Here is a 114,129-nt window from a genome sequence, read left to right on the forward strand (position 1 = left end):
CGCTGGCGCGCGTCGCCGCCGGCGAAGCCTTCCTGCTGCAGGGCGGCGATTGCGCCGAGAGCTTTGCCGAGCACGGCGCCAACAACATCCGCGACTTTTTCCGCGTGCTGCTGCAGATGGCCGTCGTTCTCACCTATGCCGGCGCGCTGCCGGTCGTGAAGGTCGGCCGCATCGCCGGACAGTTCGCAAAACCGCGCTCGTCGAACACCGAGAAGATTAATGGCGTCGAGCTGCCGAGCTATCGCGGCGACATCATCAACGACATCGCGTTCACGCCCGAGGCGCGCATCCCCGATCCGCAGCGCCAGCTGATGGCCTATCGGCAGTCGGCGGCGACGCTCAACCTGCTCCGTGCGTTCGCGACCGGCGGCTTTGCCAATCTCGGCAGCGTGCATCAGTGGATGCTGGGCTTCCTGAAGGACTCGCCGCAGTCACGCCGCTACAAGGAACTGGCCGACCGTATCTCGGACGCGCTGAATTTCATGCGCGCCTGCGGCCTCGATCTTGAGAGCCATCCCGAGCTTCGCGCCACCGATTTCTACACCAGCCACGAGGCGCTGCTGCTGGGCTACGAGCAGGCCTTTACCCGCGTCGATTCCACCACCGGCGACTGGTACGCGACCTCCGGCCACTTCATCTGGATCGGCGACCGCACCCGCCAGCTCGACCACGGCCATGTCGAATATTTCCGCGGCATCAAGAACCCGATCGGCCTGAAATGCGGCCCGTCGCTCAAGCCTGATGAACTGCTGAAGCTGATCGACATCCTCAATCCGGACAACGAGCCCGGACGGTTGACGTTGATCAACCGCTTCGGCTCGGACAAGGTCGGCGATCATCTGGCGCCGCTGATCCGCAGCGTGCAGCGGGAAGGGCGCGTCGTGGTCTGGTCGTGCGATCCGATGCACGGCAACACCATCAGCTCGAATTCGGGCTACAAGACCCGCCCGTTCGACCGGATATTGTCGGAAGTGAAATCGTTCTTCGCCATCCATCAGGCGGAAGGCACCCACGCCGGCGGCATTCACCTGGAAATGACCGGGCAGGACGTCACCGAGTGCATTGGCGGTGCCCGCGCCATCACCGACGAGGACCTCAACGACCGCTATCACACGGTCTGCGATCCCCGTCTGAACGCCGAACAATCGATTGACATGGCCTTCTTGATCGCCGAACTGCTCAAGCAGGAACGCGCCGGCAAGGTCAAACCGATACCGGCTGCAGCGGGTTTCTGACTTGCTGCGACTCTGGCGCGCCACGATCAACACGCGTAACGGCCTCGCTTTTGCGATCCGCTCGGAGCAGGCCGTCCGCGAGGAACTGTTTGCGCTGGCGCTGTCGGTGCCGCTGGCCTGGCTGGTCGGCGCCAGCGTGATGCGCCGGGTCGAACTGGTCGCGGCGGTGGCGTTCGTCCTCGTCGTCGAGATTCTCAACACCGCGATCGAAAAGCTCGCCGACCGGCTCACCACCGACCATGATCCGCAGATCGGGCGGGTCAAGGACATGGGATCGGCCGCGGTCGGCGTGGCGCTGTTGATGTCCGGCGCGTTCTGGCTGTTTGCCATCGCCGAACGCATAGGCGCGTTCTAAAGGCGGCGATTGAAGTTTCGGCGTGTGCAGGGCACCATTGGCATATGAGCGAACCGAAATTCACAATTACGCTGGCGCAGTTGAACCCGACCGTTGGCGATGTCCCCGGCAACGCCGCGAAAGCGCGCGCCGCGCGTGAGCAGGCGAAAGCCGACGGCGCTGATCTGCTGGTGCTGCCGGAATTGTTCATCACCGGCTATCCGCCGGAAGACCTGGTGCTGAAACCGGCGTTCCAGGCGGCCTGCCGCTCCGCGATCGAGGAACTGGCACGCGAGACCGCGGGTGGTGGTCCGGCGGTCCTGATAGGCACGCCCTGGGTCGAGGACGGCAAGCTCTATAACGCCTGCGCGCTGCTCGACGACGGCCGCATCGCCGCGCTGCGTTTCAAGGCCAATCTGCCCAACTACGGCGTGTTCGACGAAAAGCGCCTGTTCGCACGCGGTCCCGCCGCGGGGCCGGTGACGGTGAAGGGAGTCCGGGTCGGCGTCCCCATCTGCGAGGACATCTGGCTCGAAGAGTCCGAGGAATATGAAAACGTCGTCGAGTGCCTGGCCGAGACCGGCGCGGAAATTCTGGTGGTGCCGAACGGCTCGCCATATGCCCGCGACAAGAACGATCTGCGGCTGTCGATCGCGGTCGCCCGCGTCACCGAGAGCGGGTTGCCGCTGGTGTATCTGAACCAGATCGGCGGGCAGGATGAACTGGTGTTCGACGGCGCATCGTTCGCGCTCAATGCCGACCTTTCGGTCGCGACGCAAATGCCGGCGTTCGAGGAAAACATCACGACGCTGGTTTGGACCAAGGGCGCCGACGGCTGGCGCTGTAATGGACCGGTAGTGCCCCTGATCGAGGGCGACAAGGGCGATTACGCGGCGTGCGTTCTCGGCCTGCGCGACTACGTCCGCAAGAATGGCTTTCCCGGCGTGCTGCTCGGCGTTTCCGGCGGCATCGACTCGGCCTTGTGTGCGGCGATCGCGGTTGATGCGCTCGGTGCGGAGCGTGTCCGCGGCGTGATGCTGCCGTTCAGGTTCACAGCGCAGGTGTCGCTCGACGATGCGGCAAAACTCGCCACCGCGCTGGGCTTCCGCTACGAGGTGCTGCCGATTGCGGACGCCGTGAACGGGTTCGAGAAGATTCTGTCCGGCACCTTCGCCGGCCTGCCGCGCGACATCACCGAGGAAAACCTGCAGGCGCGCACCCGTGGCACGCTGCTGATGGCGATTTCGAACAAGACCGGCGCGATGGTGGTCACGACCGGCAACAAATCGGAAATGTCGGTCGGCTACGCCACGCTCTATGGCGACATGAACGGCGGCTTCAACCCGATCAAGGATATCTACAAGACCGAAGTGTTCCGCCTGTCGAGCCTGCGCAATGAATGGAAGCCGGAAGGCGCGCTGGGACCGTCGGGCGAGGTCATTCCGGTCAACATCATCGTCCGTCCGCCCACCGCCGAATTGCGCGAGAACCAGACCGACCAGGATTCGCTGCCGCCCTACGAGATACTCGACGGCATCCTGGAACGGCTGGTCGAGCGCGAGGAGCCGCTGGCCTCGATCATCGCTGCGGGCTACCCGGCCGATGTGGTGACGCGGATCGACCGCCTGCTCAACATCGCCGAATACAAGCGCCGCCAGGCGGCGCCGGGGGTCAAGGTCACCGAGAAGAATTTCGGCCGCGACCGCCGCTATCCCATCACCAACCGTTTTCGCGACAACGGCAAGGCGTTGCCGGCACCCGACGAAAAACTGGTCGCCCGCGCGGGGCGCGCCTCGGCTGATGTGTTCGACGGGTAGAGCGTTTTCGAGCGAAGCGGACACCGGTTCGCGTGAAGAAAACGCGTCAAAACAAGAATCTATTGCTTCGGCGGGATGAAGGTCGGCCCAACGGTGCGGATCTGCTTCTTCTCGTCCGTCGCGCCGGTTGAGTCGGCGGCAGGCGCGGGAGTTGCAGGAGCGGGCGCGGCGGCCGTCGTGCCTGCGGGTGCCGTGCCCTTCTTGGCGACGGGGGCCGTCTTCTGCTGAGGCATCGCGCGCTGCTGCATCCGCTTCGCGCTCTCTTCTGTGACGATGATGTCGCCCTGCTGTTCGGCGGCGGCTTTCTCGTCGATCGATTTCAGCGCATCCGACCAGGTCTGGCCCGCGGCCTTGCAGGCGCACGACGGGTTGAACTCGGTGCGGAATTTGAACGCATTGGGCAGCGACGAGTAAGGCTGGCCGCTGACCGAGACCGCCTGGTTGATGTCTTCGCCGGGATTACGATAGGTGAACAGCGATGCTTCCGTTGCCGGGCACAGCGCCTTGCAGGTCCTCTCATCGTCCTGGAAGCGCGCCTGGTAGGTGGCGAACGAGACCGGGAAATAGGCGCCGTCGCAGGTGCGCACGCACACCGTCCGGAACGTGCCGGATGGCGCACCGAGATCGGCGCTCGGCGGAGGGATGGTGTTGTTGCCGAACAGGTTGTCGATGAAGCTGCCCCCGTTGCGCGCGGCAGCGGCGTATTGCGGGCCGCAATTGTTCTGCGCGAGCGCCGTCAGCACCGAACGGCGCTGGTTTTCGCGGTCGGCGCCGCCGATGCCACCTGAGCGCAACCGCTCGAGGCTGGTCGTCATCTGCTCGAGATTGGCGCGCATCTGCTGGATCTGGTTATTAACCGGTCCGCATTGTGCGGACTGGCCGTTGAACAGCGAGAAGAAGCCGGAACTTTCGCAGCCCATCCGCTTCGCTTGCATCGTGACGCGGTCAAGCTCGGCCTGCTGTTTGGTTGCCGCTTCCTGATAGCGGCGGATTTGCTCTTCCTTGGCAGGATCGCCGCCGCTGGCACCGCGGTCGACGGCCGCCAATTGTCCTTCAAGGCGGATGCAGATCGGGTTGGCTTGCGCGCCCTGTTGCTGGGGAGGCGGAGCTGCTCCGGGGGGCATTTGTGCGAGCGCGTCCATATTCGATGGCGCGGGATCGGCTTGTGCGATCGCAGCCGAACTCGTCCCGGCGATGCCAGCAAGCAGCACGGCGCAGGTCAAAATCCACCGGGAGAAGGGAGCAGTCAGCGTCAGGGGCATATCCAGCCATCGATAACGAATCCGCGCGGCTTTATAGCCGAAAAGGCGCGGCCCAGGCGGCACGGTGCGGCCGAGGCCGCATCTGATAGCTGCTTCTCGGGGCAGCGTCACGTCGTTTCCGCGGCGCCGGTGTGGCAATGCGGCAACGGCCCGCCGCTTCGATCCGGTTCAGCGCTGGCAGGTAATGGCGACGTATTCGTCGCAGCGGCTGCCGCTACATTTGTCGTTTCCGCCCCTCGGTACCGATCCGGTGATTTCATCGGGATCGACGCGGCGGTAGGCGGTTGCGGAAGCAAATTCGCGTGATTGGCAGTAGGAGCGGGCGGCATGGGCGCCGCATTTGTCGCCCTTGGCGAGGCACTGGTCGATGCCGTAGCCGTCGGCCTGATTGGCAATGATGAAAACGCGGCTGTCGCCATAAGCGGCCGAGGCGGTGAGCAGGAATGCGCTGGTAAAAAATGCTGCTGAAATTCGCATGGGGCACCCAATAAGGAAAAGGGATCGCCCCTCTCAGATAAGCCCAAAGTCTTAATAATGATTAACCATGAGCCCGTCGCCGGGCGTCCCGCGACGAATTTGGTTCAAAAACGGCCGCAGGCGGGCCTTGACGGCATCCCCCGGGCTGGGACATGGTGGAACCATGAACGGTTTCCTCGCCATCTGCAGCATTTGCCGCGAGATTATTAGCTAGCGATTCGCTGGCTGAGGCCGTCTTTTCTCAAAATGAGATCACTGGACGCCCGGCCGCAAGGTACGGGATTCCCATGCAACTACGCCTCTACGATACGTTGACCAAGGAGAAGCGGCCGTTCACGCCGCTCGATTCCGATAATGTCCGCATGTATGCCTGCGGGCCGACGGTCTATGACTTCGCCCATATCGGCAACGGTCGCGCCGCGATCGTGTTCGACGTGCTGTTTCGCGTGTTGCGCCATCGCTATGGCGCTGATCATGTGACCTATGTACGCAACATCACCGACGTCGACGACAAGATCAACGTGCGCGCCGCGCGCGACTATCCCGGCGTGCCGCTGAACGACGCGATCCGCAAGGTCACGGAAACCACCTATCAGCAGTATCAGGACGACGTCACCGCACTCGGCTGCTTGGCGCCGACCGTGCAGCCGCGCGCGACCGAACATATCCCGGAGATGCGGGCGATCATCGAGAGACTGGTTGCCGGCGGGTTTGCCTATGCCGCCGAAGACCACGTGCTGTTCTCGCCGCAGGCCATGAATGCCGCAAATTCGGTGATGCCGCGCTATGGCGCGTTGTCGAGGCGCTCGCTCGACGAGATGATCGCCGGCGCACGCGTCGACGTCGCGCCCTACAAGCGCGATAACACCGACTTCGTGCTGTGGAAGCCGTCCAAACCGGGCGAGCCGTCGTGGCCGTCGCCGGCCGGTATCACCGTGGAAGGCCGCCCGGGCTGGCACATCGAATGCTCGGCGATGGCCTGGAAACATCTTGGCGAGAAGTTCGACATCCATGGCGGCGGCATCGACCTGGTGTTTCCGCATCATGAGAACGAACTGGCGCAGACCTGCTGCGCCTTTCATTCCGACCGCATGGCAAATGTCTGGATGCACAACGGCTTCCTGCAGCTCGAGAGCGAGAAGATGTCGAAATCAACAGGCAACTTCTTCACGATCCGCGAGATGCTGGCCGATTGGCCGGGCGAGGTGCTGCGCTTGAGCATGCTCAAGACGCATTACCGCTCGCCGCTCGACTGGACCACCAAGGGGGCGGAAGAAAGCGCCAGGACGCTGGACGATTGGTACGCCATCGCAGCCGACGCCGACGCCGGTGAGCCGTCGCCGGCCCTGACCGAAGCGCTCTATGATGACCTCAACACGGCGCAGGCCATGGCCGTCTTGCACGGCCTGCGCAACGCAGCAGCGTCCGGGGGGGAGCGCGAACGCGGCGAGTTTGCCGCGTCCCTTCGGCTGCTCGGTTTCCTGTCCGTGAGCGCGGCCGACTGGAAGGGACGCAAACAGCAGGCGAGCGGCATCGATGCAGGGCAGGTCGATCGGCTGCTCGCCGACCGCGCGGCCGCGCGGGCGCGAAAGGACTTCAAGGAGTCCGATCGGATCCGTGACGAACTCGCCGCCATGGGCGTTGTCATCAAGGACGGCAAGGACGCGGAAGGCAAACCCGTGACAACCTGGGAGATTGCGTGATGACCAGACCCGATACGCCTTTCCCAAAACACTGGCGCTACTACATCTTCATCAAATGGGCCGTGATCGTTGCGGCGGTCGTGCTCGTGCTGCGATTGTTCGGAGTGTTTTGAAGCGATGGGACAGTCGTTGCCCAAACCCGCACTACGGCCGTTTCTTGCGGCGGATACCCCCGTTGTGGCGGCGATCTTCGTTGCCGCGATCCAGGAATTGACCGGGGATGACTACGGCGAGGCGCAGCAGGAAGCCTGGGCATCGGCGGCCGATGATGAGGAACAATTCGGCAAGAAGCTGGCCGGTGAATTGACCCTGATCGCGACGCTGCAGAATTCGCCGGTCGGATTTGCTTCGCTGAAGGGCGCCTCGCATATCGAGATGCTCTATGTGCACCCCAGCGCGGTGGGGCAGGGCGTCGGCGCGATGCTGTGCGATGCGCTGGAAAAGCTCGCCGGTGGGCGCGGCGCCAAGATTCTCACGGTTGACGTCAGCGACAACGCGCAGGAATTCTTCCTCAAGCGCGGTTACGTCGCCATGCAGCGCAACACCGTCACCATCAACGGTGAATGGCTCGCCAATACCACGATGCAGAAGACGCTGGCCGAGGCCGCGCCGGGAGCGCCACAATGAGCCGCGAACGCCTCTATCTGTTCGACACCACGCTGCGCGACGGCGCGCAAACCAACGGCGTCGACTTCACGCTGCATGACAAGCAGATCATCGCCGGCATGCTCGACGAACTCGGCATCGACTATGTCGAAGGCGGCTATCCCGGCGCCAATCCGACCGATACCGAATTTTTTGCGACCAAGCCGAAGCTCGACCATGCGCGCTTTACCGCATTCGGCATGACGCGCCGTCCCGGCCGCTCGGCTTCCAACGATCCCGGGCTGGCGGCGCTGATCGAGGCCAAGGCGGATGCGATCTGCTTTGTCGCGAAAGCATCCGCCTATCAGGTGCGCGTCGCGCTCGAGACCACCAATGAGGAAAACCTCGCCTCGATCCGCGACAGCGTCAGTGCCGCCAAGGCCGCCGGCCGCGAGGTGATGGTGGATTGCGAGCACTTCTTCGACGGCTACAAGGAGAATTCCGAATTCGCGCTGGCCTGCGCCAAGGCGGCTTATGAGTCCGGCGCGCGCTGGGTCGTGCTGTGCGACACCAATGGTGGCACCATGCCGCATGAAGTCGAGACCATCGTCGGCGATGTGATCAAGCACATTCCCGGCGGAAATGTCGGCATCCACGCCCATAACGACACCGAGCAGGCGGTCGCCAACTCGTTCGCGGCGGTGCGCGCCGGGGCGCGGCAGATCCAGGGCACGCTGAACGGGCTCGGCGAGCGCTGCGGCAACGCCAATCTCTGTTCGCTGATCCCGACCTTGCGGCTGAAGAACGAATTTTCGAACGCCTTCGAGATCGGCGTCACCGACGAAAAAATGGCGACCTTGATGAAGGTATCGCGGACGCTCGACGACATGCTGAACCGCGCGCCGAACCGCCACGCCGCCTATGTCGGCGAAAGCGCCTTCGTGACCAAGACCGGCATCCACGCCTCCGCTGTCATGAAGGACCCGCACACCTATGAGCACGTGCTGCCCGAACTGGTCGGCAACCATCGCAAGGTGCTGGTGTCCGATCAGGCCGGCCGCTCCAATGTGATGGCCGAACTCGATCGCGCCGGCATTCCCTACGAAAAGAGCGATCCGAAACTGGCGCGGCTGGTCGAGGAGTTGAAGGAGCGCGAGGCGGCCGGATACGCCTACGAATCCGCCAATGCGTCGTTCGATCTGTTGGCGCGGCGTACGCTCGGGCGGGTGCCGGAATATTTCCGGGTCGAGCAGTTCGACGTCAATGTCGAGCAGCGCTACAATTCCAACGGCCAGCGCGTCACGGTGGCGCTTGCGGTGGTCAAGGTCGATGTCGCCGGCGAGCGGCTGATTTCGGCCGCGGAAGGCAACGGCCCGGTCAACGCGCTCGACGTCGCGCTGCGCAAGGACCTCGGCAAATACCAGAAATACATCGAAGGCCTGAGGCTGATCGACTACCGCGTTCGTATCCTCAATGGCGGCACGGAGGCGGTGACGCGGGTGCTGATCGAGAGCGAGGATGAGAACGGCGATAGCTGGATCACGGTCGGCGTGTCGCCCAATATCATCGACGCTTCGTTCCAGGCGCTGATGGATTCGGTGGTCTACAAGTTGGTGAAATCAGGCGCGCCGGTGTGAGGCTTAGGCGTCAACTCCATCGATCGTCATTGCGAGGAGCGTAGCGACGAAGCAATCCATCTATCCGTTATGCCGCACGATGGATTGCTTCGCTTCGCTCGCAATGACGTGGAAACACTTGGGGCTCATTCATGCTCGATCACGTCTCCGTCGGCGTTGCCGATCTCGAACGAGCAGCGCGCTTCTATGAACCAACCCTGGCCGCGCTCGGCCTGACGCGGCTGGTCACACGCCCCGCGACCATCGGCTTCGGCAAGACCTATCCCGAATTCTGGATCAACCTGCGCGCCGGCATGCCGCCGGTCGCGCCGGAAAGCGGCATCCATATCTGCCTGCGCGCGCGGTCCACTGAAGCTGTCGATGCCTTCCACGCCGCGGCGCTCGGCGCCGGTGGCCGCTCCGACGGCGCGCCGGGCCTCCGTCCGCACGACCGGGTGAAATATTACGCCGCGTTCGTCATCGACCCCGACGGCAACCGCATCGAGGCGGTGACGTTTCCGAGTGAATGACGGCGCAAACTCCTAAAGCCGTCGCGCGACGTCCGGCGCCATCTCCTGGGTGCCCGCGGGCGCAAGGGCTGCGGCGGCGCGCAGGCGCGGCAGGATGTCCTCGACGCGTTCGGCCTTCAGCACCTCGACATCCAGGGCAGGGCGGATGAACTGATTGGCGCGCATATGCGTCAATAGCGCGATCAGCGGCTCCCAGAAATTGTCGATGTTGGCGAGCAACACCGGTTTGGTGTGTCGGCCGAGCTGTTGCCAGGTCATCTGCTCGACCAGCTCTTCCAGTGTGCCGACGCCGCCGGGAAGGGCGACGAACGCATCCGAGCGTTCGAACATCAGCCGCTTGCGCTCGTGCATGTCAGGCGTGACGACCAGTTCGGTAAGGTTCGGATTCATGCGCTCGCGGTTCGCAAGAAAATCCGGAATGATCCCGGTGACGGCGCCACCGTGGTCCAGCACGGATTTGGCAACCGCGCCCATCAGGCCCACTGAACCTCCGCCATAGACTAGGCGGATACTGTTCTCGGCGAACACCTTGCCCAGAGCGGTCGCCGCTTCGAGGAAACGGTGGTTGGAGCCGGAGCCGGAGCCGCAATAGACGCAGACGGTTTTGATTTGGTTCATGCAATTCATGTGGCACTGCAGCGTAAAAAGCTCAAGTCCGAGAATATACTGCCACAGTGGTTTTGAACCCGAAATACGGGCAAACCGGAGAAAGTTTTGCCTTTCAAGGCTGTACGCGGCGTTTAAACGCTCTATATGACGAGCAGAATGACGATCAATGGAAAACATGCAGCGGCGAACGGGTGCGCCATCAGACTTCTGGGCGCTTGATCCATGGCCGACACTGATTCGCGCGCCGACGAAGCGCCACTGGCCACCAGCGACCCCCTCGAAAAGGCGACCCTGATCGGGACGCTGGCGCATCTGTGGCCCTATATCTGGCCCGGCGACCGCGCCGACCTGAAAATGCGCGTGGTCTGGTCAATGGTGCTGCTGCTGGTCGCGAAGCTCGCGACGCTGACGGTGCCCTTCACCTTCAAATGGGCGATCGACGCGCTCAACGGCCACGGCAGTGCGCCGGTGGAACCGTCGAATTGGACGCTGTGGCTGATCGCGTCGCCGTTACTGATGACCGCAAGCTATGGCGCGGTGCGGGTGCTGATGGCGGTGCTGACGCAGTGGCGCGACGGCATCTTCGCGCGCGTTGCGATGCATGCGGTGCGCAAGCTCGCCTACATCACCTTCGTGCACATGCACGAGCTGTCGCTCCGCTTCCACCTCGAGCGCAAGACCGGGGGACTGACCCGCGTGCTGGAGCGTGGCCGCACCGGCATCGAAGTGATCGTGCGGATGGTGATCCTGCAACTGATCCCGACCATCGTCGAGGTGTCGCTGTTGATGGCGGTGCTGCTGTGGCAGTTCGACTGGCGCTACGTGCTGGTCACCGCGGTCACGGTCGTGATCTATATGTACTACACCTACATCGCGACCGAATGGCGGATCGAGATCCGCCGCAAGATGAACGATTCCGACACCGAGGCGAACACCAAGGCGATCGACTCGCTGCTCAACTACGAGACCGTAAAATATTTCAGCGCCGAACAGCGCGAGGCCGCGCGCTACGACCGCTCGATGGAGCGCTACGAACACAACAGCGTGAAGACTTACACGTCGCTGGCGGTGCTCAACACCGGGCAGGCGGTCATCTTCACGCTCGGTCTCACCGCGACCATGCTGATGTGCGCGATCGGCGTGCGCAACGGCACCAACACCGTCGGTGACTTCGTCATGGTCAACGCCATGATGATCCAGCTGTACCAGCCGCTCAATTTCATGGGCATGGTCTATCGCGAGATCAAGCAGGCGGTGATCGACATCGAGAAGATGTTCAGCGTGCTGTCGCGCAACCCCGAGATCAAGGACATCCCGGGCGCCGTGCCGCTGGTGGTCGGTTCGGGCAATGTGCGTTTCGAAGACGTGCAATTTGCCTATGACCCCGAGCGCCCGATCCTGAAAGGCCTCAGCTTCGAGGTACCGGCCGGCAAGACGGTTGCGATCGTCGGGCCCTCGGGGGCGGGCAAGTCGACGATCTCGCGGCTGCTTTTCCGCCTTTACGACGTTTCCGGCGGCAAGATCCTGATCGACGGCCAGGACATCAGGAACGTCACCCAGGCGTCGCTGCGCGCCTCGATCGGCATGGTGCCGCAGGATACCGTGCTGTTCAACGACACCATCCGCTACAACATCCGCTACGGCCGCTGGGACGCCAGCGATGCGGAGGTGGAGGAGGCCGCGCAACTGGCGCAGATCGACAGCTTCATCCGGATGTCACCGCTGGGATATGAGACCCAGGTCGGCGAACGCGGACTGAAATTGTCCGGCGGCGAGAAGCAGCGCGTCGCGATCGCGCGCACCGTGCTGAAGGCGCCGCCGATTCTGGTGCTCGATGAGGCGACCTCGGCGCTCGATAGCCACACCGAGCATGAAATCCAGGAATCGCTCGAACGGGTCTCGCGCGGCCGCACTTCGCTGGTGATCGCGCATCGGCTCTCGACCATCGTCGGCGCGGACGAAATTATCGTGTTGGATCAGGGCCGCATTGCCGAGCGCGGTACGCACGCCCGGCTTTTGGCTTCCGGCGGACTTTATGCCAGTATGTGGAACAGGCAGCGCGAAGCCGAGGAGGCGCGGGAGAAGCTCGCGCAGATCGACGACGACAACGAGGCGCCCAACCGCATCCCGCCGCCGGTCCAGGATCCTCTGGTCACCGCTGCGGAATAATTGAAATACCGCTCGATCCCGAAGCAACGGGACCGGGCCAGCCAATAGTGAGCCTTGATGTCGATTGCCAATTCCATCCGCGCGCAAATCCCGCCTGTTCATCCCGAGGGCTATCCCTTCATCGGCGGCTTTGCGCTTGCAAGCCTGGTCCTGTTCTGGATCTGGACGCCGCTCGGCTGGATCGGCACGATCCTGACGGTATGGTGTGCGCTGTTCTTCCGCGACCCCGTGCGCGTCACGCCGGTGCGCGAAGGCGTCGTGGTGTCGCCGGCCGATGGACGGGTCTCGATGATCTCCCAGGTGTTGCCGCCGGCCGAGCTTGGTCTCGGCGACCGGCCGCTGCTGCGCATCTCGATCTTCATGAGCGTGTTCAACTGCCACGTGAATCGCAGCCCGGTGGCGGGCCGGATCGACCGCATCGCCTATCGGCCCGGCACCTTCATCAATGCCGAGCTCGACAAGGCCAGCGAAGACAATGAGCGCAACTCGCTGGTGATCTCGACCGCCAGCCATGGCCGCATCGGCGTGGTCCAGATCGCAGGCCTAGTGGCGCGACGTATTGTCTCGTTCGTGCGCGAGGGGCAGACGATCGGCGCCGGCGAGCGGTTCGGCCTGATCCGGTTCGGCTCGCGGCTCGACGTCTATTTGCCCGAAGGCGGCAAAGCGCTGGTTTCCGAGGGCCAAACCGCGGTCGCCGGCGAGACCGTGCTGGCCGATCTCGGCGGCGCCAGCGAGCAGGGGCGGACGTTCCGCGCCGATTAACCATCCGAATGGCCAAGGCGCCTGCCGGCCGCCACAATGGCGGCGCAGGCTGGCGCTTGCTATATATTGGCGAGCCATGATGACACCCGATCCCAAGTCTCCGGAAATGCGCCGCCGCCGGTTTCGTCCGATTCCGATCCGGATGCTGGTGCCGAACTTCATCACGTTGCTGGCGATCTGCGCCGGGCTGACAGCGATCCGGCTGTCGATCGAAGGCCGCATGGAGCTCGCAGTCGCCGCGATCGTGTTCGCGGCGGTGCTGGACGGGGTCGACGGCCGCGTCGCGCGCATGATCAAGGGCCAGTCGAAATTCGGCGCCGAACTCGACAGCCTCGCGGACTTCGTCAATTTCGGTGTCACCCCCGGCCTGATGCTGTATTTCTGGCAGTTGCATGATCTCGGCAATGGCGGCTGGATCGCGGCCATGGTGTATGCGATCTCAGGCGGCCTGCGGCTGGCGCGGTTCAATGCCAGCATCGACGATCCGAACAAGCCTGCGTTCGCGGCAAATTATTTCACCGGCGTCCCGGCGCCGCTCGGTGCGCTGACCGTGATGCTGCCGATCTATCTGGTCTTTTTGGGCGTCCCGCAGCCGCCGGCGATACTGACCGCGTTCTATACGCTGCTGATCGGATTCCTGATGGTGTCGCGGCTGCCGGTGCTTTCCGGCAAGACCGTGCGTATGCGCGTGCCGCCGGAAATGGTGCTGCCGGTTTTCGTCTCGGTGGTGTTCTTCATCGCGCTGCTCGTGAGCTACCCCTGGTACATTCTCTCGGTCGGGACCGTGCTGTATCTGTTGAGCCTGCCGTGGGGCTGGAAAACCTATCGCGATCACGAGCGAAACGCTGCTGCCGCGCTGGCGGCTGCGACCACCGATGCCGCCGCACCCGCTGGTCCAGCACCCGTATTCCCGGCGGCTCCGGCCGACGCCGAGCATGACGACCGACCGGCGCGGCTGAACTGAGCCGCCACGCGACTTCCGATATAGCTGCCAAGATAGCTGCCATGAGCGCTGGCCGAGTTGGGTTCGATCCCAATCTCGGCTATAGGGCTTGGCGATGTCAGGCCGTCCAGAATTCCGGCCCAAAAATCAGGAGAGAAACGCAGTGACCCAGTCCGCTTCCGCCCCGCTACCGGCTTCCGTGCTTGAAGCGTTGGCCCGCTACGACACGCCGACGATCTGCAATGCGATGGAGATCGTGGCGCCTGAGCGCCGGCTGATCGGCTACACCACCAAGCCGCTGGTCTGCCCGTTTCCCAACCTGCCGCCGATGGTCGGCTATGCCCGTACCGTGTCGATCCGCTCGGTGCTCAAATCAGGCCTTCCGGCCGACGAGCAGGCAAGGCGCCGCATCGCCTATTATGAATATGTCGGCACCGGCTTTGGTCCGCGCATCACCGTGATCCAGGATATCGACGGCGCCGACGTCGGCTACGGCGCGTTCTGGGGCGAAGTGCAGAGCAACGTGCACAAGGCGCTCGGCTGCCTCGGCGTCATCACCGATGGTTCTATCAGGGACATCCCGCAATGGGCGCCGGGCTTCCAGGCGCTGGCCGGATCGATCGGTCCGTCGCATGCCTGGGTGCATGCCGAAAGTTTTGGCGGCGAAGTGCGCGTCGCCGGCATGACGGTGCATTCCGATGATTTGATCCATGCCGACCAGCATGGGGCGATCGTGATTCCGATCGATATCGCCGCCAAGATTCCGGACGCCGCCGAACTCTGCGGCCGTCGCGAGACGCCAATCCTCGATATTGCGCGCAGCCCGGACTTCACGCTCGAGAAACTGAAAGAGGCGCTGAAACGTTCCGCTGAAATCCACTGACGAAAACAACCACCGGCGAAAAGTTGGGGTAATTAACACACGAGGGGAGACGTCATGAGAGCCTTTTGGGCGGCGCTGTCATTGCTTGTCATTGCCGGCGTCGCGGATGCGAATGCGCAAACCTATCCGTCGCGTCCCATCACGCTCGTCGTTCCCTTTCCGCCGGGCGGCTCCACCGACGCCGCCGCCCGGATCATGGCCGAGCGGATGCGCAGCAACCTCGGCCAATCGATCGTGATCGAAAATGTCGGGGGCGCCGGCGGCAGCATCGGCGTCGGTCGTGTCGCCCGCGCCGCGCCGGACGGCTACACCTTCGACATCGGGCAATGGGACACCCATGTCGGCAGCATCATCTACAAGCTCGACTATGATCTGGAAAAGGATTTCGAGCCGATCGCGCTGATATCAAACAATCCGCAGCTGATGGTCGCCAAGAAGGATCTGCCGGCGAACACGCTTGGCGAACTCGTAAGCTGGATGAAGGCCAATCCCGGCAAGATCAATTTCGTCAACCAGAACGCGGCCGCCAATGTTACCGGCGTGATGTTCGAAAACCTGACCAAGCAGAAGGTGCAGTTTATTCCCTATCGTGGCGCAGGGCCGGCGATGACCGATCTCGTCGCGGGTACGGTGGATCTTCTGGTTGTGCAGGGTGCTGTGGCGCTGCCGCAAATCCGCGCCGGCGCGATCAAGGCGCTGGCCAATCTGTCGGTGGCGCGCTCCGCCTCGATGCCCGATATCCCGACGGCGGATGAGACCGGCGTGCCCGGACTTTACATGTCGGGTTGGTTCGGCTTCTGGGCGCCGAAGGGAACGCCAAAGGAAATCATTGCCAAGCTCAACGCGGCAACCGTCGAGGCGCTGGCCGATCCGGCGATCCAGAAACGCTTTACCGAGCTGGGGCTCGACGTCGCCCCGCGCGCGCAGCAGACGCCGGAAGGACTGGCCGCATTCCAGAAGGCCGAGATCGACAAATGGTGGCCGATCATCAAATCCGCCGGCATCGGCGTACAGGCCCAGTGAACTGACCGAGCGAGCTGATCGATTGAACTGACTGCCCCTGCGCTCCGCGGTGGCCGGCGCATTATGGTTAGCAAAAGGTTGCGATCGCGCCAGGGCCCTTGATCCGGCAAATGGCGCCGATATTGGACTGATTGCTGAGCCCGGGACGCCGGCCCTCGCAATTGTACGGCACAGCCGCGGCTTAACCTTTACGCGTCTTTAACAGCGCCGACGTAGGGTTCAATTGGCGCGGCCCGTATGGGCGCGCCACCGTCCAGGACGGGCAGGTCGTTCGCGTACGCGTCGGAGTTCAGAATGGATATCACCACGCTCATTGGCCTGGTCGTCGGCGCCATCGTGCTGTCGACGCTGATTTTGATGGGTGGCGATTTCCGGATGTTCTACGACATCCATGCCGTCATCATCATCTTCGGCGGTTCGATCGCGGCGACACTGATCCGGTTTCCGCTCAGCGCGATTCTGCATGGCATGCCGCTCGGCGCCAAATTCGCCTTCACGATGAGCCGTCTGTCGGCGCGCGACCTGGTCGATGAACTCGCCCGCATCGCCGAAATCGCCCGCAAGCAGGGTCCGGTCGGTTTGGAAAAGGTTGATACCAACGAGCCGTTCCTCGCCAAGGGAATCCGCTACGTCGCCGACGGTTACGATCTCGAATTCATCCGCGACAACCTCGAGCGCGATCGCGACAATTTCCTGATGCACCTCAACGAAGGTTCGAAGATCTATCGCGCCATCGGCGATTGCGCGCCGGCGTTCGGCATGATCGGCACGCTGCTCGGCATGGTGCAGATGTTCTCCAACATGCAGGATCCTTCGAAGCTCGGTCCCTTCATGGCCGTCGCCTTGCTGGCGACGCTCTACGGCGCGCTGGTCGCAAACCTGATCTGTCTGCCGATCGCCGACAAGCTGCATGGCAAGCTGCTCGACGAGGAGACCAATCGCACGCTGATCATCGACGGCATCCTCATGATCCGGGATTCCAAGAGCCCGGCGCTGGTGCGTGAGATGCTGCTGGCCTATCTGCCCGAGAAACATCGCCACGAGGAAGGCGAACTGGCGCCGGCCTGACCCTTCGGCAGCATCAAGGCGCGGATATAGAGCATGGCCAAGAAAAAACGCGAAGAGGCACATGGCGGTCACGGCTGGTTCGTGACGTTCGCCGATCTGATGGCATTGCTGCTGGCCTTCTTCGTGATGCTGGTCGCTTTTTCCAGCCAGGACAAGGACAAGCTGAAGATCGTCGCCGGCTCGATGCGGGAAGCGTTCGGCGTGCAGACCGAAGTCCGCTATTCCGGCATCGTCGAATCAGACGGTCTGCCGACGCGGCCGAAGCTGAAGAACACCGCTCACATTTCGCCGGAGGAATCCTCTGCCACGCCGACCCCGGACGACAAGGAGCGCTCCCGCGAAAGCGGCGCCCGCATCGCGGTCGATCGTGAGTTCGCGCTGGCTTCGGCGTCGTTGCGGCAGGCGTTGCAGGACCTGCCGGAACTGACCGAGATGTCCAAGCACATCATGTTCGAGGAGACCAGCCAGGGCCTCAATCTCGAGATCGTCGATCAGGAAGGGCGGTCGATGTTTGCCGATGGCTCCAAGGTGCCCCATGACCGCACCCGCCGGCTGATCCAGAAACTCGCGGTTCCGCTGAAGGCGACGCCACTGCGCCTGTCGATCGTCGGCCACACGGCGGCAGGTTTCCTGCCGGCGCGAAGCGATTATGGCGCGTTCGATCTTTCGGCCGACCGCGCCAACACGGTGCGTCAGATTCTGGAGCGCGAGGGCCTGCCGCCATCGCACGTCTTTGCCGTATCCGGCAAGGCCGACAGCCAACCGCTGTTTCCCGATGATCCAACGTTGCCCGCAAACCGTCGCGTGACCATCACATTAATGCGCGAAAATCCACCGCTTCCACCTGGTCTGAAGCCATAATTCGTCGCAACTACTATCTTACCTCTCGAATTGTGCGATGAAATTTGCTTTGCTTGGGTGCCGCATCCCCAGCGGTGCTATGCTTGCCAATGATTGACAGGCGACGCAGAAGCGTCGATAGCCGCCCGGATCAAATAACTGAGCAAATGAGAGCGTGTTTCCCGCGTCATGACTGTCAGCGCCACATCCACCGAGGCCCATGAGGGGCAGGTCACCTCAGGCTTTTGGGCCCTGACACTGGGCAGCATCGGCGTGGTGTTTGGCGACATCGGCACGTCGCCGCTGTACGCATTCCGCGAAGCCGTAACCCATGCGGCGGCGGGCGGGCCGGTGTCGCGCGAGATCGTGCTCGGCGTACTCTCCCTGATCCTGTGGTCGCTGTTCATCGTCGTGACGGTCAAATACGTGCTGCTGCTGCTGCGCGCCGACAATCATGGCGAGGGCGGCACGCTCTCCCTGATGGCGCTGGGTCAACGGGCGATGGGCCGGCGCAGCTGGGTTTTGATGGCGCTGGGCGTCGTCGGCGCCTCGATGTTCATCGGCGATTCCATGATCACGCCGGCGATTTCGGTGTTGTCGGCGGTCGAAGGTCTCAAGCTCGTCGCGCCGGCACTCGACCATTATGTGGTGCCGCTGACGATCTTCATTCTGGTGCTGTTGTTCTCGGTGCAGAGCAGCGGCACCGCGCGCGTCGCGTCGGCCTTTGGCCCGGTCATGGTGGTCTGGTTCGCGACGCTGACGACTTTGGGCCTTATCCACATCAGCGACGATCCTACCGTTTTGCAGGCGATCAATCCCTATTACGCGATCCAGTTCGTGCTCTCGCACGGCATGATCGGACTGGTGACGCTCGGCCTGGTGTTTCTGGCGGTGACCGGCGGCGAGGCGCTGTACGCGGACCTCGGGCATTTTGGACGCAAGCCGATTCAAGCCGGATGGTTCTATCTCGTGATGCCGGCGCTGCTGATCAACTACTTCGGGCAGGGCGCCCTGGTGCTGGCCAACCCGGCGGCGATCGTAAGCCCGTTCTACCGGCTGGCCCCCGAAATCCTGCTGCTGCCGCTGGTGATGCTGGCGACGGCGGCTACGGTGATCGCGAGCCAGGCGGTGATCACGGGCGCCTATTCGCTGGTGCGGCAGGCGGTGCAACTCGGCCTGTTGCCGCGGTTCGAGGTTCGTTACACCTCCGAGACCCATGCCGGGCAGATCTACCTGCCGCGGGTCAACCGGCTGCTGCTGCTCGGCGTGATCCTGCTGGTGCTGCTGTTCCGCACCTCGAGCGGATTGGCGTCGGCCTACGGCATCGCCGTCTCCACCACCATGGTCGTCGACGGCATCATGGGCTTTGTCGTGATCTGGAAATTGTGGAACTGGCGCGCGGCGACCGCGGCCGCGTTGATCCTGCCGCTCGTCGTGGTCGATATGGCGTTCTTCACCGCCAACCTGTTGAAGCTGCTTGAAGGCGCCTGGGTGCCGCTGCTGTTCGGGGTCGCGATGGCGGTGATGATCTGGACCTGGCGCCGCGGCGCGGCGATCCTGATCGCCAAGACGAGGCGCATCGAGGTGCCGCTGATTGACCTGATCAAGAGCCTCGAAAAGCGTCCGCCGCACATCGTCAAGGGTACCGCGGTGTTTTTGACCAGCGATCCGAATTTCGTGCCCACGGCGCTGCTGCATAATCTCAAGCACAACAAGGTGCTTCACGAGCACAATGTGATCGTGACGATCGAGACCGCACAGACGCCGCGCGTCGATCCGGCCGAACGCGTCAAGATGGAGACCATCAGCGAAAAATTCGCCACCGTGCGGCTGCGGTTCGGCTTCATGGAATCGCCGAACGTGCCCAAGGCACTGGTGATCGCCCGCAAGCTCGGCTGGCAGTTCGACATCATGGCGACGTCGTTCTTCGTCTCACGGCGCTCGCTGAAGCCGTCGGCGCAGTCGGGAATGCCGCAATGGCAGGACCACCTGTTCATCGCCATGAGCCGGTCGGCCAACGATGCCACCGACTATTTCCAGATCCCGACCGGGCGCGTCGTCGAGGTCGGAACTCAGGTAACCATCTGATTATCTGACGATATTTCGGGCCGCCAACTCCCTGGAACCCATGCGCGGAATGCATATCGGAGGCCTGAATTCAGGCTAACCTATGCATTCACGACAGGAGTATAGGCCTGCACTTCCTTATTGTGCAGTGCGGCAAAACCCGAGGCCCGTCTGATGTCATCCCAGATTGCGATTACCGCGGCGGAAACGCCGGCGGCCAACGGGCATAGGGAAGCGCACTGCACCGCCGGCTTCAAGGCGCTGATGCTGGGCTGCATCGGCGTGGTCTATGGCGACATCGGCACCAGCCCGCTCTACGCGCTGCGCGAGGCCATTGTGGCGGCAAGCGGGTCCGGCGGCGTCACCACGCCGGCGATCCTCGGTATTCTTTCCCTGATCCTGTGGGCGCTGATCATCGTCGTCACGCTGAAATACGTGGTGATCCTGCTGCGTGCGGACAACAACGGCGAAGGTGGAACGCTGGCGCTGATGGCGCTGGCGCAGCGCGCGGTCGGCAAGGGCGGCGGCGCGATCGTGCTGCTCGGAATCATCAGTGGTGCGCTGTTCTATGGCGACGCTGTCCTCACGCCGGCGCTGTCGGTGCTGTCGGCGATCGAAGGCATCAAGCTCGTCACCACCACCTTCGAGCATTATGTCGTGCCGCTTACGGTGATCATCCTGATCGTGCTGTTTGCGGTTCAGTCGCGCGGCACGGCGCGGGTCGCCGCGTTCTTCGGGCCGGTGATGTGCGTCTGGTTCGCTGTGATCGCGATCGCGGCCGTACCGCAGATCATGCGCCATCCCGAAGTACTGTCGGCCTTCAATCCGTTCCATGCGGTTTCCTTCATGATCCATCATGGCGTGATCGGCTTTGTGACGCTCGGCGCGGTGTTTCTCGCCGTCACCGGCGCCGAAGCGCTCTACGCCGACCTCGGTCATTTCGGCAAACGGCCGATCCAGACAGCCTGGCTCTTCATCGTGCTGCCGTCGCTGGCGGTGAATTACATGGGGCAGGGCGCGCTCCTGATCGGCGATCCCAAGGCCATCGAGAACCCCTTCTTCCTGATGTTTCCGGATTGGGCGCTGATCCCGATGGTCGTGCTTGCGGCGCTGGCGACCGTGATTGCGAGCCAGGCCGTCATCACCGGCGCCTATTCGCTGACGCGCACAGCGATTCAGCTCGGCCTGATGCCGCGGCTTGAAAGCCGCCATACGTCGGAATCGCATTCCGGCCAGATCTACATTCCGCGCATCAATCTGCTGCTGTTCATTTCGGTGATCCTGCTGGTGCTGCTGTTCCGCTCGTCCAGCGCACTGGCCTCGGCCTATGGAATTTCCGTGACCGGGACCATGGTGGTCACGGCGATGATGGGCTTTGTCGTGATCTGGCGGGTCTGGAAATGGTCGGCGGTAACAGCCGCCGCGCTGATCGCGCCGTTCTTGTTCCTCGATCTCACTTTCCTTGCGGCCAATCTGCTGAAGGTGTTCGAAGGCGGCTGGGTGCCGCTGGCGCTGGGCGGAATCGTGATGCTGCTGATGTATACGTGGCGGCGCGGCAGCCGGCTGTTGTTCGAGAAATCGCGCAAGCTGGAATTCCCGCTGGTCGAGCTCGCGGCAATGCTGGAAAAACGGCCGCCGCAGCGGGTCCCCGGTACGGCGGTGTTCCTGACCAGCGACCCCGAGAGCGCGCCGACGGCGCTGATGCACAGCCTGAAGCATTACAAGGTGCTGCACGAAAAGAATATCATCCTCACCATCGAAACCGCGCCGACGCCGCGGATCGATGATTCCGAACGGATCCGGATGGAGCAACTGAGCGAGACCTTCTCCAAGATGACGCTGCGGTTCGGCTTCATGGAGCAGCCCAACGTGCCGAGGACGCTGGCGCTCGCCCGCAAGCTCGGCTGGCAGTTCGACATCATGGCGACGTCGTTTTTCCTGTCCCGCCGCGCGCTCAAGCCGGCCGTGCATTCGGGCATGCCGCGCTGGCAGGACCATTTGTTCATCGCGCTCAGCCGCAGCTCCAACGACGCCACCGACTATTTCCAGATCCCGACCGGGCGCGTGGTTGAGGTGGGAACGCAGGTGACGATCTAGAGCGTTGTCCAGACAATCTGGTATGACATCCGCGCGGGTCTCACGTCCCGCCGCTGGATCAGACGTCAGATGGCTGCTGCTGCCGCTCACCGCCTGGCTACGTTCGACGACGCGGCACTTCTGTTCGAGGTGCGGCGACGATCGATCCTTGAGCTGGCGCCGCCGAAAATGCCGGTCGCAGACGCCGACGCGTGGGCGAGGCAGCTCGCGCCTGCCGGAATGGAGCGGAAGCTTCGCGACCTGGAAATATGGATTGCCGAACTGGATGGCGTCGTAGCCGGGTGGGGCGCCATCCGCGGCGACGTCCTTGAGGGGCTATACACGGCCCCCGAATATGCCGGGCAGGGCGTCGGCGCCGGGTTACTTGACCGGCTCGAAGCGCTGATGCGTGGACGCGGCCTTGAGGTGGTTCGCGCCGAAGCAAGCACAAATGCCAAGGGATTCTACCTACGACGGGGGTACAGGGTGACCGGTCCGCAAACGCCGGTCGGGGCTTGGCCGATCGCAAGGCAACTTCTGCCCTGAAAACACCGCTGCAAGAGAATAAAATCGTGACATGCGATGTGGGCCGCGTGGCCCGTTTTTGGTCATCCTTTAAACCGTTTACAGCGCTTGATTTTCGTCGCGCCAGAGGCGAGTTTGGCGCCCGGCCGGCGGGCGGGACCCCTCAAAGCAGGATGTCGGAGGATTTTACGTGGCGGACCATCAGGTGCACGATTTGACGCCGGAAGATGTCGCAAAGGGCATGGCGGAGGGACGCTATCTGCTCGTCGACGTGCGCGAGCCGAACGAGGTCGCCGTCGAAGCTTATCCGGATGGCGTGGTGGTTCCGCTGCAGTCGTTCGATCCGGCGGCCATTCCAGACCCCAAGGGCAGGCAGGTGGTGTTCGCCTGCCGCTCGGGCAAGCGCTCGGTGACGGCGTCGCTGGCGGCGCAGGCCGCTGGGCTCCCCTATGACAAGCATTTGGCGGGCGGCATCATCGGCTGGAAGGCTGCGGGACTGCAAACCAAGGCCGGCGGCTGATCCAGGGACTGCTTTGAAAAAATGACCTCCATGAACAAGGTCTTCGCCGACCTTCCCGTCACCGTCTTCGAGGCGATGTCTCAAGCCGCGCGCGACAACAACGCCATCAATCTCGGGCAGGGTTTTCCGGATGATCCCGGGCCCGAGGACATCAGGCGCGCCGCCGCGGACGCGTCGATCAACGGCTATAACCAATACCCGTCAATGATGGGCATTCCGGAGTTGCGGCAGGCGATCGCCTCCCATTATGGACGCTGGCACGGGTTGAACCTCGACCCGATGAGCGAAGTGATGGTGACCTCGGGCGGCACCGAGGCATTGACGTCGTCTATTCTCGCCGTCGTCGAACCGGGCGATGAAGTCGTCTGCTTCCAGCCGGTCTATGACAGCTACCTGCCGATCATCCGGCAGGCCGGCGGCATTCCGCGGCTGTTGCGCCTCGAGCCGCCGCACTGGCGGCTCAGCGAGGAGATGCTGCGCAGCGTCTTCAATCACAAGACCAAGGCGGTGCTGTTCAACAACCCGCTCAATCCGGCCGCCGTAGTCTATCCGCGCGAGGACCTCGAATTGCTGGCGCGGTTCTGCCAGGAGTTCGACACTATCGCGATCTGCGACGAGGTCTGGGAGCATGTCACCTTCGACGGCCGCGAGCATATCCCGCTGATCACGATCCCGGGCATGCGCGACCGCACCATCAAGGTCGGCAGCGCGGGCAAGATCTTTTCGCTGACGGGGTGGAAGATCGGCTTCGTCTGCGCCGCGCCACCGTTGTTGCGGGTGGCCGCGAAAGTGCACCAGTTTCTCACCTTCACGACGGCGCCCAATTTGCAGGCCGCCGTCGCCTACGGTCTCGACAAGCCGGCCGAGTATTTTTACGACATGCGCAAGGAGCTGGCGCGGAGCAGGGATCGCCTGACGAAGGGGCTCGAGAGCATCGGCTTTCCTGTCCTGAAATCACAAGGCACTTATTTCCTGACCGTCGACCTGTCGCCGCTCGGACTCAACGAGACCGACGTGCAATTTTGCCATCGCATCGTCAACGACTACAAAGTCGCCGCGATCCCGGTGTCGGCGTTCTACGAACAGGATGCGGTGACGTCGGTGGTGCGTTTCTGTTTCTCCAAGAAGGATGAAACGCTGGACACGGCGCTGGAGCGTCTGTCGGACGCGGTGCATCGCCGGAAGAGGTAGACGAGATGCGCGAGCGGACCCGCAATGTTGTCGGTTTCATTGCCGCGGTTGCCGCGATCCTGTCGTTGTCGCCGGCGCGGGCCGAAGAGCGCACGGTCAATTTCTACAATTGGTCGAACTACATGGCGCCTGGCGTGTTGGAGGATTTCACCAAGGAAACCGGCATCAAGGTAACTTACGACACGTTCGACGCCAACGAGACGCTGGAGACGCGGCTGCTCGCCGGAAAATCCGGCTACGACCTCGTCGTTCCCACCGGCTATTTCCTGCAGCGCCAGATCACGGCCAAGGTTTTCCTGAAACTCGACAAGTCGAAACTGCCCAACCTCGCCAATGCCTGGCCGGTGGTGACGAACCAGCTCGCGACCTACGATCCCGGCAATAATTACGGCGCCAACTACATGTGGGGCACCACCGGGATCGGCTACAACGTCAAAACGGCGCAGAAGATTTTGGGCGCTGACGCCAAGATCGACAGCTGGGACATCGTCTTCAAGCCGGAGAACCTCGCAAAATTCAAGGATTGCGGCATCCACATGCTGGATTCCGCCGACGACATTCTGCCTGCGGCGCTGAGCTATCTCGGCATCGATCCGAACTCGACCAAGCAGGCCGATCTGGAAAAGGCCGCCGATCTCGTCACCAGGATCAGGCCTTATGTCCGCAAGTTTCACTCGTCGGAATATCTGGGCGCGCTGGCGTCGGGCGAAATCTGCTTCGTGGTCGGCTGGTCGGGCGACATCATGCAGGCGCGCAGCCGCGCGGCGGAGGCCAGGAACGATGTCGAGATCGGCTACACCATCCCGAAGGAAGGCGCGCAGATGTTCTTCGACAATCTCGCGATCCCGGCCGACGCCAGGAACGTCGCGGAAGCCTATCAGCTGATCGACTATCTCTACCGGCCGGAGGTCGCCGCCAAGAACTCGGATTTCCTGTCCTACGCCAACGGCAATCTGGCGAGCCAGAAGCTGGTCGATCCCAAAATCCTCAATGACAAGAACATCTATCCGGACGAAGCGATCCAGAAAAAGCTGTTCGTGATCAACGCCCGCGATCCCGCGACCCAGCGCATCATCAACCGGCTCTGGACCCGGGTGAAGACCGGGAAGTAGGATAGGCACGATCGCGCGACGAAATATTGCGGGTCAGCTTCACGAGAAAAGTCGGACCGTCACAACAGCTGATTAGACAGGTATGTGAATCTGCCTGATAAGCGGCGATGTTCATTCGCATTTGCCGCTAAGTCGAAATGCCTGGTTCGTTGATCGTTCCTTCCCCCGGCGATCTCCAATTCATTGCTCGCCACGCACTAAAGACTCCTGTGCGAACTTCGCCCGTGCTGGACGCGCAGGTCGGGCGGATGATCCACGTCAAGGATGAGACCGTTCAACGCAGCGGATCGTTCAAGTTTCGCGGTGCCGTACTTGGGTTAGGAAACGCCGAGCGAGGTGTTGTTGCTGCCGGAGCAGGAAATTTTCCAATCGCGGTTGGTTTGGCGGCTCAGGTGCTCGACAAACCAGCCTGTCTGTTTATGCCCGGCGACGCACCAGATCTCAAACGAGAACAGGCGCGGAAAACCGGAGCTGAGATGAAGATCGCCGGGCGGTCGGAGCTAACTGCACGTGCGCAGGCGGAAGCGCGGAGACGCGGGTGGCGTAACCTGCACGCCTTCGAAGACATCGAGATGATTGCGGGAAGCTATACGCTTGGTTCGGAGGTGGCAGCCGCCATTGAGGCGAGCAGTCCTGCTTCCGATGCGGTGGTTGTGGCCTGCGGCGGTGGCGGACTGGCTGCGGGTGTGACTCTTGCGCTGCGGTCGCGGTCTATTTCCGCTGCGATCTATGTTGTCGAGCCCGCCACCCACAGACGATACGCCCGGGCACGCGAAGCGGGGATGCCAGTCCGGATCGAATCTTCAGGGGATACGATATGCGATGCGCTGCGCGCGCGTCAGATCGGGACGCGCGCATTCGAAATCCTGGAGCAGTCGAACGTCCGGGTGTGCGCGGTCGATGACGAGCTTGTGCAGGGTGCAAGGGCGCTGCTCCACGCGACATGCGGCATCCGGGCGGAGCCGAGCGGAGCGTTGGCGATGGGAGCGGTCCTCGGCGGCGCCATCGGCAGCGAGCATTCGCGCGTCTGGGTCATTGCTTGCGGAGGAAATGCGTAAACCTTTGCCGTTGGAGAGAGAATGCCAGCGCCGCAAGGCTCAACCTGGAAAGCTCTTGTTAAACGCGGCGGCGTCACCGGTTCCTCCAAGGTGGAAAGGCTTGCCGCTGCCGGCAAGATTTTCCGGTCGGTCCAGTCTGGCTGTGGGAACACCAGTCTTTTCAATCATCTCCGCGTGCCATGGCGATTGCTTTCACCCTGAATGCTGCGGAAGGGTGTATCGATGATTACGAGTACGGCTGGTGCCGGGAGCTATTTGCGTCCCGCGCAAACCTCTTCGACGACGGTGTTGACGCGGGCCGACGCGTTACCCGTGCCCCAGGCAGATGCAAGCACCACAACGGAAAAAGCGAAGCAGGGCATTCCGGTTTCGGAGCTGAAGAAGCTCGACACATCCGGATTGAAGGCCGTCTCGATCAAGGACCACCCCGAGCTGCGCGACCGGATGGCGATGATGTGGCTGGCGACGCAAGCCGCGAATTCAGCCGCTGCCACCGATGTGCCCGACAATGCGCCGCAAAACATCTATGCCACCGTCAAGGTCAACGGCAAGGTCGTGGCCACCCTTTCTAACGGCGGGTCTTCGGTGATGACGAACGCCGCCGCGGCAACGGTCGGGGACCTGCAAGATCCTCCCGGCCTGATCGGTGGCCCTGATCTGGCGCAATCGCGCGCGGAGCGTATCGCGAAAGGCGTGGGCGGGACGATCGAGAAGGCTTCCACGGCGATCACGCAATCGGCATGGCGGCCACGTCAGAGCGTGTCGACAAGCTATACACGCCAGCAATTGGATGCGGCCTTCGAGGCGATGCAGGCGGAAGGGCAAAAGGCCATCGCGCAGCGGCAGACGGGTTATTCAGTTCCGCAGGGGTCCGCCGGCGCCTATGCGGATATCAGTGCCTGAGGCTGCTTGGGGAATGCCGTAAGATCCCGGATGTTGTTGCGCTACTGTTGCCGGAACCCGAGGCAGATTCTATAGCTGCCGCCGGGAGCATCACATGACCAACATCTTCACGTTCTTTTCGACGCGCATGCTGCTGCAGATCATCTTTGTCCTGGGGGCGACCGTCGCGATGAAGGCCTGGAACCTCGGTTTGGTGTTCGGCGGCTAAGCCGGCCCGGGCTACCAACGGTGCGCTACCGCCACCTTCGGTGCAGCCACAGCCACTGGTCCGGATATTCGCGCACCCAGCCCTCGATGACAGAGGTCACGGCCTGCATCGTGCCGGCGATGTCGATCTGTCCTGACGCATCGCGCACCGGCTTGACCTCTTCGGAGAGTTCGGCGCGGAAGCGATGGTTGGGCAGGCGAATGATACGCACGCCATGGATCGGGCATTCGACCTGGCGCACCAGCCGCGCCAGCGTCGGATTGGCCTTGGTCTTGCGGCCGAAGAAGGTGACGTCGACGCCGTTGGTCAAATACTGATCGACCAGCATCGCGACGTGCTGGTTGTTTTGCAGCGCTTCGGCGAGCTTGAGCGGCGCCTCGCGGCCGGCCGGAATCAAGGTGCCCATTTTGACGGCGCGGATCCGCTCGATCGCGCGATCGGCGGATTCGCTGTTGGGCCGCCGGAACAGGATCGCGCAATCGAGCCCGTGCGCGACGGCGCCGAGCGCGGGTATTTCCCAATTGCCGAGATGGCTCGCGAAGATGATGGCCGGCTTGCCGTCGTCCCTGAGCTGATCGAAGATCTGCTTGGTCCGCGCGCCGAACTCGATGCGGCTGGGCTTGTCCGGATGATCGACGTCGTAATCCCAGATGTGATCGAGATGGGCAAATTCAGCGCCGATGCGGCCGAGATTGTCCCAGACGCCGGCCAGGATCTTCTCGATCTCTTCCGGCGATTTTTCCGGGAAGGCGGCCGTGAGGTTCTCGCGGCCGATCCGGTCCTCACGCAGCCTGCGGCCGATGAAGCGCGTGACGCGGCCGAAGAAATTGGCGGTCTTGTCCGGATCGAAATAGCGCGTGGTGCGCAACAACGCGATCGTCAGCCCGCCAACGGCGGCTTCCGCAACCGGCTTGGCGGCGTCGCGCAGGCGCGCCTTGGTTCGTAGGAGCAGGCGGTTCATGTTCTCAAAAAGCGCAGCTGCTAAGCCGGTTCACGCGTCAGGATCAGCGAGGCATTCTGCCCGCCGAAGCCGAACGAGTTGGACATCACGGCCGTGACGCGGGCGTCGCGCGCCTTGTTGGCGACGACGTCGAACAAAATGGCCGGATCCGGAACCTCGTAGTTGATGGTCGGCGGAATCCGCTGATGCTCGAGCGTCAGCAGCGAGAACACGGCCTCGACCGCGCCGGCGGCTGAAATCGTATGCCCGACCATCGACTTGTTCGACGACACCGGGATCTTCGGCAAATGATCGCCGAATACGACGGCGGTGGTGTTGTACTCCATCTTGTCGTTTTCCGGCGTCGCGGTGCCATGCGCGTTGATATGGTCGATCTGCTCCGGCTCGAGGCCGGCATCGGCCAGCGTCTTGCGCATGCAGCCGATGATCGGCTTGCCGTCCGGGCTGGAGCGGGTGCGGTGGAACGAGTCGGTCAGTTCGCCGCAGCCGGCGACGACGCCCAATATCCTGGCGCCCCGCGCCATTGCGGACTCATAGCTTTCCAGCACCATTGCGCCGGCGCCTTCGGCCATGACGAAACCATCGCGGTTCTTCGAGAACGGTTTTGAAGCCGCTTGCGGCGGATCGTTCTGCGTCGATAGCGCCGACAGCAGCGAGAACCGCACCAGGGCTTCCGGATTGACCGAGCCGTCGGTCGCCACGCACAGGGCGGCATCGGCGTCGCCGCGGCGGATCGCTTCAACGCCGAGCTGGATCGCGGTCGCACCGGACGCGCAGGCGGTGGAGAGCGAGATCGGCGAGCCCTTGGTGCCGTAGGTCTCGGCCAGATGGCTTGCCACCGAGCCGAACATGAAACGATGATGGAACGCGGCGAACCGGCCGCCGCCGCTGACGCGCAGCATGTCTTCATAGCCGAAATCGGTCTTTCCGATCGCACGCCCGAGTTCCAGCCGCTGCGGCCACTCGACCTCGACGGGTGCCACCGCGAGGAACAGCGGCCCGGGGAAGTCGGCCTTGCCACCGATGGCAGCCTGTTCGAGCGCTTCCTCGGTCGCCAGTTTGGCCAGCTGCTCGGTCAGTCCAGTCGAGGAGACGGGATCGACACGGACGAAGTCGACCGTCCCCGCCATCGTCGACTTCAGGCCGTCGATCGGGAAGCGCGTCACGGTGCGAATGCCGGATTCGCCCGCGGTCAGCCTGGTCCAGTTGTCCTTCTTGCCGGCCCCAAGCGACGTCACGACGCCCATGCCGGTGACGACGACGATCGGCCTGCCGAATTTATCGCGTGGTGCTGACATGTTTCCCCCGTCGATGCTGCGCCGCAACTGCAAGCGCTCGCGCGCTCATTTCATGGTCTCGGCGTGATCCCGCCTGACAGCGATCTGGTTCCGGATCACGCGCTACTTGATCGCCTCGACCAGCGCCATGCCTTCGCCCTGCCAGTGACCGGCCCCGAGCACCACAATCTGGTCCGGCACACCAGGCTTTTCAACCTCGAGCCCGGTCGGATCGTTGGGCGGAAACAGCGCGCCGCGCGACAGCGACAGTGCCGCCAGCGCCAGTCCCAGCGGAAACTGGGTTTCCAGCGTGTGGCCGAACATCGTCCCGGTCGCGCGCACGGCAAAGCCGGGATGCTGGCGCAGGAATTCCTTTTCTTCCGACGTCACCGGTCCGACGCCGGTCGCGCCGGTAATCAGGTTGCCGGTATCGCCGGTGACGCCGAGCTTCGGCCACAGCGCTTCCAGCGATTTCGTCACCGCGCCGGGTTGCTTGCGTTGGGCGAGGTCGGCGACCACTTTGGTCAGCCGGGCGTAGGGCTTGGCGCCGCGGGCTTCGGCGTGCTCGCGGGATTCCATCACCAGGAAGCAGCCGGCGGAGCCGAGCGCGAAACCGCCTTTGTCGTCGCGCTGCCACACCGGGGTGTATTTCTCGGTCAGATTGAAATCGCCGAATTCATAGAGGATGAGCAGATCGGGGCGCTCGCCATTATGCGCGGCGCCGACCAGCGCGATTTCGCTCTGCCCGGATTCGATTCGCGCCAGTGCGATCCGCGCCGCATCGATGGAGGCTGCTTCCTCGCCCATGAAGGTGCGCGAGGTTCCGGACACGCCATGGACGATGGCGATGTTGCCGGCGAGCAGGTTGGAGAGCTGGGCCAGAAACAGCGTCGGCCGCAAATCATTCATCAGCCGTTCGTTGAGGAAGGCCGGACTCGAATTGCCCTTGGCGTCGGCGTTCATGATCGCGAGGTCGACGGCAATGTCGCGCTCGCCGCCGCCGGCGGCCACGATCATGTCCATCCGTCCCAGGATTTCCTGGTTGCCTTTGACGCCGGCGGAATCCAGCGCCAGCCCGGCGGCATAGGTACCGATGCGCTGCCAGGCTTCCATCTGGCGCTGGTCGCCCTTTTTCGGGATCTGCGCGTCAAAGCTGACCGGGGCGAGGGGATGGACGATGTAAGGCGCGAAGCGCTTGTCGTCGACATTGATGCGCTTCTGGTTCAGCGCATCCCAATGCGCATCCAGTCCCTCACCGAGCGAGGACACGATGCCGATGCCGGTGATCCAGACTTCCTTGGCAGCCGGTGCCGTGGGTTCAGTCATGCTTCAGCACCTGCATGGGGAACCCGATCTTTTCGGCCATCGCGTCCATGTGGACACGAAAGGCAGGGTCGGGGAATGGGGTAAGGCCGAAGGTTATTTCAGCGCTGCACTTCAGTTCCTTGCCGATGCGGCCCTTGGCCTTGGTGACCGCAAAGCCGGAACCTTCGTGCTCGACCTTGGCTTCGATCGTCAGCAACTGACCGGGACTGACGAAACCCCGCATCTTGGCTTCCTTGACGATGGCCAGGAACGGCATGCGCTCGAACTTCAACACGCCGAGCAAAAGCCAGCCCGAACTCTGCGCCATCGCTTCGGTCAGCAGGACACCGGGCATGATTGGAAAGCCGGGGAAGTGCCCCTCGAAAATGGTGTGCTTTTCCGGAACCTGGGCTTCGACCACAATCGTCCGTTCGCCGAGATTGAGGTCGACGATACGGTCGATCAGCTTGAAATAATCAAGGTCCATGGTGGGCGATTACGCGCCCGTGCCCGCGTTCTTGGCCGCGACCAGTTCGTCGATACGATCGGCGAGATTCTTCAGCACGAAGTACTGTTCGGTCGTGGCCTTGCCGTCGTTGACCTCCTGGGTCCATTTTTCGAGCGGCATCTTGATCCCGAACGCCTTGTCGATGGCAAAGGCGATGTCGAGAAAGTCCAGGCTGTCGATGCCCAGATCGTCGATGGCGTGACTCTCCGGCTTGATCGTGTCGCGCGGAATGTCGCAAGTCTCGGCGATAATGTTGGCGATCTGATCGAATGTAGAAGACATCATTAAGCCTTTGATATACTGGAGATAAATCCGGGACGGCTAGGGGGAGGCGGGCGCGGCGTTTTTCCCTCGGCCGGAGTCGAGAGCCCGTATATCGGAGCGCAGCCCTGAGTTCAATGGAGGTTGGCAACCCCTGTGGGGACCGATTTATCGGCAAAAACGGCCGTTTAGGCCTGCCTTCTAACTGTGCGGCATTGCGGAAATCCGGGCGCAGTCCCGGCGTCCCATCAGCACGCAATCCTGGGTCTTGCGCAGATCGGCAATGCTGATCGCGAGCCATATCCCGATTACCGTCAGCGCCATCGTGAAGGCCAGGGCCGCAATGTTGGCCAGCATGCGATGGCGGAAGTCGTCCGGCTCGTCACGGGACCGTTCGTAGCGGGACAGATCGCTTGCCGCCGGTTGGGCACTGGTCGGGGCGGGCGACTGGACATTGGACGCGGCAGGCTCGTCCCGCCGGCTGGGGGGATGGGCCGAGGTGCGCGGCCGGAATTTGACCACGACGTGCTCGTCATCCCCTTGTATGGGCAGCTGAGTCTTCACTGCAGTCGGTCCACAAAGCTTGTAGTCCTGTTTAGCATGCCGGCCGTGCTTCCAACATAAAATGTTGGTGCGTATCCACGCAGGCCCATCCCCGCAGAGTCTCATGGAACCTGCGCTTGGCGACCGTGTGGCTATTTCGGCAGCCGCCCCATCATGTAGAATTCGTCGTTCGGCCGCATCGCGGTGACGTTGGCCAGCCGGTTCGACAGCGCAAAGAACGCGGAGATCGCCGTGATGTCCCAGATGTCGTCGTCGGAGAATCCGTGGCCGGCGATCTCGGTAAAATCCTGTTCGGAAACCGTGTTCGCCTCCTGGCTCACCTTCATGGCGAAGTCGAGCATGGCGCGCTGGCGCGGCGTGATGTCGGCCTTGCGGTAGTTGACGGCGATCTGGTCGGCGATGACAGGGTTCTTCGCCCGGATGCGCAGGATCGCGCCGTGGGCGATCACGCAGTAATGGCACTGGTTGGCGCTGGACGTCGCCACCACGATCATTTCGCGCTCGGCCTTGGAGAGGCCGCTGTCCTTTTCCATCAGCGCATCATGATAGGCAAAGAACGCGCGAAACTCGTCGGGACGGTAGGCCAGCGTCAGAAAGACATTGGGCACGAAGCCCGATTTCTCCTGCACCGCCAGGATCCGGGTGCGGATATCCTCCGGCAGCTTGTCGAGGGAGGGTGTCGGGAAGCGTTTTGCAACAGGCTGCGTCATGGAATGGTTCCGGCTTTGGCCGCGCGATGCGGCGCTGATGGCTGAACCATATAAAGCGTTTTCGAGCGAAGTGGATACCGGTTCGCGTGAAGAAAACGCGTCAACACAACCGCGTTTGCTGCCGAGCTAACTGCCCGGGACTTGATCCCGGCAGGCGGGTTCGCGCACAAAAAAACCTGCGCGAACACCAATGGTTAGCGCAGCGGCTTCTTCAACAGCGAGAAGCGGTCGGGATCCAGCCCCAGCGACGGCTGCAGCATCGGCGCTTCGATAGAACGCGGCTCCAGCGTTCGTGCGGCGGGCCGTTCGTTGATCATGGGATCGTTGGGAACGTCGCGATGTGAGGTCGCGCCACGCCAGCGGTCCAGCACGGCGCTGACGAAATGCATGTCATGGCCGGCGGCAACCGACGGCGCGGTCGCAATCGTGGCCTCGCTGCGCGGCAATTGATGGATCGGCACTTCCTTGAAGCGCAACCGCGTCGGCAGTGCCACGCCTTCGCCGAACGCCAGCACTTCGCGGGTGCCGAGCGAGGGCACGAACGACAACAGATTGGCGGCGGCGTCCGAGACGGCCGAGCGCAGCAGGGCCTGGTCGCGGTCGTTGGCAAGGCGCATCGCAAACAGCGTGTTGCACTGGGAGATGATGGTGGCGTCGAGTTCGGCCGGACGCTGCGTGACCAGGCCGAGATAGACGCCGTATTTGCGGCCTTCCTTGGCGATACGCGAGACCGCCTTGCGGGTCGGTCCGAAACCGATATTGCGGTCGGCGGCGGCGTAACGATGCGCCTCCTCGCAGACGAACAGCAGCGGCGAGACGCCGTCGCTCCAGAGGCCGAAATCGAACGCCATGCGGCACAGCACCGACACCACGGAATCGACGACTTCGGCGGGGAAGCCGGCGAGCTGCATGATGGTCATCGGCCGGCCATTGGCGGGCAGGCGGAACAGATGGCTGATGACTTCCGCCATGGTGTCGCCGCCGACATTGGCGTTGTCGAACATGAACGCGTAGCGCGGGTCGTTGCGCACGGTTTCGATGCGCGAAATCAGCTTGTGATAGATGATGCGCGATGAGCGATTCTCCAGCTTGCCCATCCGCTCGTCGATCAGCGAAATCAGATCGACCAGCCGGTAGGGCACCGGCGTATCGACGGTGTAGCCGATCGCCTTGGGATCGATCCGCTTCAGCCCGACCCGGTCGGCGTTCTGGTACTGGGTGTAGATGCCCTTCGCCATCGGAATGACTTCGGCGAGAATATCGAGCTCTTCGGGCACGCCGGGGCGGCCGGCGAACAGGACGTCGACGATCTCTTCGAAATTGAACAGCCAGAACGGCAGTTTCAGGTTCCGCGGGTTGAGCACCAGCGCCCGGTCGCCGAAGCAGCGGCCGTATTCGTTATGGACGTCGAGCAGGAAGATGCGCAGGTTCGGCCGCGACTTGAGGATTTCGTTGAGCAGCAGCGAGACGCCGGTCGATTTGCCGACGCCGGTGGAGCCGAGTACGGCGAAATGCTTGGAGAGCATTTCCTCGACGTCGACATAGGCGATGACCGAGCGGTCCTGTTGCAGCGTGCCGACATTGATCTGGTCCGAACCGGTCGGGGCATAGACCGTGCGGAGTTCCTGATTGGTGATCAGCTCGACGGCATCGCCGATGGTCGGATAGTTGGTGACGCCGCGCTGGAATTTCGGACGATCGCCGCCGAGGATTTCGCCGAGCAGGTCGACGCCCGCGCTGGCAATGTAATTATCGGAGCTCGGCAGATCCTCGCAGGTTACGTCGGTGATCATGGCGACGATGGTGGAAGTTGCGCAGCGGATGCTGATGAAACGGCCGACAGTGGCGCGTACTTCCGAGGTAGCCATCTGGCTTACCGCAAGAAGTCCGACCCGGGCGAGGGAGCCGCGCACCGAAATCACACGTCCGAAGGATGTCACGATGTTGAACCTGGCATGTCATGAGATTGATCTGGCTGCATTATGGGCGGCCGGGACTAGCGAAACGGTTAAACCGGCGTCGTTCCCGATTGGCTAAATCTGTTGCATCCCGCTCAGGCTTCGTTTTGCAACAGGCGCCTGCCGCGGCCACAACACGCTAGTTGTGCAGGAAAATCAGCGCTTTTCTGCATTTGTGCGCGCGCGTGCGATCGCCTCTGGATTAATCATTCGTTTACCACATCGGGGGAGAGGCCGGATTTGATCGGGCGCCGGCAATGTCCGGTACCGGACTCGAGATCAAGCATCAGTCCGCGTATCGCGGTAACCGATTGCTAACCGCAAGTTGTAACCCGCCTTCCATTTGTGATGCGTAACGATGTCACGCTGGGACGGACCAAGGTGACTTTCGATAGCGGCCATACATGCCGGGCGATTCTGCGAATCCTGTAGAGAAGACCGGGACGGTGAGGCGCCTGGCGCTTTGCGCTGTCCTGATCGCCGTGGCGATTTTGGCTGGCGTGGCGACATCGGCGTGGGAGCTTCGCGAACGCGTACTGCTTGCCCTCGTCGTCATCCTCGCACTCGTCGTCGCTCTGCTGCTGAGGCGCCATCGATTGTCCGAGCAGCGGCTTGCGGCCGAGCGGCGCCAGCTCAGCGTTGCCGTGAACAATATCCCGCAAGGTCTTGTTCTCTATGATGCATCGGCGCGTATCGTCATTTGTAACCAGCCCTATCTCGATATGTTTGGCCTGTCGCCGGATGTGGCCAAGCCCGGCTGCACGATGCATCGTTTGATCGAACACCGCAAAGAAACCGGATCCTTTGACGGCGATGTCGACGCGTTCTGCAATGCCATCATCCGCACCGTGTCGCTCGGCAAGGCCACGCGGCAACTGACGGAAGCGCCGGGCGGCAGGGCGATCGAGATCGTCAACCGGCCGCTGAATGCGGGTGGCTGGGTGGCCACGATCGAGGACATCACCGAGCGCACCCGCGCTGACGAGAAAATTGCCCATCTGGCGCATTATGACGGGCTGACCGACCTGCCCAACCGGCTCCTGTTTCGCCAGCGACTGGACCAGGCGCTGAAGGCGGTCCAACCGGGCGAACAGCTGGCGGTGTTCTATATCGACATCGACGAATTCAAGAGCGTCAACGATGCCCTCGGCCATGCGATCGGCGATGAGTTGCTCAAAGGCGTGGGCGAAAGGCTGCGCTTGTGTCTGAAGGATACGGATGTCGCGGCGCGGCTGGGCGGTGACGAGTTTGCCGTGATTCAAACCGGCATCAAGAAACAGGCGGAAACCATTCGGCTTGTTGAAGGAATTTACGCCGCGATCAGGGCGCCGTTCGAGTGCGCGGGCCACCTGATCACGACAGATGCCAGCATCGGCATCGCGCTCGCCTCCGGCGATGGGCTCGATCTCGACCAGTTGCTCCGGAACGCGGACCTCGCGTTGTACGGCGCCAAGAGCGACGGACGGCGGACCTATCGCTTCTTCGAGGTCGGCATGGACGCCCGCGCCAAGGCGCGACGAGTCCTGGAACTCGAATTGCGTCAGGCGATATCAGATGGCGGCCTCGAGGCCTATTATCAGCCGGTGCTCAATCTCGAGGACGGCAAGGTCTCCTCCTGCGAAGCGCTGCTGCGATGGCGTCACCCCGAACGCGGCATGATTTCGCCTGCGGAGTTCATTCCGGTCGCCGAAGACACCGGCCTGATCAACGAGCTCGGTCACTGGGTGCTCAACACGGCGTGCGCCGAGGCTGCCAACTGGCCGGCGGAGATCCGCGTCGCGGTCAACGTCTCACCGGTTCAGTTCCGGAGCCAGACGCTGGCGCTCAACGTGGCGGCGGCCCTTGCTGCCTCGGGCCTCGCCGCATCCAGGCTCGAGCTCGAGATCACCGAGGCGGTGCTGATCCGCGACGACGACGGCGCGCTTCAGATGCTGCATCAGTTGCGCAAGCTGGGGGTACGCATCGCGCTGGACGATTTCGGCACCGGGTATTCCTCGCTGAGCTATCTGCAGCGGTTTCCATTCGACAAGATCAAGATCGACCGATCCTTCATCAGGGATCTGGCCGGCGCAGGCGCCTCGTCGTCGATCGTCCAGGCGGTGGTGAACATTGCGGCCGCCAGCGACATGACGACGACAGCGGAAGGCGTCGAGACCGAGCAGCAGCGAAACCTGCTGTACATTCTCGGCTGCACCGAGATACAGGGATTTCTGTTCAGCCCCGCGATACCAGCCGAGGACATTCGGCGGCTGCTGCTCTCGCACCGCGGCAAGGTGGTATCCGCGGCGTGAGTCCCCGGATGACGCCGGCCGGTTTGCCGGAAGCGATCGGTCAATTGGTCCGGACCGGAGCCGCTTCGGAAAAAGTTTGATCGATCTCCTTGCGCGCGCGGAACCCGTGGCCGCCGAGCGTTTCCGATGGATACTCCCCGAACAGCGAGCGATAGTAGTGAGAGAAGCGTCCAAGCTCGATGAAGCCGTGCCGGATCGCCACCTGCGCGACGGTAACCGTCGCAGGATCGCTTTCCCTCAGAACGGAATGAATGGCGCAAAGCCGCTTGTGACGCAGGAACGATATCGGTCCCAAACCGAAAACATCGTAGAATGCGCGATGCAGAGTCCGTCGCGACACGTTGAGATGGGCGCAGATTTCGGAAACGTGGACGGGGCGAAGGCCGGCGGCTTCGAGATAGTCATCGACTTTCCCGACCAGCTGCGTCGCCGAGGGCAGAAGCCCCTTGGTGTCCGGCGGTAGCGATTGCACGATGGTTCCGGTGACGGCGTCGATGATCGAGCGCTTCCAGAAATCGGTGACGGTGTCGGACAAGGCCGTCTGCTGACGCGCCAGGCGGGAAATGATCAGCGGCAACCGCCGTGTCGCCGCCATGCCGATCGAATGGTCTGCCTGATAGACGTTTTTGTTGAGCCATGCGGCGGGGTCGCTCAACCTCGCTTCGCCCTTGAACAGCGACGGGACTTCGGCAAGATCGAGACGGATCGCGGCATAGGCCGAGGCGCCATGGAAAATTCCGTCATGCTCGGTGCTGGGAGGCATGATCAGGACGTCCGCCGGGCGCATGTCGAAGGACCAGTGGGTGACCCGGTCGTCGGCATTGAGCAGCATCCCGATAACGAGCTTGTCGTCGGTCGAAATGCGTTGGGTTCGAACGCCAACGGAGAACGAACCGATGCTGAGCGAGAAGTCTCCGATGCCGACGTGACTAAGTGAGCCTCGAAACTTTCCACGGCCGAGTTGCGTCACCTCGACATGCGACCCTCTGATCGCGTTGTGAAGGCCTTCGAAGCTGTCCAGACTGCAGGTGTTGACCGCAAGCTGCCCGCTCATGGTTCGGCATCCCCCATTCGATGCCCCGTCCCCGACTCGATCTAGCCACAACTCTAGCGCGCTCACAATGAATTTTGTCGGTCAGGTCTTGCTCTGTTGCAAGAAGGCCCGCGCACGATTGCGGTCGCGATGAGAATATTTGTCTAAATTTTTGAACGGAACGGCATGCAGTTCGATCAATGCATTGATCGATTTGCGAAGGTCTCCATTAAGGCTGAAGTTGCGCCTTTGCAGATTGGCACAAACTGCACATCACATCGCTTCGAGATTCATCTAGCTTGCATCGGTGCCAATGCTTCGCGTCTCGTAAGCCTTTGAAGAAGCGGAGACTGTGCGCCAATGCGCTGCTCAGGAAAACTGCGCGGAAAAGGGAAGACGGGCTGACTGATCTACGTCTGCCGTGCGCAACCACGACGCGAGCGGCTGCAATAAGAAAAAGGGCCGCCAATGCGCTCAACAAGAACCCGCTTCATCGATCTGGCTAACGCCCCCACCGGAATGCTCTGCGCGTTAGCCTTCTCAACCTGCCTTGCCCTGACGCCTTCGCCGGCATCGGCGATGATTGTAGCGCCCTCCGTTTGGCAGCACCAGCAACTCAAGCAAGACAATCTGGTGACCGAGGTCCGCGCGCGCGCCGGTGGCTCGGTGCGCCGGACAACCGTCGTTGGTCCGCGTGGCAACGCGGCCAGCCGGACCGTGGTCCGCGGCGGCGCGGTCGTGCGTCCCGGTGTTGCACGCCCCGGCGGCTGGGTGCGCCCCGCCCATTATTACTGGCGTCCGGGCGGCGCGATCGCCGCCGGTGCGGCGATCGGATTCGTCGCCGCTGCCTCCGCGGCAGCCTATGCCGGCTCACCGCCGGCGCCGGGTTACTGCTGGTACTACTCCGATCCGAGCAAGACGCAGGGCTTCTGGGACGTTTGCCCGTAACCGCGCACGTCAGGAGTTGGTGCCATGACGCTGCTGCAAACCGACATCCGGCAGGGCGACACGCCGTCGGAAGATGGCCGGACCGCCGATATGGTCCGCATTCCCGGCGGCACATTCCGCATGGGCTCCGACAATCATTATCCTGAGGAAGCGCCGGTACATCGCGTGACGGTGGACGGCTTCTGGATCGACCGCACGCCGGTGACCAATCGACAGTTCAAGCGGTTCGTGATCGAGACCGGGCACAAGACCTTTGCCGAAATCCCGCCCGATCCGAAGCACTATCCAGGGGCCCTGCCGCACATGCTGTACGCGGGCTCTCTCGTGTTCGAGCGGCCGCACTCGACCTACGATTTGCGCGACTGGCGCCAGTGGTGGTCGTTCATGAAGAACGCCGATTGGCGGCACCCCTATGGACCCAGGAGCAACATCAACGTCCTGAACGATCACCCCGTCGTCCATGTGTCTTACTCGGACGCGCTGTTCTATGCGCGGTGGGCGGGCAAGGATTTGCCGACCGAAGCCGAATGGGAGTTCGCGGCGCGCGGCGGGCTCGACGGCGCCGAATTCGCGTGGGGCGACGAGCTTACGCCCGACGGCGTGCATATGGCCAATACCTGGCAGGGCGAATTCCCGCTGCACAACCTGCATGAGGATGGCTACGAGCGCACCTCGCCGGTGACGGCGTTTCCGCCGAACGGTTACGGCCTGCACGACATGATCGGCAATGTCTGGGAATGGACCTCGGACTGGTATTCGCCGAAACATGAAGCCGACGCGCCGAAGGCGTGCTGCATCCCCGAAAATCCGCGCGGCGGGCGCGAGGAAGGCAGCTACGACCCTCGCCAGCCGAACATCAAGATCCCGCGCAAGGTGATCAAGGGCGGCTCGCATCTGTGCGCACCGAATTATTGCCGCCGCTATCGCCCGGCGGCGCGACATGCCGAGGCGATCGATACCTCGACCAGCCATGTCGGATTTCGATGCGTCCTGAGAATCCCGGCCACGCGATAATTCTGCCTTGCGACACGTCATTCAAACGGCACGCGCGGGCAAGCTCGGAATCGATTCGAAGTGACGGTCGCGTCCGCGGCAGGCCCGGGACAAGGCGGGCGCATAGCAGCGGTGCAATTCGCACGACTGCCTGAGGGCCGGTCTTAATTGACACGGCCAATCCCTGCACGCTATCCAAGCCGAAGCAAAGAACAAGAAACAGGGCAGGGTGGAACGCGATGAACCGCGACAGCGCGTCTTGAGCGATTTCGCGCGGCCTTCCGCGCTCGCTCCATTCCGGATCCGGAATTATCGTTTCCAATGGCCCGCCGATCTGCTCACCTCGTGGGCGTTCGAGATGGAGATGATCATCCTCGGCTGGTACGTGCTGGTCGAGACCGGGTCGGTGCTGCTGCTCACCGTGTTCGCTTCCTTGGGTTATATCGGTACATTGGTCGCGCCGATGTTCGGCGTCGTCGGCGACCGGATCGGTCACCGCGATCTCCTGGCCATGATGCGCGCGTGCTACGCGGTGCTGGCGACCGTGCTGATGACGCTGGCGCTGTCAGGCCATCTCAGCCCACTTTTTGTTTTTGTCGTCGCGGCCCTGATGGGTGTCGTCCGTCCGTCGGACCTCGGCGTGCGCGGCGCACTGGTTGCGACCATCATGCCGCGCGATCAACTTATCGGCGCGATCAGCATCTCCCGAACCACGATGGATACCGCGCGCATCGCCGGCGCGCTGAGCGGCGCCGGATTGTTCGCCGCGCTCGGGATGGGAGCGGCCTATGTGGCGATCGTCTGCCTCTATCTCGTCGCGACCTTGCTGACGCTGTGCGTGGTGGCACCGGCCAAGCCGTATCCGACCGGCGATACCGAAAGCGAGGTGCTGCGGCCCTCGCCATTGCGCGACCTGATGGAGGGCGTGGCCTATTGCTGGACCACGCCGCGCATGCGCGCTGCGCTCTGGGTCGCGTTCCTCGCCAACCTCACGGCCTATCCGCTCACCAACGGATTGCTGCCCTATGTGGCCAAGGCGATCTACGGCACCAACCAGACCGGGCTCGGCTATCTCTCGGCAAGTTTCGCCATCGGCTCGCTGGCCGGCTCGATCGTGCTGAGCCTGATCCACGGCATCAGGGTGGCGCGGCTCATGATCGCCTCGACTGTGCTGTGGTATGCGACGCTGCTGCTATTTGTGCAGATGCAGACGGTACCGACCGCGATCGTCTGCCTAGTCATCGCCGGTTTCTCGCAGAGCCTCGCGATGATCTCGATCGCCGTCATCCTGATGCGCACGGCAGCCGAGAATTTCCGCGGCCGGGTGATGGGCGTGCGCATGATGGTGATCTATGGCCTGCCGTTCGGCCTTCTGGCCGCCGGCAGCCTGATCGACGAGATCGGCTTCGCCGCGACGGGAACGCTGTACGCGGCGGTCGGTCTCGCCTTGATGCTGGCGATCATGCTGCACTGGCGCGCCGATTTGTGGCCGGTGCATGCCCCGGCCAATGCGCGATAGGCGTCGCGCTGGCCTCACTGCATCTTGATGTTGGCTTCCTTGAGCACCGGCTCCCACTTGGCGGCCTCCGCGCGCATGAACGCGTCGAATTCCTGCGGTGAGTTTCCGACCGGCGTCGCGCCCATCTTTTCCAGCGCGGTCAGAACCACCGGGTCCTTGAGAGTGGCCTTGAGATCGGCGTTGATCCTGGTCACCTGTTCCGGCGCCATGCCCGCGGGTCCAAGAAAGCCCCACCACACCGACGCGTCGTAGCCGGGCAAGCCGGACTCCGCGACCGTCGGGACATCCGGCAGCGCCTTGGCGCGCTGCGCCGTCGTCACCGCGAGCGCGCGCACCGTAGAGCCCTCGAGCTGGCCGACGACCTCCGGCAAGGGATTGACGCTGATCGGAATCTCGCCCGCGATCACGGCGGTGAGGGCGGGCGCACCGCCCTTGTAGGGAATCGCGAGGATCTTCACCTTGGCCATGTAGTTGAGCAGTTCGCCGGCAAGGTGCGCCGACGTGCCGTTGCCGGACATGCCATAGGACAAGGCGTCGGGCTTCTCGCGGGCGATCGTCAGCAACTCCCCGAGATTCTTCACGGGGCTGCTCTTGGACACGACGATGGCGAGCGGCGACGCGGCGATCTCGCTGATCGCGGTAAAATCCTTGAAGGTGTCGTAGGGCAACTTTGGATAGAAGAACTGATTGAGCGGATGGCCGCTGGCGACCAGGATCAGGGTGTAGCCGTCGGGCGCCGATTGGGTCAGCGCCTGCGAAGCGATGGTGCCGCCGGCGCCGGGCCGGTTTTCGATCACGGGCTGCTGGCCCCAGATCTTCGACAGCGACTGGCCGACGGTTCGGGCAAGGACATCGACCGCACCGCCGGCCGCATAGGGCACCAGGATGCGCACCGGCTTGCTTGGGAAACCCTCGGCGTTTGCCTGCGTACCGGCCAGCGAGAATAGCGCCGCTGCGAGAACAGAACGGATGAGTTTGCGTGGGGTAGGCATTGCAGGAAATCCTTCTTGTCCGGATCGATGGTTGGAAGTGGGCGGCGTGTGCCGCTAATTCTGTGTTTCCGGCGTAACCGCGCCGCGCAGCCCCGCACGCACAATCGCTGCCTTGACCAGGCCTTCCGACTTCGCGGCTTCGGTGAACTGCCGGATGAACGCCATCCCGCCGTCGCGTCCTTTGGGGACGCCGATCGCGAAGCGTTCGACGCCCCAGCGGCCGTCGAGCACTTTCGACCCCGGCAGCTTCTCCGACATTTCGTACAGCGAGGCCTTGTTGGTGGCGTAGGCATGGAGGGTGCCGGCGGTCAGCATCTCGATCGCCGCATCGAAATTTGCTGCGCGCACGATCTCGGCCTTCTTCAGGTCGCGTGAAAGCGTGGCATCGGACGAGCTTCCTGCCGTGACGCCGACGCGTATGCCCGCTGCATCCACCTCGGTCAGCGCTGTGAGCGCCGAGCCCTTCGGCACGAGATAGCCGAGTTCGACCTCAAAAACGGGCGGGCCGAAATCCATCTCCCGTGCCCGCGCGGCTGTGGCGTTCGTGAGGGCGATGTCGGCCTTGCTCGTCTTGACCGCTTCGAGGACCTCGGCATTTCTGGAAAAAACAACGGGCTCAAAAGGGACGCCGAGCCGCGTTGCGAGTTCCTTGCCGAGATCGTAACCGACTCCCTTCGGCCCGCCAGCCTTCGGATCGGGCAGAATCGAGGTCGGCGTTCCCGTGTAAAGCGCGACCTTGAGCGTACCGCTCGGTGCGAGGATTTGCTTGACCTCGGGATCGGCCGCAACGGCGCTGCCGCGGCAGAGGGCTGCCGCAACCATCAGAATCGCAACAATAATCTGGCGCCTTCCGGCCATACCGCTCTCCAATGCCCAGTCCACGGAGCGGCGTCGTGTTTCCCACCGCCACTCAGTTATTTGTTGACTGGACCTGATAATTTGTACATCTGTACAAAAGAAAAAGCGGAAAGCAAACCCCTGAAGAAAAACCCAAAGAAAACTCATGACGCGCAATCCCAATATGCGGGAAGCCATCCTCAGCGCGGCCGAGAGCCTGTTCTCGACCCGGGGCTTCAACGCGGTTTCGATCCGCGACATCGCGCTGGAGGCGGGCGCCAACCCCGGCAGCGTCACCTATCATTTCAAGAGCAAGGACGGCCTGCTGCTGGAGATCTACAAGCGGCATTGCGGTCCCATGAACAAGCGCCGCATCGAGCTATTGGTGGCGGCGCGGCGCGTGCGCGACGTGCAGGACCGGCTGGAGGCGATCGTGCGCGCCTATGTGCAGCCGGCGTTTTCGTCGAGCAGCGATCTGGCCGGCGGCGGCGCGCGGTTCACCCGGCTGCGCGCTGTCATGTCGGCGGAAGGCAACGCCGTGGTCGGCCGCATCATTGCGGAGATCTTCGACGATACCACCAACGCCTTCATCGAAGCGATCGAGCAGAGCCTGCCGCATCTGCCGCGCAAGACGCTGGTCTGGCGCTCCCAGTTCCTGCTCGGCGCGCTCTATTACACCCTCGTCAACCCGGAGCGGGTAACGCGGTTGTCGCGCGGCGAGGCCGACGGCGCCGACATGGCCGAGGCGATCGAGCAACTGGTTTCCGCCACCGTCGCCTCATTGCAGGCGCCTGACATCAACGGCGAGGCGGCCGCGGAGTCTGCCGCGAAAGCCGGAGCCAGGAAAGCCCCGGCCGGTTCGCGCTCACGTAACCCATGAGAGCATGATGTCGAAGCCAACGATTCCCGGCCCGGATCGCGATACGCGGACGCCGAAATTCCGTCTGCCGCCGCTGGCGTGCGACGCGCACACCCATATTTTCGGGCCTGATGATAAATACCCGTATGCGCCGGGGCGGCCGTATACGCCGCCTGACGCGCCGCTGGAGGATTTCAGGGCGCTGCACAGGAAGATCGGCATTGGCCGGGCCGTCATCGTCAATGCCAGCGTGCACGGCACCGACAATCGCGTTGCGCTCGACGCCATCGCGGTCAGCAACGGCACGTTTCGCGCCGTCGCCAATATCGACGATACGATCACCGAGCGCGGCCTGCGCGAGCTGCACGAGGGCGGCTTCCGCGGCTGCCGATTCAATTTCGTGCGCCATCTCGGCGGCGTGCCTGACATGGCGGTGTTCCACAAGATCGTCGCGATGGTGGCGCCGCTCGGCTGGCACATCGACCTGCATTTCGATGCGATCGATTTGCCTGAATATGCCGACCTGCTGGCAAAACTGCCGGTGCGTTACACCATCGATCACATGGGACGGGTCAAGGCCGCCGACTGTCTCGATCAGTTGCCGTTCCGCACCCTGATCGACCTGATGCAGCGCGACGAGAAATGCTGGGTCAAGGTGTGCGGTTGCGAGCGGGTATCCTCCAGCGGTCCGCCGTTCCACGACGCGGTGCCGTTCGCGCGCCGGATTATCGAGACCGCGCCGGATCGCGTGATCTGGGGCACCGACTGGCCGCACCCGAACGTCAAGGTGATGCCGAACGACGGCGACCTGGTCGACCTCATTCCGCTGTTCGCACCAGAAAGCGAATTGCAGCAAAAGATTCTGGTCGACAATCCCGCACGGCTGTTTGAGTTCTGATGGGGCAGCCATGACGGGCAAGCGCGATGGCTTTCGGTTGATCGGCCGCTGCGTATCGATCGCAGGCGCAATTGCGTTGGCCGTGCTGCTGCTGATGCCGCAGATTGCCTGCGCCCAAAACTATCCCAACCGGCCGGTGCGGCTGATCCTTCCCTTCGGTCCAGGCGGGGTTGCCGACGTCACCGCGCGGATCGTCACGGAGAAGCTCGGCGAAAAGCTCGGGCAGCGCTTCATCATCGAGAACATGCCGGGCGCCGGCGGCATCACCGCCGGCCGCGCGGTTCTGTCGTCGCCTCCCGACGGCTATACGCTGGCGCTGCTGAGCAACGGCACCGCGATCTCGGTGTCCCTGTTCAAGAACCTGAGATTCGATCCGGTCACGGATTTCGTTCCGGTCTCGAGCATGGGCTATTTCGACTTCATCCTCGTCACCCAGGCCGGCTCGCCGTACCAGACGTTGGCAGACCTGATCAAAGCGGCCAGGGAAAAGCCGGGCGCGCTCAATGTCGGCACCATCACTGTCGGCTCGACGCAAAATCTTTCGGCGCAATTGTTCAAATCCACCGCGGGCGTCGACCTGACCATTGTTCCCTTCCGCAGCTCGCCCGACGTCCTGATCGCGCTGCTGCGCGGCGACATCCAGATGGCGATCGAGAATTACACTGCGGTGCAGTCGCACATATCAGACAAGGCGGTGACGCCGGTGTCGTCCTCGGGACTGGTCCGCACCTCGTTTCTGCCTGATGTGCCGACGGTAAAGGAAGCCGGCGGCGGCGATTTCGAGGCGCGCTCCTGGAACGCGATCTTCGCGCCGAAGGGCACGCCGCCGGAAGTGATCGGTACGCTCAATGCCGCGCTCCGTGAAGTGCTCGACACGCCCGATTTGAAGAAGCGCGCGCTTGAGCTGGGCATCGAGGCCAAGTCCTCCACGCCGGAGGAAATCGCGCAGCGGCTGAAGGACGACATCGAGAAATGGGCTAAAGTGATCGAGCGGGCGGGGATCGAGAAACAATAGCCGGAACACGAAAGAGGAAACAGCAATGACCAACGCAAACAAGACCGGCCTCGTGGTCACCGCGCATCCCGGCGATTTCGTCTGGCGCGCGGGCGGCGCGATCGCGCTGCATGCCAAAAAGGGCTACCGCATCAAGATCGCCTGCCTGTCGTTCGGCGAACGCGGCGAGAGCCAGTTCGCCTGGAAAGAGACCGGCGCCACGCTTGAAAAAGTGAAGGCGGGACGGCGCGACGAGGCGCAGCGCGCCGCCGAGATGCTCGGCGCTGAAATCGAATTCTTCGATGCCGGCGACTATCCGCTGCGCACCACCGAAGCGCATTTCGACCGCATGGTCGACATCTACCGCGAGCTCAATCCGTCCTTCGTGCTCACCCACGCGCTGGAAGACCCCTACAATTTCGATCATCCCAACGCAGCGCATTTCGCGCAGGAGACCCGCGTGGTGGCGCAGGCGATGGGCCACAAGCCCGGCGCAAAGTACACCTACGCCGCGCCGCCGGTGTTCCTGTTCGAACCGCACCAGCCCGAGATGTGCAATTTCAAGCCGCAGGTGATCCTCAACATCGACGAGGTCTGGGAGCAGAAGCGCAAGACCTTTGAAATTCTCGCCGCGCAAAAACACCTGTGGGCGTACTACGAGCGCGTCGCATTGCAGCGGGGCATGCAGGGCGGCCGCAATTCCGGCAAGGCCATGACCTATGGCGAGGCCTATCAGCGGCTGTTCCCGATGGCGATGGAGGAACTGGCATGAAAACCGTCGTTGTCCGCAACATCAAGCGCACCGACGCTGATCTCGTGAACCGCCTCGGCGCGCTCGGCGTCGCCACCGCGCATGAGGCCTATGGCCGCTTCGGCCTGATGAAACCATATTTGCGTCCGGTATGGGCCGGCGGCGAGGCAGCGGGCACGGCGGTGACCGTGCTGGCGCAGCCCGGCGACAACTGGATGATCCATGTCGCGGTGGAGCAGTGCAAGCCCGGCGACATTCTGGTGGTCGGCTGCACCACCGACAATACCGACGGCATGTTCGGCGATTTGCTTGCGACCTCGCTGATGGCGCGCGGCGTCAGGGGCCTCGTGATCGATGCCGGCGTCCGCGATGCCAAGGCGCTGCGCGAGATGGGTTTTCCGGTGTGGTCGAGGGCGATTTCGGCCAAGGGCACGGTCAAGGCGACCTTGGGAGCCGTCAACGTGCCCGTGGTCTGCGCCGGGATCAACGTGGTGCCGGGCGACGCTGTGGTCGCAGATGACGACGGCGTCGTCGTCGTCAGGCGGAAAGATGCCGGCGATGTCGTGGCCAAGGGCGAAAAGCGCCACGCCGACGAGGACGGCAAGCGCAGGCAACTCGCCGCCGGTGTGCTCGGCCTCGACATGTACAAGATGCGCGAGCCCTTGGCGAAGGCCGGCCTTGTCTATGTCGATGAGCCGGAGAGCGATTGAGATGGCAATGCGCCTGCGGACTCTGCTCGGCGACCATCCGGGGACATCAGCGCTGAAGAGCGGCGCGATTAAATCCGATCTGGTCGAGTTCGACTTTGTCGACTATTCGCCGACCAACAAAGGCTTCAAGCCGATGGTCCGCGAGGCCGCGTTCGACGTCTCCGAGATGGCCATCGTCACCTATCTGATGGCCAGGAGTTTTGACAAGCCGATGGTGCTGCTGCCCGATGTGGTGATGGCGCGCTACCAGCACGGACATGCGCTGTACAACGCCAAGCGGGGCGCGCTGAAGCCGCAGGATCTTGCCGGCAAGCGCGTCGGTATCCGCTCCTTCACCACCACGACCGGTGCGTGGCTGCGCGGCATCCTCGCCAATGATTACGGCGTCGACCTTGATTCGATCGACTGGGTGACCTTCGAGGACGCCCATGTCGCCGAATTCAAGGACACGACCAAGCGGGCGCCGGCCGGCAAGCCAATCATCCAGATGCTTGTGGATGGCGAACTGGACGCGGTGCTCGGCGAGAAGTCGGAGCATGCGGAGTTGAAACCGCTGTTCGCCGACGTCGCCGTGGAGGAGAAGGCTTGGGCTGCGAAGCACAAGGTGGTGCCGATCAATCACATGGTGGTGGTGAGCCGGGCAATGTGCGAGAAAAATCCGGACGTGGTGCGGGAAGTGCATCGGCTGCTGACAGAGTCGGCCAATGCCTCGGCGACCAGTCCGCGTTTCAGCGCCGATGAGATGCGGCGTTCGCTGGAATTGATCATCGGCTACGCTTCGCAGCAAGGCCTCATTCCGCGTGCGTTCAGCACGGATGAGCTGTTCGACGACGTAACGCGTGCGCTGATTTAAAGGAGCGATACCATGACCCCCGAGCCGATCTTCGATCTCGCCCATCTCGGCCACATGGAAATGCTGACGCCGAAGCCGGAAGAAAGCGAAAAATTCTTCGTCGACGTCATGGGCATGACCGTCAGCGGCCGCAAGGGTGACTCGGTCTATTTGCGCGGCTGGGACGATTACGAGCGCTATTCGCTGAAACTCACCGCGTCGAAGACCTCCGGCATGGAACACATGGCGCTGCGCGCGCGCAGCCCGCAGGCGCTGGAGCGCCGCGTCGCCGCGCTGAAGGGATCCGGCTTCGACATCGGCTGGGTCGATGGCGACATGGGGCAGGGGCCGGCGTTCCGGTGCCGCGATCCGGACGGCCATATCGTCGAGCTCTATTACGAGACCGAATGGTACCAGGCGCCGCCCGAACTGAAGCCGGCACTGAAGAACCAGGCGCAGCGGTTTCCGGCGCGCGGCGTCAATGTCCGCCGGCTCGACCATCTCAATTGCCTGGCGGTCGACATCAAGGCCAATCGCCTGTTCTTCGAAAACTATCTCGGCTTGCGCACCACCGAGCAGATCGTGCTCAACGACGGCACGGAAGCCGCGATGTGGATGACGATGTGCAACAAGAGCTACGATTTTGCCTACACCCGCGATCACTACGGCAAGATGGGCCGCTTCCATCACGTCACCTATGCGCTGGACAGCCGTGAGGAAATCCTGCGCGCCGCCGACATCTTCCTGGAAAACGGCATCCACATCGAAACCGGTCCGCACAAGCACGCCATCCAGCAGACCTTTTTCCTCTATGTCTACGAGCCCGGCGGCAACCGCGTCGAAGTCGCCAACGCCGGCGCCCGCCTCATCCTGGCGCCCGACTGGAAGCCGATCGTCTGGACCGAGGAAGAGCGCAAAAAGGGCCAGGCCTGGGGGCTGAAGACCATCGAGTCGTTTCATACCCACGGCACGCCGCCGGTGTGAGGGGCACAGGCAAGCTCAGTTGCGCAGGGCGGGTTCTCTTTAACCCGCCGTTCCATGCGAGATGGCGGGTTAAAGAGAATCCGCCCTACAGGCCAGCCGCTCCGGCGTGTTCGATCGCGGATGGTGTCCGGCAGCCGACAATCGCCGGCGCCTCCCTGACCAGGTCGTCATTCCCGAGCGCCGTGACCATGAACAGGGCAAAGTCCACGCGACGCGTCATGTTGCTTCTGAGGATGGTGTCACCGACGTGGCGGCTCCACACGGGCATGCCCTGGCTCTCGCCTTCCTCAAGGTCGCTGCCGCGCACGACGGTCCACCTTGTGTCACTGGCAAACACCCGCCGGCATGCTTCGACCTGATCGTTGAGTTCCACGACGCGGAGAAACCGCGCCAGCCCGCCGGCAATCGCGCCTTGGCGCGCCTGTCGCCACAAGCCGCAGGGTGACGAAGTCAATCGCCGATCGCGCCAATGCCGCTCTTTTCATGCGCACGGAAAGGTTGTATGCTGTTTTCAGCGCAGCCATAGACCTGAAGTCATGTTCGCTGGCGATTGCCAAGGAAAATCAACGCCGGGCGACTAGCCCAGGCCGACCCGGGTCGCTCCGATCAGGCCCAAGCAGCCAGCCGCAGGAAAGTCGCGAGCCCGGGAGGGCACGGCAATGGATGTCGAACTGCAGATCAACAATGGCGCAACTGCTGCCACGCGATTCGTCTCATGGGCGCCTTCGCCCTGCCGCATCCGGGTGACCAATCCGTCCGGCGCCACGTCGCCGACCGTCAACGTCACCATCGCCGGGGTATCGTCGGCCAGCGGCGGTGTCGTGGTGTTCCGCGCAGGTGCCACGGGATCGTTTGCAAACAGCCTTACGCTTCCGGTTCCGACCAACGGCACCACCGTTCCGTTCTTTGTCGCCGGCCGGTTCGGCCGGCCCAGCGTCAACAATGGCGACGTGAAAATCGAGGCGCGCGTTGGCGCCACGCTGGTGGGATCGGTCTCGCTGATGGTGCGCATTCGAAAGAACGCCAACGCGCTGACCGCGGGCGAGCGTGATCGCTTCGTGTCGGCATTCGCGCAACTCAACAATCAGGGTCTGGGACGCTTTGCGGATTTCCGCAACATGCATACCAATGTGAGTTCGCCGCAGGCCCACGGCGCGCCGGGGTTTCTGCCGTGGCATCGCGCCTACCTTCTGGATCTGGAACGGGAGCTTCAGGCGATCGATCCAAGTGTGGCGTTACCGTACTGGCGCTTCGATCAGGCTGCGCCAAGGATATTCAATCGCGATTTCCTCGGCGTCTCCAATGCCCTTGGCACCGTCCAGTTCAACGCCACCAATCCCCTGCAGTTCTGGAAGACCGATGGGGTGCAGGGGATCAACCGCCGGCCGTTCTTCTCCACGACCTCGGCGCCGCCTGGCGTTCGCACCGAGCCCCAGACATTGGCCCTTGGCACGCAATACGCGGCGTTTCAAACCATGGAAGGTAACCCGCACGGGTCGGCCCATACCAGCTTCGGCGGTTCGATCGCCAGCATCGGCACGGCTGCGAAAGATCCGCTCTTCTTTCTGCTTCATTGCAACGTCGACCGCCTGTGGGCAAAGTGGCAGCGCCAGAATGGGCGCTTCAATCCGGCGCTCGCGGCATCGTTCGCCAATAACGGCGGTAACCCGATCGGCCACAATCTGCCTGATACGATGTGGCCGTGGAACGGGATTACCGGAGGTCAGCGTCCGCCGACGGCGCCGGGCGGATCGATGGCTCCGTCACCCTGCGTCAGCGCGCCGGGGCTGCAACCGCGCGTGCAGAGCAGTCTGGACTATCAGGGCACGGTCAACGCCACGTCCCGCATGGGATTCGATTACGACGATGTGCAGTTCTAACGCGCCTCGCGCGAGGAGATAGCAGCCATGGCCCCCACACGCAAAGCTGCAAAGCGGTCGAAGCCGGCAAGAAAAAAATCACCAAAGAAATCACCAAAGAAATCGGCAAAAAAATCGGCAAGAAAACGATCAAGCAAAAGGTCGGTGAAGGCGGAGTCGCCAAAGGTCGCCGCCCGGCGCGCAGCGTCGATCGCGACGAGTCCGAAAGGCACGGTCAAGGCGCGGGTTGCGGCTGCCGCACTGGCGCCCCTTGCGGTGTGCGAGAGCGACAAGGACCTTCAGGCGATGTTGAAGACCCTGCGCAACCAGGATGAGCCCGTCAAAGTGCGGCTTGCAGCGCTGCAAGCAATGCAGGCGGCAAGTTTCAGTGTCGTGGCGTTCGAGTCGAGCCGCGGAGATTACATCGCCACGCTGCGGGCGATCGCGGATGATCCGGATCCAGAACTGCGTCAGCGCGTGCTCGGTATCCTGGCGCGGGAGAAGGACGGCTATGCGCAGAAAAAGCTTCTCGAGGGGTTGAAGGATCCCAAGAAGGCGCTGGTCCCGCCGGAAAAGGCGTTGCAGCTTCTCAGCTATGATGTGCACGCGGACGCCTATTCGGCAGCGCGCGACATCGTCAAGAAGCCGCCGGATGAGATGGCTCGGCGCGAGGCCTTGCGGCTGCTTGCGGCGGACGCCACCGCCGCGCCGATGTTCGAGAAGCTGCTGCGCGACAAGAAGGAGCTGCGCGAGGTCAGGCAGATTGCGGCCTCCGCGCTGCAGGCGCTCAAGCCTGAAAAAATGCAGCAGCACGCGCGCGAGATCCTCCTCGACAAGTCGGACTACGACGACATCAAGGCAACGAGCCTCACAGCGTTGGCCCAGTTTGGCGATCAGGAGGCCATCGGCAAGGACAAGGCGTTGCTCAAGAGCGTCGATCGGCTCAGCGCCGGCAAGGCGTCCGCGAAGTACAAGCAAAGCGCCTCGCGATTTCTCGGTAAATATGGCCAGTGAGGTGAGTGGGCGATGCCACGTGTCAAACCGGCGAGCCAGCTCTCGGAAGCACAGTTTGCGGCATTGGTCGACGGGCTGGCCGTCGATCCGGGTCGTCGCGAGCTGCTGACGGAGCTGTTGCAGGAAAATCACCCCGTTTACGCGGAGTGCGGGGCGGCGGCGGTCGTGCGGATGCGCGGCTGGATCCTTCTCGCCCTTGCGCGCGCTGGCGTTCCGGACGGCGCGCTGATCTTTCTGCTCGAAGAGCTGGACGCCGGGGTTGACCCATATCTGGTCGCGGCTGCCGCGCGCGCGCTGCGGTCGTACCCGCGTCCGACCGGCACGCTCGCAGCGTTCGTCATGCGCGCTCTGACAAACATCCGCTATCGCGACGAGCCCGTGTCATTTGAAGCCTATGGCGAATATGCCATGTCCGTCGCCGGAACCAGCGCGGTTCGCGAACTGCTCGCGACGTTGGCGTGGCTCGGGCCGTTGGCGCGCGGCGTCATTCCCGAGCTGATGCTGCTTCGTGCCCAAGGCGGCCGCGGTTCCAGGAAGTTGCGCATCGACATCGACCGCGCCATCCAGGCGATCTCCGGCGCCGATCAGGACGCGAGTAGCAGTTCGCACGCATGCTGTGGCGCGGCGTCAGACAGTCTGCCAGGCACGGTTTCGTGGACGGCCGGTTCCCGCTGCGATGCCGGGCCGATCGAGAACGTTGTTCTCGAGGATCACGACGGAAAACGGATTACCTTCGAGGAATTCTTCAAAGGAAGGCCGGCCATCGTCGTGTTTTTCTACACGCGCTGCGACAATCCGATGAAGTGCTCGCTGACAGTGGCAAAACTCGCGCGCGTTCAGGGACTGCTTGACGCGCAGGGGCTGGGCGAGCGAATCCAGACCGCTGCCATTACCTATGATCCGGCGTTTGACCTGCCCGAACGTCTTCGCATTTACGCGCAGGACCGGGGGGTGCGGTTGGATGCCCGACACCGGATGCTGCGGGCGCTGGATAACGACGCGCTTCGCCGGCATTTCGAGCTCGGCGTCAACTTTATCGAGTCGCTGGTCAACCGGCATCGCATCGAGGTCTACATTCTGGATTCACAAGCGCGGATCGCGGTCTCCTTCGAGCGGATCCACTGGGATGAACGGGAGGTCGTGACCCACGCAATCGAACTGCTGAAGGAGCGGGAGCCCGGCGCCGGACAAGGCCAGCCGCGCTCGTGCTGTTCGTCCTCCGCAACCGCTGGACGGGCAGGCTGAGTTTGCATTGATGCGGCAAAGTGTTTAGGCGGTGAGCGACGCCTATCTAGCTGCCGATGGAACACACCTTATGGACCTACACGTATGGAACAAGCCCTCTGTTGTACTTAGGGCACTTATGGAAGCTCGTCATCTCATGGCTGATCGCGAGAACGAATTGAAGGATGTAGTGGACGCTCTGGTTAAGTCTGCATCTCAGTACATCGACAAACAGGAGGAAGATGCAAACCCGTACACGCAAGCTGCAAGGGAAAAGGAAGAAGATGAGGTGCGCAAGGGCGCAGTTGAAGACGCACGGATGGTTGCCAAGATACTCATTAGCCAAGGCGGGGATGCAGCACGTGAAGCGCTTGGTTTCCCTCCTCCGAACCCTCTTGAACAACAGAAGTTGCGCGAAACGATCCTACTCAACCCGGAGCGAGCAGCTATGGGACTTAATTCGGTTATCCTAGAAATTGACGATGACGCGGACCACGGAGTTGCAGGTTCTCATTATTGGGTCGCTGCAAACCTATATTTGCCCGCACTTGTCGGAATTGATGCCTTGCCGCTGGAGAGGGAATGAACGGGAGGGGTGCCTGTCACTGGTCACCTACTGGGATTGGCATTCTTGAGGTGTGGTTGAGGAGTGTGGTTGCAGGGTTTGGTACGTTCGAAAAGTCCTATAAAATAAGGCCGTGTTGAATAGTGGTAAGTCTGGCTGGGGAACTAGGATTCGAACCTAGACAAACAGAGTCAGAGTCTGTTGTGCTACCGTTACACCATTCCCCATCTAAGTACTTGATATATAAGCACTTTTTTGAAGAGTTTTACAAGGCCATTATACGGACTCTCGCAAACGCTCCGGGCGGTCATATAGCCGCGTCGATGCTATTGGTCCAGTCCTACCGTAGAAGCAATTCATCTATTTGGGTCGCCACTACCGACCCTAGGTTTCGCCGCAGAAGCAGGGAGCGATCTCGCGAATGGAGGACATTACGACGGCTTGGCGCGATCGCGTGCCCCCGGAAGCAGGGTTCGCTCACCTACTCAGTTCCGCAATACATATCGTTGAGCAGCAAGACACTGATTTGCTTTGGCCAGTGAGGGACGGGTCCCAGATCTTGGTCAGCGATTATTCCGGCCAGCATCGCCAGGCGACACACGAAGTGTACTCGTTCCTTGTCATTACGAAGCACGTCCTCGACGGCTGGCTGCCCCAGCTAGACGAATTTCGGCAAACATTCCTACCGGACGGTCGCCGGCTCTCCTTCAAGCAGTTGCGAGAACCGGTCCGGCGCCGTGCCTATCCGCATTTCCTGGATGTAGTAGGTCGTCTGCCTGCCAATCTCATTACGATTATGATCGACAACCGTGTCGGCACCATCGCCCCTGGTGGTCCGGCCGAGACCGCTTTGATCTTCGACGACTGTTTCTCAGCTAATGCCTCAGCCGCCAGCGTCGAGAAGATGTTTCGTTTGGCGTTCTTCGTTGCTCTGCTGGGAGCAGGCCTTCGAGACGAAGAGCAACCGTCACTGTGGATCAGTGATCATGATGAGGCCCTCGACACCTTCGGCAAGCGTGATGGGCTGGGGCGACTGGCAAGTTACCTCAGCTTTGGCTTTACGGGATGGCGGAATCCAGCCCAACAGAATTTTCTTACAACCGAGGCCCCAAATTGCCCCAGGTGGGTGGAAGATCTTGCTGCTATTCCCGATATTTCTGCCGGAGCTTGCGCCCAGCTCAGCAACACGCTCCCGCTCTTTGAAGGCAGCAAAACCTGGACAATTCGGTTGCGCTCGCAGGTCGAGCCTGATTGGCGGGCAAAGGTTTTCGGAGATTGGTTATCGGAGCCGCATGGGGTCCTGCGGCACGTTCTTTTGCGCCTAGCCCCTGATGAAACCGGAGAAGTGCGAGCTTCAGCTCAGAAGTTCGTCCGGCGTTCAGTCTGAACTCTCAATGAGACAGGCTAGTGGAACGGGTGATCGGCTTGCGCTGGAAGCGATAGTGATCATCCGCCGCGAGCCCTTATTTCTTGCCATCTCTCGGAAGGTCGGCGCTCACCAACATCTGATCATAGAGCCAGCGCTTCTTACGCAGTTCTTGAAGGTCTGCAGCCACAGCTTCACCGAATTTACGGATCGCTACTGATACTTCATCAATGCGAGCCGGCAAATCTTCCCGCGCTTTCATCTCGGCTTCGTCAATCTTCGCCCTGTCGTCGTCGGAAAGTTCGTATTCGGGGTCATCTGCGTAAACCGATCCATTCTAGTCCGACATACAGTGGCTGAGCCGCTTGAGGATGTCGATGAGGTTTTGCCGTTCTGCTGTGATCTCGGCAGACCCGAAATTTCTATTCTGCCGTTGAATTAGACGGTCACGTGTGCTGTCCACGGTTTGGTTCATATCCCACACCCAGTGAGGAAGTACGGCGTGGTCATGCTCGCGGTGATGGTAGCCACGCGCCAGATCCTCGGACAGCGTTTGAAGGGCGGCCAGCTCTGGTTTGAGCCAACTCTCCAATCGCTTTTCGCGGTCCACATGAACCTGCTGCAAGGCAACTGCTGTCTGCACCGAGGACAGCTTGAGCTGCTTCAGAACCGGCTGGACAGTCAGCCATGCCACAAAGAGCGCGCCAAACATTGCAATGAGTGTTTGATATCGAGAAAGCCACCATTCAACACATCCAAACGGAGCCTCTTTGATTTGTTCGCATCCGCCATTGAAGGTGGCGCCGTAGGAGAAGCCTAATACTAGCGCGAGGACTGCCGCCGCGGCGACGAGGACCCTCGTATTGCGATTGTCAGTCATTCGGGATCGAACCACATGCGATCTTAACGGCACGCGTCACTTTCTTCCTCGCCCTTTCTGGTCGTCAAAGAAGATCGGAAAAAAACTGCGCTGCTGCTTTAGACGCAATATATCGCTGGTCTTGATCGTGTTGGCCCTGCGGCGCTCGCCACCGCCTTGTTCGGTGATGACCTCGAGGTCCGGATTTTCGATGATCGCTGAATTGATATCGAGCATGTGAGCGGGCGTCGCGTTGTAGATACTCGCGTAGAAATCCCCGACGGGAATTGCATCGCCGTAATTTGTGATGAGCCGTGGAATGTCATCATGGAGCTGCTTTCGTGCCTCTTCCCTTCCTCTCTCGTCGAACAGATATAGCATAGTGTCCGCTTCACTCGGATCGTAGGATAGCATGTGCAGACCCGAGCGACCGTAGTGCGCTTGGGTGCTGCTGTTCTGATGCAGGACGTTATTGTATTCCTGACGGGCGCGAACCGAATTTGCGAAATGGATGAGCCAATAGCGCCAGCCGTCCGGATTATGAATGGAAAACGGGCTAACGTAGTTCGCACACCGCCGGAACGAGTCAAATACAAGACGCTCGGCTGCGCCAAGCCACGCATCTTTGCTCATCAAGCCATCCAGCTGCGACAGGTCATCTGGGCTAACGCCAAATGGCGCAAGCTGCTTGGCCAGCGCAGCCCGATCCGTCTGGTGCAAGAACGTCAGCAGCGTCTGGATGCCGAACGTATAGAAAATTTCAACCGATGTGAACGACGCAACAATGTTGCCGATTGTGTTTATTTCAACACTGCCGGTTCCGCACTGATCCAGGTTAAAAAGGACGTTGTGATAGCTACCGCGCTCCAGCAGTTGCTTCACCTCAGGATAAAGTTCGTCGAACTTCTCATTCCGATACTCGATGCGAAGATGCAGTTTTGGCACGTTTGCATTGATTTCGGCGATCAAGGGGGCAGCATTCGTCTTCAGCAGCTCGACGGTGTCTTTATCGAAGTCGTTCAGGATGAGTAGGCATTCGATGTCGAGCGGAGACATCCCCTCGGCCTGACGCTTGATGTTGAACTGCTCCGTCGCAACGCGGAGTTCGTTTACAAAGATGAGCGGCGAGCCCGGACTGCCGCACTTGTATCGACCGCCGCCCGCAAAACCATCGACGATGGCAAGACGAAACCGGGATTGCTGGGGAAGCTGACAGCGAACGGCCAGGTATCGCGCGACGTATTCGCCAATAACCTTATGCTTGCGCCTCGAGTGCTCCTCAAGGACAGCACCCACAAGCCACGAATATGGTTTTTTCGACATTCGCCCCTGAGAAAGTGCTGATATCCCCCGGCATCATTCTCAGAGCGCGAGCGAAGCCTTCGGCATCTCGTCCCAAACCTTATCGCGATATACACGGCCATTGGCCTTCTTGGAACGGCGCTTGTTGTCTTTCCCCCAAGTCCCCCACTGCTTGAAGAAAAACGCAGTCTTGTGCGTTGCACAACGATCAAAGATTTCATCGATCCATTCCTCGCGGATCGGCCGGGCGGACCTGCCGCTCTCTCCACCGACGATAGCCCAGTGGATGTCGCGGAGATCAATCGCTCCGACAGAACCGATCAGCGGTTCAAATGAAATAAAACGGATTGCGGCCGGCACGGTGCGCAGGTGATTGATACGGTCAACGACGTCAGCATTCTCGACGCTGGTGCCGAGCCACACGTTTGGCAAAACCTCGCCGATCTTCGAGCGAACGAGCGCGGCCATTCGCTCCGGGCGTTTGGTGAGGATCTGGTAGTGATGGTGCGGCGTGGCGCGCATCACCGCCCATACTTTCAGAATGAAAGCATCCGTGACCCGTCCGTGAAACAAGTCGGACATCGAGTTGACGAAAATCTTCCGCGACTTTTTCCAGCGCAGTGGAATATCCAAAGCCGCCTTGTCTTCGCGGACGACGCCGTTCCAAACCGTTCGTTTTCCGCTACGGCGCGTGAGCCCTCTGTACTTCGGGAGATTCATCGCCTGAAGACGTCTTGCCATCTCCATGGCATAGCAATTCGTGCAACCAGCGCTGACGATAGAACAGCCTGCAACCGGATTCCAGGTGGCGTCGGTCCATTCAATCTGCGTCTCGGCCATGACCGTCCCCGTATCGCACTTTCGATCACGTCGTTCTTCGATCATAGGCGTAGCAGGTTAACCGTTAATACCGGGTTGGGCTGTAGCGCCCAGCATGTTCATGGTTTGTTCTATTGATGTCAAGCCGTAGAATCTGAAGGATTTCCACCGTGAAACGGCAGGTGGAAACCGACGTTCTCCCGATGTGGAGGTTGCGCAGATTCTATTACAGAGTTTTACAAACCGCTGGGAAACGCGGGGATTTATGGGGACAAAACCGGGGTGATCTTGTAAAATCACCGGAGGAATATCAATGGGTTAGGCCGAAAACCGTTAGGCTACCGTTACACCATTCCCCAAGAATTACTGAGTGACATCAATAGCTTAGTGAGTCGGTCGGCAATTTCTCGCGCCCGAATTCCAAGAATCCGGCGAACTGGCGCCCTTCTACTCGCTACCTTGCGCCCTTGGCAAGCGCGCGGGGAAGGCGTTGTTGCATAGGGTCCGGCAAATCCGCCGGTATTTTGGGACGCGGCCGGGCCGCAGTCAGGCCTTGGCCGATGAGCCTTTCGTTCGAAGAACTGGACTTCCGCCCGACGCCGATGGGCGTGCTCAGCCTGCGGCGCCGCAGGCGGCCGATGTCCGATGTCGATATTTTTGAGATCAAGCTCGGCGACGAGTTTCTGATGTCGAGCCAGTACACGTTGGCCGAGATCGAACTGGCCCGGCTCGGCCTCGCGGCGCATGGTCGCGCGGATCTGGACGTGGTGGTCGGTGGCCTCGGGCTCGGCTACACCGCGCGCGCAGTGCTCGAACAGGCCGGCGTGCGATCGCTAATCGTGGTCGATGCGCTTTCCGAGGTGATCGAATGGCACGAGCAGGGATTGCTTCCGCTCGGCAAGGAGCTCACCGGCGATCCGCGCTGCCGCCTGGCCCATGGCGATTTCTTTGCGATGTCGTCTTCCGCCGAAGGGTTCGATGCGGGTGCACAGGGGCGCCGTTTCGATGCCGTGCTGGTCGATATCGATCACTCGCCGCGCAAGCTGCTGCATCCGCGCCACGCCGCGCTGTACGAGCCGGAAGGGCTGGCGCGGCTCGCCGGCCATCTGCAGCCGGGCGGCGTGTTCGCGCTGTGGTCGAACGATCCGCCCGACGATGCGTTCGAGCGCGTGCTGGCCGGCGCCTTTGCGACCTCGACGAGCCATGTCGTGACCTTCGACAATTGGCGCGGGGATCACGATGCCAGCAACACCGTCTATGTGGCCGTGAAAGCCGAGGTGCCGCTGCCGGTTGCCGTCGCCTGAAGCCTCGATGCGGGCCGCTACTTGATCTTGTCGTAGGCCGCGGCGAAGTCGGCGAGCGGCATCGGAATGGTGATGCTTTCCTTGGCCATGTTCTGGAACGACACTTTCAGTTGCTTGCCGGATTTCATCGCCGCCAGCATGTCCGCCGGGATCGGGCTGTTGGCGTAGCAGCCGCGTTGCTCGCAGGTCTGGATCTGCAGATCGGAGACCTTGCCGTCATCGACCTGAAGCTTGGCGCCCGCCGGCAGGTTCAGTCCGAGCGGCAACTGGATGATGGCGATCGGTTGACGGGTCTCGCCGGCGACGCGGATGTTGAGCAGCACGATCACTTGTCCGGTCTTGGTCAGAACCGCGCTTTGTTCGACGGCGCATTCGAGCGGCGCGTCGCGGCTCGGGCTGGAGCAGCGCGCGACCCAGCCGGGAGCGGCGGGGGTGTTGGCCGGCGCGGCATCGGCCTGCGGGGCCGGCGTCGGCGACGGCGTGGCCTGGGCTGCACGCGGCGCGGCCTTGGCCTTGGGCGCCGGCGGCGTCTGGGCGAAGCCGGGCGAGGCAAACGTAACGGCGACGACGAATGCGAGCGTTGCTGAAATTTTCACTGATACGGCTCCGAAATATGTCGCTCTCGGATGTGCCGTCAGGGGCGCAAAGTCAAGCAACTCGCCGGCCAGATCGCCCGCAGGGTTAAATCACTGGCAATCCATCACGCGCAAAGCCGGTTCACTCGGCGGCCTGCTTCACGGTGCCATGTTGTTCCGGATCGGCCTCGCGATCGGGATGCGCCGGGCGTCCCCAGCGCGCAAACGCATTGGAGAGCCGGTCGAGATAGAGATAGATCACCGGCGTCGTGAACAGCGTCAGCGCCTGGCTGACGATGAGGCCGCCGACCATGGCATAGCCGAGCGGCTGGCGGATTTCCGATCCGGTGCCGGTGCCGAGCATCAGCGGCACGCCGCCGAGCAGGGCCGCCATCGTCGTCATCATGATTGGGCGGAAACGCAGCAGCGCTGCCTTGCGGATCGCGGCCTCGGGCTCCAGCTGCTCGTCGCGCTCGGCCGAGATCGCAAAATCGACCATCATGATGCCGTTCTTCTTCACGATGCCGATCAGTAGAACGATGCCGATCAGTGCGATCAGGCTGAAATCGAATCCGAACAGCATCAGGATCGCCAGCGCACCGACGCCGGCCGACGGCAGCGTCGACAGGATGGTGATCGGGTGGATGTAGCTTTCATAGAGAATGCCGAGGATCAAATAGACGACGACGAGGGCCGCGAGGATCAGCAGCGGCACGGTGCCGAGCGATTGCTGGAAGGCCTGCGCGGTGCCCTGGAAACTCGAGTTGAGCGTCGTCGGCGCGCCGATCTCGACCATCGCCTTCTGGACGGCGTTGGTCGCCTGGCCCAGCGCCGCGCCCTGAGCGAGGTTGAAGCTGATCGTGATCGCCGGGAACTGGCCTTGGTGGCTGATCGACAGCGGCCGCACCGGCACGCTGGTCCATTTGGCAAACGTCGACAGCGGCACCTGGTCGCCGGTGGTCGGGGATTTCACGTAGATCTTGTTCAGGGTGTCGATGCTGCCCTGCAGTTCCGGCAGCACTTCGAGAATCACGTGATAGCTGTTGAGCTGCGTGAAGTATTGCGTCACCTGGCGCTGGCCGAAGGCGTCGTACAGCGTGTCGTCGATCATTTGCGGCTGGATGCCGTAGCGCGAGGCGGTGTCGCGATTGATCTTCAGTTCCAGCGTGGTGCCGTTGGTCTGCTGGTCGGTCGCGACGTCGCGCAGCTCGGGCAGCATCTGCATCTTGGCGAGGATCTTCGGCGCCCATTCGTTCAGTTCGGCCAGATTGGCGTCCTGCAGCGTGAATTCGAACTGGGTTCGCGTCGGCCGGCCGCCCAGCCGCACGTCCTGCGCCGCCTGCATATAGAGCCGGGCGCCCTCGACCTTGTCCAGCTTGGGGCGCAGCCGGGCGATGATCTCCTGCGCTGACGCCGTGCGCTCGTTGCGCGGCTTCAGCGTGATGTACATGTTGCCGTTGTTGCCGGCCCTGCCGCTGCCGCCAACGTTCATGGCGATGGTCGCGACGTCAGGATCGGCCATCACGATCTTGCCGAGCTCCTCCTGGTGGCGCTTCATGTCGGCGAACGAAATGTCCTGGCTGGCCTCGGACGTGGCGGTGATCAGGCCGACGTCCTGTTGCGGGAAGAAGCCTTTCGGGATGATCACGAACAGGTAGACCGATAATCCCAGCGTCGCGAAGAAGATCATCAGCGTCGTGAATTTCCAGCGCAGCGCCAGGTCGAGCCCGCGTTCATAGGCGCGAAGCATGGCGTCGAACGCGCTTTCGCTCCATTGGTAGAAGCGCCCATGCCGGGTCTCATGATGCGACCTGAGGAAGCGCGAGGCCATCATCGGCGTCAGCGTCAAGGATACGATCATCGATACGAAGATCGTCATCGCCAGCGTGACCGCGAATTCGCGGAACAGCCGGCCGATGATGCCGCCCATCAACAGCAGCGGGATCAGCACCGCGACCAGCGAGATCGAGATCGAAACGATGGTGAAGCCGATTTCGCCGGCGCCCTTGAAGGCGGCGGCCATCGGCTTTTCGCCTTCCTCGATGTAGCGGGTGATGTTCTCCAGCATCACGATGGCGTCGTCGACGACGAAGCCGACCGCGATGGTGAGCGCCATCAGCGACAGATTGTCGAGCGAATAGCCGAACACCCACATCAGCGCGCAGGCGCCGAGCAGGGCCAGTGGCACCGTGACGGTCGGGATCACGGTTGCCCAGAAGCTGCGCAGGAAGATGAAGATCACCATCACGACCAGTGCGATGGTCAAAAGCAGCGTGAATTGCACGTCCTCGACCGCGGCGCGGATGGTCTGGGTGCGGTCGCTGATGACCTCGATCTTGATCGCAGGCGGGATCGCCGCGACCAGCCGCGGCAGCGCCGCCTTGATCTTGTCGACGGTCTCGATGACGTTGGCGCCGGGCTGCTTGAACACGACCAGGAACACGCCACGCTTGCCATTGGCCCAGGCCGCCTGCTTGGCATCTTCCGGGCCGGTGACGGCCTGGCCGATATCGCGAACCCGCAGCGGTCCGCCGTTGCGATAGGCGATGATGACGTCGTTCCAGTCCTTGGAATCCAGCAGCTGGTCGTTGGCGTAGATGGTGTAGGCGCGGGTGGCGCCGTCGATATTGCCTTTCGGGCTGTCGACGGTGGTGATCGTGATCTGGCTGCGCACGTCCTCCATCGACAAGCCCTTGGCGACCAGCTTGGCGGGATCGATCTGGATGCGGATCGCGGGTTTTTGCTGCCCGCCGATGATGACCTGCGCCACGCCGGAAATCTGGCTGATCTGCTGCGCCAGCTGGGCGTCGACGGCATCGCTGACTGATGTCAGCGGCAGCGTGTCCGAGGTCGCCGACAGCAGCAGGATCGGCGAGTCCGCCGGATTGACCTTGCGATAGGTCGGCGGCGAGGGGAGATTCTTCGGCAATTGGCCGCCGGCCGCGTTGATCGCGGCCTGCACGTCGTTGGCGGCGCCATCGATCGAGCGGTTGAGGTCGAACTGGATGGTGACCGCGGTCGTGCCGAGATAGCTCGACGAGGTCATCTGCGCGATGCCGGGAATTTGCGCGAGCTGACGCTCCAGCGGCTGCGCCACCGACGAGGCCATGGTCTCCGGGCTGCCGCCCGGCAGGCTGGCGGAGACCTGGATGGTCGGAAAATCGACCTGCGGCAGCGGGGCCACCGGCAACAGCGGATAGGCGACGAGACCGATGAACAGGATGCCGGCCATCATCAGCGAGGTGCCGATGGGGTAGCGAATGAAGGGCGCGGAGATTCCGCCGCTCATTTTTGGCCGACCCTGGCCTGCGCCGGGTCCGAACTTGCGACCACGGTCGAAACCTGCGTGCCCGGCTGCACCTTGTATTGGCCTGCCGTGATCACCTGCTCGCCGGGCGACAATCCCTCATCGATCACGGAGCGCCCGTCGATCGACCGCGTCACCTTGATGTTGCGCAGGGCAGCCTTGCTGTCCTGGCCGACCGTGAAGGCGTAGAGGCCGTCGGCGCCGTGCTGGACCGCATCGTCGGGCGCCACGGTGGCGTCCTTCAGCGTCGCAATCAGAAGCCGGGTCGAAACCGACTGGCCCGGCCACAGCGCATGATCCTTGTTGTCGAACACGGCCTTGAGCCGGATCGTGCCGCTCGTGGTGTCGACCTGGTTGTTGATCAGCGCCAGCGTTCCCGTCGACAGCACGCGCTTGCCGTCGGTCGACAGCGCAATCGTTTGCGGCGGCGCCACCGCTAGCGCAGCCTTGATCTCGGGCAGTTGATCTTCGGGGGCCGTGAAGATCACGGCGATCGGTTCGATCTGCGCGATGGTCACAATGCCGGTCTGGGTCGCGGCGTTGACGATGTTGCCGACGTCGACCTGGCGCAGGCCCGCGACCCCGGAGATCGGCGCCTTGATGGTGGCGTAGTCGAGCTGGGTTTGCGCATTGAAAATGGCCGCGGCGTCGGCCTCGATCTGCGCCGTCAGCTGCGCGACGGTGGAGCGCTGGGTATCGGTTTGCTGCCGGGTTGCGAATTCGCCGAGCTTGGTAAAGCGCTGCAAATCGAGACTGGCGTTGGCGAGATTGGCTTCGTCCTGGGCTTTCTTGGCCTTGGCCTGATCGAGCGTCGCCTGGAAAGGCCGCGGATCGATCTCGACCAGCGTATCGCCCTGCTTGACGAACTGACCTTCCTGGAAGGCGATCCGGTTGATCTGGCCATCGACGCGGGTGCGGACCAGGACGGTGTTGAAGCCTTGCACCGTGCCGAGGCCGGTCAGATAGACCGGGAAATCGGCCTTCTCGACGGCTGCGGTCTTGACGCCGACGCGGGCCGGTACAGGCCTTTGCGAATGATCGGCCCGGGCAGTGTGGTCTTCGCCGTGGAATCTCTGCCAGCCGAAATAGCCGAGCCCGGCCGTTGCACCGATCAGCAATAACAGACGGATCGCGCGCGATTTGGACATGCGGGCTTCTTGGGTTCGGGAGGGTATTCAAAAGAGTCCCTAGCGAAGTCCGGTGTAATATGCGCGCCGTTTCGGTGTAAACACACTAAGACTTGAAGAATCCTAAACAATTGGAAAGGTTTGAAGCCGCGCAGCTTGATCAAAAATGTCGCTCTGCAATGCCTGCCGATTGCGCAACTCGCCAGGCGTTTCGCGCCTGCAGCGCCGCGGTGAAGGTATGAAGAGTCTTGGCGGGAAAAACTCCCGATGGGACTCGGGATAATATCCGCGCAGCGCGATCGGCGGCTCGTCGAATTCCCGCAATTGCGATCGCGCTTTTCGAAACGTTTTGAAACATCGCTGGATGTCCATCGCGCGAGCGGGTTGTGATGCTCTCCGACTTCGGCGACGCGATCAAAGAAGTGGTGAAAGGTTTCAACATCGCCGCGTTGGGAGCGGGCGGTGTTGTGCCCATTGGCGGCCGATCTTTAGATTTAGAACCCTTCAAATCTAAGTCGCTCAAGCCGGCACACGAGGCCTTCGATGGTTCCCTAAAACGAGGCCCCGGGGCCGGGCCCCGCAGTTTACGGTGCTTCTAGTTTGCATCTCACACGAGGTATGCGTGTGGTGTCTTTTGTCTGGCTGCAGGGCATGGTACGTGATGCCCACGCCCGCAGCCTGACTTTCGATCAGACGTCGATCCAGGCCTTGGTAATGCGACCGGGGCGATGACCCTGAAACGGTCAAATTGACGGCATCTATCACAACCTAATCCGCTACTGGGCCGAAGCATGAATTTCTTGATTGTTCGAAACACCGTTGCTGCGATCGCCGCATTGGCGATCCTGTCGCCAACTGCGCCTTCGTCGGCCCAGCAGCAGATGGCGCCGGTAGCAACAGCCGCGCAGGCTCCGGCGGTTCAGGCTCCCGCGCCGTCGACGGCCGCAGCGCCGACTGCCGCATCCCCGGGGGCAGCCGCGGCCCCGGCTGCAGAAGCCACCGCGGCGCCGGCCGAGCGTGACAAGCTGTTGAAGGCTGCCGCTGCGGAGCTCCGCGAATTGTCGCCGTGGTCGATGTTCAAGTCGGCGGACGTGCTGGTCAAGGCCGTCATGATCGGTCTCGCCTTTGCCTCGCTGCTGACCTGGACCATCTTCATCGCCAAGATGATCGAGATGACCGTCATTCAGCGCAAGCTGCGCAATGCGCTCAAGAAGATCAGCGACTCCCGCTCGCTTGCGGAAGCGCAGTTCGCGCTGGGCGCGAAAAGTAACGTGCTGTCGTCGTTGCTCGCGGCCGCGATGCGCGAAGCGCGCTTGTCGGCGGGTATCTCGAGCGACGCCGGCATCAAGGAGCGCGCGGCGTCGAGCTTTGCCGAGATCGTGCGCGCCGAGGCGCGGCGGATCCGGCTCGGCATGGGCCTGCTCGCCACCATCGGTGCAACGTCGCCCTTCGTCGGACTGTTCGGCACGGTTTGGGGCATCATGAACAGCTTCATCGGCATCTCGAAATCGCAGACGACGAATCTGGCCGTGGTGGCGCCCGGTATTGCCGAAGCGCTGCTGGCGACCGCGATCGGTCTCGTCGCCGCGATTCCGGCCGTCATCATCTACAATCACTTTTCGCGCGTGACCAAGGGCTACCTGGAACTGGTCGGCCGTGCGTCGGGCGCCGCAGGACGGCTGCTGTCGCGCGATCTCGATCGGACCCATGTCAGCGGTTCGCATTCCCGTACGGCAGCGGAGTAGGCGATGGGCGCTTCGATCGCAGAGAGCGACGACGACGACGGCGATTTTGCGGAATCGCACGAAATCAACGTCACGCCGTTCATCGACGTCATGCTCGTCCTCTTGATCATCTTCATGGTGGCGGCGCCGCTGTCGACCGTCGACCTTCCGATCGACCTGCCGACATCGACGGCGACCCCGCAGAAGAAACCGGACAAGCCGACTTACGTAAGTATCAAGCCGGATCTGGCGGTCGCGATCGGCGAGAACCTGGTCAAGCGGGTCGATCTGGTGCGCTCGCTCGACGCGATGCCGGATATGAGCAAGGATAAATATGTGTTCCTGCGCGCCGATCGCGCGGTGCCCTATGGCGAGTTGATGGACGTGCTGGAGATCCTGCGCGCCGGTGGTTATTCGAAGCTCAAGCTGGTAGCGCTCGAAGGCGTTCCGGACGCGTCGGCGGTGCCGGCGCCGGCCGAAACGAAGCCCTGAACGGCTGATTTGTGATGACTGACCTCGACGAACAGAACACGTCCCGGCGGCTCTGGATTTTCGCAGGCGTCTGCGCGCTCGCGCTGCACATCGGCGGCGCGGCGCTGGCGATCTCGCATTTGCAGGCCGAAGAAGCCGACGATGCGCTCGGTGCGACCGCGATCGAGATCGGGCTCGAAATGGCCTCGGTCCATCGCGAGGTGACCGATCTGCCGCCGGGGCCGGATACGGATGCGTCGACAGCGTCGCCGCAACTCGCCGAGCAGAAGGCCGAGGTCAAGGAAACCGAGCTGCCGCAGGACAAGCCAACCGAACCCGAAGAAGCGGACCGGGTGGTGACGGAGACCGAGTCGAAAAAGCCGAAGGAAGACGAACCGAAGATCGCGGCAGTGCAGACCGCAGCCTCGACGGAGTCAGTCGCGTCGGAAGCAACCGCCACCCCCAGTTCCGAGGCGATCCCGGAGGGACCGCGATCGATCGCACCGGCCATCGGCACCGGCGAGACGGCGCGCCGCGTGCGTGCGACCTGGCAGAAGGAACTGATCTCTCACCTCGACAAGCACAAGAAATATCCAAAGGATCGCTCGCAACAGGCCGCCGAAATCGCTGTTCGTTTCACGCTGGACCGGATGGGGCGCGTGCTTTCGGTCAGCATCGAAAAGGGATCCGGCGACGCGGCGTTCGACGAGGCCGCACTCTCAATGGTGCGGCGCTCCGATCCCGTACCCGCGCCGCCGCCATTGATCGCCGACGAGGGGTTGAGCTTTACCGTGCCGGTGATCTTCCGCGTCAAATCGAAGAAGGGCTGAGCGGGGTAGGGCGTCGCGGGCCTACGACGCTGCGTCCGTTTGGAGCGCGCGCACCGCAGCTCTGATCATCGCGACGATTTCGAGCTTGGCGTCGCCGTCCTCAGGCTGACGCCACGCGCTCTGGATTGCGACGACCACCTGCTCGGCCGGATTGACGACGATGATCTGGCCATAGCCGCCATTCGCCGAAAAGACACCGTTGCTGACGTCGCCCGGCAAGTGCGGCATCGCCCACCAGTGGTAGCCGTATCCCAACGGCGAACCGGGCATGAGCCGACCGAAGCCGGTGGGGGCGCTGTCGGGCTGTCCGGCGAGATCGCGCCAGCCGGGCGGAAGGACCCACCGCCCATTGAAGGCTTCGCCATCCTCCAGCACCAGCTGGCCGAAGCGGCCGAAGTCGCGCAGGCGTGCGCTGACGCCAAACCCGCCCATCTCCATGCCGCCTTCAGAGTCAAGTTGCCAATACCCGTCGGCCTCCATGCCGGCAGGTCCCCAGATCTTCTCAGCGCAGTAGTCGGCCAGGGGCCGGGCTGTTGCGGCAGCGATCAGCGCGCCAATCAGGTAACTCTCGCCGGTCGAATAGTTGAAGACGACGCCCTGCGCCTGTGCGCGCGGCAGTTTGCACAGGAGGTCGAGGACGGAGCCTGGCCGCCGGCTCACCATGGCCTTGCTCAGACGATAGACCTCCGAGCGTCCGTCTGCATCGTTGTGCTCGCGCCAGGCCACGCCGGAGCACATCCGCAGGAGATTACGAATCGTGACGCCCTCGTAAGCCGAGCCGCGCAACCGCGGCAGGTATTGCTCGCAGCGATCGTCAAGGCTGCCGATCGCGCCATCGTGGAGTGCCGCCCCCACGAGCGTCGCGGTGATCGACTTCGCGGTCGACATGCTGGTCCACCGGCTCTCCGGGCCGTTGCCCATGCCGTAACGTTCCAGCGCAATCTCGCCGTGCTTCAGGATCAGCAGCCCGGCCGTGCGGCGGCGGGCCATGTGGTCGCTGAGGCCGAGGCGTACCCTGCCCACCTCAAAGGTCAGGTCCGCGAGCGAACGAGCGTGCGGTGGAAGCGGCCGCACCGCGTCGCCGCGCCGGATGACGCGCACCGGCCAGACCTGGTTCTGGTTGCGGAAGGTCGGCGCCTGGTTTTCGGGTGTCGTGTTCCAGATGTTCGGAGCCGCCCGCTCCGGATCGGCGTCATCAGCGGCATTCGTCGGTGCAGGATCGGCCATGAATACCCCCTCGTTCGTTGAGACGACGCCAGATCGCCCGGGAACGGCGCGTTTGCAAAGCAAATCAAGTTGGTTTGACGTGCTCTGGTCCCGCTGGCATGCTGACGGCCGACGATACGGAGACATAGCCCCGTCAGGGGATGTGCGAATGTCCGCTCAGGGTCAATCGCGTCGGTTTGGCCAGACCATGGCGACTTCCGGTCTACTCCGATGAACGGACATTCTCAGGATAGGCAGGCATGTCTCAAAGGTGCCAAAAGCACTCATGACCTTCAGCTTCGGCAGATCGGCTTAGCTTTGTGAGATTATGGCGCGTTGAGATACCATCAATTGAAAAAGTGCCGAATGAACTGTCGCGCCCGCCAGCACGCCTAGGACGCTAGGAACAACTAAAGTGGCGGTCAAGAAGATCAACGACGCTCCCCAAAGCAAGGTTAGGAGCATGAGGTATTCTCCTCTCGAACGATTTGCTGTTCGTTGTCGTTCAATCGCCTGATCGCTTGGATACCATTGTAAGGACGCGATGAAGGTCAGCAAAAACGTAATCGGATTGGCAATTGCCAGAATTAGACGTAGGTCCGCCTCGTCGAGCGGAGCGATGAATGGATGGTAGTGGCCAAGCGCGACCATGATCGCCGCAACGCTGACGAATACGATTATCAGGTTGAGCACGTATCCACCTAAGACCGCGTTCCACGCCGAGATCACGTCTGTGGCTTTGACGATGCTCGACCCGAACAAAAATCGGTTTAGCACTTGACACATCATTCGCATAATATTCGCCAACTGAATGCACGACGCACGCTACACGGTCTGGATAACCCTCCGCGAAACTAAACCATTCAACTTTTAGAAAACCGATAATGAGGGTTTTGCCCAAGCCTCGACGAATGTCTGCTTTGGGTCTCATTTTCGGAAGTCAGCACTCGCATTGGCGACTTCCGATCTTCCCCCAGCAACGGACTTCACTTGTCAGATCGGCCATTTCTCAAAAGTGCCAACAACGGAAGTGTCCTTTGACAGTCTGGCGTCTAGTTGAAGCCCCTGACCATGCTGTCCTTCTTCCACAGCGCCTCGTCGTAGTCAGCTTCCGATAGCAGCCACTTCAATTCGTCGTGGTCTTGAAGCCGCGCATGGACACGAGCTTTTCCTCACGAAATCGGAGAATGAGCCAAGCGGTCTCATCGAAACCGTTTGCGAGCTTTCCGGCATGAAAATACAGCATCTGAGCAGCTTCCGACTTCGACGGCGGTCCCAGCGCCGTGACGACCTCCTTACGCGACATACCCAAATGCAGCTTGCCGTCGAAGACGACGGGCGAGAACTTTTCCGGGATGATGGCGCAATCGGTCGAGGTCTCGGTGTCTTTCTCGGTGAGCTCTTCAACGATCTCTGTGACGCGACGGTCCGGGCCGCCCATCTCTCCGTGGGACACGACCCATAATCGATGCTGCGCGCGCCTATAACACAGCCAATAGATGCTACCTCCAGCGTCGCCCTGGTGTTGAATGGTCCCTTCGCCCACGGCTTTGCGGACCGCGCCGAGCCGCGTCTCCTCGAAGCGGCCGGCGAATGCGCCTAGCGAAAAGCGGGTCGCCAATCTCTTCACCACCGTCGGCGGCACGCGCTCGAACGCATGTTCGTCGACTGGCGGCGGCGGTGTCTGCGCGGAGCAGTCGTTCGCGGGGATCGCGAAAAGGAGAAGCAGCAAGAAGAGCGTCTTTCGACCATCAACTCCGAATTGCCTTGCATTGGAGATTGAGCGCTTCTGCAATAGCTCCTTTCCCCTGGCAAGGATGGCGTCAACATCGAGGTCTTTGACGCGGCCAGCCGCTCTGTCCGCCAGTCCTTTATAAATTCGAGCCATGTCAGCGCCGCCCCGTCATCTTGCTCAATTCTTTCGATACGCGCTTCACAGCCGTCGGGCCGTCTGGATCGGACGGAGCGAGTTGAGCGTGCATCTTGAAGTCGGCCAATGCCGCTTGCAGACTGCGCTTCTTCTCCCACGCCATGCCGCGGTTGTAATAGGCTTTGGCAATTTTCGGATCGAGCCGGATCGCCTGGCTAAAATCCGCGATGGCCCGGTCGAGGTCGCCCCTGTTGCCCCAGGCGCTGCCGCGGTTGACGTAGGCGCTCCCATATTTCGGATTGAGCTCGATCGCCTGGTTATAGTCCGCGATGGCCCGGTCGTATTTGCCCCCGGCGCTCCAGGCGCTGCCGCGGCCGTAGTACGCTTCAGCATCTTTCGGATCGATCTGGATCGCCTGGTCGAAGTCCGCGATGGCCCGGTCGAGGTCGCCCTTGGACCCCAAGGCGCTGCCGCGGTTGAGGTAGGCAACCCCGTATTTCGGATTGAGCTTGATCGCCTGGTTATAGTCCGCGATGGCCCGGTCGAAGTCGCCTTTGTGGAACCAAATGTTGCCGCGGTTGCTGTACGCAGCCGGAAACGTCGGATCGATCCGCATCGACTCGTTGTAATCAGCCACTGCGCGGTTGGGATCGCCCTGTGCCTGGTACGCCCCGCCGCGACGCGTATACAGCCGCGCGAGGTTTCGCCCGGTGTATTGGTGCGAATCGATGGCGCGCGAGCACTCTGTGACCGCGAGGTCATCTGACAGTTTTATGCAGAAATCCAACTCGTCTGCGGCTGCCACTCTCGGCAACCCGGCGAGAACCACCACGGCCATGCATGCTAACAACCGGTATGTTGAGAAGCGCATCTGCATCGCACGTGGTCTCCGCACGTTGGTCGGAGCAGCCGGAACAACCGACCGCCATTCTCCGGACGTTCATTTGCTTAGTCGGGTCTCAGAACAAATGGTTCATCAGCGATGATTGGACGCTCGGTTTCCGCACAAAATGGCTGATTTTAACCGGGGCGCTCGCCCAAGGTGCGACAAAACAACCCGACGGGCAAATCAGTTCTGATTTACGGAAATCGTGTCAAGCAGAAAATTTCTGTAAATCGAAAATATTTCTGTTGTCGGTCGACCCAAATCAGTGCGCATCTATCGCCATCCCGTCCTGGTCAGAAGGGCGTCGGCCGTCGTCACGGACGTTGGGCGGGTTGCGGTGGACGCTGGTTTACGCTGAGACGACGGCGTGGATAAGCGTACGGCAAAACCGTGTGGTCCTGGCGCCCGTTGCAGGCGTCAAGTTGTCGGGTAGGCGAGAGCCGAACGGCAGCGACGGAGTCAACCAAGAACTCGTCTCCGGGGAGAGCACGGCATAAGCCGTAAAGCCATTGCGCAGGGAAGGCCGGGTGTCCACCGCTGCCCTGTATGCTCGTGTGCAGCCTACTTAGTGCAAACCGCACACGGGACCGCGGGTGCAGCGCGCACCCGGTCTTCCCTGCGCCCTCTATTTGAAGGGCAGCAAGTTTCTGGCAAAGCTCGGGCGCAATTGCGTCGCGGGAAGGCGAAGCCACGTTTTGAATGATTGCGCGTCTACAATCACCGCTGTCGTCCCGGGCTTGACCACAGATGCGCAATTGCGCATCTGAGCTCAAGGCCGGGACGACGGATTGGTTAGCTGTTTGAAAATTGAATCAGAGCATCTCGCGACGGACCTGTTTCGCGCCGATCGCCCCAAACAAAAATGCCGGCGATCGCTCGCCGGCATTTTGTACTTGGGACGATCCGCCGGCTCAGGTCTTCTTCAGCAACGGGCAGACGCTCTTGTCGAGCGGAATGAAGGCTTCCTCGGCCGGGATGGTGGCGACGAGGTTGTAATAGTCCCACGGATATTTCGAATCCGCCGGCTTCTTCACCTCGAACAGATAGGCCGGATGGATCTTGCGGCCATCGGCACGAACCGTACCCTTTCCGAACAGGTCGTCGTCAGTCGGCATTTCCTTCATCTTGGCGACCACCGCGCGGCCGTCATGCGGGTTGCCGCCGAGCGCTTCGAGCGCCTTGAAGTAATGGATCAGCGAGGAATAGACGCCGGCCTGCACCATGGTGGGCGGGCCTTTCTTGTGCTTTTCGATGAAGCGCTTGGTGAAGGCGCGGGTCTTGTCGTTGGCGTCCCAATAGAACGTCTCGGTGAAGTTCAGGCCCTGCGCGACCTTCAGCCCGAGCGCGTGAACGTCAGTGATGAACATCAGCATGCCCGCGAGCTTCTGCCCGCCGGAGACGATGCCGAACTCCGCCGCCTGCTTGATCGAGTTGGTGGTGTCGCCGCCGGCATTGGCAAGGCCGATGATCTTCGCCTTCGAGCTCTGCGCCTGCAGCAGGAAAGAGGAGAAGTCGGCATTGTTGAGCGGATGCTTGACGCCGCCGAGCACCTTGCCGCCATTGGCGGTGACGACCGCAGCCGTATCGCGTTCGAGCGCGTGACCGAAGGCGTAGTCCGCCGTCAGGAAGAACCAGCTGTCGCCGCCGGACTTGACCAGCGCCTTGCCGGTGCCGTTGGCCAGCATCCAGGTGTCGTAGACCCAGTGAATCGTGTTCGGCGAGCATTGCGCGCCGGTCAGATCCGACGACGCCGAACCGGAGTTCAAATTGACGACGTTCTTGTCCTTGGCAAGGTTGGAGATCGCAAGGCCAACGCCGGAGCTGGCGAGATCGACGAACACGTCGACCTTCTCGACGTCGATCCACTGCTTGCCGATGTTGACGCCGACATCAGGCTTGTTCTGGTGATCCGCCGAGATCAGTTCGATCTTCCAGCCCTTCGCCAGCAAACCGGAATCCTCGATCGCCATCTGCGCGGCGACGCTGGAGCCGGGGCCGCCGATGTCGGCGTACAGGCCCGATTGATCTCCGAGGCTTCCGACCTTGACGACCTTGTCGAGCGTTTGCGCAAACGCTGCACCTGCAAATACCAGGCTCGTGGTCATCACCAAAGCTGCAATGGATCGCTTCATTTCCCCTCCAAGGAATCGTAAGGATATTTTTGAATGTTTGGCTAAACTCGCAGCGCCATTATGCCCGGCATCGTGTTCGCCGCCTAGCTGCTGCGATGGATCGTGCGTGCAGGGAATATTCCATGTCGCGGTGAATTCCGGGCACGCGCCGGCGCTGCATGCCACTGAAACGCAAAACGTATCGCGTCGATCAGCGCGGATTCAAAATCATCCCGCCCTGGAATAGAAGGCCGTAGCTCGGAGGCATCGTACGGCCGCGAAGGTCACCGTCATCCCGGCAATCACGCGTTACGCCTGCAACCGTATGCCGCGCCACGGTCAGCTCTCTTTGCCCCATGCCGCAGTCTGCCCATTTGGCGTCAGGTACGGGGCGTCTCCACGCATTGCGACGAGGTCAAGCTCGATCAGTTTCGCCAAATGATCCTTGTTGAACGATCGCCTTCCGGCAATGTCCCGCAACGTCCATCTGAGATCGACCGCGTCGAGCCCGAACTGCGCAAGCGGATCTGCTTCGTTGCTCATGTCGCTTTCTTGCGCGAGGGTTGGCTATCGCCAGAAATAGCGGATGCCGACATAGACGACAACGAGGCACGCAAAGATCAGCGCCACCGGAAGCCGCGGTTTTGCCTGCGGTCCTGATGCAGCGGCCTTTGGCTTGGCAGGCGGCCGGCGAAAGGCGGTGACGTTGCCGGTGTCGGCAGCGGGATCGCTGGAGCGCGCGGGAATTTCCGGCGGGGTTCCGGCGCCGCCCATCTCCGCATAATAGCTCTTGTACATCAGCTGGATGGTCGCCTCGGAAGCATCCGCATCCGTCATCTTTTCGAGCAGCTGCCTGTAGCTGACGAGAAAACCTTGCGCCTCGGCGGGCAGGGCGGAAGCGCCGTTGAGCTTGGCGAGCATTTTCCAGGTGGCAAAATCCGCCCTCGCGCGGGTGTCGGCGCGTCGTGCGATCAACATGTCGGCAGCTTTGATCACCATGGCTCCAAGCCAACTCCTCCGTATCCGGCGTTCTCTATCTAAGGTTTATGCGTTGCCCGTGATAAAGAGAAGCGCACGGATCACATAGCCGGTCAGTGTCCGCAGTATTGCCGAAATAACATCAAGATTTAGGCCGAGCTGGCTGCCCAGGATCGGCAGCAGGATCAGGAGGCCGATCAGGATCAGCATGCCATAGGGTTCCAGCCGCGACAGCGGGTAAGCCAGCACCCGCGGCAGCAGCCCCACCGCGACCCTCCCGCCGTCCAGCGGCGGGATCGGCAGCATGTTGAAGATCGCCAGCACGATATTGATCAGGAACGCATTTTTGAGGTTGTCCGCGGTCCATTGCGCCGCATTCGCGGGCACCAGGGGCATGATATGGAAGGCAAGGGCCACCAGCACGGCCAGGACGATGTTGGTGGCCGGGCCCGCCAGCGCGACCCAGACCATGTCGAGCCGGGGATGGTTCAAATTGCGGAAATTCACCGGCACCGGCTTGGCGTAGCCGAACAGGAACGGCGAATGCGACAGCAGCAGCAAGCCGGGGAGAATGACGGTCCCGAACGGGTCGATATGCTTGAAGGGGTTGAGGCTGACGCGGCCGAGTTGCCAGGCCGTGTTGTCGCCGAGGCGATAGGCGGCAAAGGCGTGGGCGGCCTCATGCAGGGTGATGGCGAGCAGGACCGGCAGCACCCAGACCGATATGGCGTACAATGAGATGTTCAATCGATCTGCCCCGATTCACGCGCTGTGCTGGGCTCAGCCTAGCACGTCGGCGTCACTGGGGAACCGTCTCCTGGTATTGCGGTAGGCCGTCGTCGAGTCGCACCCAATCGACCTTTTCCGAGACCCAGATGTGCTCGGTCGGCGCAAAGGTGTTGCGGTCGTCGAAGGCGGCAAGCGCGACGCCGACCACCGTGCCGTTGGTTCGCCGGGAAAACAGACGGGTGCCGCAGGCCTTGCAGAACATCCGGTCGAGTGCGTCCGAGGATAAATAACCCGCAGTGTCGCCCTCGACCGTCAGCGCGCGCTGGTCGAACAGCGCGCGGGCAAAGAATGGCGATCCCATCGACTTCTGGCAATTGCGGCAGTGGCAGATCCGGATATTGACCGGCTCGCCGTCGGTCTTGAACCGGACCGCGCCGCACAGGCATCCGCCTTCCCGGATCGTGCCCATTTCAATAGGTGGCCCGGCCGCCGGAAATATCGAACACGGCGCCGGTTGAGAACGCGCAGTCTTCCGACGCCAGCCACGCCACCATCGACGCTAACTCCTGCACCAGCAAGAAGCGGGCTTTCGGGATTTTCGCCAGCATGAAATCGATGTGCTGCTGCGTCATCTGATCGAAGATCGCGGTCTTCGCGGCCGCCGGCGTCACGGCGTTGACGAGAATATCGTGCGCCGCCAGCTCCTTGCCGAGCGATTTAGTCAACGCGATTACACCGGCCTTGGACGCCGAATAATGCGCGGCGTTCGGATTACCTTCCTTGCCGGCGATCGAGGCGATGTTGACGATACGGCCGTATTTGTTGGCGAGCATCGCCGGCACCACGGCCTTGCAGCAGATGAAGGGACCGTCGAGGTTGATGGCCATCACCTTGCGCCAGTCTCCGAGGTCCATCTCCCAGACGGTCTTGTTGGCACCGGTGATGCCGGCATTGTTGACGAGGATGTCGATCTTGCCGAACGCTTTCAGCGTCGCCTCGCGTGCGCTTTCGACGGCGGCCAGATCCGAAACGTCGACCTTGAATGCCCTGACATTGTCGCCGATTTCCTTGGCCGTCTTTTCCGCGAACGGCAGGTCGTTGTCCCAGATCGCGACTTTCGCGCCGGACGCCACGAAGCGTTCGGTGATCGCGCGGCCAAAGCCCTGCGCGCCGCCGGTGACGACGGCGCAGCGGCCGTTCAGATCGATCTTGTTCATACCGGAATCCCTTGATCGCGTGGCCGTTAGAGCATGTAGCCGCCATCGACGACGAGGTCGACGCCGGTGGTGAATGCGCTTTCGTCGCTCCCAAGATAGATCGCCATGGCCGCGATTTCCTCTGCGGTACCGAGGCGGCCCATCTTCTGGCGGGCAACGAACTTCTCGCGTCCATCCGGGCCGGCGGCGGCCGCGCGATCGAGCATCGAAGGCGTCTCCACGGTGCCGGGGCAGATGCTGTTGCAGCGGATGCCCTGATTGATGAAGTCGAGCGCCACCGCGCGCGTGAGCAGCGAAACCGCCGCCTTGGACGCACTATAGACATAACGGTTGGCCGGTGGCCGCAGCGCCGCGCAGGACGAGATGTTGACGATGCTGCCGCCGCCGCCCGCGATCATGGACGGCAGAAACGCCTTGATGGTCCGGTGCATGGATTTGACGTTGAGGTCGAACGAGAAATCCCAGTCTTCTTCCGAACACTCCATGATGGTTCCGTGGTGCACGAAGCCCGCGGCGTTGAGCAGGATGTCGATCTTTCCAACGCGCTTGGCGAAAGCGTTCACATCGGCGGTGCTGCGAACGTCGAGCCGTGCCGTCTCGGCAATGCCTTCCTTGCCGAGGGTGGCGATGCCGCTTTCATTGATGTCGGTGGCGATGACGGTGGCGCCTTCACGCGCGAATGCAATTGCGCAGGCACGCCCGATGCCCGCCGCCGCGGCGGTGACGACAGCGCGCTTTCCCTTCAGTCGATCAGACATCTTCTTCTTCCTTTGAACCTTAGCGAATTATCTTCGGTGTCATACGCGGGCTTGACCCGCGTATCCATCTTCTCAAGAGGGATGGATTGCCGGGTCAAGCCCGGCAATGACATTGCAGCTTAATGATTATCCCGCGCCACACCGACCGTGCCGGCGATGTCCTGATAGCGCGTCGCGAACTCCATGCAGGCGCCGGTGGCTTGCTGGCCGACGGTCGAGCGATAGAGTTCCTGCCACGGCGTCTGGTTGGCCGGATATTTGAACCCGCCATTGGCCTTGAGATCGGCATGGCGCTGCTTCAATTCGGCGTCCGGGATCAGGATATTGGCGGAGCCCTTGTTGAGGTCGATGCGAACCTTGTCGCCGGTCCTAAGCACCGCAAGCCCGCCATTGGCGGCGGCCTCCGGCGTGGCGTTGAGGATCGACGGAGAGCCCGAGGTGCCGGACTGCCGGCCGTCGCCGATGCAGGGCAGGGACAGGATGCCCCGTTTGATCAGCGCCGCCGGCGGCTGCATGTTCACGACCTCGGCGCCGCCGGGATAGCCGATCGGACCGGTGCCGCGCACGAACAGGACGCAGTGCTCGTCGATATTGAGCGCGGGATCGTCGATCCGGTCATGATAGTCCTCGGGACCCTCGAACACGATGGCCCGGCCTTCGAAGGCGTTGGGATCCTTCGGATTGACCAGATAGCGGTCGCGGAATTCCTTGGAGATCACGCTGGTCTTCATGATCGCGGAATCAAACAGATTGCCGCGCAGCACCAGGAAGCCGGCGTCCTTCACCAGCGGCTTGTCATAGCTCCAGATCACGTCGCCATCGGGCTTGGCCGCCTCGCGGCAATTCTCACCCATGGTGCGGCCGTTGACGGTCTTGGCGTCCTCGTGGATGCGCTTGTGCGCCATCAATTCGCGTACCACGGCGGGCAGACCGCCGGCGCGGTGGTATTCCTCGCCGAGATAGAAGCCGGCCGGCTGCATGTTCACCATCAAGGGAACGTCGTGGCCATGCTTCTGCCAGTCGTCGATCGACAATTCGACGCCGATATGGCGCGCCAGGGCGTTGATATGGATCGGCGCGTTGGTCGAGCCGCCGATCGCCGAATTCACCACGATGCAGTTCTCGAACGCCTTGCGGGTCAGGATGTCGGACGGCTTGAGATCCTCCCAGACCATCTCGACGATACGCTTGCCGGTCTCGTAGGCGATCTGGCCGCGCTCGCGATAGGGCGCGGGGATCGCCGCACAGCCCGGCAGCGACATGCCGAGCGCTTCCGCCAGCGAATTCATGGTGGAGGCCGTGCCCATGGTGTTGCAATGGCCGACTGAGGGCGCGGAGGAGGCCACGATATTCATGAACTGCTCGTAGTCGATGTCGCCGGCGGCCAGTTCTTCGCGCGCCTTCCAGACCACGGTGCCCGAACCCGTGCGCTTGCCCTGATGCCAGCCGTTGAGCATCGGGCCGCCCGAGAGCACGATAGCGGGCAGATTGACGGTCGCGGCCGCCATCAGGCACGCCGGGGTGGTCTTGTCGCAGCCGGTGGTCAGCACCACACCATCGAGCGGATAGCCGAACAGGATTTCGACCAACCCGAGATAGGCGAGGTTGCGGTCGAGCGCCGCGGTCGGGCGCTTGCCGGTTTCCTGGATCGGATGCACCGGGAATTCCATCGCAATCCCGCCGGCCATACGGATGCCCTCGCGCACCCGGTGCGCCAGTTCGAGATGGTGGCGGTTGCACGGCGATAGATCGTTGCCGGTCTGCGCGATGCCGATGATCGGCTTGCCGGACTGCAGTTCTTCCCGGGTCAGGCCGTAATTCAGATAGCGCTCCAGATAGAGCGCGGTCATCCCCGGATTGTGCGGGTTGTCAAACCACTCGAGGGAACGAAGCCTCCGTCCCTTGCCATTGCTGGCACCATTGTTGTCATTTTTTTTCATTGGTTCCTCCCGCGCTGCAAACTGTCTCGAAATTCTCTTGGGCGGCTCTCATCACGGCAGCGATTTCCACCATGCTCAAAATTTCATCCGCTGCAAACGCGGCCGCGCATCCAATTCATGACTCGCTTGTTCGATTCTAGTTCGCGCCAAAAGACAGCGCTACCATTTTCTATGCAACCCCGCATGAGCCCCGCGAAACAAGGCTCAAGCCGTCTGCGGCGTCGAACTTTCGCGGATCATGAGTTGAAAACCAAGGTCGAGGACCGGTTCCCGCGGCCGGCGACCCTCGATCGCGTCGATCACCATGGTGATGGCGTGGCGGCCCATCTCGTAGCGGTTGGTGCGCACGCTGGTGAGGGAAGGGACGGCGGAAGCCATAAATTCCAGATCGTTGAAGCCGACAATCGCCATCTCGCCGGGAACGGATATCTGGCGGCGTTGGCATTCGAACAGCACGCCGAGCGCAAGGTCATCATTGACGCAGAATACCGCGTCGATATCCGGCGTCTTTGCAATGAGATCGGCGAACAGCGTACCGCCAAGTGTCACGGTGGTCGGCACCGTCGTTGTGACGACGAGGTTTGGATCGAACAGCGAGGCCGCCTTCATGGCGTCGCGATAGCCGTCGAACCGCCGCTGGACGCGGGGATCCATCCGCGCGCCGAGGAAGCCGATGCGCCGGCGCCCTTGCTCGAGAATATGCGAAATGGCTGCAAAACCGGCATCATAATGCGAAAAGCCGATCATCATGTCGACCGGGCTGTCGCCGATCTCCATGATCTGCGCGACCGGGCAATCCATGGTCTCCAGGATGGCGCGGGATTCCGCGGTCTGGTTGATGCCGGTCACGATCAATCCGGCCGGCTTCTGCGCCCGGAACAGCCGCAACATCTTCTCTTCCTGCAGGATGCTGTAGCGCGTATTGGTCAACTGGATGCTGTAGCGGCTCTGCTCGGATGAATCGTAAATGCCACGCAAGACGTCGGCGAACACGCTGTTGGTCAAAGACGGAATCACGACGCCGATGACTTCGGTGCGATGCGAGGCCAGCGCGCGCGCCGCCAGATTGGGCACATAGCCCAGTTCCTTTACGGCGCTGTCGACGCGTTCGCGTTTGGCGAGCGATAGCGCATCCGGGTTTCTGAAGAAGCGGGATGCGGTGATTGGCGACACGCCAGCCAGCTTGGCGACCTCGGTGAGGCGGATTTTGCCAGACTTCGTCGGTTTTCGTGCCATTCCGCGCTCTTACCATAAGAAACTAGACAAATGAACAATTATTGACAGCGCTACCATCGCATTGCTAAAAACCGCCAAACTGCGGATGATAATGCTTGGCTGAATTCGGCTGGATGGCATTAGAGTCGAACAAGACAGCGTGGCGCCGATCTTACATCCGATGGCGTCAGAAAACAGAAATTGAGGGGAGAGAAGTCCGATGTCGTCGGTACAGATTCGCGACGTGCGAAAGTCGTTCGGTAATTTTGAGGTTTTGCACGGCGTTTCGATTCCGATCGAGGACGGCGAGTTCGTCGTGCTCGTCGGCCCCTCCGGTTGCGGCAAATCGACCCTGCTGCGGATGCTCGCGGGCCTGGAAAACATCACCTCAGGCACGATTTCGATCGGCGACAAGGTGGTCAACAATGTCCAGCCGAAAGAGCGCGACATTGCGATGGTGTTCCAGAACTATGCGCTCTATCCGCATATGACGGTCGCCGACAATATGGGCTTCTCGCTCAAGCTGCGCGGCGCCAAGCCTGAGGAGATCTCCACCGGCGTCAAGCGCGCCGCGGAAATCCTGGCGCTGACCCCATTGCTCGAGCGTTATCCCCGGCAATTGTCCGGTGGTCAGCGTCAGCGCGTCGCGATGGGCCGCGCCATCGTTCGCGATCCCCAGGTGTTCCTGTTCGACGAGCCGCTGTCCAACCTCGACGCCAAGCTGCGCGTCGCGATGCGCACTGAAATCAAGGAACTGCACCAGCGCCTGCGCACCACGACGGTCTACGTCACCCACGACCAGATCGAAGCCATGACCATGGCCGACAAAATCGTGGTGATGCATGACGGCATCGTCGAACAGATGGGCACGCCGCTCGAACTGTACGATACGCCAGCCAACCAGTTCGTGGCGGGCTTTATCGGTTCGCCGGCGATGAACTTCCTCAAAGGCAAGGTGAAGTCGAACGGCATCGCCGGTTTCGAAGGGCCGAACGGTGTCAAGCTGCCGCTGATGTCGGCACCGGCCAACTCCGAAGGTAAACCGGCGGTCTACGGCGTCCGGCCCGAGCATTTCACCATCGCCGATGACGGCGCCGAAGCCGAGATCGTGGTGGTCGAGCCGACCGGCTCGGAGACCCAGGTCTTCGCCAAGCTCGGCGGCGAACAGGTCGTCGCCGTGTTCCGCGAGCGACATCAATTCAATCCGGGCGACAAGATCCGGCTGAAGCCAGATCCTGCGCTCGTCCATCTGTTTGACGAGACCACAGGAAAGCGACTGAACGCCTAAAAAACATAATCAAAATCAAATTCACAGGGGAGGATCTACCATGCACGATTTTACTCGCCGCTCGCTGCTTCAAGGCAGCACTGCGCTGGCCGCGGCTGGCGCGCTGACCGGGCCTGCACTGCTGGATTTCGCCAAGGCCTGGGCGCAAGCCTCGCCGTGGAAAGCGGAGCCGGGCGCCAAGCTGACGGTGATGCGCTGGAAGCGTTTCGTGCCGGCGGAAGACGATGCCTTCAACGCCATGGTCGCCGCCTTCAAAGCCGCGACCGGCACCGAGATGAACGTGTTCAGCGAGTCCTTTGAGGACGTGCAGCCGAAGGCGTCCGTCGCTGCGAATACCGGTTCCGGACTGGATGTCGTCTGGGGCCTGCATACGCTGCCGCAGCTGTTCCCGACCCAGGTGATGCCGCTGAACGATGTCGCCGATTATCTCGGCAAGAAATACGGCGGGTGGACCGAAGCCGCGGCTATTACCTGTAAGCAGGGCAACAACTGGCTGGGTATCCCGGTCGCCACCATCGGCGGCTACATGACCTACCGAAAGTCTGCCGTGGACAAAGCGGGCTTCAGCGAGTTTCCCAAGGACTTCCCCGGCTTCCTTGAACTGTGCAAGGCGCTCAAGAAAAACAATACCCCGGCGGGCTTCGCGCTCGGCCATGCGACCGGCGACGCCAATGGCTGGCTGCACTGGATCCTTTGGGGTCACGGCGCCTATACCGTCGACAAGAGCGACAAGGTGATCATCAACTCGCCGGAGACCCTGAAGGCGCTGGAATACACCAAGGCGCTTTCGGAAACCTTCATTCCGGGTGCAGCGTCGTGGAACGATGGTTCCAATAACAAGGCGTACCTCTCGGGCGAACTCTATGTCACCGCCAACGGCATCTCGATCTATGTCGCGGCCAAGGATGACCCGACCAAGAAAGAGCTCACCGAGGACACCTATCACGCGCTGTATCCGGTCGGTCCGATCGGCAAGCCGACTGAACTTCAGCTGTGCGTCCCGATCCTGGCGTTCAAATTCACGAAGTATCCGAACGCTGCCAAGGCCTTCATCGCCTTCATGCTGGAAAAGGAAAACTACGACAAGTGGCTGACCGGCGCGCGCGGTTATCTGACCCACACGCTCAACGCCTACGACAACTCGCCGGTCTGGACGGCAGATCCGAAGAACGCGGTGTTTGGCCAGGCCAGCAAGCGCGCGCTTCCGGCTTCCGGCATCGGTACGCCCGGCGAGAAGGCGGCGACCGCGATCGCCGACTTCCTGGTGGTCGATATGTTCGCGAACTATTGCACCGGCCGTGAGACCGCCGCCGGTGCGATTGCGATCGCCGAACGGCAGCTGAAGCGCATCTATCGCTGATGAGAACAGCTACGGGCGGCACGCAAATGCCGCCCGTAGTTGCCGGATGCTTCGCTATCGAGGACGAGACGGCGCCACGGCCGTTACACTTGCGGGATTTTGTCAATGGCTGACGTCGCCCTCCAACCCCGGACTGCCAGACGGCCGATTCGCGAGGCGTCGAGGTGGGACCTGATCAAGGCCAACCGCAACTATCTCGGCTTCTGGTTCATGCTGCCCGCGATGGTGTTCCTGGTTCTGTTCCTGGCTTATCCGCTGGGGTTGGGAATCTGGATTTCGTTCACCGACGCGCGCATCGGCAGGCCCGGCGCGTTCGTTGGCCTGGAAAACTATGAGTGGCTGTGGGGCGACTCGATCTTCTGGCTGTCGGTATTCAACACGCTGCTCTACACATCCGTCGCCAGCGTCATCAAGTTCGCGATCGGTCTTTATCTCGCGCTGCTGCTCAACGAGAACATGCCGTTCAAGGCCATGCTGCGAGCCTTGGTGCTGATCCCCTTCATCGTGCCGACGGTGCTGTCGGCGCTGGCGTTCTGGTGGATCTTCGATTCGCAGTTCTCGATCATTTCCTGGTCGCTGAAGCAGATGGGACTGATCACCGACAATATCAATTTCCTCGGCGATGTGACCTGGGCGCGGATCTGCGTGATCTTCGCCAACATCTGGCGCGGCGTTCCCTTCGTTGCGATCACGCTGCTGGCCGGCCTGCAGACGGTGTCACCGTCGCTTTACGAAGCCGCGACGCTCGATGGCGCGACCAGCTGGCAGCGGTTCCGGTTCATCACCTATCCGCTGCTGACGCCGATCATTGCCGTCGTGATGACCTTCTCGGTGCTGTTCACGTTCACCGATTTCCAGTTGATCTGGGCGATGACGCGCGGCGGTCCGGTCAATGCTACGCACTTGATGGCGACGCTGTCCTATCAGCGGGCGATCATCGGCGGCGTTCTCGGTGAGGGGGCCGCGATCTCGAATGCGATGATTCCGTTCCTGCTGGCGGCGATCATGGTCTCCTGGTTCGGACTGCAGCGCCGCAAGTGGCAGCAAGGTGAAAACAATGACTGATCTGCCCACACAGAGGCTCGACCTCAAAGGGGTGTTGTCGGGATCGTCGCGAACGGCGGCTGCCGACGATCATTCCGTCGGCATGAGCTATCTGGAGTCGCTGCCGCGGCGCTTGGTGACGCTTTATATGCCGCTGGGGATCATCGTCGTCGTGCTGCTGTTCCCGTTCTACTGGATGGCGCTCACCGCCATCAAGCCGGACGAGCAGTTGCTCGACCTCAATACGTACAATCCGTTCTGGACCTGGAATCCGACGTTCAAGCACATCTACAAGCTGCTGTTCGGAAGCTACTATCCGCTTTGGCTGTGGAACACGATGTATGTGGCGGTCTGCTCGACCGTGCTGTCGATCTTCGCCAGCGTGCTGGCGGCCTACGCCATCGTGCGGCTGCGCTATCGCGGCGCGCAGTGGGTTGGCGGGCTGATCTTCCTGTCCTATCTGGTGCCGCCCTCGATCCTGTTCATTCCGCTCGCGACCGTGGTGTTCCAATATGGGCTGTTCGACACGCCGTTCGCGCTGATCCTGACCTATCCGACCATCCTGATCCCGTTCTCGACCTGGCTGTTGATGGGCTATTTCAAGACCATCCCGTTCGAGCTGGAAGAGTGCGCGCTGATCGACGGCGCCAGCCGATGGCAGATCCTGACCAAGATCGTGCTGCCGCTGGCGATCCCGGGATTGATCTCGGCCTTCATCTTCTGCTTCACGCTGTGCTGGAACGAGTTCATCTACGCGCTGACCTTCCTGACTTCGGTGCAGAACAAGACGGTGCCGGTGGCGATCGTCAACGAATTCGTCGATGGCGACGTCTATCGCTGGGGATCGTTGATGGCCGGTGCGCTGGCGGGCTCGCTGCCGCTGGTTATCCTTTACGCCTTCTTCGTCGAGCATTATGTGTCGGCCATGACGGGAGCCGTGAAAGAGTGAGCACGCAGGCCGGAAGCAAGAACTAACAAAAGCCATCGCTGTCGTCCCGGCCTAGGGCGCAATTGCGCTCCGGAGCAGGGACCCATAACCACCGGCAGCAATCGTTGAAACGAAGTCGTCAACCATTTCGTCTCAGTCACATCGGCCGCGGCGTATGGGTCCCGGCTCGAGGCCGGGACGACCAATAATGAAAAAGGAGTAGGTCTTGCACATTCTTATTCTGGGTGCCGCCGGCATGGTCGGCCGCAAGCTGACCGAGCAACTGCTGCGCGACGGCCGCCTCGGCAAGCAAGACATCACCCGCATGACGCTGCAGGACGTGGTGGCACCCACCAAGCCGGCCAGCTCGATCCCGGTCAACGTCGTTGCCTCCGATTTTGCCGATGCCGGCGCCGCCGCGCCGCTGATTGCCGAACGGCCTGACGTGATCTTCCATCTCGCCGCCATCGTGTCGGGTGAGGCGGAGGCCGAATTCGACAAGGGCTACCGGATCAATCTCGACGGCACCCGCTACCTGATCGACGCGATCCGTGCGATCGGCGGCGGCTACAAGCCGCGGCTGGTGTTCACGTCCTCGATCGCGGTGTTCGGCGCGCCGTTCCCCGAAAAGATCGGCGACGAGTTCTTCCATACGCCATTGACGAGCTACGGCACCCAGAAGTCGATCTGCGAACTCCTGATCAACGACTACACCCGCAAAGGCCTGCTCGACGGCATCAGCATCCGCCTGCCGACGATCTGCGTGCGGCCGGGCAAGCCGAACAAGGCGGCGTCCGGATTCTTCTCCAACATCATCCGCGAGCCGCTGGCGGGCGAGGAAGCGGTGCTGCCGGTGACCGAAGACGTGCGGCACTGGCATGCCTCGCCGAAATCGGCGGTCGGCTTTCTCATGCACGCGGGCACCATGGACCTCAATGCGATGGGCGCGCGGCGCAATCTCAGCATGCCCGGGATGTCGGTGACCGTCGGCGAACAGATCGCAGCGCTTGATCGCGTTGCCGGCAAGAACGTCACCGCGCGCATCAAGCGGGTGCCCGATCCGACCATCATCAGTATCGTGAGCGGCTGGCCGCGCGATTTCGTCACCGACCGCGCGCTCAAGCTCGGCTTCACCACGGCCGAGAAGACGTTTGATGACATCATCCGGATTCACATCGCAGATGAACTCGGCGGCAAATTCGCGGCCTGACGTGTCGATAAGCGCTGCCGCATGGATGCGGTCATGACCGGGGTAGCCTGCATCGGCGAATGCATGGTCGAGCTGAAACAGGCCGAGGGCGGCCTGTTTTCACGTGGCTATGGCGGCGACACGCTGAATACCGCCGTGTATCTTGCCCGGCTTGGCGTCGGCACGGATTACATCACCGCGCTCGGCGACGATACGCTCAGCGACGAGATGATTGCGGGCTGGGCCGCGGAGGGGGTCGGCACCACGCGTGTGTCGCGGTTGCCCGGCAAATTGCCGGGCCTCTACATGATCCAGACCGACGACAAGGGCGAGCGTCGTTTCTTTCACTGGCGCGAGAGCGCCGCCGCACGCAGCCTGATGGATCTGCCGGAGACAGCGGATATCCTGGAGTCGCTCGCGAGTTACGACATCGTCTACCTCTCGGCGATCACGCTGTCGCTTTACAACGACGCCGGTCGCGGGCGGTTGTTCTCGGGGATCAAGCGCGCGCGGGAAAGCGGCGCGCGTTTTGCCTTCGATACCAACTTCCGCGCCCGCGGCTGGCCGGATCTGGAGATAGCCCGCACCGTTTATCAGGACGCATTCGATCTCGCCGATATCGTCTTGGCCTCGTCCGAGGATTTGCTACCGCTCTATCCCGGCGAAACCAACGAGGATCTGCTGGCGCGCATTCCGGGCGGCGAGGTCGTGCTAAAACTTTCCGAACCCGCGAGCATCCTTCGTCTCGACGGCGTTTTGCATCGGACCCGGGCCGAGCCACTGACGAAACCCGTCGTGGATACCACCGCGGCCGGCGACAGTTTTGCAGCCGCCTACATTGCCGCACGGCTTGCGGGTGCCGGGCCGGTTGAGGCCGCGCGGGCCGGGCACCGTCTTGCCGGCGTTGTGGTATGTCACCCCGGCGCGATTATTCCGCGCGCGGCGATGCCGGCCTGATATCGTTGGCACACCAGTAACCTAACCTTTCGCAAGGCGTCCCCATGAGCGTGAATGTTACAGCAAGGCAGGAAAAGCTCGCTGACTTGGTGAAGTCCGCCACCGTCATCCCGGTGCTCACCATCGAACGGCTGGAACACGCGGTGCCGCTGGCCAGGGCGCTGGTTGCCGGGGGCGTGCGCGTGCTGGAAGTGACGCTGCGTACGCCGGTAGCGATCGAGGCCGCCAAGGCCATGATCGCGGAGGTGCCGGACGCCATCGTCGGGATCGGCACCATCCTGAACGGCGATGATCTCAAGCGAACTGAGGCGCTCGGCGCCAAATTCGGCATCAGCCCGGGTGCGACGCCCGAACTGCTGAAGGCTGCTGCGGCCAGCGACCTGCCGTTTGCGCCGGGTATCGCGACTGCGTCCGAACTGATGCAGGCGCTGGCGCACGGGCTCGATCTCGTCAAATTCTTCCCGGCGGAACAGTCCGGCGGTATCAAGGCACTGCGTGCGCTCGCAGGTCCGTTTCCGCATATTCGGGTTTGCCCGACCGGCGGCATTGGCGAGGCCAACGCCGCGGCGTGGCTGGCCGAGCCGAACGTGCTGGCCGTGGGCGGTTCCTGGCTCTGCCCGGCGGCGGATATCCGGTCCGGCAACTGGGCCGGCATTTCAGCCATGTGCGCGCGGGCGATGAAAACGCTGAAACCGGCGTGAAGTATTTTTTCCGATAGGGTACAAAACCGTCCGAACCGGAACAGGGAGAACGACCATGACAGCCAGCATCGTGGGATGGGCGCACACGCCATTCGGCAAGTTCGACGCGGAGACCGTGGAAAGCCTGGTGGTGAAAGTCGCGACCGACGCATTGGCCGATGCCGGCATTTCTGCTGGCGATGTCGACGAGATCGTGCTCGGGCATTTCAATGCCGGCTTCTCACCGCAGGATTTTACCGCCTCGCTGGTGCTGCAGGCCGACCCCAAATTGCGCTTCAAGCCGACCACGCGGGTGGAGAATGCCTGCGCCACCGGCTCGGCCGCGGTGCATCAGGGCATCCGCGCGATTGCCGCAGGCGCGGCCAAGATCGTGCTGGTGGTCGGCGTCGAGCAGATGACGCGCACGCCGGGTCCGGAGATCGGCAAGTATCTCCTGAAAGCGTCGTATCTGCCCGAGGACGGCGACACCGTCGGCGGTTTTGCCGGGGTGTTCGGCAAGATCGCGCAGAGCTATTTCCAGAAATATGGCGACCAGTCCGATGCGCTGGCGATGATCGCGGCGAAGAACCACAAGAACGGCGTTGCGAATCCTTACGCGCAGATGCGCAAGGACTTTGGCTATGAGTTCTGCCGTGCCGAGAGCGAGAAGAACCCGTTCGTCGCGGGCCCCTTGAAGCGCACCGATTGCTCGCTGGTGTCGGATGGCGCAGCAGCATTGGTGCTGACAGATTCGGAGACCGCCAAGACCATGGGCAAGGCGGTGAATTTCCGCGCCACCGCGCACGCGCAGGACTTCCTGCCGATGTCCAAGCGCGACATCCTGCAGTTCGAAGGCTGCACGGTGGCCTGGCAGCGCGCGCTGCAGCAGGCCGGCGTCAGCCTTTCCGATCTGTCGTTCGTCGAAACCCATGACTGCTTCACCGTCGCCGAGCTGATCGAATATGAAGCGATGGGCCTGACGCCGCGCGGGCAGGGCGCCCGTGCTATCAAAGAAGGCTGGACACAGAAGGACGGCAAGCTGCCGGTCAACCCGTCAGGCGGGTTGAAGGCGAAGGGCCATCCGATCGGCGCCACCGGCGTCTCCATGCATGTGATGAGCGCGATGCAGCTGACCGGCCAGGCGCCCGAGGGCATGCAGCTGAAGAATCCAAAGCTCGCCGGCATCTTCAACATGGGTGGCGCCGCGGTGGCGAATTACGTCTCGGTGCTGGAGCCGGGGAAGTAAGTTTGTCGTCCCGGCCTTGAGCCGGGACCCATAGCCACCGAACGTTGTTGGTGCAAAAGGTGTCAGCCACCTTACCCAATCGATAGTACAACGCGGTATGGGTCCCGGCTCGAGGCCGGGACGACCCGAAGTATCGAGCCCCGCCACGCATACGTCCATACGCCGGACGCCCTTGCTCTTCGTTTCACCCTGCCGTTACTAGATGGGGAATAAACGACATCCGGGAGCGAATTGGGCATGGGACCACTGAAAGGCATCAAGGTCGTCGACATGACGTCCGTGCTGATGGGGCCCTTTGCCACCCAGACGCTCGGCGATTACGGCGCCGACATCATCAAGGTGGAATCGCATGATGGCGACGTCACGCGGCAGATCGGGCCGACGCGGCATCCCGGCATGGGGCCGGTGTTCCTCAACACCAACCGCAACAAGCGCAGCATCTGCCTCGACCTGAAAAAGCCGGCCGGCCGCGATGCCGTGCTGCGGCTGATCGCGCAGGCCGACGTGCTGGTCTACAATGTGCGCCCGCAGGCGATGGCGCGGCTGCAGCTCGGCTACGACGTGGTCTCGAAAACCAACCCGCGCCTGATCTATGCCGGCGTGTTCGGTTTTGGTCAGGACGGGCCTTATGCCGCCAAACCCGCTTATGACGATCTGATCCAGGGGGCCACCGCGCTGCCGGCGCTGATGGCGCAGACCGGCGACGGCGTGCCGCGTTATGTTCCGAATGCTTTGGTCGACCGCATCGTCGGTCTCACCGCGGTCGGTGCGATCTGCGCCAGTCTTGTGGATCGCGACCGCACCGGGCGCGGCCAGCGCGTCGACATCCCGATGTTCGAGACCATGGCGAGTTTTGTGATGGGCGATCATATGGGCGGGCTCACTTATGAGCCGCCGCTCGACAAGGGCGGCTACGCCCGGCATCTGTCGCCGGACCGTCGGCCCTACAAGACGTCCGACGGCTACATCTGCGTGATCGTCTACAACGACAAGCAGTGGACGAATTTCTTCGCCGCCACCGGCCGCGACGATCTTCGCACCAATCCCAAATTCGCGACCTTTGCCGGCCGCGCCGCCAACATCGACACGGTGTATGCCGAGCTGGCGCGCATTCTCGAGACCAAGTCCACGGCCGAGTGGACCGCCATTCTCGAAAAGGCCGACGTGCCGGTCATGCCGATGCATGACCTCGAAAGCCTGCTGCAGGACCCGCACATAACAGCGACTGACTTCGCTCCCGTAATCGATCATCCGACCGAGGGACGTATTCGCAACATGCGCTCCTCGGCGCGGTGGTCGGAGACGCCGGTGGAGATGACGCGGCTGGCGCCGCGCCTCAGCGAACACAGCGCCGAGATTCTGCAGGAAGCAGGTTTTTCGGCAGACGAGATTGCCGCCCTGGTTCGCGACGGCGTCACCAAGGCCGTATCAAACACCTAAGGACTGAGACCATGGATTTCGCGCTGTCGGCCAACCAGGAATCGATCCGCGACGCGATCGGGAAAATCTGCTCGCGCTTTGACGACGCCTATTGGCTGAAGAAGGACAAGGAAGGCGGCTATCCCGCCGATTTCCACCGCGCGCTGGCCGATGCCGGCTGGCTCGGCATCTGCATCCCTGAGGAATATGGCGGATCGGGGCTCGGCATCACCGATGCCGCGATCATGATGCGCACGATATCGGAGTCGGGCGCCGGCATGTCGGGCGCGTCGGCGGTGCACATGAACGTGTTCGGCCTCAATCCGGTGGTCGTGTTCGGCACCAAGGAGCAATGCACGCGCATGCTGCCGCCGATCATCGACGGGCGCGACAAATCCTGCTTTGCGGTGACCGAGCCCAATACAGGGCTCAACACCACGCAATTGAAAACCCGCGCGGTGCGCAAGGGCGACAAGTATGTCGTCAACGGTCAGAAGGTCTGGATCTCGACCGCCCAGGTCGCCAATAAGATCCTGCTGCTGGCGCGCACCACGCCGCTGGAAGAGGTGAAGACGCCGACGCAGGGCCTGAGCCTGTTCTATACGGATTTCGACAAGCAGCGCGTCGCCGTGCACGAGATCGAGAAGATGGGCCGCAAGCCCGTCGATTCCAACGAATTGTTCTTCGAGAATTTTGAAATCCCGGTCGAGGATCGCCTCGGCGAGGAAGGTCGCGGTTTCGAATATATCCTGCACGGCATGAATCCCGAGCGCATCCTGATTGCGGCCGAGGCCGTCGGGCTCGGCCAGGTCGCGCTGTCCCGGGCCTCGGCCTATGCCAAGAACCGCATCGTGTTCAATCGCCCGATCGGCATGAACCAGGGTATCCAGCATCCGCTCGCCAAGAACTGGATGGAGCTGGAAGCCGCGTGGCTGATGGTGCTCTCGGCCGGCTGGCAGTATGACCAGGGCATGCCGTGCGGCCCGGCCGCCAATGCCGCCAAATATCTCGCCGCCGAAGCCGGCTTCCATGCCTGCGAGCAGGCCGTCATGACTCATGGCGGTTTCGGCTACGCCAAGGAATATCACGTCGAGCGTTACTTGCGGGAATCCCTGATCCCGCGCATCGCCCCGATCAGCCCGCAGCTCATCCTCAGTTTTATCGCCGAGAAGGTGCTGGGCCTGCCGAAGTCGTATTGAAGATGAATTCCAGGCCTCTCTCCTCGTCATTCCGGGACGCGCCACTTGGCGCGGGCCCGGAATCCATCGATCCAGAGGCGATAGCGGCGAAATGGATTCCGGGCTCGCGCTTCGCGCGCCCCGGAATGACGATGGGGCGGTTGTCACCATGAGCTTCATCACCGGCGTCGGACTGACATCCTACGGCAAGCACGAAGGCTCGTCCTCGCTCGATCTCATGAGCAAGGCGGCGGAGATGGCGATTGCAGATGCCGGGCTGAAGCGCTCCGAGATCGACGGCATCCTCTGCGGCTACTCAACGGTTTCGCCGCACATCATGCTGGCGACCGTGTTTGCCGAGCATTTCGGCATCCAGCCGTCCTACGCCCACGCCGTGCAGGTCGGCGGCGCCACCGGGCTGGCGATGACCATGCTGGCGCATCATTTGGTCGATGCGGGAATCGCAAAACATGTGCTGGTGGTCGGCGGTGAGAACCGCCTGACGGGGCAAAGCCGTGACGCCTCGATTCAGGCGCTGGCGCAGGTCGGCCACCCCGACTATGAGGTGACGCTGGGTCCGACGATCCCGGCCTATTACGGCCTCGTCGCGTCGCGCTACATGCACGAATACGGCGTCACCCAGGAAGATCTCGCCGAATTCGCGGTGCTGATGCGCGCGCACGCGCTGACCCATCCCGGCGCCCAATTCCATGAGGCGATCACGGTCGCCGACGTGATGGCGTCGAAGCCGGTGGCAATGCCGCTTAAGCTGCTCGACTGCTGCCCGGTGTCCGATGGCGGCGCGGCGTTTGTGATCAGCCGCGAGCGCACCGGTTCAACCGGCGTCAAGGTGCGTGGCGCCGCCCAGGCACATACCCATCAGCATGTCACGGCGGCACCGGCCTTGAGCGAGCTCGGCGCCGAGATTTCGATCGCGAAAGCCAAAGCCGCATCCGGCATTGCGATCTCCGACGTGCGCTATGCGGCCGTCTACGACAGCTTCACCATCACGCTGGCGATGCTGCTGGAGGATCTCGGCCTTGCCAAACGCGGCGAGGCCGCAGCAAAGGTGCGGGCAGGGCATTTTGGCCGCGACGGCGAGGTGCCGCTGAACACCCATGGCGGTCTGCTGAGTTACGGCCATTGCGGCGTCGGCGGCGCGATGGCGCATCTGGTCGAAACCCATCTGCAGATGACGGGGCGCGCTGAAAATCGCCAGGTTCGAGATGCCTCGATCGCGCTACTGCACGGCGACGGCGGCGTGCTGTCGTCGCATGTCAGCATGTTCCTGGAGCGGGTGCGATGAACGCGGATTGGACCAAGGGCGGCGAAGGCATCGTCTATCAATCCTGCGCCGCCTGCGGGAAGGTGCAATATTTCCGTCGCAGCTTTTGCGCAGCCTGTGGCGCGCCTGATCCGGTGGAGAAATCCGCAAGTGGGAGAGGGACGGTCTACGCGACCTCGCTGGTATGCCGCGCCGCAACGCCGGAGACCCGCGCGCACGTTCCCTACAATATTTTGCTGGTCGATACGCCGGAAGGCTTTCGCATGATGGCCCATGGCGACCACGATCTGGTCATTGGCGATCAGGTCAGCGCGACCTTTCAGCCATTCGCCGGGCGGCTGATTCCGTATTTTGCAAAAGAGAAATGAAGCTGCAAAGCTCCGAAGCAATCCAGAGTGACGCGGAACGGATGTTTTCTGGATTGCTTCGTAACGCTTCTACACACAAAGCGCGCGGTTTCACCGCGCGTAGAAGATGACGCTGGCGATGACGAGCATTGCCGTCACCGCCAGCATTTGCGCAAGCGCCTCCGAGGCCGCCCTTTTGGTGGCTTGCTTCATGCTTTCTCCCTAGACTCGGGCATGACTCATCGCTGCGTGACAAGCACGCTGGACGGTCTATGATTTTTACTCGGAACACCCCGCGACGAGTATTCGCTTTGATTGAGTCCCCACTCAGCGAATATCGACCGTGCCAAGTTTGAACAGCAATGCGGCGGCATTTTGGCTCAGGCGCAGCCGGATTTTGCGCGCGTGGTGGCGATTTCCGAGCATCGCCTGGTTGATCCGCCGGGAGCCGCAAGGCATGATCCGCCTGCAAAATCAAAGAAAACAAGGTGAGAAATGGCCCGCATCGAATACAGCGATCCCGCTAAACACAACGATCGTACCCGCGAAATCCTCGGCAAGAACCGCAATGCCAATATTTTCAGAATGATGGCGCATTCGCCGAGCTATTTCGAGCAATATTGCCGGCTGGGCGGCGCCATCAGGCACAAGGGTGAGCTCGATCCGGTCGTGCGCGAACTTGCCATCACCCGCACCGGAATCCTGTGCGAGGCGCCGTATGAGATCGTCGCGCACAAGCGCATCGGCAAGAACGTTGGCGTCACCGACGAGCAGAACGAGGCGTTGGAAAACTGGCAGTCGGCCACATGCTTCAATGAGGTGCAGCGCGCGGCGCTCGCTTTCACCGACGAGATCGTCAAGCTGCACAAGCCGACCGATGCGACCTTCAACGCCATCGCTTCGAAGCTGACGCCGGCCGCGCTGGTCGAGTTGCAGCTTTCGGTTGGCTTCTACATCATGACGTCGAAGTTTCTGGAAACCTTTGCCATCGACCTGCAGCCGGTCACGGAAGTGGTTTCCTGATTCCTCCAGGCGCGCTCCAGTCTTTCACATGTGGACGTTCTCATGAGCAACGGAGCTTTCAGCGCAAGCCTGGATCGACTCCATGGGCGAGCGCGGAGATTGGGGCCGCGAGCACGTGCTCGATCCGGTCATGCTCAGCCGCGTGGCGGCGGGCGGGTTCGGGCGTGCGCTGGATGTGGGCTGCGGCGAGGGCCGCTTCTGCAGGATGCTGAAGGCCGCCGGCATCGCCGCGACCGGGATCGATCCGACCCGTCAACTGCTTGAGGTAGCAAGGCAGCGCGATCCGTCCGGCGACTACCGGTCCGGTAATGCCGAGCAGCTCGAATTCGAGGCGGCAAGCTTCGATCTCGTTGTCAGCTACCTCACGCTGATCGATATCGTCGATTTCAGAACGGCGATCAACGAGATGGCCAGGGTTCTGAAACCCGGCGGCTCGCTGCTGATCGCAAATCTCACCGGCTTCACATCAGCCAGCGCCGATCGGGGGTGGGTGAAAGATGCGGAAGGACGGCATCTTCACTTTCCCGTCGATCGCTACCTCGAAGAGTTTCCATTCTGGTTCGAATGGGCGGGAATACGCATCCAAAACTGGCACCGGCCGCTTGCCGCCTACATGACGGCTTTGCTCGAAAGCGGCCTGCAGCTGACGTTTTTCGCGGAGCCCGGACCGTTGTCCGGCGACCCCGCGCATCAGGAACGGGCTCGACGGGTGCCCTGGTTCGTCCTGATGGAATGGCGGCGGCCTGCGGTGGGATGATTTCAGGCCCGCGGCCCGTAGCGCCGCAGCGCCTCCAGTGTCAGCCCCTTGCCGACCGCGCCAAACGTGTCGCCTTCGACGAGGCGGGCCGCCGGCACCGCCTTCCTGATCGCATTGCGGACATGGGCGAGCTGCACCGAGCCGCCGGTCAGGAATACAGCGTCGATGTCCTCAGGCCCAAGTCCCGCCTGCGTGAGGCAGTTCTTGATGCGGGCGGCGATACGGTCGGCCAATGGCCCGGTATGGCTGACCAGATCGGGGCGGCTGATGCCAGCATTGAGGCCGGGCATCACCCATTCCAGCGGAATGTCGGCACGGTGCTTGTCCGACAGGGCGATCTTGGCTTCCTCGACTTCCATCAACAGCGTGTGGCCGCGCTGTTCCTCGACCACGCGCGCCAGCCGGTCGAGCAATTCAGGCTCGCTGGCCTCGCGCCGGACCTGGCGGATGTCCGCGAGCACGCGCGGCTCATACATGCGGTTGATGCTCGACCAGGTGGCGAGGTCATGGAAATAGCTCGAGGGCACGTCGAGCCCGGCACGGCTCATGGCGCTGCCGAAGCCGAACAGCGGCATCACGACGCCGAGGCTGAGCTGGCGGTCGAAATCGGTGCCGCCGATCCGTACGCCGTCATTGGCGAGAATGTCGCTTGAACGGTTGGCCTTGCTGTGGCGTTCGGGCCCGAGCCGCACGATCGAAAAGTCCGACGTGCCGCCGCCGATATCGGCGATCAGGGCGACTTCTTCGCTGTCGATCTGGCGCTCATAATCCAGCGCCGCAGCGATCGGCTCGAACTGGAAGGTGACGTCGTCGAAGCCGACTTCTCGCGCGATCAGGCGCAGCGTCTCTTCCGCCTTGCGGTCGGCGTCCGGCGCATTGTCGACGAAATGCACGGGGCGGCCGTGCACGACATCGCGCAGTTCGAGGCCGGTAGCCTGTTCCGCGCGCCGCTTCACCGCGCCGAGGTAATAGGCGATCACGTCGCGAAAGCCGGTCCGCTGGCGCCCGAGCCGGGTGGTCTCGTCGATCAGCGAGGTTCCGAGCACCGATTTGAGGCTGCGCATCAGACGGCCCGGGGCGCCGTCGACATAGGCGGCGATGGCCTTGCGGCCGATCAGGACGGCGCCATCCACCTCATAGAAGATCGCGCTGGGAATCGTGGTGTGGCCGGCTTCCAGCTCCGCCAGGACCGGCGCCTCGCCTTCGATGGTGCCGAGCGTCGTGTTCGACGTTCCGAAATCTAGACCGCAAATGGACATGGACGCTCCCCAGGGAAGCGTCCGTCTACACATTACCGGGCCGTCGATCCACACATATATTGGCCCGCAAATAAGGACTTGACCCAACGATTTCGGCATCCGGGATCGCTGATCCACAGATCAATTTCTTTGCGTTTTCGCCGCCCGGGCGGGTTGATGAATCGATCCGTGGTAGTCCATAAGCGGCGTCCCGCGGCCATCATTCCGCCGCGGCCAGTCTGGAAAGAGGTTGCGTGGCAAACATCAATCGACAGATCGCAGAAGAGCTTGGCGTTCGCGAGCAGCAGATCGAGGCGACGGTCACGTTGCTCGACGGCGGCGCCACGGTCCCGTTCGTGGCGCGCTACCGCAAGGAAATCACCGGCGGGCTCGATGACGCGCAATTGCGCACCCTGGAAGAGCGCCTGACCTATCTGCGCGAGCTTGAAGAGCGCCGCGTCGCGATCCTCAATTCGGTCCGCGAGCAGGGCAAGCTCGATGCCGCGCTGGAAGCCGCGATCATGGCCGCCGACAGCAAGGGGCGGCTGGAGGACATCTATCTGCCGTTCAAGCCGAAGCGCCGCACCAAGGCGGAGATTGCCAGGGAAGCCGGGCTTGGACCGCTATCCGAACTGCTGCTGACGCAGCCGCAAAACGATCCGCAGGTGGTGGCCGCCGGATTCGTCGATGCCGAAAAGCAGGTGGCCGACGTCGCGGTGGCGCTCGAGGGCGCGCGCGCGATTTTGGTGGAACGGTTCGCCGAGGACGCCGACCTGATCGGCAAGCTGCGCGAGGAGATGTGGTCGAATGGGGTAATGACCTCGACTGTGCGCAAGGGCAAGAAACTCGAAGGCGAGAAGTTCAAGGACTATTTCGAATACAACGGAGCCCTCCACAAGCTGCCGTCGCACCGCATCCTCGCGCTGTTCCGCGGCGAAAAGGAGGAAATCCTCGAGCTGCAGATATTGCCCGACGCGCAGGTCCCGGTCGCCAACGTGCCGAGCGCGTATGAGCTAAAGATCATGCAGCGCTTCCTGATTTCGGATCAGGGCCGCCCCGGCGACCGCTGGCTGGTCGAGACCGCGCGCTGGGCGTGGCGCACCAAGATCCAGGTGCATCTCAACATCGACCTGCGCATGCGGCTGTGGACCAATGCCGAAACCGAAGGCGTGCGGGTGTTCGCCTCGAATTTGCGCGACCTGCTGTTGGCCGCGCCTGCCGGCGCCCGTGTCACCATGGGTCTCGATCCCGGCTACCGGTCCGGTGTCAAGGTCGCGGTCGTCGATGCCACCGGCAAGGTGGTGGCCACCACGGCGGTCTATCCGCACGAGCCGCAGCGGCAGTGGGACGCGACGCTGGCGACGCTTGGCAAGCTCGCGGTCGCGCACCGCGTCGATCTGATCGCGATCGGCAACGGCACCGCGTCGCGTGAGACCGACAAGCTCGCGACTGAGCTGGTCAAGCTGCTGCCGGACCTGAACATGTCGAAGATCGTGGTGTCGGAGGCGGGCGCTTCCGTCTATTCGGCCTCGGCCTTTGCGTCCGAGGAATTGCCCGAGCTCGACGTCACCCTGCGCGGCGCAGTCTCGATTGCGCGGCGGCTGCAGGATCCCTTGGCTGAGCTGGTGAAGATCGATCCCAAGGCGATCGGCGTCGGGCAATACCAGCATGATCTCGGCGAATCCAAGCTGGCGCGTTCGCTCGATGCCGTGGTCGAAGACTGCGTCAACGCGGTTGGTGTCGACGCCAACACCGCGTCCGCGCCGCTGCTGGCGCGGGTGTCGGGCATCGGCGCTGGGCTGGCGCAAAGCATCGTGCAGCACCGCGACGCCAACGGTCCGTTCAAGTCGCGCAAGGGGCTGAAGGAAGTGCCGCGGCTCGGCCCGAAGGCGTTCGAGCAGTGCGCCGGCTTCCTGCGCATCCAGGGCGGCGAGGATCCGCTCGATGCCTCCGGCGTGCATCCGGAAGCCTACCCGGTGGTGCGCAAGATTTTGACCGCGACCAAGAGCGACATCAAGGCGCTGATCGGCAATGCCGAGATCGTGCGCCAGTTGAAGCCGCAGAATTTCGTCGACGACACGTTCGGTCTGCCCACGGTAACCGACATCCTGCGCGAGCTGGAAAAGCCCGGCCGCGACCCGCGCCCGGCCTTCAAGGCCGCGGTGTTCAAGGAGGGCGTCGAGGAGATCAAGGATCTCAAGCGCGGCATGATCCTCGAGGGCACCGTGACCAACGTCGCGGCGTTCGGCGCCTTCGTCGATATCGGCGTGCACCAGGATGGCTTGGTGCACATCTCGGCGATGTCGAAAACCTTCATCAAGGATCCGCGCGAAGTGGTGAAGCCCGGCGACATCGTCAAGGTCAAGGTGCTGGAGGTCGAGGTCGCTCGCAAGCGCATCGCACTGACATTGCGTCTCGACGACGAGGTCGGCGACAAGGGCCCAAAACTGTCGGACACCAAGATGCGCGAATATTCGAAGGCATCGATGACGTCGCAGGCGCCGCGCAAGGCGCAGGATTCCGGCGGCGGCGGTGCGCTCGCCGAAGCCTTGCGGCGGGCAGCGGAGAAAAGCGGGCGGGGCAAGACCTAAGCCCTAATTCGACGTCAGCAAATTCACCTTCGCATTGGCGAGGATCAGGCGGTCGGCGAGCAATTGCGCGAGGTTGCGCATGATCCGCTCGCCGGCACGGGGATGCTGCTCACGAAAACGTTCGAAATCGCGGAGCAGGACCTCGTAAGCGGTCGCCGACATATCGGCGAGCACGTCGGCGGAGCGCCGCGATTCCAGCAGCGCCATCTCGCCGAACGGCATTCCCGCCGTCAGCGTCGCCAGCCGGATGCCGTCGGGCAGGGTGACGTGAACCACGCCGCTGCGCAGGAAAAACAGCGAGGTGGCGGGATCGCCAGTGGCGATGATCTTTTCGCCAGGCTGATAGGTACTGATGGTGCAGAGGGACCCCAGATCGGTCAGTTCCTCTTCCGTCAACCCCGCCAGCAGCGGTTGTTCGGACAGTTCCGTGGTCTCGAAAAAATCGATCGAGCCGCCATGGCGAAAAACCACCTGGTCTTCCGCCCATTCGATCGCAGCATCGAGCAGGAAATAGTACCGCATGTTCGGCAGGCTGCCGGTCCGTTCCGCGATCGGTTGCCATTCCGCGTCGGCCCGCTTGATGCCGGACACGATCACGGTGACCTGATAGGCCGCCAGTTCCTGAAACTCCTCGGCCAGCAGGCGGGCACCGGCCAGCGTCATCGACGTGACCCGACGAAAATCAAAGATGACGAATTGCGGGCGCGGCTTGGCCACCAGCCGACGCGCAATATAGTCGACATTCGATAGCGACAGCGTGCCCATCAGCTCGATGACGCGGACGTCCTGATAGTGCGCGGCGAGAATGGTTTGCTCGTGCGGGCGGCGGCTGCGCCGTGACGGATTTTCGCCGATATCGTAATCGGCAATGATGGCATTGCGCGCGTTGTCGCTGCGGTTGAGCATATGCAGGTCGTAATGCGCCGACAGCGCCTCGCAGACCTTGATGCCGCGCACGCTGTTGCCGTGCTTGTCGAGTCTGGGTGAATAGCTGCCGAGCCCGATCCGCGCCGGCAAGGCGGCCAGAATGCCGCCGCCGACGCCGCTCTTGGCGGGGATGCCGACGCGGTAGATCCATTCGCCGGCATAGTCATACATGCCGGAACTGGTCATGACCGACAGCGTTCGCGAGATCGCGTAAGGCGTCATCACCTGTTCGCCGGTGACCGGATTGATGCCGCGATTGGCCAATGTCGCCGCCATCACCGCGATGTCGCGGGCGTTGACCAGGATCGCGCATTGCCGGAAATAGACCTCCAGCACCGAGCTGACATTGTCCCTGATGACCGCGTTGGTGCGCAGGAGATAGCCGATCGCCCGGTTGCGGTCGCCGGTCAGGCTCTCGGACGAATACACGGCGTCGTCGACGCCAAGCTCACGGCCGGCGAAGCGGCCCAGCGCCTGCCTGATGTACTCGAACGCGCCGTCGCCCTTGGCCTCATAAATGAGCCCGGAGCAGGCGATCGCACCGGCGTTGACCATCGGATTGAACGGGTGGTTCTCGGCGTTGAGGCGGATCGAGTTGAAGGGATCGCCCGAGGGCTCAACGCCGATCACGCTCTCCACCCGCGCGGCGCCCAGCGTGTCCAGCGCCAGCGCGAACACAAAGGGCTTTGACATCGACTGGATGGTGAAGGGGACCTGCGTATCGCCGACCTCGTAGACATGGCCGTCGAGGGTCGCGAGGCTGATGCCAAAATGGGCAGGGTCGGCCTTGCCGAGCTCAGGGATGTAGTCGGCGACCGCCCCGCCGGTCTCAGGCAGATATTCGGCGTGACAGCCGTCGAGAAACCGCAGCAACGGCGGTTTCGAGCTGGTCCAGGCCGGGGCGCCGGTGGGCGATACTTTCATCACCCACCGTTTTGCCGCGCAATCACGGAGCGCGCAACTGGTTCGGCGCCAGACTTTGGCGGCGTATCAAGAACAGCGCAGCCAGGACCGTCGGCGCCAGGATAGCGAGACCGAGCAGCGTGATCTGGATTTGCGACAGCGGATTAATACCGCCGCCGGGCGTCGCGATCACAAAGCCGCCGATCACCAGCAGCACCCGCAACGGCCATTCCAGGGTGCCGGCGCCTCTGAGGTCGCCGACGAAGGCCTGATAACCTTGAATGCCGCCGCAGATGAACAGCGTGCCGACGCCTGCCAGCGCCATCAACCCAAGCCCTTCGAAGTACGGATTGGCGCCTTGCAGCACCAGCGCGGGGTTCATCACGAAGAAGAACGGAATGAAATAGATGATGCTGCCGACCCACATCGATTCCCAGCCCGTTTTCATCGCCGGCGAGCCGGCTATACCGGCCGCGGCAAAGGAGGCGATCGCCACCGGCGGCGTGATCGACGACAACATGCCCCAATAGAAGATGAACATGTGCACGGCCATCTTGTTGAGGCCGACCTTTTCCAGCGCCGGCGCCACCAGGATGGCGAGGAAGATGTAGCAGGCCGTCGTGGTGAGCCCGAGCCCGAGAACGAGGCTGGTCAAGGCGCACATGCCGAGCAGCAGGAAGGCATTATCGCCGGCGATCCGCAGCAGGTCGTTGGCGAGGCTGGAGACCACTCCGGTCATCGAGAACGCGCCGATCAGGAGCCCGCAGCCGGCGAGAATGCCGACCAATTCGACAAAAGTGCGTCCGTTGACCTCGAGAAATTTGTTGATCGTGGTCAGCGTCCAGCGGGTCTCCTTGGAGAACAGCTGGTTCAGCACCAGGAGCAGTGCGGTCGCATAGAACGGCGCGTGGCTCTCGCGTTTGAAATACAACAGCATCACGATCAGCAGCGCGATGACGAAGACGTAGTACCAGCCGTCCTTGATCGTATCCATGACCTTGGGCAATTCCGAGCGCGGAATGCCTTTCAGGCCATGCCGGGCGGCATAAGAGTCCACCTGCATGAACAGGCCGGCATAGTAGAGCACCGCCGGAATGATCGCGGCGACCGCAACTTCGGCATAGCTGACGTTGAGGAACTGGGCGATCACGAACGCGGTTGCGCCCATCACCGGCGGTGCCAGCACTGCGCCGGTCGAGGCGCAAGCCTCGATCGCGGCGGCATAGGAGGCGCGAAAACCGCTCTTCTTCATCACCGGGATGGTCATGGTGCCGGCGGTCAGCACGTTGGAAATGATCGAGCCAGACATCATGCCGAGCAGGCCGCTAGCGAAGATGCAGACCTTCGCGGCGCCGCCACGAAAGGTGCCGCACATCGCAAACGACAGGTTGATAAAGAACTTCCCGGCGCCGGTCATCATCAGCGCGGTACCGAACACCAGGAAGCCGATCACGGTATCGGCGAACGCCTGGATCGGAATACCGAGCAGGCTCTCACCTGACAGCACGTGATAGGAGGTCGCCTGCTCGAGCGTCGACTGCGTGCCCCTGAAGGGGCCAAGCCATTTGGCGTCCGCAAACAGCGGATAGACCGTGAACGGCAACACGCTCAGCAAAAGGCTCCAGCCGCCGGTGCGGCGCAGGGCCTCCATGAGCACGGCCCACATCACCAGTCCCGCAACGAAAACGATGGTCGGCGCGCCACCGAACTCCCAACCGGCCTCAGCCGCCTTGCGGACGCTGCGCATCAACACGATGGATGAGGCAAACGTCAGGATGAAGAGCAGGACATCATACCACGGGATCCGCTCGAGCGGAGAGCGTTCCGAACTCGGAAAGATCAGGAACGTGAACGGCAACATCAACGCGATCAGCAGATAGAAATATTCGGTGTTGAGTTGGGTGTATCCGATGAAGAATCTCAGCGTGAATTGCTGGTTGATGCACAGCAGGATCGTCACCGCGGTCGCGACGATCAGCGCCCACCGCCAAGCCCCGCGCAGCGTACGCACGCGCGAGACTTCGGCTTCTTGTAAGTTTCCGATACCGGCATGAGGATCGTCGAATTCGATCCTGGCGGGCGCAGCGGCCGCTGCGCTATTGGCTGCAGAAGGTGACATCATTAATCCCCAGTATGGTGTTCGCCTTCATCGGAAAGACGGTGGTTACTCGAATCCGTTCTGCATGCCGGCTTTGGCAAGCGCCGCGGCGCGCGCCTTCATCCAGGCATCGAGGAAAGCCTTCTCGTCCGATGGCGGACTGGATTTGCCGAAGTCGGCCCACGCTGCGGCCAGAACGGCCTGCCGCTTGATCAACCCGTTGTTATGCGTCTCCTGGTCGTCGCTCCACTGGCCGGCTTCCTTCAGCGCCTTCACAGCGCCGGGATGAACGGGCACCGCCCACTTCTTGGTCTGACGGTCGGCCGCAAGGCCGGCCGCGCCGGCGGCGGCATCCTTGTAGATGTCATAGCCCGTGATCATTGCCTTGGTGATCGCGTAGACCTGGTCGGCCGGTTGCGTTCCGTAGGTGACAAAGATCGGGTACGGATAATTTCCGAGCTCGATCGGCTTATCCTTGGAAATGCCGGCGCCGCAGGTGGCGACATGGCGGAAGAAGAAGGACCCGACCTTCTGAACGCGTTCCCAGCCGGCATTGTCGCTGTGCGGGAGCGGCGGCCAGACGATGCCGCGCGGCGACGTCTCGGCTTCCTTTGCCGGTCCGGTGATGGTGGTCGCGAAGGCGGCGTCGACGTCGTTGTTGATCAAGCCCTTCCACATCGCGCCGTAGCTGGAGAATTCCACCGTCTTGACGTCGCTCTGCTTGAGGTCGCCGAACGCGAGGATCGCTAGTGAGTTCTGGTTGAGCGCAGGCGAGCCGACGACAAACCCGACGCGCTTGCCCTTGAGGTCCTTGACCTCTTTCACTCCGGTGTCCTTTGCCACGCCGAGCGAAGCGCCGTTGCAGTCAACCGACGACAGCACCAGTTGCAAGGCCTGCGGGCCCCATTCCTTGGAGCCGAACTCAAACACGCCTTCCTGCGCGAAGTAGCTGCCTGATCCCATCGCAGACGACGCCGCGCGACCGGCGCGCAAGGGTGCGAGGCGCGCCACGTCATTGCCTGCGGGGAGAACCCGCAGGTCGGTGCCGTATTTGTCCTTCATCATCTTGCCGACGGCGACCGCAATGTTGAATCCGGCGGTGCCGGTGTCATAAGCGGTGAACGTCATGGTCGGCGGTAGCTTGACGTCCTGGGCCAGTGCCGGCCCAAAAGCCAAGAGTGAGACGCCTGCGAGTGCAACAGGCGCGAAATCCATCAGCCGACGGGTCATGTTTCCTCCAAAATTGTTTCGCTAGATGAAACTTTTTATGATTGAGATGATGTCATTGCAGCATTGCGATGGCAACGTCCGAGCACGTTCACGCCCACCATTATGCCAGTTGCACTGGCGGACAGATCGTCACGCATCAAAAGTATGACGCGAAATGCCTAGGCTTCGACGATCGCGACCACCTGTCCTTCAGCGATCACGTCGTCGAGCTTGACCAGAATTGCCTTGATTTTCCCGGTAATTGTCGAGGTTACCGGGATTTCCATTTTCATCGCTTCGACGAATGCAATCTCGTCGCCGTCACCGACACTCGCTCCGGCTTCTGCGGCCAGCGCACACACGCGTCCGGCGACTTCAGTCACAATCTTGATCTCTGGCATGCCACCCTCCGGGACCGTGTGACGTGACAATTTCGTCCCGCGAACGGCTTTTTGTTGTGGCTGCAGATTGCCTGAGGTAGCTTGATCTGCAAGTGGAATTTTATTCCGCAGGGCGGAACGGAGCCAACATATGGGAAGACGCTCGGAGCGGCTTAGCAAACAGGGAATGCTCGCCAGCGATCTGGCGGGCGAGGGCGATGTGATTCAGGTGGTGTCGCGGGCGTTCGATGTGCTGCGGTGCTTCGAGGGTCACGAAGCCCGACTCGGCAATCTCGAAATTTCCAACCGCTGCGGTCTGCCGCGATCGACGGTGTCGCGGTTGACGTACACGCTGACGCGGATGGGTCAGCTGGTCTATCTGCCGCGCGACCAGAAGTACCGCATCGGCCCGAGCGCGGTGGCGATGAGCACCTCGATGATGAAGGGATTGCAGCTGCGCAACCTGATCCGGTTGCGCTTGCAGGATGTCGCCGAGCAATTGCCGGGCACGGTAGGTTTCGTGATCCCCGATCGTTTCCAGCTGGTCTATCTCGAATTCGCCCGCGCCGCGAATGCGCTCGGCCTGCACGAGACCACCGGCAGCCGCATTGCGATGGCGAGCACGGCGGCGGGACACGCCTACACCGCGGCGCTCGACGACGATGTCGGCGATGCGCTGATCGTGGAAATGGAGCGCGAGATGCCGGATAGCGCGCGGATGCTGAGGTCGCGCATCGAAGACAATCGCCGCCATCTGCGCGAACACGGTTATGTCGTGGCCTGCGGTACCTGGAGCCCGCACATCAACGGTTGCGCTGTGCCGCTGTGGTCGCCGCAATATCAAACCTATGTCGTGACGACGATAGGTCTGTTGTCCGCCATGTTCGATGAAAAGCGGGTGCACCGCGACGTGGCGCCTGTCATGGTCGAACTGGCAGCCGCGCTCGGCGGCCTGCTCGAGGGCGCCGACGGCGACATCTTCACCAACCGGCTGGAAAGAAAAGCGCTTCCGGTGTCAGTGCATAACAAGAATAAAATCATCAAGGCGGAGGATACGAATGAACTGGAAGCCGGAACTCGACGATCTCGCCCGGCGCGAAGCGTTCGCGCGGGAGATGGGAGGCGTTGACAAGGTCAGGCGTCAGCATGACCAGGGCCGGCTCACCGTTCGGGAGCGCATCGACAGGATCGTTGACCAGAAGTCCTTCCACGAAATCGGCGCCATCTCCGGCATCGCCGAATATGACGAGCACAGCGAACTCAAGCATCTGACGCCCGCGAACTGCGTGTTCGGCCGGGCCAAGGTCGAAGGCCGTCCGGTGGTCGTCGTCGGCGACGATTTCACCGTGCGCGGCGGCTCGGCCGACGCCTCGATCTCGGCCAAGCCGTTGATGGCCGAAGAGATGGCGCATGATTTCCGCCTGCCGATCATCCGCGTGATCGAAGGCTCGGGCGGCGGCGGCTCGGTGAAGACGATCGAGACGCGAGGCGCCGCCAATCTGCCGGGCGGCGTCGGCGGCACGCGCTGGTACTGGTTCACGACGGCGAACATGGCGCGCGTGCCGGTGGTGGCGCTCGGCCTCGGCTCCGTCGCGGGCCTTGGCGCCGCGCGGCTGGCGGCGAGCCATTACTCCGTCATGACCCGGAATTCGGCGATGTTCGTCGCGGGGCCGCCGGTCGTGAAGCGTCTCGGCCAGGACCTGACCAAACAGGAACTGGGCGGCGCCGACATCCAGACCCGCGCCGGCGGCGTGGACGATGCCGTCGATACCGAGGAAGAGGCGTTCGAGCGCGCCCGGCGCTTCCTGTCCTATCTGCCGTCATCGGTCTACGAGCTGCCGCCAACCACGCCCTGCGCCGACGATCCGGAGCGTGCCGAGGAAGCGCTGATGAAGGCGGTGCCGCGCAACCGTCGTCAGGTCTACAAGATGCGCCCGATCATCGACGCCGTCGTCGACAAGGGCTCGTTCTTCGAGGTCAACGCCAATTTCGGCCGCCCGATCATCACGGGCCTGGCGCGTCTCGAAGGCCGCGCGGTGCTGCTGCTCGCCAGCGATCCCTTCCACTATGGCGGCTCGTGGACCGCTGAGGCCTGCCAGAAGGTGGTGCGCTGGGTCGATTTCGCCGAAACCTTCCATCTGCCGGTGGTCTATCTGATGGATTGTCCGGGCTTCATGATCGGGCTCGAGGCCGAGAAGTCGGCGACCATCCGCCACGGCGTGCGCGCGATGGCGGCCGTCAACCAGAGCACCGTGCCCTGGTGCACCATCATCGTGCGCAACGCTTTTGGTGTCGCCGGCGTGGTGCATCAACCGGCCAACCGCTACTCGATGCGCTACGCCTGGCCCTCGGCCTATTGGGGCTCGCTGCCGCTCGAAGGCGGCATCGAAGCGGCCTATCGCGCCGACATCGATGCCGCGGAAGATCCGGCGGCAAAGCTGAAAGAGATCGAGGACCGTCTCAACAAGCTGCGCTCGCCGTTCCGCTCGGCCGAAAAATTCTGGGTCGAGGAAGTGATAGATCCCCGCAAGACGCGCTCGCTGCTCTGCGAATTCGCACGGCTGGCGGAACGAGTCCTGACCACGGGGCCGGCTAAGAACATGGCGATCAGGCCGTAGGTGGTTGCCTCTTCCTTCTCCCCTTGTGGGAGAAGGTGCCTTCGCGGAACGCGAAGGCGGATGAGGGGTCCGCGGAGACAGACCCCTCATTCCGTCTCGCCGCCGCTTTGCGGCGTCGCAGTACATCGCCCATCCCGGCGGCGGCGCGTCTGATCCCAACGATCCGACACAGTCAAAGCGCATCAAGGACGGGATGATGGTGGGCGTTCGCTCCACCATCACGTACTAAGCTACGCTGCTGCTACTGCGGTAGCCGGCTTCGGTGCTGGCCGCGCGATCACCAGCGTGATCAGCGCCGCGACGATGCAGAGCGCGCCGGCGACGAAGAAGGCGGGCACGTAGGTCGCATAGACCGTCCGCGATAGCCCCGCGCCGAAGGCGGCGATCCCGGCGCCCAGCTGATGGCCGGCGAAAATCCAGCCGAACACCAGATTGGCGCGTTCCGCTCCGAACCGTTGCGCGGTCAGCCGCACCGTCGGCGGCACCGTGGCGATCCAGTCCAGCCCATAGAACACCGCGAACACCGACAGGCCGTAGAACGAGAAATCCGTAAAGGGGAGGAAGAGCAGCGACAGGCCGCGCAGGCCGTAATACCAGAACAGCAGCCAGCGATTGTCGTAGCGGTCCGACAGCCAGCCGGACACTATGGTGCCGACGAAATCGAAGATGCCCATCGCGGCAAGCAGGCTCGCGGCCTGCACCTGCGGAATGCCGTAATCGAAACACATCGGAATCAGGTGCACCTGGATCAGGCCGTTGGTGCTGGCGCCGCAGATGAAGAAGGTGGCGAACAGGATCCAGAACACTTTTGTCTTCGAGGCGTCGCGCAAGGTGCCGAGCGCGGCGGCCAGGATCGGCGCATTGCTGGGCGGCGGCGAGACGATCGGCTCGGTGCCCTCATCGCCGTATGGACGCAGACCGAGGTCGCTCGGGCGATCGCGCATGATCATCGCCACGGCAACGGCCGCGACGCCCAGCATCACGCAGATCAGCGCCAGCGCGTTGCGCCAGCCATACTGTTCGGTCAGCGTTGCGAGTAGCGGCAGGAAGACGAGCTGGCCCGTCGCCACGCTCGCGGTGAGGATGCCGACCACGAGGCCACGTCGCGCCACGAACCAGCGTGCCGAAATCGTGGCGCCGAGCACCAGCGCGGTCATGCCGGTGCCGAGGCCGATCACGACGCCCCACAGCAGCATCAGGTGCCAGACTTCCGTCATGAACAGCGAAGCGATCAGCGCGGCGGCCACGATCAGCAGCGACAACAGCGACATATTGCGCAGGCCGTAACGGTTGAGCAGCGCGGCCGCGAACGGCGCCATCAGCCCGAACAGGATGAAGCGGATCGACAGCGCCGAGGAAATCTCGGCGGCACTCCAGCCGAATTCCTTCTGCAGCGGCACGATGAAGACGCCGGGCGCGCCGACGGTGCCGGCCGAGATCAGCGCGGTGAAAAAGGTCACGCCGACCACCGCCCAGCCATAGTGAATGTTGCGGCGGGCGAGGGCGGCGGACAACCAGTTCGAAATCATTGAGCCTCTGAAAAATTCAATTGGGGCGGTTGGCAGGATGTGTCGGAGCGGCACATCCTGCCACGCTAATGCACGATGCGCTCGACCGCGATCGCGGTGGCTTCCCCGCCGCCGATGCATAGCGCCGCGACGCCGCGCTTCAGGTTCTGCGCTTCCAGCGCGTGCAGCAGCGTGACGATCAGGCGAGCGCCGGTGGCGCCGATCGGGTGGCCGAGCGCGCAGGCGCCGCCGTTGACGTTCAGCTTCTCGCGGGGAATCCCGAGGTCGCGCTGCGCCGCCATCGCCACCACCGCAAACGCCTCGTTGATCTCGAACAGGTCGACATCGCCGACGCTCCAGCCGACCTTGTCGAGCAGCTTCCGGATCGCCGGGATCGGCGCCGTGGTGAACCATTGCGGCTCCTGACTGTGGGTGGCGTGGCCCTTGATCTCGGCGAACGCCCGCAGGCCTTCGCGATCGGCGAGCGAGCGCCGCGCCAGGATTAGCGCTGCAGCGCCGTCGGCGTTGGCAGAGGAGGCGGCCGGCGTAATGGTGCCGTTGGCGCGGAATGCCGCCTTCAGCCCTGGAATTTTGGCGGGATCGACCTTGAGCGGATGCTCGTCATTGGCGATCACGCGCGGACCGGCCTTCTCGCTAACGGTAATCGGCACAATCTCGGCCTTGAACGCGCCGCCTTCGACCGCCTTGCGGGCGCGCGTCAGCGTCTCGATCGCGTAGGCGTCCTGATCGGCGCGGGTGAACTGATAGGCTTCCGCGGTGGCTTCGCCGAAATCGCCCATCGAGCGGCCGGTCTCGTAGGCGTCTTCGAGGCCGTCCATCATCATGTGGTCGATGATCCGGTCATGGCCGGCGCGATAACCCGCGCGCGCCTTGCTCAGCAGATAGGGCGCGTTCGACATGCTCTCCATGCCGCCGGACAGCACGATCTCGGCCGAACCGGCCTTGATGATGTCATGCGCCAGCATGGTGGCCTTCATGCCGGATCCGCACACTTTGTTGACGGTGGTGGCGCCGGTGGCATCTGGCAGCTTGGCGCCGCGTGCGGCCTGGCGCGCCGGGGCCTGGCCCTGGCCGGCCGGCAGCACGTTGCCCATGAACACTTCGTCAATCCGCTCCGGCGCCAGTTTTGCGCGTTCCACCGCCGCGCCGATCACATGCGAGCCGAGCTTGTGGGCGCTGAAGGGCGACAATTCGCCCATGAACCGGCCAAGCGGCGTGCGGGCGGCGGACAGGATGACGACGGGATCGGAGGCGGCCATGGCGGAACTCCCAGAGATGTTCGGTTAAATAAGATTATGAACATCATATGATGCATTGCAAAAATTGCAACGGATGATCTCACGGAAATGAGTGGATCATTCCATGAGAAAATCTCGCGATCGGATGAGCTGAATTGATCCGGTGATCGGGCAGGAGATGTGGAGCGGCGTCGCGCTATTCCAGCCCGTCGAGCGCCGTCCGGATCGCGTTCTGGAAGACGGCGATGTCGCCGAGTTCATGCCCGAGCACCAGCGCCAGCCGGGTCAGGAACAGCGCCTCGCGCTCGGGCCCGGCCGAATCGATGGCCGTTGCGAGCGTCTCATAGGCGGTTTCGAAATCCGCTGATGGCATCGTGCTCATGCTCTGGCCCTCCCGAGACACAGGGCGGCGGTCCGCAGCACCTCGTTTGCGGCGATCGTTTTCCATCGCCCGGCGACATGCAGGTCGGGACGCAGCAGATAAAGCGTGCCGGGAGCCGCCGCGTACAGGCGAGCGATCTCGCCGTCGGCATCGCTGACGTGACTGGTTCCGATCAAGAGCGCCGCAAGGCGCTTGTCCGTATTGCGAAGCCGGTCGAGGAGCATGATGTCGTCGGTGGACGGCGCGCCCCGGCAGAACAGGATGGCAGTCAGGCCAATGCCGGCCTGATCCAGCAAATGACTACCGTCGGGAAGCTTCGCGTTCGGCGCAACGCTGCCGCAGGCGGGGCCACCCGTAAACTCGGCATCTCTGATGGCATAAGGCGTCAGCGGGCTTTCAGAATAAGTGTAGGGCTGCATCTGCCTTGGATTGGCGAGGCCGCGCGGAAATTCGTGCTTCAGGCTCAGCGACAGCGCCGCCTCACGCGCCAGCCGCCAGCCGCGCGTCGGCGGCGTCATGAAGCGCGTGCTCTTGGTGGCGTTGGCAAACACATCGAGCGTGGCGCCGCGGCGCTCCGGCGAATAGCTGTCGAGCAGGGCTTCATCCGCCTCGCCGTTGAGGACGAGCGCCAGCTTCCAGCCGAGATTTTCGGAATCCGCGAGGCCGTTGTTGAGGCCGCGCACGCCAAAAATCGGCACGATATGCGCGGCGTCGCCGATGAAGAACATCCGGCCATGCCGGTAGTCGTCGAGGCACAATGTGTTGGCGGAATAGACACTCCACCATTCCAGCTCCCACGGTCTGTCGTGGCCGATATCACCAAGGATGGCGCCGACGCGCGCGCGGATGTTTTCCTCGCGCATCGCTTCCTGTTCGCTTTCGCCTTCGCGAAGCTGGTAGTCGACGCGCCAGATCCTTTCCGGCTGCTTGTGGATCAGCACCGTGCCGCCGGGATTGCCGCTCGGCTCGAAGAAGGCGCGGCGTTCGGTCGGGAAATCGTGATCCATGCGGATATCCGCGATCACGTAGCGGCCTTCGTAATTGTCGCCCTTCATCCGCAGCCCAAGCTGGGAGCGGATCGGCGAGCGCGCGCCGTCGGCAGCGAGAACATACTCAGCGTCGAGGCGGTAGTTGCCGGCGGGCGAGGTGACACCGATCGAAACGCCATCCGCGTCCGGCTGGATGTCGGAAAGCTCGCTCTGCCAGCGCATGTCGATGAGGTCGCAGGCCGTCACCGCGTCATGCAGATATTGCTCGATATATTGCTGCTGCAGATTGTACATCGGCAGATATTTTTCATTCGGCGGATGCGGCATCTCGAGCCGAAAGATCTGTTCGCCGCGGTAGTAGCTGCGGCCGTAGCGCCAGCCCAGTGATTTCTGGAGGAAGGGCGCCACCGCGCCGATCCGCTCCAGGATATGCATGCTCGGCCGCGCGATGCAGAGCGCCCGGCTGCCGTCGTTAAAAGTGTCCTTGCGATCGATCAGCACGCTGCGAACGCCGTACCGCGCCAGCACCAGCGCTGCCGTCATCCCGATCGGGCCGGCGCCGACGATCGCAACGGGATGACGAACGGTCACGCCATCCAGTTCGGGCACGCGCCGCGCCGGAAAGATCGGATAGTGGAAGTAGAGCGAATCCAGCGGCCCCTTGCCGGCAGGTCTCATGCGTTTCCCGCTTTGTTCATCCGGTTCCTTGGTCACGCCGACTACAGCTTGAAAGAGGCGGGATGGCAAGGCAGCATGTTTTTGCAGCGAAGGGCGCCGGGATCTCAGATAGGGCCTGAAAACGAGAACTTGCTGACGTCCAGATGTGATTGACCAAGCGCCATCTGGGCAAGGGTTTCCCCGACAGCGGCGGAATGCTTGAACCCGTGCCCCGAGCACGGCGAGGCGATGATGACGTTCTTCATGTCGGGGTGATGATCAATGATGAACCGGGCGTTCTTCACACAGGTGTAAAGGCACACCTTGGTCTTCACGCAATTTTCGTCGAGGCCAGGGAAGAACGGCCCGACATAGGTTCTGAACATCCCAGTGATTTCGTCCGGACCAACGCTCCGGCGAACCGTGTCGGGCGTCGTCGTATTCTCATACTGCTCGGTGGCGATCTTCACCCCCTGTTCGGGGTGGCCAATCAATGGAAAGCCGTAGATGCTCTGGGGTGCCGGAAGTTGCCAGATGTACACTGGAAATCGCGCTGGAAGAAATTCCGGGTATCGGTGCTGGTTTTTCAGGCCAAACCAATAAAGCACCTGCCGCGTTATGCTGAATTGCCGATCAACGCCTATTACCTGGTTAATCCATGGGCCGGCGGTTATGATGAGTTTCCTGGCGCGATAGGTGCTGACGCCTGTCGCTACCTGCACGCCGTCGCCATCGGATTCGAATTTCAGCACCTTCTCGTAGAAGCGCAGCATGGCGCCCGAGGTGGCCGCGAGTTGAAGCTGTGCCTCGATGCATGACTCAGGTCGAACAAAGCCGCTGACCTCGTCGAAATAGGCTTCATCGTCGTCGTTGACATTGAAGGCGGGAAAACGCTGTCTGATCGTTTTGCCATCCAGAATTTCGTAGTTGATCTTGGCCTCGTCGGCCGCTGCCACTGTGGTCTTGAGGAATTCCGGATTCTCATGTCCGGCGGCACGCTGGCCCTTGCCGGAGATCACCAGCAGTCCATTTTGGATGAAAAGATCCCGACCGGTCCGGCTTTCGATGTCGCGCCATATCTCGTGCGACCGCTTGGCAAATGGCGAGTACTCGGGACCCTCGCCGCAGGCGATGCGCGTAATGCGGGTATCGCCGTGCGTCGAACCCAGCTCATGAGGCGGCTTGAGCTGATCGATCCCGAGAACCGAGGCGCCTCGACTGGCCAACTGGTAGGTTGCAGCGGAGCCCATTGCCCCCAAACCGAGTACGATCGCGTCGAACGACCTTTCCATTTCTTCTCCTGCGGCTATCGCTTCCGATCGAGGAAGCCCTGCATCATCCGCTGCGGTTCGCCGGTCAGGAAGGATTGCCCGAACACGCCGACGCTGAGATTGACGGACTCCTTGAGCGGCAGTTCTTCCCATTGCCGCAGCAGTGCCTTCTGCGAACGCAGCGCCTCGGGGCCGCATTCGAGCAGCGCCTTGACCGTATGCTCGACCGCGTCATCGAGGCCGCCCGCCGGCGCGACCTTGTCGACCAGCCCCCACGCCAGCGCCGTCGGGGCATCGATATTCTCCGCGGTCATCACCAGCCAGCGGGCGCGGCCCCAGCCGATCAGCCGCGGCAAGAGCGCGGCGTGGATCACCGAGGGAATGCCGACCTTGACCTCGGGCATGCCGAAATGAGCGTCGTGCGCAGCAATCCGGAAATCG

Annotated in this window: 105 protein-coding genes, 1 tRNA gene and 2 pseudogenes (2 of these 108 cut by a window edge); 60 read left to right on the forward strand and 48 right to left on the reverse strand. The window is 62.5% G+C overall.

Annotated features, from left to right (window positions below; translation table 11 throughout):
* The 3 genes in view from JQ574_RS06995 to JQ574_RS07005 are tightly spaced (at most 44 nt apart) and all read left to right on the forward strand, a layout consistent with a single transcriptional unit that may run on beyond the window.
* Positions 1 to 1,235 carry the 3' portion of a class II 3-deoxy-7-phosphoheptulonate synthase gene (locus JQ574_RS06995; protein ID WP_212207352.1) on the forward strand. 154 nt of this gene lie to the left of the window's left edge, so only the last 1,235 of its 1,389 coding nucleotides appear in the window; the start codon falls outside the window, past its left edge; the stop codon is at positions 1,233 to 1,235.
* A 1-nt stretch (position 1,236) separates the two neighbouring features.
* Positions 1,237 to 1,590, forward strand: a complete 354-nt coding sequence (locus tag JQ574_RS07000; RefSeq protein ID WP_212207353.1) for a diacylglycerol kinase — start codon at positions 1,237 to 1,239, stop codon at positions 1,588 to 1,590.
* 44 nt (positions 1,591 to 1,634) lie between these two features.
* On the forward strand, positions 1,635 to 3,386 hold the full coding sequence (locus JQ574_RS07005) for an NAD+ synthase (protein ID WP_212207354.1): 1,752 nt from the start codon (positions 1,635 to 1,637) through the stop codon (positions 3,384 to 3,386).
* Between the two features lie 59 nt (positions 3,387 to 3,445).
* Here JQ574_RS07005 and JQ574_RS07010 read toward each other — a convergent pair whose 3' ends face one another.
* Together JQ574_RS07010 and JQ574_RS07015 are read right to left on the reverse strand one after the other, a co-directional pair.
* Positions 3,446 to 4,648 carry a DUF2865 domain-containing protein gene (locus tag JQ574_RS07010; protein ID WP_212207355.1) on the reverse strand — a complete coding sequence of 401 codons (1,203 nt, stop codon included), beginning with the start codon at positions 4,646 to 4,648 and terminating at the stop codon, positions 3,446 to 3,448.
* A 168-nt stretch (positions 4,649 to 4,816) separates the two neighbouring features.
* The gene (locus tag JQ574_RS07015; RefSeq protein ID WP_212207356.1) at positions 4,817 to 5,125 is read right to left on the reverse strand and encodes a hypothetical protein; all 309 of its coding nucleotides are present in this window, start codon (positions 5,123 to 5,125) and stop codon (positions 4,817 to 4,819) included.
* Between the two features lie 287 nt (positions 5,126 to 5,412).
* Between JQ574_RS07015 and cysS the strand changes: the two genes are divergently transcribed.
* The 4 genes from cysS (at position 5,413) to JQ574_RS07035 (ending at position 9,559) form a co-directional block, all read left to right on the forward strand.
* A complete protein-coding gene (gene cysS / locus JQ574_RS07020; protein ID WP_212207357.1) occupies positions 5,413 to 6,828 on the forward strand; it encodes a cysteine--tRNA ligase in 1,416 nt (471 codons plus the stop codon).
* A 117-nt stretch (positions 6,829 to 6,945) separates the two neighbouring features.
* Positions 6,946 to 7,455, forward strand: coding sequence for a GNAT family N-acetyltransferase (locus JQ574_RS07025; RefSeq protein ID WP_212207358.1), 510 nt, complete (start codon positions 6,946 to 6,948; stop codon positions 7,453 to 7,455).
* The gene (gene cimA, locus JQ574_RS07030; protein WP_212207359.1) at positions 7,452 to 9,050 is read left to right on the forward strand and encodes a citramalate synthase; all 1,599 of its coding nucleotides are present in this window, start codon (positions 7,452 to 7,454) and stop codon (positions 9,048 to 9,050) included. Before JQ574_RS07025 ends, cimA begins: the two co-directional genes overlap by 4 nt.
* Before the next feature lie 131 nt (positions 9,051 to 9,181).
* Positions 9,182 to 9,559: a VOC family protein gene (locus tag JQ574_RS07035; RefSeq protein WP_212207360.1), complete on the forward strand. Its 378-nt coding sequence runs from the start codon at positions 9,182 to 9,184 to the stop codon at positions 9,557 to 9,559.
* Between the two features lie 12 nt (positions 9,560 to 9,571).
* Here the strand turns inward: JQ574_RS07035 and JQ574_RS07040 are convergent, their stop codons facing one another.
* Positions 9,572 to 10,177 (reverse strand): TIGR00730 family Rossman fold protein, encoded by a 606-nt coding sequence (locus tag JQ574_RS07040; RefSeq protein WP_212207361.1) that lies wholly within the window; start codon positions 10,175 to 10,177, stop codon positions 9,572 to 9,574.
* A 213-nt stretch (positions 10,178 to 10,390) separates the two neighbouring features.
* Between JQ574_RS07040 and JQ574_RS07045 the strand changes: the two genes are divergently transcribed.
* From JQ574_RS07045 to JQ574_RS07115, 15 genes are all read left to right on the forward strand, one after another.
* Positions 10,391 to 12,337, forward strand: coding sequence for an ABC transporter ATP-binding protein/permease (locus JQ574_RS07045; RefSeq protein WP_212207362.1), 1,947 nt, complete (start codon positions 10,391 to 10,393; stop codon positions 12,335 to 12,337).
* 57 nt (positions 12,338 to 12,394) lie between these two features.
* Complete coding sequence (locus JQ574_RS07050) at positions 12,395 to 13,099, forward strand: phosphatidylserine decarboxylase (protein WP_212207363.1); 705 nt, start codon at positions 12,395 to 12,397, stop codon at positions 13,097 to 13,099.
* A gap of 79 nt (positions 13,100 to 13,178) precedes the next feature.
* Positions 13,179 to 14,063 carry a phosphatidylcholine/phosphatidylserine synthase gene (locus JQ574_RS07055; protein WP_212207424.1) on the forward strand — a complete coding sequence of 295 codons (885 nt, stop codon included), beginning with the start codon at positions 13,179 to 13,181 and terminating at the stop codon, positions 14,061 to 14,063.
* A gap of 94 nt (positions 14,064 to 14,157) precedes the next feature.
* Positions 14,158 to 14,925: an RraA family protein gene (locus JQ574_RS07060; protein WP_249119173.1), complete on the forward strand. Its 768-nt coding sequence runs from the start codon at positions 14,158 to 14,160 to the stop codon at positions 14,923 to 14,925.
* Between the two features lie 54 nt (positions 14,926 to 14,979).
* Positions 14,980 to 15,948 (forward strand): tripartite tricarboxylate transporter substrate-binding protein, encoded by a 969-nt coding sequence (locus JQ574_RS07065; protein ID WP_212207364.1) that lies wholly within the window; start codon positions 14,980 to 14,982, stop codon positions 15,946 to 15,948.
* Positions 15,949 to 16,242: 294 nt separating this feature from the next.
* On the forward strand, positions 16,243 to 17,016 hold the full coding sequence (locus JQ574_RS07070; protein ID WP_212207365.1) for a motility protein A: 774 nt from the start codon (positions 16,243 to 16,245) through the stop codon (positions 17,014 to 17,016).
* Positions 17,017 to 17,049: 33 nt separating this feature from the next.
* Positions 17,050 to 17,877 (forward strand): flagellar motor protein MotB, encoded by an 828-nt coding sequence (locus JQ574_RS07075; protein ID WP_211996616.1) that lies wholly within the window; start codon positions 17,050 to 17,052, stop codon positions 17,875 to 17,877.
* Positions 17,878 to 18,045: 168 nt separating this feature from the next.
* Positions 18,046 to 19,944, forward strand: a complete 1,899-nt coding sequence (locus tag JQ574_RS07080) for a potassium transporter Kup (protein ID WP_212207366.1) — start codon at positions 18,046 to 18,048, stop codon at positions 19,942 to 19,944.
* Positions 19,945 to 20,097: 153 nt separating this feature from the next.
* Positions 20,098 to 22,020 (forward strand): potassium transporter Kup, encoded by a 1,923-nt coding sequence (locus JQ574_RS07085; protein WP_212383421.1) that lies wholly within the window; start codon positions 20,098 to 20,100, stop codon positions 22,018 to 22,020.
* 69 nt (positions 22,021 to 22,089) lie between these two features.
* Positions 22,090 to 22,545 carry a GNAT family N-acetyltransferase gene (locus JQ574_RS07090; protein WP_212207368.1) on the forward strand — a complete coding sequence of 152 codons (456 nt, stop codon included), beginning with the start codon at positions 22,090 to 22,092 and terminating at the stop codon, positions 22,543 to 22,545.
* 220 nt (positions 22,546 to 22,765) lie between these two features.
* Positions 22,766 to 23,044 (forward strand): rhodanese-like domain-containing protein, encoded by a 279-nt coding sequence (locus JQ574_RS07095; protein WP_249119193.1) that lies wholly within the window; start codon positions 22,766 to 22,768, stop codon positions 23,042 to 23,044.
* Positions 23,045 to 23,065: 21 nt separating this feature from the next.
* Positions 23,066 to 24,235 (forward strand): aminotransferase, encoded by a 1,170-nt coding sequence (locus JQ574_RS07100; RefSeq protein ID WP_212207370.1) that lies wholly within the window; start codon positions 23,066 to 23,068, stop codon positions 24,233 to 24,235.
* Between the two features lie 5 nt (positions 24,236 to 24,240).
* On the forward strand, positions 24,241 to 25,347 hold the full coding sequence (locus JQ574_RS07105; protein ID WP_212207371.1) for a polyamine ABC transporter substrate-binding protein: 1,107 nt from the start codon (positions 24,241 to 24,243) through the stop codon (positions 25,345 to 25,347).
* 137 nt (positions 25,348 to 25,484) lie between these two features.
* The gene (locus tag JQ574_RS07110; protein ID WP_283813697.1) at positions 25,485 to 26,405 is read left to right on the forward strand and encodes a threonine/serine dehydratase; all 921 of its coding nucleotides are present in this window, start codon (positions 25,485 to 25,487) and stop codon (positions 26,403 to 26,405) included.
* Between the two features lie 222 nt (positions 26,406 to 26,627).
* A complete protein-coding gene (locus JQ574_RS07115; RefSeq protein WP_212207373.1) occupies positions 26,628 to 27,308 on the forward strand; it encodes a hypothetical protein in 681 nt (226 codons plus the stop codon).
* Between the two features lie 233 nt (positions 27,309 to 27,541).
* Here JQ574_RS07115 and JQ574_RS07120 read toward each other — a convergent pair whose 3' ends face one another.
* From JQ574_RS07120 to JQ574_RS07155, 8 genes are all read right to left on the reverse strand, one after another.
* On the reverse strand, positions 27,542 to 28,477 hold the full coding sequence (locus tag JQ574_RS07120) for a lipid A biosynthesis lauroyl acyltransferase (protein ID WP_212207374.1): 936 nt from the start codon (positions 28,475 to 28,477) through the stop codon (positions 27,542 to 27,544).
* 20 nt (positions 28,478 to 28,497) lie between these two features.
* On the reverse strand, positions 28,498 to 29,775 hold the full coding sequence (locus JQ574_RS07125) for a beta-ketoacyl-ACP synthase (protein ID WP_212207375.1): 1,278 nt from the start codon (positions 29,773 to 29,775) through the stop codon (positions 28,498 to 28,500).
* 102 nt (positions 29,776 to 29,877) lie between these two features.
* Complete coding sequence (locus tag JQ574_RS07130; protein WP_212207376.1) at positions 29,878 to 31,080, reverse strand: beta-ketoacyl-ACP synthase; 1,203 nt, start codon at positions 31,078 to 31,080, stop codon at positions 29,878 to 29,880.
* Positions 31,073 to 31,546 (reverse strand): 3-hydroxyacyl-ACP dehydratase FabZ family protein, encoded by a 474-nt coding sequence (locus JQ574_RS07135; RefSeq protein WP_192740420.1) that lies wholly within the window; start codon positions 31,544 to 31,546, stop codon positions 31,073 to 31,075. The genes JQ574_RS07130 and JQ574_RS07135 overlap by 8 nt, the downstream gene beginning before the upstream one ends.
* 9 nt (positions 31,547 to 31,555) lie before the next feature.
* On the reverse strand, positions 31,556 to 31,849 hold the full coding sequence (locus JQ574_RS07140) for an acyl carrier protein (protein ID WP_192740419.1): 294 nt from the start codon (positions 31,847 to 31,849) through the stop codon (positions 31,556 to 31,558).
* 180 nt (positions 31,850 to 32,029) lie between these two features.
* A complete protein-coding gene (locus JQ574_RS07145; RefSeq protein ID WP_212207377.1) occupies positions 32,030 to 32,392 on the reverse strand; it encodes a hypothetical protein in 363 nt (120 codons plus the stop codon).
* A gap of 131 nt (positions 32,393 to 32,523) precedes the next feature.
* Entirely contained in the window at positions 32,524 to 33,102 is a 579-nt protein-coding gene (locus JQ574_RS07150) for a peroxidase-related enzyme (RefSeq protein WP_212207378.1), read from the reverse strand.
* 194 nt (positions 33,103 to 33,296) lie between these two features.
* Entirely contained in the window at positions 33,297 to 35,042 is a 1,746-nt protein-coding gene (locus JQ574_RS07155) for an ATP-binding protein (protein ID WP_212207379.1), read from the reverse strand.
* Positions 35,043 to 35,503: 461 nt separating this feature from the next.
* On the opposite strand from JQ574_RS07155, the pseudogene JQ574_RS07160 reads away from it, so the two are divergent.
* A pseudogene (locus JQ574_RS07160) lies at positions 35,504 to 37,351 on the forward strand (putative bifunctional diguanylate cyclase/phosphodiesterase); the annotation flags it as partial.
* Positions 37,352 to 37,391: 40 nt separating this feature from the next.
* Here the strand turns inward: JQ574_RS07160 and JQ574_RS07165 are convergent.
* Positions 37,392 to 38,405 (reverse strand): helix-turn-helix transcriptional regulator, encoded by a 1,014-nt coding sequence (locus tag JQ574_RS07165; RefSeq protein ID WP_212207381.1) that lies wholly within the window; start codon positions 38,403 to 38,405, stop codon positions 37,392 to 37,394.
* 558 nt (positions 38,406 to 38,963) lie between these two features.
* Here JQ574_RS07165 and JQ574_RS07170 point away from each other — a divergent pair.
* The 3 genes from JQ574_RS07170 (at position 38,964) to JQ574_RS07180 (ending at position 41,844) form a co-directional block, all read left to right on the forward strand.
* Complete coding sequence (locus JQ574_RS07170; protein ID WP_249119175.1) at positions 38,964 to 39,332, forward strand: hypothetical protein; 369 nt, start codon at positions 38,964 to 38,966, stop codon at positions 39,330 to 39,332.
* A gap of 90 nt (positions 39,333 to 39,422) precedes the next feature.
* Positions 39,423 to 40,346: a formylglycine-generating enzyme family protein gene (locus tag JQ574_RS07175; RefSeq protein WP_212207426.1), complete on the forward strand. Its 924-nt coding sequence runs from the start codon at positions 39,423 to 39,425 to the stop codon at positions 40,344 to 40,346.
* A gap of 238 nt (positions 40,347 to 40,584) precedes the next feature.
* Complete coding sequence (locus tag JQ574_RS07180) at positions 40,585 to 41,844, forward strand: MFS transporter (protein WP_212207382.1); 1,260 nt, start codon at positions 40,585 to 40,587, stop codon at positions 41,842 to 41,844.
* Positions 41,845 to 41,858: 14 nt separating this feature from the next.
* Here the strand turns inward: JQ574_RS07180 and JQ574_RS07185 are convergent, their stop codons facing one another.
* Entirely contained in the window at positions 41,859 to 42,836 is a 978-nt protein-coding gene (locus JQ574_RS07185) for a tripartite tricarboxylate transporter substrate binding protein (RefSeq protein ID WP_212207383.1), read from the reverse strand.
* A 54-nt stretch (positions 42,837 to 42,890) separates the two neighbouring features.
* Positions 42,891 to 43,841: a transporter substrate-binding domain-containing protein gene (locus tag JQ574_RS07190; protein WP_249119176.1), complete on the reverse strand. Its 951-nt coding sequence runs from the start codon at positions 43,839 to 43,841 to the stop codon at positions 42,891 to 42,893.
* Here JQ574_RS07190 and JQ574_RS07195 point away from each other — a divergent pair.
* Genes JQ574_RS07195 through JQ574_RS07225 form a run of 7 tightly spaced genes read left to right on the forward strand, consistent with a single transcriptional unit; the run spans position 43,840 to position 49,701 of the window.
* Entirely contained in the window at positions 43,840 to 44,553 is a 714-nt protein-coding gene (locus JQ574_RS07195) for a TetR/AcrR family transcriptional regulator (protein WP_212207384.1), read from the forward strand. The two genes, JQ574_RS07190 and JQ574_RS07195, sit on opposite strands and share 2 nt — an antisense overlap.
* 4 nt (positions 44,554 to 44,557) lie before the next feature.
* Positions 44,558 to 45,430 (forward strand): amidohydrolase, encoded by an 873-nt coding sequence (locus tag JQ574_RS07200; RefSeq protein WP_212207385.1) that lies wholly within the window; start codon positions 44,558 to 44,560, stop codon positions 45,428 to 45,430.
* Positions 45,431 to 45,440: 10 nt separating this feature from the next.
* On the forward strand, positions 45,441 to 46,445 hold the full coding sequence (locus tag JQ574_RS07205; protein WP_212207386.1) for a tripartite tricarboxylate transporter substrate binding protein: 1,005 nt from the start codon (positions 45,441 to 45,443) through the stop codon (positions 46,443 to 46,445).
* Between the two features lie 25 nt (positions 46,446 to 46,470).
* A complete protein-coding gene (locus JQ574_RS07210; RefSeq protein ID WP_212207387.1) occupies positions 46,471 to 47,196 on the forward strand; it encodes a PIG-L deacetylase family protein in 726 nt (241 codons plus the stop codon).
* Positions 47,193 to 47,885: a 4-carboxy-4-hydroxy-2-oxoadipate aldolase/oxaloacetate decarboxylase gene (locus JQ574_RS07215; protein ID WP_212207388.1), complete on the forward strand. Its 693-nt coding sequence runs from the start codon at positions 47,193 to 47,195 to the stop codon at positions 47,883 to 47,885. Before JQ574_RS07210 ends, JQ574_RS07215 begins: the two co-directional genes overlap by 4 nt.
* A gap of 7 nt (positions 47,886 to 47,892) precedes the next feature.
* Complete coding sequence (locus JQ574_RS07220; RefSeq protein WP_249119177.1) at positions 47,893 to 48,738, forward strand: ABC transporter substrate-binding protein; 846 nt, start codon at positions 47,893 to 47,895, stop codon at positions 48,736 to 48,738.
* A 12-nt stretch (positions 48,739 to 48,750) separates the two neighbouring features.
* Positions 48,751 to 49,701, forward strand: a complete 951-nt coding sequence (locus JQ574_RS07225; RefSeq protein WP_211996653.1) for a catechol 2,3-dioxygenase — start codon at positions 48,751 to 48,753, stop codon at positions 49,699 to 49,701.
* An 85-nt stretch (positions 49,702 to 49,786) separates the two neighbouring features.
* On the opposite strand, the gene JQ574_RS07230 is transcribed toward JQ574_RS07225, so the two are convergent.
* Complete coding sequence (locus JQ574_RS07230; protein WP_212207390.1) at positions 49,787 to 50,155, reverse strand: hypothetical protein; 369 nt, start codon at positions 50,153 to 50,155, stop codon at positions 49,787 to 49,789.
* Between the two features lie 205 nt (positions 50,156 to 50,360).
* Between JQ574_RS07230 and JQ574_RS07235 the strand changes: the two genes are divergently transcribed.
* The gene (locus tag JQ574_RS07235) at positions 50,361 to 51,581 is read left to right on the forward strand and encodes a tyrosinase family protein (protein WP_212207391.1); all 1,221 of its coding nucleotides are present in this window, start codon (positions 50,361 to 50,363) and stop codon (positions 51,579 to 51,581) included.
* On the opposite strand, the gene JQ574_RS07240 is transcribed toward JQ574_RS07235, so the two are convergent.
* The gene (locus JQ574_RS07240; protein ID WP_212207392.1) at positions 51,578 to 51,799 is read right to left on the reverse strand and encodes a hypothetical protein; all 222 of its coding nucleotides are present in this window, start codon (positions 51,797 to 51,799) and stop codon (positions 51,578 to 51,580) included. The two genes, JQ574_RS07235 and JQ574_RS07240, sit on opposite strands and share 4 nt — an antisense overlap.
* 67 nt (positions 51,800 to 51,866) lie before the next feature.
* On the opposite strand from JQ574_RS07240, the gene JQ574_RS07245 reads away from it, so the two are divergent.
* From JQ574_RS07245 to JQ574_RS07255, 3 genes are all read left to right on the forward strand, one after another.
* The gene (locus JQ574_RS07245; protein ID WP_212207393.1) at positions 51,867 to 52,574 is read left to right on the forward strand and encodes a HEAT repeat domain-containing protein; all 708 of its coding nucleotides are present in this window, start codon (positions 51,867 to 51,869) and stop codon (positions 52,572 to 52,574) included.
* 12 nt (positions 52,575 to 52,586) lie between these two features.
* Complete coding sequence (locus tag JQ574_RS07250; protein WP_212383424.1) at positions 52,587 to 53,819, forward strand: SCO family protein; 1,233 nt, start codon at positions 52,587 to 52,589, stop codon at positions 53,817 to 53,819.
* Between the two features lie 136 nt (positions 53,820 to 53,955).
* On the forward strand, positions 53,956 to 54,384 hold the full coding sequence (locus tag JQ574_RS07255; RefSeq protein WP_212207395.1) for a hypothetical protein: 429 nt from the start codon (positions 53,956 to 53,958) through the stop codon (positions 54,382 to 54,384).
* A 132-nt stretch (positions 54,385 to 54,516) separates the two neighbouring features.
* Here the strand turns inward: JQ574_RS07255 and JQ574_RS07260 are convergent.
* Positions 54,517 to 54,590: transfer RNA gene (locus JQ574_RS07260), tRNA-Gln, on the reverse strand.
* Positions 54,591 to 54,922: 332 nt separating this feature from the next.
* Here JQ574_RS07260 and JQ574_RS07265 point away from each other — a divergent pair.
* Positions 54,923 to 55,750, forward strand: a complete 828-nt coding sequence (locus JQ574_RS07265; protein WP_212383426.1) for a hypothetical protein — start codon at positions 54,923 to 54,925, stop codon at positions 55,748 to 55,750.
* A 76-nt stretch (positions 55,751 to 55,826) separates the two neighbouring features.
* On the opposite strand, the gene JQ574_RS07270 is transcribed toward JQ574_RS07265, so the two are convergent.
* The 4 genes from JQ574_RS07270 to JQ574_RS07285 all read right to left on the reverse strand — a co-directional run bounded on the left by JQ574_RS07270 (position 55,827) and on the right by JQ574_RS07285 (position 58,730).
* Positions 55,827 to 55,991 carry a hypothetical protein gene (locus tag JQ574_RS07270; protein WP_212207397.1) on the reverse strand — a complete coding sequence of 55 codons (165 nt, stop codon included), beginning with the start codon at positions 55,989 to 55,991 and terminating at the stop codon, positions 55,827 to 55,829.
* Between the two features lie 75 nt (positions 55,992 to 56,066).
* The gene (locus JQ574_RS07275; protein WP_212207398.1) at positions 56,067 to 56,609 is read right to left on the reverse strand and encodes a hypothetical protein; all 543 of its coding nucleotides are present in this window, start codon (positions 56,607 to 56,609) and stop codon (positions 56,067 to 56,069) included.
* A 36-nt stretch (positions 56,610 to 56,645) separates the two neighbouring features.
* Positions 56,646 to 57,911, reverse strand: coding sequence for a three-Cys-motif partner protein TcmP (locus JQ574_RS07280; RefSeq protein WP_212207399.1), 1,266 nt, complete (start codon positions 57,909 to 57,911; stop codon positions 56,646 to 56,648).
* A gap of 39 nt (positions 57,912 to 57,950) precedes the next feature.
* On the reverse strand, positions 57,951 to 58,730 hold the full coding sequence (locus JQ574_RS07285) for a phage Gp37/Gp68 family protein (protein ID WP_212207400.1): 780 nt from the start codon (positions 58,728 to 58,730) through the stop codon (positions 57,951 to 57,953).
* A gap of 539 nt (positions 58,731 to 59,269) precedes the next feature.
* Here JQ574_RS07285 and JQ574_RS07290 point away from each other — a divergent pair.
* Positions 59,270 to 60,013: a spermidine synthase gene (locus JQ574_RS07290; RefSeq protein WP_212207401.1), complete on the forward strand. Its 744-nt coding sequence runs from the start codon at positions 59,270 to 59,272 to the stop codon at positions 60,011 to 60,013.
* A gap of 17 nt (positions 60,014 to 60,030) precedes the next feature.
* Here JQ574_RS07290 and JQ574_RS07295 read toward each other — a convergent pair whose 3' ends face one another.
* The 3 genes from JQ574_RS07295 to JQ574_RS07305 form a co-directional block, all read right to left on the reverse strand.
* Positions 60,031 to 60,609, reverse strand: a complete 579-nt coding sequence (locus tag JQ574_RS07295; protein ID WP_312014697.1) for an invasion associated locus B family protein — start codon at positions 60,607 to 60,609, stop codon at positions 60,031 to 60,033.
* Positions 60,610 to 60,730: 121 nt separating this feature from the next.
* Positions 60,731 to 63,877, reverse strand: coding sequence for a multidrug efflux RND transporter permease subunit (locus JQ574_RS07300; RefSeq protein WP_212383428.1), 3,147 nt, complete (start codon positions 63,875 to 63,877; stop codon positions 60,731 to 60,733).
* Positions 63,874 to 65,043 carry an efflux RND transporter periplasmic adaptor subunit gene (locus JQ574_RS07305; protein WP_212207403.1) on the reverse strand — a complete coding sequence of 390 codons (1,170 nt, stop codon included), beginning with the start codon at positions 65,041 to 65,043 and terminating at the stop codon, positions 63,874 to 63,876. The genes JQ574_RS07300 and JQ574_RS07305 overlap by 4 nt, the downstream gene beginning before the upstream one ends.
* A 561-nt stretch (positions 65,044 to 65,604) precedes the next feature.
* Here JQ574_RS07305 and JQ574_RS07310 point away from each other — a divergent pair.
* From JQ574_RS07310 to JQ574_RS07330, 4 genes and pseudogenes are all read left to right on the forward strand, one after another.
* Positions 65,605 to 65,817: pseudogene (locus JQ574_RS07310) on the forward strand (PKHD-type hydroxylase); the annotation flags it as partial.
* Positions 65,814 to 66,767: a tonB-system energizer ExbB gene (exbB, locus tag JQ574_RS07320; protein WP_212207404.1), complete on the forward strand. Its 954-nt coding sequence runs from the start codon at positions 65,814 to 65,816 to the stop codon at positions 66,765 to 66,767. The pseudogene JQ574_RS07310 and the gene exbB, both read left to right, overlap by 4 nt.
* 3 nt (positions 66,768 to 66,770) lie before the next feature.
* Positions 66,771 to 67,238, forward strand: coding sequence for a TonB system transport protein ExbD (gene exbD, locus JQ574_RS07325; protein WP_212207405.1), 468 nt, complete (start codon positions 66,771 to 66,773; stop codon positions 67,236 to 67,238).
* A gap of 14 nt (positions 67,239 to 67,252) precedes the next feature.
* A complete protein-coding gene (locus JQ574_RS07330) occupies positions 67,253 to 68,047 on the forward strand; it encodes an energy transducer TonB (RefSeq protein ID WP_212207406.1) in 795 nt (264 codons plus the stop codon).
* Positions 68,048 to 68,068: 21 nt separating this feature from the next.
* On the opposite strand, the gene JQ574_RS07335 is transcribed toward JQ574_RS07330, so the two are convergent.
* The 13 genes from JQ574_RS07335 to JQ574_RS07395 form a co-directional block, all read right to left on the reverse strand.
* Complete coding sequence (locus JQ574_RS07335) at positions 68,069 to 69,274, reverse strand: serine hydrolase (RefSeq protein WP_212207407.1); 1,206 nt, start codon at positions 69,272 to 69,274, stop codon at positions 68,069 to 68,071.
* 291 nt (positions 69,275 to 69,565) lie between these two features.
* Complete coding sequence (locus tag JQ574_RS07340; protein WP_212207408.1) at positions 69,566 to 70,030, reverse strand: hypothetical protein; 465 nt, start codon at positions 70,028 to 70,030, stop codon at positions 69,566 to 69,568.
* A gap of 349 nt (positions 70,031 to 70,379) precedes the next feature.
* Positions 70,380 to 71,141: a hypothetical protein gene (locus JQ574_RS07345; RefSeq protein WP_212207409.1), complete on the reverse strand. Its 762-nt coding sequence runs from the start codon at positions 71,139 to 71,141 to the stop codon at positions 70,380 to 70,382.
* A gap of 1 nt (position 71,142) precedes the next feature.
* Positions 71,143 to 72,000 carry a tetratricopeptide repeat protein gene (locus JQ574_RS07350; RefSeq protein WP_212207410.1) on the reverse strand — a complete coding sequence of 286 codons (858 nt, stop codon included), beginning with the start codon at positions 71,998 to 72,000 and terminating at the stop codon, positions 71,143 to 71,145.
* A gap of 920 nt (positions 72,001 to 72,920) precedes the next feature.
* A complete protein-coding gene (locus JQ574_RS07355) occupies positions 72,921 to 74,141 on the reverse strand; it encodes an ABC transporter substrate-binding protein (protein WP_212207829.1) in 1,221 nt (406 codons plus the stop codon).
* Between the two features lie 318 nt (positions 74,142 to 74,459).
* On the reverse strand, positions 74,460 to 74,663 hold the full coding sequence (locus tag JQ574_RS07360) for a hypothetical protein (RefSeq protein WP_212207830.1): 204 nt from the start codon (positions 74,661 to 74,663) through the stop codon (positions 74,460 to 74,462).
* A gap of 24 nt (positions 74,664 to 74,687) precedes the next feature.
* Entirely contained in the window at positions 74,688 to 75,119 is a 432-nt protein-coding gene (locus tag JQ574_RS07365; RefSeq protein WP_249119178.1) for a hypothetical protein, read from the reverse strand.
* 45 nt (positions 75,120 to 75,164) lie between these two features.
* Complete coding sequence (locus tag JQ574_RS07370; protein WP_212034184.1) at positions 75,165 to 75,845, reverse strand: site-2 protease family protein; 681 nt, start codon at positions 75,843 to 75,845, stop codon at positions 75,165 to 75,167.
* A 52-nt stretch (positions 75,846 to 75,897) separates the two neighbouring features.
* Entirely contained in the window at positions 75,898 to 76,296 is a 399-nt protein-coding gene (locus JQ574_RS07375; RefSeq protein ID WP_212207831.1) for a GFA family protein, read from the reverse strand.
* Position 76,297: 1 nt separating this feature from the next.
* The gene (locus JQ574_RS07380) at positions 76,298 to 77,044 is read right to left on the reverse strand and encodes an SDR family NAD(P)-dependent oxidoreductase (protein WP_212207832.1); all 747 of its coding nucleotides are present in this window, start codon (positions 77,042 to 77,044) and stop codon (positions 76,298 to 76,300) included.
* Positions 77,045 to 77,070: 26 nt separating this feature from the next.
* Positions 77,071 to 77,802 (reverse strand): SDR family oxidoreductase, encoded by a 732-nt coding sequence (locus JQ574_RS07385; protein ID WP_212207833.1) that lies wholly within the window; start codon positions 77,800 to 77,802, stop codon positions 77,071 to 77,073.
* Between the two features lie 119 nt (positions 77,803 to 77,921).
* The gene (locus JQ574_RS07390; RefSeq protein WP_212207834.1) at positions 77,922 to 79,742 is read right to left on the reverse strand and encodes an IlvD/Edd family dehydratase; all 1,821 of its coding nucleotides are present in this window, start codon (positions 79,740 to 79,742) and stop codon (positions 77,922 to 77,924) included.
* 204 nt (positions 79,743 to 79,946) lie between these two features.
* Positions 79,947 to 80,978, reverse strand: a complete 1,032-nt coding sequence (locus JQ574_RS07395; protein ID WP_212034179.1) for a LacI family DNA-binding transcriptional regulator — start codon at positions 80,976 to 80,978, stop codon at positions 79,947 to 79,949.
* Between the two features lie 199 nt (positions 80,979 to 81,177).
* On the opposite strand from JQ574_RS07395, the gene JQ574_RS07400 reads away from it, so the two are divergent.
* The 14 genes from JQ574_RS07400 (at position 81,178) to JQ574_RS07465 (ending at position 95,658) form a co-directional block, all read left to right on the forward strand.
* Positions 81,178 to 82,245, forward strand: coding sequence for an ABC transporter ATP-binding protein (locus JQ574_RS07400; protein WP_212207835.1), 1,068 nt, complete (start codon positions 81,178 to 81,180; stop codon positions 82,243 to 82,245).
* Between the two features lie 40 nt (positions 82,246 to 82,285).
* A complete protein-coding gene (locus JQ574_RS07405) occupies positions 82,286 to 83,605 on the forward strand; it encodes an ABC transporter substrate-binding protein (RefSeq protein ID WP_212207836.1) in 1,320 nt (439 codons plus the stop codon).
* A 105-nt stretch (positions 83,606 to 83,710) separates the two neighbouring features.
* Positions 83,711 to 84,670, forward strand: a complete 960-nt coding sequence (locus JQ574_RS07410; protein WP_192739721.1) for a carbohydrate ABC transporter permease — start codon at positions 83,711 to 83,713, stop codon at positions 84,668 to 84,670.
* Positions 84,663 to 85,598, forward strand: coding sequence for a carbohydrate ABC transporter permease (locus JQ574_RS07415; RefSeq protein WP_212207837.1), 936 nt, complete (start codon positions 84,663 to 84,665; stop codon positions 85,596 to 85,598). Before JQ574_RS07410 ends, JQ574_RS07415 begins: the two co-directional genes overlap by 8 nt.
* A 205-nt stretch (positions 85,599 to 85,803) precedes the next feature.
* Positions 85,804 to 86,787, forward strand: coding sequence for a D-erythronate dehydrogenase (denD, locus tag JQ574_RS07420; protein WP_212207838.1), 984 nt, complete (start codon positions 85,804 to 85,806; stop codon positions 86,785 to 86,787).
* A 33-nt stretch (positions 86,788 to 86,820) separates the two neighbouring features.
* Positions 86,821 to 87,723, forward strand: a complete 903-nt coding sequence (locus JQ574_RS07425) for a sugar kinase (RefSeq protein WP_212207839.1) — start codon at positions 86,821 to 86,823, stop codon at positions 87,721 to 87,723.
* A 50-nt stretch (positions 87,724 to 87,773) separates the two neighbouring features.
* Complete coding sequence (gene eda / locus JQ574_RS07430; protein ID WP_312014704.1) at positions 87,774 to 88,424, forward strand: bifunctional 4-hydroxy-2-oxoglutarate aldolase/2-dehydro-3-deoxy-phosphogluconate aldolase; 651 nt, start codon at positions 87,774 to 87,776, stop codon at positions 88,422 to 88,424.
* A 55-nt stretch (positions 88,425 to 88,479) separates the two neighbouring features.
* Positions 88,480 to 89,649: an acetyl-CoA acetyltransferase gene (locus JQ574_RS07435; protein WP_212207841.1), complete on the forward strand. Its 1,170-nt coding sequence runs from the start codon at positions 88,480 to 88,482 to the stop codon at positions 89,647 to 89,649.
* Between the two features lie 237 nt (positions 89,650 to 89,886).
* Positions 89,887 to 91,089 carry a CaiB/BaiF CoA-transferase family protein gene (locus tag JQ574_RS07440; RefSeq protein ID WP_212207842.1) on the forward strand — a complete coding sequence of 401 codons (1,203 nt, stop codon included), beginning with the start codon at positions 89,887 to 89,889 and terminating at the stop codon, positions 91,087 to 91,089.
* 11 nt (positions 91,090 to 91,100) lie between these two features.
* A complete protein-coding gene (locus JQ574_RS07445) occupies positions 91,101 to 92,267 on the forward strand; it encodes an acyl-CoA dehydrogenase family protein (RefSeq protein WP_212207843.1) in 1,167 nt (388 codons plus the stop codon).
* 148 nt (positions 92,268 to 92,415) lie between these two features.
* A complete protein-coding gene (locus tag JQ574_RS07450) occupies positions 92,416 to 93,552 on the forward strand; it encodes a thiolase family protein (RefSeq protein ID WP_212207844.1) in 1,137 nt (378 codons plus the stop codon).
* Entirely contained in the window at positions 93,549 to 93,899 is a 351-nt protein-coding gene (locus tag JQ574_RS07455; protein WP_212207845.1) for a Zn-ribbon domain-containing OB-fold protein, read from the forward strand. Before JQ574_RS07450 ends, JQ574_RS07455 begins: the two co-directional genes overlap by 4 nt.
* Before the next feature lie 474 nt (positions 93,900 to 94,373).
* Complete coding sequence (locus tag JQ574_RS07460) at positions 94,374 to 94,901, forward strand: carboxymuconolactone decarboxylase family protein (protein ID WP_212207846.1); 528 nt, start codon at positions 94,374 to 94,376, stop codon at positions 94,899 to 94,901.
* A gap of 82 nt (positions 94,902 to 94,983) precedes the next feature.
* Positions 94,984 to 95,658, forward strand: coding sequence for a class I SAM-dependent methyltransferase (locus JQ574_RS07465; RefSeq protein WP_212383430.1), 675 nt, complete (start codon positions 94,984 to 94,986; stop codon positions 95,656 to 95,658).
* A gap of 2 nt (positions 95,659 to 95,660) precedes the next feature.
* Here the strand turns inward: JQ574_RS07465 and JQ574_RS07470 are convergent, their stop codons facing one another.
* Complete coding sequence (locus tag JQ574_RS07470) at positions 95,661 to 96,917, reverse strand: Hsp70 family protein (RefSeq protein ID WP_212207848.1); 1,257 nt, start codon at positions 96,915 to 96,917, stop codon at positions 95,661 to 95,663.
* Between the two features lie 233 nt (positions 96,918 to 97,150).
* Here JQ574_RS07470 and JQ574_RS07475 point away from each other — a divergent pair, with 233 nt between their 5' ends.
* The gene (locus JQ574_RS07475; RefSeq protein ID WP_212207849.1) at positions 97,151 to 99,487 is read left to right on the forward strand and encodes a Tex family protein; all 2,337 of its coding nucleotides are present in this window, start codon (positions 97,151 to 97,153) and stop codon (positions 99,485 to 99,487) included.
* Positions 99,488 to 99,490: 3 nt separating this feature from the next.
* On the opposite strand, the gene glsA is transcribed toward JQ574_RS07475, so the two are convergent.
* The 4 genes from glsA to JQ574_RS07495 all read right to left on the reverse strand — a co-directional run bounded on the left by glsA (position 99,491) and on the right by JQ574_RS07495 (position 105,025).
* Positions 99,491 to 101,338: a glutaminase A gene (glsA, locus tag JQ574_RS07480; RefSeq protein ID WP_212207850.1), complete on the reverse strand. Its 1,848-nt coding sequence runs from the start codon at positions 101,336 to 101,338 to the stop codon at positions 99,491 to 99,493.
* A gap of 22 nt (positions 101,339 to 101,360) precedes the next feature.
* A complete protein-coding gene (locus JQ574_RS07485; protein WP_212207851.1) occupies positions 101,361 to 103,436 on the reverse strand; it encodes a TRAP transporter permease in 2,076 nt (691 codons plus the stop codon).
* A gap of 45 nt (positions 103,437 to 103,481) precedes the next feature.
* Entirely contained in the window at positions 103,482 to 104,645 is a 1,164-nt protein-coding gene (locus JQ574_RS07490; protein ID WP_212207852.1) for a TAXI family TRAP transporter solute-binding subunit, read from the reverse strand.
* 158 nt (positions 104,646 to 104,803) lie between these two features.
* Entirely contained in the window at positions 104,804 to 105,025 is a 222-nt protein-coding gene (locus tag JQ574_RS07495) for an acetyl-CoA carboxylase biotin carboxyl carrier protein subunit (protein WP_192739703.1), read from the reverse strand.
* 130 nt (positions 105,026 to 105,155) lie between these two features.
* Between JQ574_RS07495 and JQ574_RS07500 the strand changes: the two genes are divergently transcribed.
* A complete protein-coding gene (locus JQ574_RS07500) occupies positions 105,156 to 106,133 on the forward strand; it encodes an IclR family transcriptional regulator (protein ID WP_212383432.1) in 978 nt (325 codons plus the stop codon).
* On the forward strand, positions 106,063 to 107,622 hold the full coding sequence (locus tag JQ574_RS07505) for an acyl-CoA carboxylase subunit beta (RefSeq protein ID WP_212207854.1): 1,560 nt from the start codon (positions 106,063 to 106,065) through the stop codon (positions 107,620 to 107,622). The genes JQ574_RS07500 and JQ574_RS07505 overlap by 71 nt, the downstream gene beginning before the upstream one ends.
* Before the next feature lie 230 nt (positions 107,623 to 107,852).
* On the opposite strand, the gene JQ574_RS07510 is transcribed toward JQ574_RS07505, so the two are convergent.
* From JQ574_RS07510 to JQ574_RS07535, 6 genes are all read right to left on the reverse strand, one after another.
* Positions 107,853 to 109,151 (reverse strand): MFS transporter, encoded by a 1,299-nt coding sequence (locus JQ574_RS07510; RefSeq protein WP_212207855.1) that lies wholly within the window; start codon positions 109,149 to 109,151, stop codon positions 107,853 to 107,855.
* Between the two features lie 65 nt (positions 109,152 to 109,216).
* Positions 109,217 to 110,410: an acetyl-CoA C-acyltransferase gene (locus tag JQ574_RS07515; protein WP_212207856.1), complete on the reverse strand. Its 1,194-nt coding sequence runs from the start codon at positions 110,408 to 110,410 to the stop codon at positions 109,217 to 109,219.
* 175 nt (positions 110,411 to 110,585) lie between these two features.
* Positions 110,586 to 110,771 (reverse strand): DUF2783 domain-containing protein, encoded by a 186-nt coding sequence (locus JQ574_RS07520; protein WP_192739698.1) that lies wholly within the window; start codon positions 110,769 to 110,771, stop codon positions 110,586 to 110,588.
* A complete protein-coding gene (locus JQ574_RS07525; protein WP_212207857.1) occupies positions 110,768 to 112,438 on the reverse strand; it encodes an FAD-dependent monooxygenase in 1,671 nt (556 codons plus the stop codon). Before JQ574_RS07525 ends, JQ574_RS07520 begins: the two co-directional genes overlap by 4 nt.
* Before the next feature lie 104 nt (positions 112,439 to 112,542).
* Positions 112,543 to 113,709, reverse strand: a complete 1,167-nt coding sequence (gene solA, locus JQ574_RS07530) for an N-methyl-L-tryptophan oxidase (protein ID WP_212207858.1) — start codon at positions 113,707 to 113,709, stop codon at positions 112,543 to 112,545.
* 14 nt (positions 113,710 to 113,723) lie between these two features.
* On the reverse strand, positions 113,724 to 114,129 hold the 3' portion of the coding sequence (locus JQ574_RS07535) for an enoyl-CoA hydratase (RefSeq protein ID WP_212207859.1). It continues 365 nt past the right edge of the window; the window shows 406 of its 771 coding nt (coding positions 366-771); its start codon lies off the right edge, out of view; the stop codon is at positions 113,724 to 113,726.

It is taken from the genome of Bradyrhizobium sp. AUGA SZCCT0158 (assembly GCF_018130065.1).
Classification (GTDB): Bacteria; Pseudomonadota; Alphaproteobacteria; order Rhizobiales; family Xanthobacteraceae; genus Bradyrhizobium.

Excerpts from the sequence above, each read along its gene's own strand:
- JQ574_RS07400 (WP_212207835.1), top strand. The coding sequence starts at position 81,178 with ATGTCGTCGGTACAGATTCGCGACGTGCGAAAGTCGTTCGGTAATTTT.
- JQ574_RS07235 (WP_212207391.1), top strand. The coding sequence starts at position 50,361 with ATGGATGTCGAACTGCAGATCAACAATGGCGCAACTGCTGCCACGCGA.
- glsA (WP_212207850.1), bottom strand. The coding sequence starts at position 101,338 with ATGAAAGTATCGCCCACCGGCGCCCCGGCCTGGACCAGCTCGAAACCG.
- JQ574_RS07525 (WP_212207857.1), bottom strand. The coding sequence starts at position 112,438 with ATGAGACCTGCCGGCAAGGGGCCGCTGGATTCGCTCTACTTCCACTAT.
- JQ574_RS07085 (WP_212383421.1), top strand. The coding sequence starts at position 20,098 with ATGTCATCCCAGATTGCGATTACCGCGGCGGAAACGCCGGCGGCCAAC.
- JQ574_RS07440 (WP_212207842.1), top strand. The coding sequence starts at position 89,887 with ATGGGACCACTGAAAGGCATCAAGGTCGTCGACATGACGTCCGTGCTG.
- JQ574_RS07045 (WP_212207362.1), top strand. The coding sequence starts at position 10,391 with ATGGCCGACACTGATTCGCGCGCCGACGAAGCGCCACTGGCCACCAGC.
- JQ574_RS07025 (WP_212207358.1), top strand. The coding sequence starts at position 6,946 with ATGGGACAGTCGTTGCCCAAACCCGCACTACGGCCGTTTCTTGCGGCG.
- JQ574_RS07450 (WP_212207844.1), top strand. The coding sequence starts at position 92,416 with ATGAGCTTCATCACCGGCGTCGGACTGACATCCTACGGCAAGCACGAA.
- JQ574_RS07250 (WP_212383424.1), top strand. The coding sequence starts at position 52,587 with ATGCCACGTGTCAAACCGGCGAGCCAGCTCTCGGAAGCACAGTTTGCG.
- JQ574_RS07410 (WP_192739721.1), top strand. The coding sequence starts at position 83,711 with ATGGCTGACGTCGCCCTCCAACCCCGGACTGCCAGACGGCCGATTCGC.
- JQ574_RS07495 (WP_192739703.1), bottom strand. The coding sequence starts at position 105,025 with ATGCCAGAGATCAAGATTGTGACTGAAGTCGCCGGACGCGTGTGTGCG.
- JQ574_RS07285 (WP_212207400.1), bottom strand. The coding sequence starts at position 58,730 with ATGGCCGAGACGCAGATTGAATGGACCGACGCCACCTGGAATCCGGTT.
- JQ574_RS07165 (WP_212207381.1), bottom strand. The coding sequence starts at position 38,405 with ATGAGCGGGCAGCTTGCGGTCAACACCTGCAGTCTGGACAGCTTCGAA.
- exbD (WP_212207405.1), top strand. The coding sequence starts at position 66,771 with ATGGGCGCTTCGATCGCAGAGAGCGACGACGACGACGGCGATTTTGCG.
- JQ574_RS07135 (WP_192740420.1), bottom strand. The coding sequence starts at position 31,546 with ATGGACCTTGATTATTTCAAGCTGATCGACCGTATCGTCGACCTCAAT.
- JQ574_RS07355 (WP_212207829.1), bottom strand. The coding sequence starts at position 74,141 with ATGAAGCGATCCATTGCAGCTTTGGTGATGACCACGAGCCTGGTATTT.
- JQ574_RS07365 (WP_249119178.1), bottom strand. The coding sequence starts at position 75,119 with ATGGTGATCAAAGCTGCCGACATGTTGATCGCACGACGCGCCGACACC.
- solA (WP_212207858.1), bottom strand. The coding sequence starts at position 113,709 with ATGGAAAGGTCGTTCGACGCGATCGTACTCGGTTTGGGGGCAATGGGC.
- JQ574_RS07305 (WP_212207403.1), bottom strand. The coding sequence starts at position 65,043 with ATGTCCAAATCGCGCGCGATCCGTCTGTTATTGCTGATCGGTGCAACG.
- JQ574_RS07345 (WP_212207409.1), bottom strand. The coding sequence starts at position 71,141 with ATGGCTCGAATTTATAAAGGACTGGCGGACAGAGCGGCTGGCCGCGTC.
- JQ574_RS07060 (WP_249119173.1), top strand. The coding sequence starts at position 14,158 with ATGTCAGGCCGTCCAGAATTCCGGCCCAAAAATCAGGAGAGAAACGCA.
- JQ574_RS07445 (WP_212207843.1), top strand. The coding sequence starts at position 91,101 with ATGGATTTCGCGCTGTCGGCCAACCAGGAATCGATCCGCGACGCGATC.
- JQ574_RS07330 (WP_212207406.1), top strand. The coding sequence starts at position 67,253 with ATGACTGACCTCGACGAACAGAACACGTCCCGGCGGCTCTGGATTTTC.
- JQ574_RS07380 (WP_212207832.1), bottom strand. The coding sequence starts at position 77,044 with ATGAACAAGATCGATCTGAACGGCCGCTGCGCCGTCGTCACCGGCGGC.
- JQ574_RS07520 (WP_192739698.1), bottom strand. The coding sequence starts at position 110,771 with ATGAGCACGATGCCATCAGCGGATTTCGAAACCGCCTATGAGACGCTC.
- JQ574_RS07185 (WP_212207383.1), bottom strand. The coding sequence starts at position 42,836 with ATGCCTACCCCACGCAAACTCATCCGTTCTGTTCTCGCAGCGGCGCTA.
- JQ574_RS07460 (WP_212207846.1), top strand. The coding sequence starts at position 94,374 with ATGGCCCGCATCGAATACAGCGATCCCGCTAAACACAACGATCGTACC.
- JQ574_RS07075 (WP_211996616.1), top strand. The coding sequence starts at position 17,050 with ATGGCCAAGAAAAAACGCGAAGAGGCACATGGCGGTCACGGCTGGTTC.
- JQ574_RS07455 (WP_212207845.1), top strand. The coding sequence starts at position 93,549 with ATGAACGCGGATTGGACCAAGGGCGGCGAAGGCATCGTCTATCAATCC.
- JQ574_RS07270 (WP_212207397.1), bottom strand. The coding sequence starts at position 55,991 with ATGAAAGCGCGGGAAGATTTGCCGGCTCGCATTGATGAAGTATCAGTA.
- JQ574_RS07275 (WP_212207398.1), bottom strand. The coding sequence starts at position 56,609 with ATGACTGACAATCGCAATACGAGGGTCCTCGTCGCCGCGGCGGCAGTC.
- JQ574_RS07090 (WP_212207368.1), top strand. The coding sequence starts at position 22,090 with ATGGCTGCTGCTGCCGCTCACCGCCTGGCTACGTTCGACGACGCGGCA.
- JQ574_RS07335 (WP_212207407.1), bottom strand. The coding sequence starts at position 69,274 with ATGGCCGATCCTGCACCGACGAATGCCGCTGATGACGCCGATCCGGAG.
- JQ574_RS07225 (WP_211996653.1), top strand. The coding sequence starts at position 48,751 with ATGACCCCCGAGCCGATCTTCGATCTCGCCCATCTCGGCCACATGGAA.
- JQ574_RS07035 (WP_212207360.1), top strand. The coding sequence starts at position 9,182 with ATGCTCGATCACGTCTCCGTCGGCGTTGCCGATCTCGAACGAGCAGCG.
- JQ574_RS07490 (WP_212207852.1), bottom strand. The coding sequence starts at position 104,645 with ATGACCCGTCGGCTGATGGATTTCGCGCCTGTTGCACTCGCAGGCGTC.
- JQ574_RS07500 (WP_212383432.1), top strand. The coding sequence starts at position 105,156 with ATGGGAAGACGCTCGGAGCGGCTTAGCAAACAGGGAATGCTCGCCAGC.
- JQ574_RS07215 (WP_212207388.1), top strand. The coding sequence starts at position 47,193 with ATGAAAACCGTCGTTGTCCGCAACATCAAGCGCACCGACGCTGATCTC.
- JQ574_RS07255 (WP_212207395.1), top strand. The coding sequence starts at position 53,956 with ATGGCTGATCGCGAGAACGAATTGAAGGATGTAGTGGACGCTCTGGTT.
- JQ574_RS07040 (WP_212207361.1), bottom strand. The coding sequence starts at position 10,177 with ATGAACCAAATCAAAACCGTCTGCGTCTATTGCGGCTCCGGCTCCGGC.
- JQ574_RS07065 (WP_212207364.1), top strand. The coding sequence starts at position 14,980 with ATGAGAGCCTTTTGGGCGGCGCTGTCATTGCTTGTCATTGCCGGCGTC.
- JQ574_RS07105 (WP_212207371.1), top strand. The coding sequence starts at position 24,241 with ATGCGCGAGCGGACCCGCAATGTTGTCGGTTTCATTGCCGCGGTTGCC.
- exbB (WP_212207404.1), top strand. The coding sequence starts at position 65,814 with ATGAATTTCTTGATTGTTCGAAACACCGTTGCTGCGATCGCCGCATTG.
- JQ574_RS07130 (WP_212207376.1), bottom strand. The coding sequence starts at position 31,080 with ATGACTGAACCCACGGCACCGGCTGCCAAGGAAGTCTGGATCACCGGC.
- JQ574_RS07210 (WP_212207387.1), top strand. The coding sequence starts at position 46,471 with ATGACCAACGCAAACAAGACCGGCCTCGTGGTCACCGCGCATCCCGGC.
- JQ574_RS07470 (WP_212207848.1), bottom strand. The coding sequence starts at position 96,917 with ATGTCCATTTGCGGTCTAGATTTCGGAACGTCGAACACGACGCTCGGC.
- JQ574_RS07125 (WP_212207375.1), bottom strand. The coding sequence starts at position 29,775 with ATGTCAGCACCACGCGATAAATTCGGCAGGCCGATCGTCGTCGTCACC.
- JQ574_RS07395 (WP_212034179.1), bottom strand. The coding sequence starts at position 80,978 with ATGGCACGAAAACCGACGAAGTCTGGCAAAATCCGCCTCACCGAGGTC.
- JQ574_RS07425 (WP_212207839.1), top strand. The coding sequence starts at position 86,821 with ATGACCGGGGTAGCCTGCATCGGCGAATGCATGGTCGAGCTGAAACAG.
- JQ574_RS07110 (WP_283813697.1), top strand. The coding sequence starts at position 25,485 with ATGCCTGGTTCGTTGATCGTTCCTTCCCCCGGCGATCTCCAATTCATT.
- JQ574_RS07055 (WP_212207424.1), top strand. The coding sequence starts at position 13,179 with ATGACACCCGATCCCAAGTCTCCGGAAATGCGCCGCCGCCGGTTTCGT.
- JQ574_RS07465 (WP_212383430.1), top strand. The coding sequence starts at position 94,984 with ATGGGCGAGCGCGGAGATTGGGGCCGCGAGCACGTGCTCGATCCGGTC.
- JQ574_RS07100 (WP_212207370.1), top strand. The coding sequence starts at position 23,066 with ATGACCTCCATGAACAAGGTCTTCGCCGACCTTCCCGTCACCGTCTTC.
- JQ574_RS07435 (WP_212207841.1), top strand. The coding sequence starts at position 88,480 with ATGACAGCCAGCATCGTGGGATGGGCGCACACGCCATTCGGCAAGTTC.
- JQ574_RS07200 (WP_212207385.1), top strand. The coding sequence starts at position 44,558 with ATGATGTCGAAGCCAACGATTCCCGGCCCGGATCGCGATACGCGGACG.
- JQ574_RS07015 (WP_212207356.1), bottom strand. The coding sequence starts at position 5,125 with ATGCGAATTTCAGCAGCATTTTTTACCAGCGCATTCCTGCTCACCGCC.
- JQ574_RS07505 (WP_212207854.1), top strand. The coding sequence starts at position 106,063 with ATGAACTGGAAGCCGGAACTCGACGATCTCGCCCGGCGCGAAGCGTTC.
- JQ574_RS07485 (WP_212207851.1), bottom strand. The coding sequence starts at position 103,436 with ATGTCACCTTCTGCAGCCAATAGCGCAGCGGCCGCTGCGCCCGCCAGG.
- JQ574_RS07010 (WP_212207355.1), bottom strand. The coding sequence starts at position 4,648 with ATGCCCCTGACGCTGACTGCTCCCTTCTCCCGGTGGATTTTGACCTGC.
- JQ574_RS07510 (WP_212207855.1), bottom strand. The coding sequence starts at position 109,151 with ATGATTTCGAACTGGTTGTCCGCCGCCCTCGCCCGCCGCAACATTCAC.
- JQ574_RS07195 (WP_212207384.1), top strand. The coding sequence starts at position 43,840 with ATGACGCGCAATCCCAATATGCGGGAAGCCATCCTCAGCGCGGCCGAG.
- JQ574_RS07385 (WP_212207833.1), bottom strand. The coding sequence starts at position 77,802 with ATGTCTGATCGACTGAAGGGAAAGCGCGCTGTCGTCACCGCCGCGGCG.
- cimA (WP_212207359.1), top strand. The coding sequence starts at position 7,452 with ATGAGCCGCGAACGCCTCTATCTGTTCGACACCACGCTGCGCGACGGC.
- JQ574_RS07070 (WP_212207365.1), top strand. The coding sequence starts at position 16,243 with ATGGATATCACCACGCTCATTGGCCTGGTCGTCGGCGCCATCGTGCTG.
- JQ574_RS07290 (WP_212207401.1), top strand. The coding sequence starts at position 59,270 with ATGAGCCTTTCGTTCGAAGAACTGGACTTCCGCCCGACGCCGATGGGC.
- JQ574_RS07220 (WP_249119177.1), top strand. The coding sequence starts at position 47,893 with ATGCGCCTGCGGACTCTGCTCGGCGACCATCCGGGGACATCAGCGCTG.
- JQ574_RS07390 (WP_212207834.1), bottom strand. The coding sequence starts at position 79,742 with ATGAAAAAAAATGACAACAATGGTGCCAGCAATGGCAAGGGACGGAGG.
- JQ574_RS07050 (WP_212207363.1), top strand. The coding sequence starts at position 12,395 with ATGTCGATTGCCAATTCCATCCGCGCGCAAATCCCGCCTGTTCATCCC.
- JQ574_RS07300 (WP_212383428.1), bottom strand. The coding sequence starts at position 63,877 with ATGAGCGGCGGAATCTCCGCGCCCTTCATTCGCTACCCCATCGGCACC.
- JQ574_RS07175 (WP_212207426.1), top strand. The coding sequence starts at position 39,423 with ATGGTCCGCATTCCCGGCGGCACATTCCGCATGGGCTCCGACAATCAT.
- JQ574_RS07140 (WP_192740419.1), bottom strand. The coding sequence starts at position 31,849 with ATGTCTTCTACATTCGATCAGATCGCCAACATTATCGCCGAGACTTGC.
- cysS (WP_212207357.1), top strand. The coding sequence starts at position 5,413 with ATGCAACTACGCCTCTACGATACGTTGACCAAGGAGAAGCGGCCGTTC.
- JQ574_RS07115 (WP_212207373.1), top strand. The coding sequence starts at position 26,628 with ATGATTACGAGTACGGCTGGTGCCGGGAGCTATTTGCGTCCCGCGCAA.
- JQ574_RS07205 (WP_212207386.1), top strand. The coding sequence starts at position 45,441 with ATGACGGGCAAGCGCGATGGCTTTCGGTTGATCGGCCGCTGCGTATCG.
- JQ574_RS07005 (WP_212207354.1), top strand. The coding sequence starts at position 1,635 with ATGAGCGAACCGAAATTCACAATTACGCTGGCGCAGTTGAACCCGACC.
- JQ574_RS07375 (WP_212207831.1), bottom strand. The coding sequence starts at position 76,296 with ATGGGCACGATCCGGGAAGGCGGATGCCTGTGCGGCGCGGTCCGGTTC.
- JQ574_RS07150 (WP_212207378.1), bottom strand. The coding sequence starts at position 33,102 with ATGACGCAGCCTGTTGCAAAACGCTTCCCGACACCCTCCCTCGACAAG.
- JQ574_RS07245 (WP_212207393.1), top strand. The coding sequence starts at position 51,867 with ATGTTGAAGACCCTGCGCAACCAGGATGAGCCCGTCAAAGTGCGGCTT.
- JQ574_RS07280 (WP_212207399.1), bottom strand. The coding sequence starts at position 57,911 with ATGTCGAAAAAACCATATTCGTGGCTTGTGGGTGCTGTCCTTGAGGAG.
- JQ574_RS07120 (WP_212207374.1), bottom strand. The coding sequence starts at position 28,477 with ATGAACCGCCTGCTCCTACGAACCAAGGCGCGCCTGCGCGACGCCGCC.
- JQ574_RS07080 (WP_212207366.1), top strand. The coding sequence starts at position 18,046 with ATGACTGTCAGCGCCACATCCACCGAGGCCCATGAGGGGCAGGTCACC.
- JQ574_RS07170 (WP_249119175.1), top strand. The coding sequence starts at position 38,964 with ATGATTGTAGCGCCCTCCGTTTGGCAGCACCAGCAACTCAAGCAAGAC.
- JQ574_RS07515 (WP_212207856.1), bottom strand. The coding sequence starts at position 110,410 with ATGGCCGCCTCCGATCCCGTCGTCATCCTGTCCGCCGCCCGCACGCCG.
- JQ574_RS07095 (WP_249119193.1), top strand. The coding sequence starts at position 22,766 with ATGGCGGAGGGACGCTATCTGCTCGTCGACGTGCGCGAGCCGAACGAG.
- JQ574_RS07360 (WP_212207830.1), bottom strand. The coding sequence starts at position 74,663 with ATGAGCAACGAAGCAGATCCGCTTGCGCAGTTCGGGCTCGACGCGGTC.
- JQ574_RS07405 (WP_212207836.1), top strand. The coding sequence starts at position 82,286 with ATGCACGATTTTACTCGCCGCTCGCTGCTTCAAGGCAGCACTGCGCTG.
- JQ574_RS07350 (WP_212207410.1), bottom strand. The coding sequence starts at position 72,000 with ATGCAGATGCGCTTCTCAACATACCGGTTGTTAGCATGCATGGCCGTG.
- JQ574_RS07190 (WP_249119176.1), bottom strand. The coding sequence starts at position 43,841 with ATGAGTTTTCTTTGGGTTTTTCTTCAGGGGTTTGCTTTCCGCTTTTTC.
- JQ574_RS07415 (WP_212207837.1), top strand. The coding sequence starts at position 84,663 with ATGACTGATCTGCCCACACAGAGGCTCGACCTCAAAGGGGTGTTGTCG.